At 38.1% G+C, this 103,386-nt stretch carries 119 protein-coding genes, 1 tRNA gene, 1 other RNA gene and 1 pseudogene (1 of these 122 cut by a window edge); 22 read left to right on the top strand and 100 right to left on the bottom strand.

What is annotated here, in order from left to right:
* Positions 1–408 precede the first annotated feature (408 nt).
* The 7 genes from EKM69_RS01950 to EKM69_RS01920 all read right to left on the bottom strand — a co-directional run bounded on the left by EKM69_RS01950 (position 409) and on the right by EKM69_RS01920 (position 8,133).
* Entirely contained in the window at positions 409–1,236 is an 828-nt protein-coding gene (locus EKM69_RS01950; protein WP_125707576.1) for a MetQ/NlpA family ABC transporter substrate-binding protein, read from the bottom strand.
* 782 nt (positions 1,237–2,018) lie between these two features.
* Positions 2,019–2,708 (bottom strand): methionine ABC transporter permease, encoded by a 690-nt coding sequence (locus EKM69_RS01945; RefSeq protein ID WP_125707574.1) that lies wholly within the window; start codon positions 2,706–2,708, stop codon positions 2,019–2,021.
* Complete coding sequence (locus tag EKM69_RS01940) at positions 2,709–3,773, bottom strand: methionine ABC transporter ATP-binding protein (RefSeq protein ID WP_125707572.1); 1,065 nt, start codon at positions 3,771–3,773, stop codon at positions 2,709–2,711. It lies immediately after the preceding gene.
* Positions 3,774–3,777: 4 nt separating this feature from the next.
* A complete protein-coding gene (locus EKM69_RS01935) occupies positions 3,778–5,115 on the bottom strand; it encodes a M20/M25/M40 family metallo-hydrolase (protein WP_125707570.1) in 1,338 nt (445 codons plus the stop codon).
* An 18-nt stretch (positions 5,116–5,133) separates the two neighbouring features.
* Positions 5,134–5,958 carry a MetQ/NlpA family ABC transporter substrate-binding protein gene (locus EKM69_RS01930; RefSeq protein ID WP_125707568.1) on the bottom strand — a complete coding sequence of 275 codons (825 nt, stop codon included), beginning with the start codon at positions 5,956–5,958 and terminating at the stop codon, positions 5,134–5,136.
* 19 nt (positions 5,959–5,977) lie between these two features.
* On the bottom strand, positions 5,978–6,805 hold the full coding sequence (locus tag EKM69_RS01925; protein ID WP_125707566.1) for a MetQ/NlpA family ABC transporter substrate-binding protein: 828 nt from the start codon (positions 6,803–6,805) through the stop codon (positions 5,978–5,980).
* 515 nt (positions 6,806–7,320) lie between these two features.
* Positions 7,321–8,133 (bottom strand): MetQ/NlpA family ABC transporter substrate-binding protein, encoded by an 813-nt coding sequence (locus tag EKM69_RS01920; RefSeq protein ID WP_125707564.1) that lies wholly within the window; start codon positions 8,131–8,133, stop codon positions 7,321–7,323.
* 516 nt (positions 8,134–8,649) lie between these two features.
* On the opposite strand from EKM69_RS01920, the gene EKM69_RS12575 reads away from it, so the two are divergent.
* Entirely contained in the window at positions 8,650–8,784 is a 135-nt protein-coding gene (locus tag EKM69_RS12575; protein WP_263853846.1) for a hypothetical protein, read from the top strand.
* Positions 8,785–8,863: 79 nt separating this feature from the next.
* On the top strand, positions 8,864–9,088 hold the full coding sequence (locus tag EKM69_RS01915; protein WP_125707562.1) for a hypothetical protein: 225 nt from the start codon (positions 8,864–8,866) through the stop codon (positions 9,086–9,088).
* Positions 9,089–9,611: 523 nt separating this feature from the next.
* Here the strand turns inward: EKM69_RS01915 and EKM69_RS01910 are convergent.
* Complete coding sequence (locus EKM69_RS01910; protein WP_125707560.1) at positions 9,612–10,244, bottom strand: DPBB and LysM peptidoglycan-binding domain-containing protein; 633 nt, start codon at positions 10,242–10,244, stop codon at positions 9,612–9,614.
* A 267-nt stretch (positions 10,245–10,511) separates the two neighbouring features.
* Between EKM69_RS01910 and EKM69_RS01905 the strand changes: the two genes are divergently transcribed.
* Both EKM69_RS01905 and ssrA read left to right on the top strand, forming a co-directional pair.
* Positions 10,512–11,069: a YitT family protein gene (locus tag EKM69_RS01905; protein ID WP_164505820.1), complete on the top strand. Its 558-nt coding sequence runs from the start codon at positions 10,512–10,514 to the stop codon at positions 11,067–11,069.
* 92 nt (positions 11,070–11,161) lie between these two features.
* Positions 11,162–11,528: a transfer-messenger RNA gene (ssrA, locus tag EKM69_RS01900) on the top strand.
* 666 nt (positions 11,529–12,194) lie between these two features.
* On the opposite strand, the gene EKM69_RS01895 is transcribed toward ssrA, so the two are convergent.
* From EKM69_RS01895 to EKM69_RS01685, 51 genes are all read right to left on the bottom strand, one after another.
* Positions 12,195–12,623 (bottom strand): protein-export chaperone SecB, encoded by a 429-nt coding sequence (locus tag EKM69_RS01895; RefSeq protein WP_125707556.1) that lies wholly within the window; start codon positions 12,621–12,623, stop codon positions 12,195–12,197.
* The gene (locus tag EKM69_RS01890; protein ID WP_057766885.1) at positions 12,613–12,837 is read right to left on the bottom strand and encodes a hypothetical protein; all 225 of its coding nucleotides are present in this window, start codon (positions 12,835–12,837) and stop codon (positions 12,613–12,615) included. The genes EKM69_RS01895 and EKM69_RS01890 overlap by 11 nt, the downstream gene beginning before the upstream one ends.
* 22 nt (positions 12,838–12,859) lie before the next feature.
* Positions 12,860–13,405: a hypothetical protein gene (locus EKM69_RS01885; protein ID WP_125707554.1), complete on the bottom strand. Its 546-nt coding sequence runs from the start codon at positions 13,403–13,405 to the stop codon at positions 12,860–12,862.
* A gap of 97 nt (positions 13,406–13,502) precedes the next feature.
* Complete coding sequence (locus EKM69_RS01880; protein WP_125707552.1) at positions 13,503–14,489, bottom strand: N-acetylmuramoyl-L-alanine amidase; 987 nt, start codon at positions 14,487–14,489, stop codon at positions 13,503–13,505.
* Positions 14,490–14,492: 3 nt separating this feature from the next.
* Positions 14,493–14,819, bottom strand: a complete 327-nt coding sequence (locus EKM69_RS01875) for a hypothetical protein (RefSeq protein ID WP_225423804.1) — start codon at positions 14,817–14,819, stop codon at positions 14,493–14,495.
* Positions 14,819–15,115 (bottom strand): hypothetical protein, encoded by a 297-nt coding sequence (locus EKM69_RS01870; RefSeq protein WP_048702651.1) that lies wholly within the window; start codon positions 15,113–15,115, stop codon positions 14,819–14,821. The genes EKM69_RS01875 and EKM69_RS01870 overlap by 1 nt, the downstream gene beginning before the upstream one ends.
* A 519-nt stretch (positions 15,116–15,634) precedes the next feature.
* Positions 15,635–16,036, bottom strand: a complete 402-nt coding sequence (locus EKM69_RS01865; RefSeq protein WP_125707548.1) for a hypothetical protein — start codon at positions 16,034–16,036, stop codon at positions 15,635–15,637.
* Positions 16,037–16,048: 12 nt separating this feature from the next.
* Positions 16,049–17,233 (bottom strand): phage tail protein, encoded by a 1,185-nt coding sequence (locus EKM69_RS01860; protein ID WP_125707546.1) that lies wholly within the window; start codon positions 17,231–17,233, stop codon positions 16,049–16,051.
* Entirely contained in the window at positions 17,234–17,509 is a 276-nt protein-coding gene (locus EKM69_RS01855) for a hypothetical protein (protein WP_125707544.1), read from the bottom strand. It lies immediately after the preceding gene.
* Positions 17,510–17,653: a hypothetical protein gene (locus tag EKM69_RS12245; protein ID WP_164505819.1), complete on the bottom strand. Its 144-nt coding sequence runs from the start codon at positions 17,651–17,653 to the stop codon at positions 17,510–17,512.
* Positions 17,653–19,386: a phage tail spike protein gene (locus EKM69_RS01850; protein WP_125707542.1), complete on the bottom strand. Its 1,734-nt coding sequence runs from the start codon at positions 19,384–19,386 to the stop codon at positions 17,653–17,655. Before EKM69_RS01850 ends, EKM69_RS12245 begins: the two co-directional genes overlap by 1 nt.
* Complete coding sequence (locus tag EKM69_RS01845; RefSeq protein WP_125707540.1) at positions 19,383–20,072, bottom strand: distal tail protein Dit; 690 nt, start codon at positions 20,070–20,072, stop codon at positions 19,383–19,385. The genes EKM69_RS01850 and EKM69_RS01845 overlap by 4 nt, the downstream gene beginning before the upstream one ends.
* Entirely contained in the window at positions 20,073–23,387 is a 3,315-nt protein-coding gene (locus tag EKM69_RS01840) for a phage tail tape measure protein (protein ID WP_125707538.1), read from the bottom strand.
* Between the two features lie 244 nt (positions 23,388–23,631).
* Positions 23,632–24,018 carry a hypothetical protein gene (locus EKM69_RS01835; protein WP_125707536.1) on the bottom strand — a complete coding sequence of 129 codons (387 nt, stop codon included), beginning with the start codon at positions 24,016–24,018 and terminating at the stop codon, positions 23,632–23,634.
* Positions 24,019–24,033: 15 nt separating this feature from the next.
* A complete protein-coding gene (locus tag EKM69_RS01830) occupies positions 24,034–24,645 on the bottom strand; it encodes a phage tail protein (RefSeq protein WP_125707534.1) in 612 nt (203 codons plus the stop codon).
* A gap of 14 nt (positions 24,646–24,659) precedes the next feature.
* Positions 24,660–25,067, bottom strand: coding sequence for a hypothetical protein (locus EKM69_RS01825; RefSeq protein ID WP_010019290.1), 408 nt, complete (start codon positions 25,065–25,067; stop codon positions 24,660–24,662).
* A complete protein-coding gene (locus EKM69_RS01820; protein WP_125707532.1) occupies positions 25,067–25,438 on the bottom strand; it encodes a hypothetical protein in 372 nt (123 codons plus the stop codon). Before EKM69_RS01820 ends, EKM69_RS01825 begins: the two co-directional genes overlap by 1 nt.
* Positions 25,428–25,775 carry a hypothetical protein gene (locus EKM69_RS01815; protein WP_125707530.1) on the bottom strand — a complete coding sequence of 116 codons (348 nt, stop codon included), beginning with the start codon at positions 25,773–25,775 and terminating at the stop codon, positions 25,428–25,430. The genes EKM69_RS01820 and EKM69_RS01815 overlap by 11 nt, the downstream gene beginning before the upstream one ends.
* Positions 25,756–26,073, bottom strand: coding sequence for a hypothetical protein (locus EKM69_RS01810; protein ID WP_125707528.1), 318 nt, complete (start codon positions 26,071–26,073; stop codon positions 25,756–25,758). The genes EKM69_RS01815 and EKM69_RS01810 overlap by 20 nt, the downstream gene beginning before the upstream one ends.
* A gap of 174 nt (positions 26,074–26,247) precedes the next feature.
* Positions 26,248–27,456, bottom strand: a complete 1,209-nt coding sequence (locus EKM69_RS01805) for a phage major capsid protein (protein ID WP_125707526.1) — start codon at positions 27,454–27,456, stop codon at positions 26,248–26,250.
* A gap of 3 nt (positions 27,457–27,459) precedes the next feature.
* Positions 27,460–28,206, bottom strand: a complete 747-nt coding sequence (locus EKM69_RS01800) for a head maturation protease, ClpP-related (protein ID WP_164505818.1) — start codon at positions 28,204–28,206, stop codon at positions 27,460–27,462.
* Positions 28,193–29,509 carry a phage portal protein gene (locus EKM69_RS01795; RefSeq protein WP_125707522.1) on the bottom strand — a complete coding sequence of 439 codons (1,317 nt, stop codon included), beginning with the start codon at positions 29,507–29,509 and terminating at the stop codon, positions 28,193–28,195. Before EKM69_RS01795 ends, EKM69_RS01800 begins: the two co-directional genes overlap by 14 nt.
* Before the next feature lie 15 nt (positions 29,510–29,524).
* Complete coding sequence (locus EKM69_RS01790) at positions 29,525–31,171, bottom strand: terminase TerL endonuclease subunit (protein ID WP_125707520.1); 1,647 nt, start codon at positions 31,169–31,171, stop codon at positions 29,525–29,527.
* Entirely contained in the window at positions 31,158–31,481 is a 324-nt protein-coding gene (locus EKM69_RS01785; RefSeq protein ID WP_125707518.1) for an RNA polymerase subunit sigma-70, read from the bottom strand. Before EKM69_RS01785 ends, EKM69_RS01790 begins: the two co-directional genes overlap by 14 nt.
* 114 nt (positions 31,482–31,595) lie before the next feature.
* Entirely contained in the window at positions 31,596–31,904 is a 309-nt protein-coding gene (locus EKM69_RS01780) for an HNH endonuclease (RefSeq protein WP_225423807.1), read from the bottom strand.
* Positions 31,905–31,927: 23 nt separating this feature from the next.
* Complete coding sequence (locus EKM69_RS01775) at positions 31,928–32,224, bottom strand: hypothetical protein (protein ID WP_125707514.1); 297 nt, start codon at positions 32,222–32,224, stop codon at positions 31,928–31,930.
* 100 nt (positions 32,225–32,324) lie between these two features.
* Complete coding sequence (locus EKM69_RS01770) at positions 32,325–32,516, bottom strand: hypothetical protein (RefSeq protein ID WP_125707512.1); 192 nt, start codon at positions 32,514–32,516, stop codon at positions 32,325–32,327.
* Positions 32,517–33,077: 561 nt separating this feature from the next.
* Positions 33,078–33,147 (bottom strand) — tRNA-OTHER (locus EKM69_RS12240).
* Positions 33,148–33,453: 306 nt separating this feature from the next.
* Entirely contained in the window at positions 33,454–33,912 is a 459-nt protein-coding gene (locus EKM69_RS01765; protein WP_164505817.1) for a hypothetical protein, read from the bottom strand.
* On the bottom strand, positions 33,902–34,084 hold the full coding sequence (locus EKM69_RS01760; RefSeq protein ID WP_125707508.1) for a hypothetical protein: 183 nt from the start codon (positions 34,082–34,084) through the stop codon (positions 33,902–33,904). The genes EKM69_RS01765 and EKM69_RS01760 overlap by 11 nt, the downstream gene beginning before the upstream one ends.
* On the bottom strand, positions 34,084–34,248 hold the full coding sequence (locus tag EKM69_RS12235; protein WP_164505816.1) for a hypothetical protein: 165 nt from the start codon (positions 34,246–34,248) through the stop codon (positions 34,084–34,086). The genes EKM69_RS01760 and EKM69_RS12235 overlap by 1 nt, the downstream gene beginning before the upstream one ends.
* A complete protein-coding gene (locus EKM69_RS12230) occupies positions 34,245–34,403 on the bottom strand; it encodes a hypothetical protein (RefSeq protein ID WP_164505815.1) in 159 nt (52 codons plus the stop codon). Before EKM69_RS12230 ends, EKM69_RS12235 begins: the two co-directional genes overlap by 4 nt.
* On the bottom strand, positions 34,396–34,638 hold the full coding sequence (locus tag EKM69_RS01755; RefSeq protein WP_125707506.1) for a hypothetical protein: 243 nt from the start codon (positions 34,636–34,638) through the stop codon (positions 34,396–34,398). The genes EKM69_RS12230 and EKM69_RS01755 overlap by 8 nt, the downstream gene beginning before the upstream one ends.
* Positions 34,635–34,979 (bottom strand): hypothetical protein, encoded by a 345-nt coding sequence (locus EKM69_RS01750; RefSeq protein WP_125707504.1) that lies wholly within the window; start codon positions 34,977–34,979, stop codon positions 34,635–34,637. Before EKM69_RS01750 ends, EKM69_RS01755 begins: the two co-directional genes overlap by 4 nt.
* A complete protein-coding gene (locus EKM69_RS01745) occupies positions 34,972–35,391 on the bottom strand; it encodes a hypothetical protein (protein WP_125707502.1) in 420 nt (139 codons plus the stop codon). Before EKM69_RS01745 ends, EKM69_RS01750 begins: the two co-directional genes overlap by 8 nt.
* Before the next feature lie 74 nt (positions 35,392–35,465).
* Positions 35,466–35,594 (bottom strand): hypothetical protein, encoded by a 129-nt coding sequence (locus tag EKM69_RS12570; RefSeq protein ID WP_263853845.1) that lies wholly within the window; start codon positions 35,592–35,594, stop codon positions 35,466–35,468.
* Between the two features lie 227 nt (positions 35,595–35,821).
* Positions 35,822–36,277, bottom strand: a complete 456-nt coding sequence (locus EKM69_RS01740; protein ID WP_125707500.1) for a hypothetical protein — start codon at positions 36,275–36,277, stop codon at positions 35,822–35,824.
* 37 nt (positions 36,278–36,314) lie between these two features.
* On the bottom strand, positions 36,315–36,494 hold the full coding sequence (locus tag EKM69_RS01735) for a hypothetical protein (protein WP_125707498.1): 180 nt from the start codon (positions 36,492–36,494) through the stop codon (positions 36,315–36,317).
* Complete coding sequence (locus tag EKM69_RS01730) at positions 36,481–36,831, bottom strand: VRR-NUC domain-containing protein (RefSeq protein ID WP_225423803.1); 351 nt, start codon at positions 36,829–36,831, stop codon at positions 36,481–36,483. Before EKM69_RS01730 ends, EKM69_RS01735 begins: the two co-directional genes overlap by 14 nt.
* Positions 36,832–37,050: 219 nt before the next feature.
* Complete coding sequence (locus tag EKM69_RS12225; protein ID WP_164505814.1) at positions 37,051–37,218, bottom strand: hypothetical protein; 168 nt, start codon at positions 37,216–37,218, stop codon at positions 37,051–37,053.
* A 9-nt stretch (positions 37,219–37,227) separates the two neighbouring features.
* On the bottom strand, positions 37,228–37,749 hold the full coding sequence (ssb, locus tag EKM69_RS01725; RefSeq protein WP_125707496.1) for a single-stranded DNA-binding protein: 522 nt from the start codon (positions 37,747–37,749) through the stop codon (positions 37,228–37,230).
* Between the two features lie 56 nt (positions 37,750–37,805).
* The gene (locus EKM69_RS01720) at positions 37,806–38,219 is read right to left on the bottom strand and encodes a RusA family crossover junction endodeoxyribonuclease (protein WP_125707494.1); all 414 of its coding nucleotides are present in this window, start codon (positions 38,217–38,219) and stop codon (positions 37,806–37,808) included.
* Positions 38,197–38,517, bottom strand: coding sequence for a hypothetical protein (locus EKM69_RS01715; RefSeq protein WP_125707493.1), 321 nt, complete (start codon positions 38,515–38,517; stop codon positions 38,197–38,199). The genes EKM69_RS01720 and EKM69_RS01715 overlap by 23 nt, the downstream gene beginning before the upstream one ends.
* Positions 38,518–38,519: 2 nt before the next feature.
* Entirely contained in the window at positions 38,520–39,287 is a 768-nt protein-coding gene (locus EKM69_RS01710; RefSeq protein WP_125707491.1) for an ATP-binding protein, read from the bottom strand.
* 9 nt (positions 39,288–39,296) lie between these two features.
* The gene (locus EKM69_RS01705; RefSeq protein WP_125707489.1) at positions 39,297–40,187 is read right to left on the bottom strand and encodes a Lin1244/Lin1753 domain-containing protein; all 891 of its coding nucleotides are present in this window, start codon (positions 40,185–40,187) and stop codon (positions 39,297–39,299) included.
* Between the two features lie 10 nt (positions 40,188–40,197).
* Positions 40,198–41,010, bottom strand: a complete 813-nt coding sequence (locus EKM69_RS01700; protein WP_125707487.1) for a PD-(D/E)XK nuclease-like domain-containing protein — start codon at positions 41,008–41,010, stop codon at positions 40,198–40,200.
* Positions 40,976–41,788, bottom strand: a complete 813-nt coding sequence (locus tag EKM69_RS01695; protein ID WP_125707485.1) for a recombinase RecT — start codon at positions 41,786–41,788, stop codon at positions 40,976–40,978. The genes EKM69_RS01700 and EKM69_RS01695 overlap by 35 nt, the downstream gene beginning before the upstream one ends.
* Positions 41,789–41,838: 50 nt before the next feature.
* Positions 41,839–42,015, bottom strand: a complete 177-nt coding sequence (locus EKM69_RS12220) for a hypothetical protein (protein ID WP_164505813.1) — start codon at positions 42,013–42,015, stop codon at positions 41,839–41,841.
* The gene (locus tag EKM69_RS12215) at positions 42,000–42,176 is read right to left on the bottom strand and encodes a hypothetical protein (protein WP_164505812.1); all 177 of its coding nucleotides are present in this window, start codon (positions 42,174–42,176) and stop codon (positions 42,000–42,002) included. The genes EKM69_RS12220 and EKM69_RS12215 overlap by 16 nt, the downstream gene beginning before the upstream one ends.
* Positions 42,160–42,372 carry a helix-turn-helix domain-containing protein gene (locus tag EKM69_RS01690; RefSeq protein ID WP_125707483.1) on the bottom strand — a complete coding sequence of 71 codons (213 nt, stop codon included), beginning with the start codon at positions 42,370–42,372 and terminating at the stop codon, positions 42,160–42,162. The genes EKM69_RS12215 and EKM69_RS01690 overlap by 17 nt, the downstream gene beginning before the upstream one ends.
* Complete coding sequence (locus tag EKM69_RS01685) at positions 42,356–42,562, bottom strand: helix-turn-helix transcriptional regulator (RefSeq protein WP_164505811.1); 207 nt, start codon at positions 42,560–42,562, stop codon at positions 42,356–42,358. The genes EKM69_RS01690 and EKM69_RS01685 overlap by 17 nt, the downstream gene beginning before the upstream one ends.
* A gap of 117 nt (positions 42,563–42,679) precedes the next feature.
* On the opposite strand from EKM69_RS01685, the gene EKM69_RS01680 reads away from it, so the two are divergent.
* On the top strand, positions 42,680–43,285 hold the full coding sequence (locus tag EKM69_RS01680) for a hypothetical protein (protein WP_125707470.1): 606 nt from the start codon (positions 42,680–42,682) through the stop codon (positions 43,283–43,285).
* Between the two features lie 278 nt (positions 43,286–43,563).
* Here EKM69_RS01680 and EKM69_RS01675 read toward each other — a convergent pair whose 3' ends face one another.
* The 6 genes from EKM69_RS01675 to EKM69_RS01650 form a co-directional block, all read right to left on the bottom strand.
* Positions 43,564–43,764 (bottom strand): hypothetical protein, encoded by a 201-nt coding sequence (locus EKM69_RS01675; protein ID WP_125707468.1) that lies wholly within the window; start codon positions 43,762–43,764, stop codon positions 43,564–43,566.
* 39 nt (positions 43,765–43,803) lie between these two features.
* Positions 43,804–44,070 carry a hypothetical protein gene (locus EKM69_RS01670; protein WP_125707466.1) on the bottom strand — a complete coding sequence of 89 codons (267 nt, stop codon included), beginning with the start codon at positions 44,068–44,070 and terminating at the stop codon, positions 43,804–43,806.
* 283 nt (positions 44,071–44,353) lie between these two features.
* Entirely contained in the window at positions 44,354–44,521 is a 168-nt protein-coding gene (locus tag EKM69_RS12210; RefSeq protein WP_164505810.1) for a hypothetical protein, read from the bottom strand.
* Entirely contained in the window at positions 44,518–44,712 is a 195-nt protein-coding gene (locus tag EKM69_RS01660) for a hypothetical protein (RefSeq protein WP_125707462.1), read from the bottom strand. Before EKM69_RS01660 ends, EKM69_RS12210 begins: the two co-directional genes overlap by 4 nt.
* Before the next feature lie 11 nt (positions 44,713–44,723).
* A complete protein-coding gene (locus EKM69_RS01655; RefSeq protein WP_404825383.1) occupies positions 44,724–45,434 on the bottom strand; it encodes a phage antirepressor KilAC domain-containing protein in 711 nt (236 codons plus the stop codon).
* A gap of 68 nt (positions 45,435–45,502) precedes the next feature.
* Entirely contained in the window at positions 45,503–45,739 is a 237-nt protein-coding gene (locus EKM69_RS01650) for a helix-turn-helix domain-containing protein (RefSeq protein WP_048702353.1), read from the bottom strand.
* A 190-nt stretch (positions 45,740–45,929) separates the two neighbouring features.
* Here EKM69_RS01650 and EKM69_RS01645 point away from each other — a divergent pair, with 190 nt between their 5' ends.
* From EKM69_RS01645 to EKM69_RS01630, 5 genes are all read left to right on the top strand, one after another.
* Positions 45,930–46,544, top strand: a complete 615-nt coding sequence (locus EKM69_RS01645; protein ID WP_048702352.1) for a LexA family protein — start codon at positions 45,930–45,932, stop codon at positions 46,542–46,544.
* A 57-nt stretch (positions 46,545–46,601) separates the two neighbouring features.
* The gene (locus EKM69_RS01640; RefSeq protein WP_125707458.1) at positions 46,602–47,147 is read left to right on the top strand and encodes an Ltp family lipoprotein; all 546 of its coding nucleotides are present in this window, start codon (positions 46,602–46,604) and stop codon (positions 47,145–47,147) included.
* Between the two features lie 9 nt (positions 47,148–47,156).
* Positions 47,157–47,522: an SHOCT domain-containing protein gene (locus EKM69_RS01635; protein ID WP_048702350.1), complete on the top strand. Its 366-nt coding sequence runs from the start codon at positions 47,157–47,159 to the stop codon at positions 47,520–47,522.
* A gap of 123 nt (positions 47,523–47,645) precedes the next feature.
* Positions 47,646–47,831, top strand: coding sequence for a DUF5067 domain-containing protein (locus tag EKM69_RS12205; RefSeq protein WP_164505809.1), 186 nt, complete (start codon positions 47,646–47,648; stop codon positions 47,829–47,831).
* Positions 47,832–47,884: 53 nt separating this feature from the next.
* On the top strand, positions 47,885–49,045 hold the full coding sequence (locus EKM69_RS01630) for a tyrosine-type recombinase/integrase (protein WP_125707456.1): 1,161 nt from the start codon (positions 47,885–47,887) through the stop codon (positions 49,043–49,045).
* Between the two features lie 450 nt (positions 49,046–49,495).
* Here EKM69_RS01630 and EKM69_RS01625 read toward each other — a convergent pair whose 3' ends face one another.
* From EKM69_RS01625 to EKM69_RS01615, 3 genes are all read right to left on the bottom strand, one after another.
* A complete protein-coding gene (locus tag EKM69_RS01625; RefSeq protein ID WP_125707454.1) occupies positions 49,496–49,705 on the bottom strand; it encodes an MDR/zinc-dependent alcohol dehydrogenase-like family protein in 210 nt (69 codons plus the stop codon).
* Positions 49,706–49,810: 105 nt separating this feature from the next.
* Entirely contained in the window at positions 49,811–52,330 is a 2,520-nt protein-coding gene (locus EKM69_RS01620) for an excinuclease ABC subunit UvrA (protein WP_125707452.1), read from the bottom strand.
* A 326-nt stretch (positions 52,331–52,656) separates the two neighbouring features.
* Positions 52,657–53,181, bottom strand: a complete 525-nt coding sequence (locus EKM69_RS01615) for a VanZ family protein (RefSeq protein WP_125707450.1) — start codon at positions 53,179–53,181, stop codon at positions 52,657–52,659.
* Positions 53,182–53,342: 161 nt separating this feature from the next.
* Between EKM69_RS01615 and EKM69_RS01610 the strand changes: the two genes are divergently transcribed.
* Positions 53,343–53,996: a sugar O-acetyltransferase gene (locus EKM69_RS01610; protein ID WP_125707448.1), complete on the top strand. Its 654-nt coding sequence runs from the start codon at positions 53,343–53,345 to the stop codon at positions 53,994–53,996.
* Between the two features lie 25 nt (positions 53,997–54,021).
* On the opposite strand, the gene arsC is transcribed toward EKM69_RS01610, so the two are convergent.
* The 5 genes from arsC to EKM69_RS01585 form a co-directional block, all read right to left on the bottom strand.
* A complete protein-coding gene (gene arsC / locus EKM69_RS01605; protein ID WP_125707446.1) occupies positions 54,022–54,438 on the bottom strand; it encodes an arsenate reductase (thioredoxin) in 417 nt (138 codons plus the stop codon).
* An 18-nt stretch (positions 54,439–54,456) separates the two neighbouring features.
* Positions 54,457–54,768 carry an ArsR/SmtB family transcription factor gene (locus tag EKM69_RS01600; protein ID WP_125707444.1) on the bottom strand — a complete coding sequence of 104 codons (312 nt, stop codon included), beginning with the start codon at positions 54,766–54,768 and terminating at the stop codon, positions 54,457–54,459.
* A 30-nt stretch (positions 54,769–54,798) separates the two neighbouring features.
* Positions 54,799–56,526 carry an arsenical pump-driving ATPase gene (arsA, locus tag EKM69_RS01595; RefSeq protein WP_125707442.1) on the bottom strand — a complete coding sequence of 576 codons (1,728 nt, stop codon included), beginning with the start codon at positions 56,524–56,526 and terminating at the stop codon, positions 54,799–54,801.
* A 24-nt stretch (positions 56,527–56,550) separates the two neighbouring features.
* Positions 56,551–56,892, bottom strand: coding sequence for an arsenite efflux transporter metallochaperone ArsD (arsD, locus tag EKM69_RS01590; RefSeq protein ID WP_125707440.1), 342 nt, complete (start codon positions 56,890–56,892; stop codon positions 56,551–56,553).
* Positions 56,893–57,070: 178 nt separating this feature from the next.
* Positions 57,071–59,488 carry an L-type lectin family protein gene (locus EKM69_RS01585; protein WP_125707438.1) on the bottom strand — a complete coding sequence of 806 codons (2,418 nt, stop codon included), beginning with the start codon at positions 59,486–59,488 and terminating at the stop codon, positions 57,071–57,073.
* A 336-nt stretch (positions 59,489–59,824) separates the two neighbouring features.
* Between EKM69_RS01585 and EKM69_RS01580 the strand changes: the two genes are divergently transcribed.
* Complete coding sequence (locus tag EKM69_RS01580; protein WP_125707436.1) at positions 59,825–61,213, top strand: amino acid permease; 1,389 nt, start codon at positions 59,825–59,827, stop codon at positions 61,211–61,213.
* 59 nt (positions 61,214–61,272) lie between these two features.
* Here EKM69_RS01580 and EKM69_RS01575 read toward each other — a convergent pair whose 3' ends face one another.
* Positions 61,273–62,538 (bottom strand): methionine gamma-lyase family protein, encoded by a 1,266-nt coding sequence (locus EKM69_RS01575; RefSeq protein ID WP_125707434.1) that lies wholly within the window; start codon positions 62,536–62,538, stop codon positions 61,273–61,275.
* A 15-nt stretch (positions 62,539–62,553) separates the two neighbouring features.
* Positions 62,554–64,647, bottom strand: coding sequence for a putative ornithine decarboxylase (locus EKM69_RS01570; RefSeq protein WP_125707432.1), 2,094 nt, complete (start codon positions 64,645–64,647; stop codon positions 62,554–62,556).
* Between the two features lie 233 nt (positions 64,648–64,880).
* Between EKM69_RS01570 and EKM69_RS01565 the strand changes: the two genes are divergently transcribed.
* Positions 64,881–66,320, top strand: a complete 1,440-nt coding sequence (locus EKM69_RS01565; protein ID WP_125707430.1) for an APC family permease — start codon at positions 64,881–64,883, stop codon at positions 66,318–66,320.
* A 63-nt stretch (positions 66,321–66,383) separates the two neighbouring features.
* Here EKM69_RS01565 and EKM69_RS01560 read toward each other — a convergent pair whose 3' ends face one another.
* Complete coding sequence (locus EKM69_RS01560) at positions 66,384–67,223, bottom strand: metallophosphoesterase family protein (RefSeq protein ID WP_125707428.1); 840 nt, start codon at positions 67,221–67,223, stop codon at positions 66,384–66,386.
* Positions 67,224–67,600: 377 nt separating this feature from the next.
* On the opposite strand from EKM69_RS01560, the gene EKM69_RS01555 reads away from it, so the two are divergent.
* Together EKM69_RS01555 and EKM69_RS01550 are read left to right on the top strand one after the other, a co-directional pair.
* Positions 67,601–68,782, top strand: a complete 1,182-nt coding sequence (locus tag EKM69_RS01555) for an MFS transporter (RefSeq protein ID WP_125707427.1) — start codon at positions 67,601–67,603, stop codon at positions 68,780–68,782.
* 154 nt (positions 68,783–68,936) lie between these two features.
* The gene (locus EKM69_RS01550; protein ID WP_125707425.1) at positions 68,937–69,251 is read left to right on the top strand and encodes a DMT family transporter; all 315 of its coding nucleotides are present in this window, start codon (positions 68,937–68,939) and stop codon (positions 69,249–69,251) included.
* Positions 69,252–69,317: 66 nt separating this feature from the next.
* Here the strand turns inward: EKM69_RS01550 and gdhA are convergent, their stop codons facing one another.
* Positions 69,318–70,664 (bottom strand): NADP-specific glutamate dehydrogenase, encoded by a 1,347-nt coding sequence (gene gdhA / locus EKM69_RS01545; protein ID WP_125707423.1) that lies wholly within the window; start codon positions 70,662–70,664, stop codon positions 69,318–69,320.
* A gap of 202 nt (positions 70,665–70,866) precedes the next feature.
* Between gdhA and EKM69_RS01540 the strand changes: the two genes are divergently transcribed.
* The 3 genes from EKM69_RS01540 (at position 70,867) to EKM69_RS01530 (ending at position 73,166) form a co-directional block, all read left to right on the top strand.
* Complete coding sequence (locus tag EKM69_RS01540) at positions 70,867–71,283, top strand: TetR/AcrR family transcriptional regulator (protein ID WP_125707421.1); 417 nt, start codon at positions 70,867–70,869, stop codon at positions 71,281–71,283.
* Between the two features lie 109 nt (positions 71,284–71,392).
* Entirely contained in the window at positions 71,393–72,454 is a 1,062-nt protein-coding gene (locus tag EKM69_RS01535) for an ABC transporter permease (RefSeq protein WP_125707419.1), read from the top strand.
* A gap of 1 nt (position 72,455) precedes the next feature.
* Positions 72,456–73,166 carry an ABC transporter ATP-binding protein gene (locus EKM69_RS01530; protein ID WP_125707417.1) on the top strand — a complete coding sequence of 237 codons (711 nt, stop codon included), beginning with the start codon at positions 72,456–72,458 and terminating at the stop codon, positions 73,164–73,166.
* Between the two features lie 502 nt (positions 73,167–73,668).
* On the opposite strand, the gene EKM69_RS01525 is transcribed toward EKM69_RS01530, so the two are convergent.
* Together EKM69_RS01525 and EKM69_RS01520 are read right to left on the bottom strand one after the other, a co-directional pair.
* Positions 73,669–74,229, bottom strand: coding sequence for a peroxiredoxin (locus EKM69_RS01525; protein ID WP_125707415.1), 561 nt, complete (start codon positions 74,227–74,229; stop codon positions 73,669–73,671).
* 147 nt (positions 74,230–74,376) lie between these two features.
* On the bottom strand, positions 74,377–74,808 hold the full coding sequence (locus EKM69_RS01520) for a GNAT family N-acetyltransferase (RefSeq protein WP_125707413.1): 432 nt from the start codon (positions 74,806–74,808) through the stop codon (positions 74,377–74,379).
* Positions 74,809–75,054: 246 nt separating this feature from the next.
* On the opposite strand from EKM69_RS01520, the pseudogene EKM69_RS01515 reads away from it, so the two are divergent.
* Positions 75,055–75,915: pseudogene (locus EKM69_RS01515) on the top strand (glycerophosphodiester phosphodiesterase).
* A 557-nt stretch (positions 75,916–76,472) separates the two neighbouring features.
* On the opposite strand, the gene adhE reads toward EKM69_RS01515, so the two are convergent.
* A complete protein-coding gene (gene adhE / locus EKM69_RS01510) occupies positions 76,473–79,073 on the bottom strand; it encodes a bifunctional acetaldehyde-CoA/alcohol dehydrogenase (protein ID WP_125707411.1) in 2,601 nt (866 codons plus the stop codon).
* A gap of 546 nt (positions 79,074–79,619) precedes the next feature.
* Here adhE and EKM69_RS01505 point away from each other — a divergent pair.
* Complete coding sequence (locus tag EKM69_RS01505) at positions 79,620–80,348, top strand: glucosamine-6-phosphate deaminase (RefSeq protein ID WP_125707408.1); 729 nt, start codon at positions 79,620–79,622, stop codon at positions 80,346–80,348.
* Between the two features lie 319 nt (positions 80,349–80,667).
* On the opposite strand, the gene EKM69_RS01500 is transcribed toward EKM69_RS01505, so the two are convergent.
* The 19 genes from EKM69_RS01500 to murB form a co-directional block, all read right to left on the bottom strand.
* Positions 80,668–82,344, bottom strand: coding sequence for an oleate hydratase (locus EKM69_RS01500; RefSeq protein ID WP_125707406.1), 1,677 nt, complete (start codon positions 82,342–82,344; stop codon positions 80,668–80,670).
* Positions 82,345–83,055: 711 nt separating this feature from the next.
* The gene (locus EKM69_RS01495; RefSeq protein ID WP_125707404.1) at positions 83,056–84,243 is read right to left on the bottom strand and encodes an acetate/propionate family kinase; all 1,188 of its coding nucleotides are present in this window, start codon (positions 84,241–84,243) and stop codon (positions 83,056–83,058) included.
* 8 nt (positions 84,244–84,251) lie between these two features.
* Positions 84,252–85,271 (bottom strand): class I SAM-dependent methyltransferase, encoded by a 1,020-nt coding sequence (locus EKM69_RS01490; protein ID WP_125707402.1) that lies wholly within the window; start codon positions 85,269–85,271, stop codon positions 84,252–84,254.
* Positions 85,272–85,515: 244 nt separating this feature from the next.
* The gene (locus EKM69_RS01485; RefSeq protein ID WP_125707400.1) at positions 85,516–85,974 is read right to left on the bottom strand and encodes a hypothetical protein; all 459 of its coding nucleotides are present in this window, start codon (positions 85,972–85,974) and stop codon (positions 85,516–85,518) included.
* The gene (locus tag EKM69_RS01480; protein ID WP_125707398.1) at positions 85,940–86,227 is read right to left on the bottom strand and encodes a hypothetical protein; all 288 of its coding nucleotides are present in this window, start codon (positions 86,225–86,227) and stop codon (positions 85,940–85,942) included. The genes EKM69_RS01485 and EKM69_RS01480 overlap by 35 nt, the downstream gene beginning before the upstream one ends.
* Positions 86,211–86,666, bottom strand: coding sequence for a type II secretion system GspH family protein (locus tag EKM69_RS01475; protein WP_125707396.1), 456 nt, complete (start codon positions 86,664–86,666; stop codon positions 86,211–86,213). Before EKM69_RS01475 ends, EKM69_RS01480 begins: the two co-directional genes overlap by 17 nt.
* Positions 86,617–86,964 (bottom strand): prepilin-type N-terminal cleavage/methylation domain-containing protein, encoded by a 348-nt coding sequence (locus tag EKM69_RS01470; protein WP_125707394.1) that lies wholly within the window; start codon positions 86,962–86,964, stop codon positions 86,617–86,619. The genes EKM69_RS01475 and EKM69_RS01470 overlap by 50 nt, the downstream gene beginning before the upstream one ends.
* Entirely contained in the window at positions 86,965–87,975 is a 1,011-nt protein-coding gene (locus EKM69_RS01465) for a type II secretion system F family protein (RefSeq protein WP_125707392.1), read from the bottom strand.
* Positions 87,944–88,912: a competence type IV pilus ATPase ComGA gene (gene comGA, locus EKM69_RS01460; RefSeq protein ID WP_125707390.1), complete on the bottom strand. Its 969-nt coding sequence runs from the start codon at positions 88,910–88,912 to the stop codon at positions 87,944–87,946. The genes EKM69_RS01465 and comGA overlap by 32 nt, the downstream gene beginning before the upstream one ends.
* A 77-nt stretch (positions 88,913–88,989) precedes the next feature.
* Complete coding sequence (locus EKM69_RS01455; protein ID WP_125707388.1) at positions 88,990–89,724, bottom strand: YebC/PmpR family DNA-binding transcriptional regulator; 735 nt, start codon at positions 89,722–89,724, stop codon at positions 88,990–88,992.
* 66 nt (positions 89,725–89,790) lie between these two features.
* A complete protein-coding gene (locus EKM69_RS01450) occupies positions 89,791–90,333 on the bottom strand; it encodes a VanZ family protein (RefSeq protein ID WP_125707386.1) in 543 nt (180 codons plus the stop codon).
* Positions 90,326–90,949 carry an APC family permease gene (locus EKM69_RS12445; RefSeq protein ID WP_225423802.1) on the bottom strand — a complete coding sequence of 208 codons (624 nt, stop codon included), beginning with the start codon at positions 90,947–90,949 and terminating at the stop codon, positions 90,326–90,328. Before EKM69_RS12445 ends, EKM69_RS01450 begins: the two co-directional genes overlap by 8 nt.
* Positions 90,921–91,943 carry an APC family permease gene (locus EKM69_RS12440; protein ID WP_225423801.1) on the bottom strand — a complete coding sequence of 341 codons (1,023 nt, stop codon included), beginning with the start codon at positions 91,941–91,943 and terminating at the stop codon, positions 90,921–90,923. The genes EKM69_RS12445 and EKM69_RS12440 overlap by 29 nt, the downstream gene beginning before the upstream one ends.
* A 794-nt stretch (positions 91,944–92,737) precedes the next feature.
* Positions 92,738–94,549, bottom strand: a complete 1,812-nt coding sequence (glmS, locus tag EKM69_RS01440; protein ID WP_125707384.1) for a glutamine--fructose-6-phosphate transaminase (isomerizing) — start codon at positions 94,547–94,549, stop codon at positions 92,738–92,740.
* Between the two features lie 786 nt (positions 94,550–95,335).
* On the bottom strand, positions 95,336–96,691 hold the full coding sequence (gene glmM, locus EKM69_RS01435) for a phosphoglucosamine mutase (protein ID WP_125707382.1): 1,356 nt from the start codon (positions 96,689–96,691) through the stop codon (positions 95,336–95,338).
* Between the two features lie 20 nt (positions 96,692–96,711).
* A complete protein-coding gene (locus EKM69_RS01430) occupies positions 96,712–97,836 on the bottom strand; it encodes a CdaR family protein (protein WP_125707380.1) in 1,125 nt (374 codons plus the stop codon).
* Complete coding sequence (gene cdaA, locus EKM69_RS01425; RefSeq protein WP_125707378.1) at positions 97,817–98,677, bottom strand: diadenylate cyclase CdaA; 861 nt, start codon at positions 98,675–98,677, stop codon at positions 97,817–97,819. The genes EKM69_RS01430 and cdaA overlap by 20 nt, the downstream gene beginning before the upstream one ends.
* Before the next feature lie 75 nt (positions 98,678–98,752).
* Positions 98,753–100,888: a cation:proton antiporter gene (locus tag EKM69_RS01420; protein WP_125707376.1), complete on the bottom strand. Its 2,136-nt coding sequence runs from the start codon at positions 100,886–100,888 to the stop codon at positions 98,753–98,755.
* A complete protein-coding gene (gene murB / locus EKM69_RS01415) occupies positions 100,875–101,795 on the bottom strand; it encodes a UDP-N-acetylmuramate dehydrogenase (RefSeq protein ID WP_225423800.1) in 921 nt (306 codons plus the stop codon). The genes EKM69_RS01420 and murB overlap by 14 nt, the downstream gene beginning before the upstream one ends.
* A gap of 110 nt (positions 101,796–101,905) precedes the next feature.
* On the opposite strand from murB, the gene EKM69_RS01410 reads away from it, so the two are divergent.
* Both EKM69_RS01410 and EKM69_RS01405 read left to right on the top strand, forming a co-directional pair.
* A complete protein-coding gene (locus EKM69_RS01410; RefSeq protein WP_125707372.1) occupies positions 101,906–102,667 on the top strand; it encodes an exodeoxyribonuclease III in 762 nt (253 codons plus the stop codon).
* A gap of 3 nt (positions 102,668–102,670) precedes the next feature.
* On the top strand, positions 102,671–103,207 hold the full coding sequence (locus EKM69_RS01405) for a 3'-5' exonuclease (RefSeq protein ID WP_125707370.1): 537 nt from the start codon (positions 102,671–102,673) through the stop codon (positions 103,205–103,207).
* On the opposite strand, the gene EKM69_RS01400 is transcribed toward EKM69_RS01405, so the two are convergent.
* Positions 103,204–103,386, bottom strand: partial view of a GNAT family N-acetyltransferase gene (locus EKM69_RS01400; protein WP_125707368.1) — the 3' portion only. It continues 282 nt past the right edge of the window; 183 of the gene's 465 nt are visible here — the last part of the coding sequence; its start codon lies off the right edge, out of view; its stop codon occupies positions 103,204–103,206. The genes EKM69_RS01405 and EKM69_RS01400 overlap by 4 nt on opposite strands.

Here is a 103,386-nt window from a genome sequence, read left to right as displayed (position 1 = left end):
AGTACTTTGCCTTAGACTTCCTTCAGATTCCACCTCGCGATGGACACCCTTGTCCTCAGCTCGTGATTCCGACTACTACGGCTCACAGTGGACTTTCACCACCTAGTTAACGCCCATGCCGAGCGCACCCAAATTTCACTTGGCAATTTTATTGCCTAGTGAAAGACCAAGTTTTGAGATGTCCGAGTGGGCTTCTCGGATAGCTCAAAATTGCGTCGGCAGCGTTCCAGTGGCTGTATCCCCGGGCCCCGGAGCCGGCAGTGAACCACCAAAACAAACTACAACCTCTATCCCCAACCAACAAACAAATCCCTGTCCAGGAAAAACGCTTCTGTCCACATCGCTCTCTCACCTCAAGAAAAAAATCCCTCAACAGCTAAAAAAGCCATCGAGAGATCAATCAAAAACCTATTTATCCTGCAAAATCTTATAATTCCAAGCTGGAATCTGGAAATTACCATAAAGCTTCTTAGTAAGCTTAGCAATATCATCAGACTGATAAGCCTTAACGATCTTCTTATAATCAGCGTTATCCTTATCCTTCTCATTAGCAGAAATAACATTAACGTAAGGCTTAGAAGCAGCAGTAACCTTCTCCGTATAAATAGCAGTCTTAGGATCAAGCTTAGAATCACTAGCAACCCCAGAATTAACCACCGCAGCATCCATCTCGCTCAATGAACGAGCAGTCTGAGCAGCATCAAGCTCCGAAATCTTAAAATGATGTGGATTACTAGAAATATCCTTAACAGTATGCAAAGTAGCATCCTTCAACTTAATCAACCCAGCACTAGCCAGCAAATTAAGCGCCCGACCTTCATTAGTAGGGTCATTAGGAATAGCAATCTTACCCCCATCCTTCAAAGAAGAAAGCTTTTTAACCTTCTTAGAATACAAAGCCATAGGAGCAATATCAGTACTACCAATAGAAACAATCTTAGTATGATGCGTCTTATTCCAATTATCCATGAAATAAACCGTCTGGAAAGCATTCAAATCAACTTCCCCTTGATCCAAAGCAGTATTAGGTTGACTATAATCCGAAAATTCAACCAACTTAATCTTAATACCATCCTTCTCAACCTTCTTAGCCACAGCATCCCAGACCCGATTATCGGATCCCGTAATACCGATCTTAACAACCTTCTCCTTCGAAGAATTGCCACAGCCAACAAGCAAAACAATTGATAACGACAAAAGCAAAAAACCGAAAATTTTCTTAACAGAATTCTTCATCCAAAATTCCCCCTATTTTTAAAAACTTAAAAAATAAAATCAACGTACAAGTTTTGTAAAAAAGCAAAATCGTAATATCAATAAATCAAGAAAAATACTAAAACCATGCTTAAAAAGCTAATTAACAAGGCTAAAAATACAAAGAAAGAAACCATCCACCACCTCTCAAGTAATAAAAAAAATCAAGTCATCTAAGGACAAATAAAAATAAATACAGAAATTAAAGAAGGTAAGAGTTTGAAGTGGCGAGAGTGCGAGAGCATCGAGCACGCAAGCAAGAATCAAATAAAAGTAAAAATTCAAGGCAAGAGTGCGAGATTCGAGCACGCGAGCCCTAAGCGAAAGCAAGAGATCCAGTAAAATATTTAATCTTATCCAACAAGCAATAAAAGAAAAGATTGCACCAAAAGGTACGCCAGGAAACAAAATGAGCGGAGCTTTAGTCCCGCGAACCGAGAAGCAGCCAGGAGCTCAAAAAGAACAAATCTTGCGCATAAACCTAGGAAGCACCTACTTCCCCACTAAACAAAGGGGGGATTGCCAAACCTAGGCAGAGGGGCCGGCAGTGAACCACCAAACCAAACTACCACCTCTATCCCAACAACCACCAAAAATCACCAACACCAAGCCAAGCAAAACGCTTCTCGTCTGCCAAAAACTCTCTCACCTCAAGTAAAAACAGCCACCTTCCAAACAAGGAAAGCAGCTGTTTCGCCCAACACAAAAGGGAAATACAAACATCCCCAAAGGCATACTCAATACTTCCCTATTTATAAAACTTATTAATGTTCCAACTTCCGAACAGCAAAATCGCCGATCCCCTGAATAACAAAAACAAGCACCAGGATAAGAAGCATGGAAACAATTGTAACGTCATTCTCAAACCGTTGGTAACCAACAGAAATGGCCATGTTACCAAGACCACCACCACCAACGGCACCAGCCATGGCAGTCAAACCGATCAAACTGATCGTAGTCAAAGTACCAGAACGGATCAACTCAGGTAAACCTTCTTTCAAGTAAACCCGGAAAATAATCTTAATTGGTGACAACCCCATAGCCTCAGCAGCTTCAACCACACCGTGGTCAACTTCGACTAAAGCCAATTGAACTTGTCGAGCAAAGAAAGGAGCAGTACCAACAACTAACGGAACTAAAGCACCTTCAGGTCCGATCGTTTGACCAACGATCAACTTAGTAAATGGTCCGATAACCGCAAGTAAAATAATGAATGGAATTGAACGGAACAGGTTAACTAACTTATCAAGGATCTGGTAGAAAACCTTGTTAGGTGTGATCCCGTCTTCAGCTGTTATAACTAACAAAATTCCTAAAATAATACCGATAACGCCGGCAAAGACGGCACTGACAAATGTCATGTACAATGTTTGCCAAATGGCAACGACAAAACCGTTATCGCCAGACCAGTTAGCAACTACGTTTGGAAAAACTGTATTAATAAAGTTTGACATCTATTTTGCACTCTCGCTTCCTGAAAGATTGATCTCGCGAACATTGATCTTAAGATCGTTTAAGTATTTAACTGCTTCAGCGACCTTATCGTCATCGCCGCTCAAGGCTAACAGCATAATACCGACTGTTGTGCCTTGCAATCTTTCCATGTTACTGAAAAGAATACTTGCTGAAACATTGAACTTCTTGTATAAACCAACCACGATCGGTTCATTCGTCACATCACCGGTAAATTGGAGTTCGATCAAGCGACCTGACAAGTCGTGGACGATACCACTTGACTCAATTTCTTCTAGGGCTGATTTGATTTGGGTTGAAGTATCAACGAAGTCTTTCGTCAATTTTTCCTTAGGATGACCGAAAATAGTTAACAAACTACCTTCTTCGATCAATTGACCATTTTCCATAACTGCAACACGATTACATACTTGTTTGATAGCATCCATTTCGTGGGTAATGATGACCACGGTAATACCGAGTTCTTCATTTAATTTTCCTAATAGATCCAAGATCTCAGTAGTTGTCTTTGGATCCAAAGCACTGGTAGCTTCGTCAGAGATCAAGATCTCTGGGTCATTAGCTAAAGCTCTGGCGATACCAACACGTTGTTTTTGACCACCAGATAATTGTGATGGATAGTTGTTGGCACGATCAGTCAAACCAACTAAATCGAGTAAGTGTTCAACTTTTTCTTTTCGTTCTTTTTTAGATAATTTTGAATCACGCAAAGGAAAGTCAATGTTACCGTAAACGGTTAATGAATTCATCAAGTTGAAATGTTGGAAGATCATCCCAATGTTCTTTCTAGCTTGTCTAAGTTCTTTAGAGCTTAGTTTTAGCATGTCTTGGCCGTTTACGACTACTGATCCGGCTGTAGGTCTTTGCAATAAATTGATCACACGGACCAAAGTACTTTTACCGGCACCAGAGTATCCGATGATACCAAAAACATCACCTTTATTTACATCCAATGAGATATCCTTGACCGCTTCGATCTTCTTCCCATCAACATCGAAAGTTACGTCGATATCTTTTAATTGAACAATTTTGTTTGTATCTGTCATTAACTTACTCCTTCGCAATTTTTCCTAAAAATTTATTAAAGAAATCAATAAAATCTAAATAATCTTGGATCCGAATGTGTTCGTTTGGTGCATGATTTCCAGCTTTAGCATAACTAACGCCACAAGCAATGATCGGTGCTTTTGAATACTTGTTGACAACATACATTGGGCCAGTTCCCGGACTTGATGGTAAAGCCTCGACCTTATCTTCTCCGCCGTAAAATTCATTAGCTGTCTCGATCAAAGTATTAACGATCGGACTATCTAGATCCCAACGATAAGCCTTTTCGCCCATTAAATAAGTCACTTTAATATCAGCAAATCCTTGATCTGCTAAGTACTTAGATAATTTTTCAAAAAGGTCATGTGGATCTTGATCAGGAACGAGACGAAATTCTAATTTAGCCGTAGCTGACTTAGGAGTTACGGTTTTAACACCGGGCCCTTCCCAGCCACTACTGATTCCTTCTATATTAATAGTTGGTTCAAACGTCAAATTATAATTGACTGATTTGTTTTTGAGCAGTGGAACGGTCAAGCCCCACTTTTCTTGATAATCAGGAGTGATGGCTTTTTCAACGAGCTCTTGTTCACGTTGACTTGGTGGCTGAACGTCATCGTAAAATCCTGGGATCAAAATCTTTCCTTCAGGGTCACGCAACGTGTTGAGCGCTTGAGATAACCTCCAAGTTGCTGAATCAACGACTGCTGCAAATGATGAATGCAAATCTATGTCGGCTGAATTAGCTTCTAATTCAAAACACATGACACCCTTAGTTCCACCATTGAAACTAAATTGCTCGTGTTCGTTTTTGAAGCCGGATTCCCATATAACTAAATCACAAGCCAATTGATCTTGATAAAGCTTCAAGTAGTCTTCCAAGTGTTGACTGGCTACTTCTTCAGCCCCTTCGATCAGAAATTTAACGTTACAAGGTAAATCGCCGTGTTCTTGACGATACAAATTCAAAGCGGTGATCCGTGAGATCAAGTCACCTTTACAGTCGGAAGCTCCCCGGCCGATAAATTTATCATCGGTAACTTGAAGTTCAAAAGGATCACTCTTCCAAAGCTCGAGTGGCTCTTCCGGTTGAACGTCGTAATGATCATAAATCAAAATCGTCGTGGCACTAGCTTGTTTAGGCTTTGCTTCAGCAAAAACGCAAGGGACATCGAAATCGTTCCAAACCGAAACTTCTGCTCCAAAATCAGTCAAAATCTTTTTTAAAAAAGCGGACGTTTCTGGTTGAGCTTGTTTCTTAGCGGAAACTGACGGTAGTGCAACGTATTCTTTGAATTGTTCGATAGATTTCTGGATCAGCGGATCTGACAGATTTGACATTCAAATTACCTCCTCAATTTATTTGAAATCATAATTCCATGCGGCATAAGTTGAGCCGTTATAAACTTCTTTGATCTTCTTAGCAATGTATTCTGTTTGATAAGCCTTGACGACTTTCTTGTAAGTTGCATTGTTCTTCTTATCTTTAGTAGTAGCAATGATGTTGACGTAAGGTTTTGATTCTTTGTTGATCTCTTCCTTATAAATAGCATCACTAGGCTTTAACTTAGCATCTTGAGCCACATCGTTATTAACGACAGCTGCGGCAACGTCAGTCAATGAATGTGCTGTTTGGGCTGCATCAAGTGGTGTGATCTTCAAGTTCTTCTTATTCTCAGTAATATCCTTAACTGTGTACATTGAAGACTTGTTCAATTTGATCAATCCGGCTTGGCGTAATACTCTCAAGCCACGGTCTTCATTAGTAGCATCACTTGGGATCGAAACCTTGTCGCCATTTTTCAATTGGCTGAGCTTCTTGATCTTGTCAGAATAAATTCTTTGTGGAGCGATGTAAGTATCACCAATAGCCACAACGTTTCCTTTATTAGCCTTATTCCAGTCGTTCATGAAGTGGTAGTTTTGGAAAGCATTGATGTCAAGCTCACCTTGTGTCAAAGCTTTGTTTGGTGTGTTGTAGTCGTTGAATTCTACTAGTTTCAAGTCGATTCCTTGTTTCTTTAACTTGCTAGCTAGTGGTTTCCAAATACGGTCATCTGATCCGTAAATACCGACTTTAACGGTTTTTTCAGATGAATTGTTTCCACAGCCAGCGACCACAAAAAATGATACTGCTGCACAAATTACTAAAAATATTTTAGCTACTTTATTTAATTTCTTCATAAGTATTCCCACCCCTGGATTATTTCAAGTTCAAATTCCAAGCAGTTACAGCATTGTTTCCATAGATTTTCTTGATCTCTTTAGCAGTTTCTTTGGATTGGAATGCTTTAACTACTTTCTTGTAATTCTTGTTATTTTTTTCTTTCTTTTCGGCTACGATGATGTTGATCCAAGGTGTCGACTTCTTCGTGATCTGTTCACGATAGACGGCATTTTTAGGATCAAACTTAGCATCAGCAGCCACGTTTCCGTTAACTACAGCAGCTGTAACATCATCCAATGTCCGAGCTGTTTGGGCTGCATCCAACGTAATAAATTTCAAATGTAACGGGTTCGAAGTAACGTCTTTGACTGATGGGATCTTCTTATTCTTTAAAGTGATCAAACCAGCCGATTGTAAAAGCTGTAAAGCACGTCCTTCGTTTGAAGAATCATTTGGAATAGTGATCTTAGCACCCTTCTTGATCTGGGAGACTTTCTTGACCTTGTGCGAATACATGGCCAATGGTTGGATGATGGTATAGCCGATTGGAACTAGATCGGTATGATGCGCCTTGTTCCAAGTATCTAAAAAGTAAGTATGTTGATAAGCATTCATCTCTAAACCACCTTGAGCAAGTGCCATGTTAGGTTGGTTATAATCGTTGAATTCTTGGATCTTTAAATCAATGCCTTCCTTTTTAACTTTCTTCTTAACTACTTCCCAAATAGGTGAATCAGAGGCGTTGATCCCGACTCTGATCGTATTACCGTCGTGATGATTACCACATCCAGCTAAGATCAATACTGCAAACATTGCGACAAACAAAACTAGTGAAACTTTTAATGCTTTAAAACTCTTATTCATTACTTTCCCCTTAATTCAATTACTATCTATTATCTTTAAAACAACGTGTCAAAATGGTTCTTGGCGAATTGGCTAATTGTTTAATAATCAGATTCCTCCCTTAAGAACAACATTCCTCAAAGTTAAAAATTTTAATCAAACAAAAAAGCCGCTTCCAATTTGAAATCTCTTGATTTCAACTAGAAGCGACTAATCGCGGTACCATTCTAATTCGAAATAAGCTTACACTTATTTCCTCTACAACGTACAAAAGGTTCTTATACGCGTGTATTGTAATGGATACCACCCATTGCATCTTTATCCATAGGACTCAGCGCACCAATCACAGGTCATTTTCAAAAGGATCGTCCGTTATCTCTCAGCAAATGATAACTTTCTGTATGTCAGATTTCTAATTACTTCCCCTGATCTATTTGTTTAAATTAATAATTTTCTAACTAATCGTTGAATTGATAATACAATTTGCCAATCTAATTGTCAAATTTAAATAATAATTTGCGGAAAAAATATATTTATTAAAGCTTCAGATCCCAAGCTGGCAAAGTAGTGCCTTTATACTGTTTCTTAATGTTCTTGGCGTTTGCTTCAGATTGGTATGCTTTCACAACTTTTTTGAAAGTAGCATTGTCTTTATTTTTCTTGTCGGTTGCGATGACATTTAACCATTGCTTGGATTTCTTAGTGATCTTTTCTTTGTAGATAACTTCATCGTTTGGTAGATCGGCACTGGCTGCGATCGTGTTGTTGACGATGGCAGCTTTAGCATCATTAAGTGAATGTGCTGTTTGTGCAGCATCAAGTGGTGTAACTTTGATCTTCACATTGTACTTGGTAATATCTTTAACTGTTGGTAAAGCTGTCTTTTTCAGTTCGATCAAGCCAGCAGTTTCTAACAATTGTAAAGCCCGACCTTCATTAGTAGCATCGTTTGGCAAAGTAACTTTATCGCCATCTTTCAAATCATTGATCGACTTGATCGAAGTTGAGTAAACTCTCAACGGAGCGATAACTGTCGTACCGATAGAAACTAAGTTAGTATTGTGAGTCTTGTTCCAATTATTTAAAAAGTAGATGTGTTGGAAAGCATTAATATCAAGCTCACCTTGGGATAATGCTTGGTTAGGTTGATTGAAATCATTAAATTCAACTAACTTCAAATTGATACCTTGTTTTTTAAGTTTAGCTTTGATAGGTTTCCAAATCGGGTCGTCGGAATTCATGATACCCACCTTGACTGTTTTTTCTGATGAATTATTTCCACAGCCTACTAAGGCAAAAAGTGAAAATGCTGCTACTAAAACTAATAAAATTCGACGTGCTTTTTTCATGGTGGATCCTCCCTATATTAAACTTAAAACTAAAAAAAGCCGCTCCTACGCAAAAATAAATTTGCAATAGAAGCGGCTTCCCGCGGTACCATTCTAATTTGGGACAAGCTTACACTAGTCCCCTTAACAACGTACAAAAAATCTATACGCGTGTATTATAATGGATACCGGCCATTGCCACTTAATCTCTCGACTCAGCGCACCAATCACAGGTCATTTTCATTCGTCATCTCGTCCTCATCTCAGCTAAAAGAGGCTTTCTGTGCGTCAATAAACAAATTACTTCCCCTGATCAAATTGTTTGGAAAATAGTTTTATTAAGTTGAGTTAAATAATAAACACCCGATAATTGATTGTCAATAGTTTTATTAAATAAAATTTCATTTAATTAAGATTTCTCGACAAAAAATGTGAGATCCAATGTAAAGTTTGTGTATATTTCCCCAAAAATCGGCAGGCAACTGTTCTATTAAAAGCGTAATATAAATTGTCAAACAAAATTGAGGGGGTTCCTGAATGAGCAAAAAATTCAAGCAATTTTTTCTCAAGCATTTCAAATCAATCAACACTACCTTGTCTCCAGTTTATATTTCAAAAGAAGTAAAATTGATCCGCAACACAAATAAAGCCTTCACAAAGGATCCTCCCTAAGTAAAATCAACAAATAAGACGATAAAATTGCCATATCGAAAATCAACTGCTACCCTATTGAATTAAAGAGGTGTTGTTGATGAACTTCAAAGAATGGCACAACCTAATGAAAAACCAAAAGTACCAAAATTTCCAAAGCAACTCCATCAAAAACAATTCCTATAAGCCAGGCCACCAAGATGACTTCAACGCAACATATCAAAAGCAATACATAAGAGATCATCCCAAGGCCAATCAAACCTACAACAGGATCAATGAATTCCTGGACGAACTATGGAAATTCGGTAAGAGAATTTATTTTTAAAAGCAAAATACAAGTAAAAGAAAAAATGCGGGAAACTCCTTGCTGACCTTTCGGTCATCTCGGAATTTCCCGATTTTTTTATCCATGACAAGTAAAATATAAACACAATAATCGAACAGTGGAAAAAAAGAAATATTTCGATGATATCCACAAAAATAAATCAACAAGATAGGATTTATAAGCAAATATCGTAAGAAGAAATAAACTTCGGTACACAACCAAAATCGCAGCAAGTTTGTACGACAAAAATAAGTACCGTCCCCCCCACAAAAACGAGAATTTATCACCAACTTAGGTTCTGCGGAGGGTGGAGGGAATTCGCCGTCAGCCGCGAAATTTTCGTTTGCACGGCATGGGCCGTGCTTACGAAAAGGTCAAGCTTTGAGATGTCCAAGGCGGGTTTCCTTGGATAGCTCAAAGTTGGCCCGCAGCGTTCCACGGCGCAATTCCCGGAACCCTCCGCAGAACCGGCAATAAAACACCAAAAAAAAAGAATCCTCAAAAAGGATTCTTAGAAAAAACTCTATCCAACAACTTCAACTGAAGCTGAAGTTACACCATATGAAGGAATACTTGAATTAGGCATAGCAACATCTAATTGGTTAGGGTTACTATAAGCAAATGTACCTGTATCGTTAACAGTTCTATAAAGAACAGTACCGTCAGATAAAGTAATCTTCAATTGAGTTCCCTTAGGGAAAACTGATAAATTAGCAGCCACACCTGAGTAACCCATGTTTGAACCTAAAACAGCTGGATCATAGAAACTGATCTTAAATGAACCTGCTGATTGAGTAGTTGTTGTAGGTTGTGTTGTGGCACTTTGTGTTGCAGCACTTTGAGTAGCTGCAGTGTCTTGTGTATTTGATTGTGTTTGTGTACTTTCAACATTTTGTTGTACGGCAGTTGTTGTAGGCAATGTGATAGTCTCACCTGGGAAGATGAGGTCAAATCCGCCAACTTCACGGCCATTAGCTTGTTCCAAAGCTGAAACGGTAGTTCCGTTTGCTTCGGCGATGCTCTTGTATGAGTCACCTGCTTCTACAGATACGTGGCTACTGTCAATAGTTGTAGCGGCTTCTGATGTACTTGTCTTAATACCAAATGCAGTAAGTGCAATGGCACCAACAAATGCGAGTGATAATACTTTTTTCATAAATTAATAACATCCTTACTTTTAAAGTTTAGCTCTCGTTGCTATGTGAAGTACTATAACAGGTGAATGTTACATGACTACTCCTTCAAGGTTACATTTTCTGAAATTTATGTAACCTTAGTAATATTTTCGTAATAAAAGAATATCAATATCAGCTGAATCCTTGATGATTATTGAACTTAGACGATTTGTCGAAATTATTATAAGAGTGCTATATTTAATATCATGAATAAAAAAAAGCTAAAAAATATTTCAAAAATCTTACTGATGATCATATCTTTAGAGTTAATTGCTATCAGTATTAACTTGTTTTTCGAACCTAGCAAAGTTGCTGCAGGTGGTGCCACCGGCATTGCCATCCTGCTATTTGAAGGCTTTTCCATTCCAACTTCATTGTCAGTCTTCTCCATTAACATCGTCATGTTAGTTTTTTCGTTTTTCTTTTTAGAAAAAATGACGACTGTCAAATTAGTTTTTGGGAGTTTCCTACTACCACTTTTATTACTTGTCACCCCAGTTTTTGACGTGATCAAACCTATTTTTCCTTCAGTTGTCGTTGGTAGTGTCATCTTCGGTGTTGGTTTGGCAATTCTTTACACCTTGAATATGTCCAGTGGTGGCACGACCGTTCCTCCGATCATCATCCATCGTCACTTCGGAGTCGATCGCTACATCACCCTTTTTATCGTCGATGCTCTCGTTTGTATCGGAAACATCTTCGTAACTAGCTGGCTCAATTTCGGACTGGCAGTCATGTCAGTTGCAATTTCCAGCATCGTCATAAAATTGTGTACTATTATAGAAGACAAATTTTTAACTATTTAAAAAAAATCAGCTAATAAGGCTGATTTTTTTTATTTTAGTGATTTTCATGTATAATAATTATATGCCGATTTATTTCGGTAATAGAATATCTCGGGGATGTTCTGGATTCGACATGTGTAATAGCGTGTGGGCCGCACTTCGTTTTTTTTGTTTCGTAAAAACAATCAGTTAAATTATAACTGCAAAAAATAATAATTCTTACGCATTAGCTGCCTAAAAACAGTCTAAGCGTGATCCAACCTGACTTCGCCCAAGGGTCAGAATTGGGTCTCAAATTAATTGGGCTACGTTTGACTATCCCTTCTGAATAGTTAAAAAGAGATCGATCAGGATAGTCATCATGGCTAGCCTGGTTATGCGGCGTTCATGATGGCAAACTTTCAAGTAGCATAACTATGAGTGTAGAAGCTTACATAGCATTACGCCTGGACAGGGGTTCGATTCCCCTCATCTCCACTTTTTACATTTCATTATGTTTTATAAGGGTGCAAACCCTTGATAACACAACGTTTTTATTTTTTGAGGTTTTACGAAATTTCGTAGAATTTCATACTCATGGCACTCAAATGGTACTCAAAAAAAATAATAATGTGGGAGCAGCGAAGAAATAGCGAATGAAAAACACGTCTAAAATAGGCGTGTTTTTCTGTTTCAATTATTAAAATAACATTGCCTTAAAATTGATATCTTTTTGACTATCAATTATTAATCGATTTAACGGAACATCTTGAGAATTAAACTTCATATACTTTCCTTAAAAAAATAACCGCCCTTCAGATGAAAGACGGTCAATAATTTACGATACCGAATTGGAATAGTCTCCAATTGGGACTAGGGGTAGATTTAAGCCTCTACCTAGCAACGTAGTGTATCGCCAACTACATTATATACTGAACAACATTAAGCAAGAGGCATTTATAAACGACTTGCTTCAACAAACATATTAACAGGTAGTTAATCAATTTTCAAATTTTTTTGATCATAAACGTTACACTGATGAACAAAAAAAATCAAGAAATTATCCTCAATTCAAGTTTAATAAAACTCTCATCACTTATATAACAAAAAAATACCCACACCTAAATTAATAGATGTGGGTAAATAATGATTAAGATTTCAAAAAATCTAATCATCGGATTTCTTGCTTTGTGTAAAATTCATAAATGGTAAATGCAATGTTGAAAACTTCGAACGATCTGTTACTTCAACGACCAGAGTTCTAATGTATGAAAACAATAGTGAAGATGCATTGACCTTCAATAGCTCCTCAATAACCGATTCTTCTAAATTCTTCTCATATCGAAAATCAGCGGTCATTGTTACCTCTATATAAAAGGGATAATCTTCATTTTCTTTATTTAGTAACAATGTCAATTTAACGTTAGAAGATTTGTCATCTATTCTATTTATATTACTACTCAATTCGATATTAACTTTACCATCATAATCATCATTAATAAAATTATCGTTTGAAACAAATTTCATGTTCTCTAAATGTGGTTCATTGAAATATAAGGAATTACTCTTTTTTACATCTGACATATTAAGCCGCACACTCTAATGTGATACTCATTTCATTACTGACATCATAAGTTATGTTAGATTTTTTTTCAGGAACTTTAACTGTTTCAATTATTTTTACCCCTTCAATCTCTGGAGTAATATATTTTTTTTGAATCAGTTTAAGTCTATCAAACGAAGCATCCATCATACCCTCATCAAGTGAATCTATATACTCTTTTGTTAACTCAATTAAGCTCTTCTTCATTTGAACCACCTCCACAGATTTATTATATTAGTTGCCGGCTTGATAGTCGAGTATTTTCTCTGACACAAATTATAACTCTTGCACTTTCATCTACACTTGGATAGTTTTTCGAAACATAAATTGTATTACCACTTTTAGATTTGGGCCTATAGGTGGCGATGATCTTAACTATTTCTTTATCAGTCATAATTTCGGATATAATAAAATCTATTTTTGCACTAGCAGGAACATACCCAATTGCTGATTTCCCGTAACATTTTTTGTACGCGTTTTCTAACATTTGCCATGCGTTATTAAAAGCTATTCTAGTATTTTTATCAGTCAAATCTAATATTGAGTCATCATTATACATTAATTTTGCCTTACAAATTAAAAATGAGTTATCATTTCCCCTATTCTCTCGCTGCTTTTTCCAATAGTATGCATTAGATATATTGTCCCAAAAATACATTCCAGAACCAGCCCACTCACCGTGATCATGGGAATTATAAAAGCCATTATTATTTACAAACTCTTCTACGATGTCTCTATCATTTACATGGTAAACAGGTATACAGTATTCTTCCATAACCAAACCTTAAGTATTATTAAAAATCTGTTCTAATTGTACGCTATTATAACAAAAAAAACCACACCTAAATTAATAGATGTGGGTATTGTTGTATCTATCCCTTGAATCCACTACCTTGCTGGAATTTAACTGGGATATATTCATCTGTGGAAACTTGGTAGCACCAGCCAATATTAGGTACTTTAAATAGTTCTTCACCAGTTGCCCATGAAGTACCACCTTTAAATACTTGGTTGCTGTCTTTTATGCTTTGGCCTTTAGAATTGTAGGCGTTAACTCCGTAACCGTCTAGATAATTGATAACGATCTTGCCCGCCTTGTCAGTTACCGATTGTGGAATGTAAGTATCATTACCGATTTTAAAGTACGCTTTTTTATCACGTACTAGAATATCAGATGATTGCCATGCCGTTCCACTAAGGATATCAGTCCCAATATGAGGAACGCCTTTGCTACTTGTTGTGGTAAATGCTTTGAAGTAGTCAGCCGTCACAGTCACCACATTATTAATATTGGCTTTCTTCTCTGGTTCTGGCTCGTCATCAAATCCGTTTTCAAGGTCATATGCTAGTTGTGACTTAGTGATTCCCATGCTTGCGAAATAAGGATAAGGGTCAACGTGATCACCACCAAAATTATTAGTGACCCATTGGTGTGTCTTGATTCCATTGCCCCCACTGTCTAGAGTGAGCGGGATACCGTAAGCATTAGCGTAGTAGCGAGCTACTTCCACATACAACCGATAGGCTTCTCTAAATTGTTGCTTGTCGCCTGTTCTTGCAAACTCGATTTGTACTGGTGCGTATGGATTAGCCGTTAATGCTCCCCATGATACGTATCCCGGTTCACCGATTTGATACACTTGAGCCTTGCCGTCCATATAACCAACAAAAAACTGGACGTAAGCGCTGCCGTAATGGTTGTGCATATACTGTACTTCATGCAGTAACGCTTGTGAATCTCGCTTGTCGTTATCGTTTCCAGATTCGTGGAGGATAATAAAACGGTTAGAAGCTAGCCGTGTATCACCTTGGTAATCGCCTAGTGTATATGTCTTATTAATGATATTAGGATTAAACATATTCTATCCTTTCATATCCAGATTTTTTTGTTCTTTAGTTGGTTTCCACTCGGTAGAATATCCACCAGCAACACCTTTGATACCAGTGAATAGTCCTGCTGTGGAAGCACCAACTAGGAAACCAGCAAGGCAAGCCTTGCCCAGTTCTTGCTCGTGGAAAATCAATCCAATAATCAATCCAGAAAAAATACCCACAGCCATTGCGATAAAAGGCATGTAGGTATTTTTAATTTTAGTTTGTTTTAATGCTTGAGTAATTGCATAAACAATTACCGCCATAATGACTAATTCAGCTGAATTTATTAAATTCATTCCTATAATATAATCCATTAATTCTCACTTTCCCAGTCTTGAAATTTACTATTCAAGGCACTCATTTGCCTTGTTAGTTGATCAATGATTTTACTTTGTTCGTCAATTTTTGCATTTAGTTTTATAACTTGTTCTTTCAATTCATCCCGTTCATCAGTTATCTTATCTAATCTATCCCACATGATGTCGGTGTGTTCAGCATATACAGATTCATTTGAACTAGTGTTCTTTAACTTCTGTCCCCAAACGCCAAACACACCCGACACGATAGCACCACCAATAGCCGAGATAATAATTTTCAGCGTATCGTTCAACGTGGTATGCCCCAAACGGCTTCAACCATCACACGAAATACTATGAAACCTGTGATTATAGTTGTGTATCTGGGGATAGTAAAAGGACCAACTATATCATGTAGTAGAAAGATTATGAAATAGAAGGTCCAAATAAATAGAAGTGTAAATGTAACAACTGCCTTGTTTGCCTCTGTAAAGTGCTTCGACAATGATATGAGTGTAACGTAGAATCCCACAATCATTAACACGATAGCAAACGGTGGGTCATCCACGACTTTGACGAATACGGGCATGTGCGGGGATTGATCAATGAAATTATTCTCAAGCCCAAATAACATTCCTAGAATAAAAGTCTCCAATCCCGTGATAGTCCAGAACCTGTTCTCTCGCACGTATTTCATGTTGTCACCTTCTTTAGTAGAATTCTACAGAATTAATGAGTGGCAAAATGTATTTCAGTTGTGGTATCGGCAAATTTAAACTTTTTATCGCCGTTGCTAAGATATAGCTTCCTCATAAATAATCATCTCCTCACTTTTACTCATTGTTTGCTTCTACAAGAATTTGGCTGTAGGAGAATGTATCGGATATGAAAGTCAATTCAGTTCCTTCTAATTTTACAGTGATATTCCCACCAGAAATATTGCATGGACCATTTTTTAAATCTGAGATATCAATAATTTCAGGGTCGTTATTCTCCACATACACGCCTATTTTAGAGACGTTTTTCCAATCTTTTTCAACTCCAAAAGCTTTACAAGTAATTGAATTGCGATTAATAAACTTATTAAAATCTAAACCCAATCTTCTCGAAGTCCATTTGTTGTTCGCACCTAAAAACAAAAGAATGGTTCCACTCTCCAACATTTTACTACCACCAAACTCTTGACCGCCATACATAATTTTACCCACGTTGCTACCTCCAATTTTTAAATTCATTTAGATACCTCCTTAAGCATCAGGAATCACATACAAAATTTTTGGATCAACAGTTCCAGCACTAACTAACGCATCGTAGTCGGCTTGACTGATTGGAGTAATCATAGCTTGAACAGTGTTCTGTAATGCTGTAACGTCCGTCTTGTTGGCTTTCTTAGTAATTCCTTCATTAATAGCTTGAACACCGTCTTTATTTTTAGTTACGGCATCCGCTAATTCCGCAATCGTGTCTAGCGTATCGGGAGCAGCACCGATAATATCCTTGATACTTTGCTCGGCGTATGTTTTGGCTTGTCCAACACCTGTAGCAATCTTGCTGTTTACATCGGCTTTATTCGTTTCAAAATCAGCTTGCAACTTTGTGATGTTAGCTTCGTTGGTAGCCATTTGACTTAAATCGACATCCTGCAGTTTTCCAGAAATTTCATCAGCTTTGGCATCTAATGCTGATACGTCAGTACCTACTTGATTTAATTGCTCATTTAAGTCACTAACATCAGTAGTTAATGTCAATTTAAATGAATCGTAATCATCTTGAAGTTTGTCCAAATAAGATTTAAATCTAGTTTCAAAATCAGCTTTTTGCTTGCCGTAGTCTGTATCAAACCCATCTCTTTGATCACTTGCCGCCGTCTCTGAATTATTTTGGAATGTGTTCCATGCCGTTTTAGCAGCATCCAAGTCTTCTTGAGCTTGATTAACGAAGTCAGTCATCTTGCCAGTCAGTTCAGCGACTTTCCTATCAATCGTCAAATTGCCAGTATCGGCAATGTTCTTTAAGGCGAAAAGGTAAGATTGACCTTGCTCGAGTAATGTTTCAAAGTCATCGATATAATTACCTGTGTCACTTAGTGATCCGATACCTCGTAGCACGACTAGCTTAATATCCGATGTGGAATCATTTCCCACTTTGAAATACATCTTTCTGAATACGCCAGCCTTTGCGTACATCTCATTTACAAACTTAATCTTGAACGTCGTTCCTGACTTATCAGTCACGGCTGTCTTAATTAGTCGTTGGTCGGGTGTTTCGGCAATAAGTTCAATGTCAACCGTAGATAAATCAGTGTACTTTTCGAATGACTTTCCTAAAGTAACTTGTAGCTCGTCGCCTGTGTCTCCTTGTCTAATTTTCAAAGGCAACTCATAGATTGGAGTTGTCTTGTCTGTATCTAGAATAATTGGTTGTAAACTCATTTAATTACCTCCATTCAAAATATTATTAATTAAACTTCTATCAAAATTAAAAGGTCTATGAAGTTGACCATCAAAATATGTATAGTAATCATGCAACTTTTCAAATAACGGATATTCCAAATCAATTAAATGAGCATATGTATATCCTTGTTCGATAATGGTTTCATCTGGCTTAAAATCATTAAACAGCTTGAAACTATATTTGGAATCGCCATCTGATTTAAAATAATCAACTACGGCTCCAACCTCGTTGGTTTTGATATAAATATTTGCCAATTATTTTTGCTCCTTTTTCAATTTTTCATTTTCTTCTTTGAGATGTTTATTTTCGATAAACAAAACAGAATTCTCAACCTGCATATTAGCCAGCTTTTCAGATATATCTTTAATCACTTCGTTTGCATCTACATTTGAACTCATTATTCTGTTAGCACCTTTCTGCCATTGATTAATAAATTTCCATCACTTGTACCTGTTAATTTAGCACCATCTACCCAGATATAACCACCAGCTTCAGTTGCCATTCCATGAATGCCATCAATATCATGAACAGTAATATTAGGTGTTGAAATACCATAGCTAGTGACTGATGTTTTGGTTGATCCAGAACTTAAAGCAAGACCGGTATCACCAGTAATACTTACACCATGAATTTCACCACCATCGATATAAATACCTGTAATTGACTGACCAACGAAATTATCCGCATAGACGTTACCACGGTTATCAATAGCTACCGTACCTTTTCCATCATAGTAAATACCCTTAGAATTCCAACGCATTCCATAGTTACCCCCCGATTCACTAGCAACAATATCCGTTGGGTTTTCTCTATTAGGAAGGAATCTCATTACATCACGACCACTACCGTTGATATAACTTAACATGTCATCCTTAGTATCATTAACCTTCTTCTTTAACTCATCCATCAATTGCTGCTTATCTTTGTCGGCACTCTGTAAATCAGAAACGTCATCTTTAACATCGCTAACATCTTTATTAGTATCATTTAAATCTTTTTGAGTGTTATCAACGTCAGTCTTAACATCATTAACCTTTGTCTCAATTTCATTAGCTTTATTTGATATTCCAGTTCTAGCAATCGTGCCTAATTCTACTTCTGTGTATTCTCTGGCTAAGGCATCGTATTTGTAACTAATAACGCTGTCTTTAATATCAAAATCACTCACTTGAATGTGGACGATATCTAACGGTTTAACATCAACCAGTTTCTTGAACTGGCTGTATTCCTTGGTATCTCCCAAGTTCTTAAATTGAACTTTAATATTGATACTAGGCTTATCAGCTTCGTTCTTGCTGTATTCTTCTTTGGCTAAACTTCTTAGTTTCTCATAAGCTTGATCGACAGGGATGGCACCATCTTGATTAAATTGAGAGTTAGAATTTTCAGCCTTGACGTCCTGATAGTTAACTGTTTTGATTTTGATATTTTTGTACTTATCAATTAGTGGACTGTCCACATATTTCTCAGGCAACATCAAGCCATCAAATCCAATCGGCATGATTCTAGTTGCCATCGGCTCCCAGTCAATTTGATACGTATATCCTTTTAGGTTCTTGCCATGAGTGATTTTGAATCCTCTATCCTCACCCATCGTCTTGAGCATCTTCACGTCATAGCCATCACGTGAGATAACACCACCCCAACGATTTAGGAATGTATTATCTTTAGATGTATCGAGCAATGCTTGGACTGGATTCATTCTGACCATTCGGCAATTTGCAACCTTATCAATGTCGGATGTAAACCTAAATTTCGTTGGATATTGAAAAGCCGCATTGAATCTATCCATTAATGTGGCTCCAGTTGAATTAACGAAGTTAGAATCTTCAATCAGGTTAGATGCTAAATCATAAAATAAGTGATAACACTCGACTTTTAAGAACCCGATTTGTTCGGTAACTTTATGGATTCGAAAAGGTTGCTCACCTAGTGGTGTGGGAGCGACCACGATCATATCGCCTTTGATTATTCCGCTGTATTTCTCTTCGCTAAAATAATCAAAGTCAAAACTGTACATGCCGTTTTTAGTCCACTCTACGGAATTGTTCTTGATACCACTATCTAAGACAGCAATACCATTAGTTTTGAATTGTTCTTCTGTTGCATCTTCGGGAAATAGTCTAATCATAGATATCTCTCCCTTACGTTAAATTTCACAGTGTCGAAGTCGCCACTAATTTTTATGTCATTTTGACCAGGCATTAATCTAGGAAAATCGCCAACCATCGACAAACCTAAGTTCGTGTTATCCTTATAAATTTCTTGAATTTCAGAGTCTATATAGGCGTGTTCTACGGTCAAGTTCAGTTCAATAGCTTGGTCATTAATCGTAACGACTCCCTCACCGCTCCCCATAATTTCAAGTTTTGGGAGCGAGTAGATAGTTCCACGATTGAAAATGATTCCATCTTTGACAATGGTTACCTCATCATTACCGACGTGATATTCAAACGGGTCACAAATAAATGAAACTTCGAACGATCCATACTCAGCGATTTCATTATCGATATCTCCAATTTCGACATATTTAACTTTACGATAAACAATGTCGTCATCGAATCTTATTTTTTTACAGTTAAAAAGCCACGATTTTATGTGTCGTAGCTTTTCTTTTACGTTGAAATCTTCCAACATATTGAATTTTACTTTTTGAGTTACATCCTTGATATATTTCAATCGGCTTAAACTTCCGTTCCTACCGTCTACATAATCGGATTCAAACTCATAATTTGGATTTGATAGAGCTGGTCGGTCTTCGACAGCTAACAGCATGTCTGAATCATAAACTCCATCAATTACCATGTGCAGTGTCATTTAATACCCCCTAACGCCAAAATTAGATTTGTTACCTCTTTGACCAATCCAATCGTCAGCACGTTCGAAAATCTCATCAATATCGTTGTCATTTCTAACTGTGTTATTGAAAGTCATTTGAATGTTCTGAACTACTGATTGTTTGGCTTTCTCATCGGTTGCTTGCGCAATTTGATTACCAATCACTGATAAGTTTTTGAAATTTAATGGCAAAATAGCTTCTGGACCAGCTTCGCCACCGCCTTGTAAATTACCGCCGTTCATTCCAAAAATGGTTGGTGCCTTCATGATTCCACCAATAGCATTCCAACTTACAGACAAGTGTGGTACTGATGGTGGTTTAAGGCTAAACTTTCCGCGTAAATGGAAGTGTGGCAATGGTGGCAAGCTAATCTTAGGAATTCTTAAATGCATTGAGCTGAAGAACCCTTTAATCGCATCAACGATTCCGGAAATCGTTGATTTAGCTGCTTGAACTGGACCAACCATTGCTGATTTAATCCCGTTCCATACACTTGATGTTACAGATTTGATATTATTCCAAGCATTGCTTACTAATGACTTGATTGCATTAACAACACTTGAAATTGCTGATTTGATTCCATTCCAGATGTTAGATACAACGGACTTTACGGCGTTTAGAGTACTAGATGTAGCAGACTTTACAGCATTCCACCCGTTAGTAACCGCTGATTTAACAGCATTTAGCACCGAAGTTACAGCCGATTTAATTCCGTTCCAAATATTTGTAATAACGGATTTAATAGCATTCCAAACTGAACTTGTAACTGACTTAATGGCATTCCAAGTTGTGCTAAAGAAGTTAGATAAAGCTGTAAAAACTGATCTAGCGATTGAAGTTATAGAATTCCATAAACTCGATAAGAATGAGCTTATAGATTGCCATACCGATTGAACAACTGTGGAAATTGTTTGCCACAAATTACTAAAGAATGTGGCTATAGGTTGCCAGATTGGAGCTGTTAGTGCAACTATGGCTTGCCATGTCCATTGGAGCCAAGAGCTTATAAACGTCCACACGCCTTGGATAACTGACTGGATAGTCATAAAAATCACGGTAAATACGTTGGATAAAGTTCCCCAAATCGTTGATGCCACAGTGACTACATTCATCCACAACGTCGTTAAGAATGTGACTATTCCCGTCCACACGCTCGAAACGGTGGTAGAAATACTTTGCCAAATCGAACTAAAAAACGCACCTAAGCTAGAAAATATTGACAATGCACCTTGAACTATCGAATTCCAGACATTTAAAATTGTCGTAGAAATTGCATTCCAGACCTCTTCAGTCTTTGTTTTGATTTGATCCCAATGAGTAACTATATAGGTAACAATGACTGTGACGGCCGCAACTATCGCTGCCACCAAAACAACCGGCCATGTGGCTGCCAAACCTAAAGCCGTAGCAATCGACCCTAGCGCTCCTAGTAGTGAACCAACAATTGCTATTACTGGCCCCACTGCTGCCGCAATTGCAGCAAGTGCCACTACAAATTTCTGTGTTTCAGGACTTGCATTACTGAATGCTTTCGCCACGTTTTCAAGAACTTTAAATACAGGTTGCAAGGCATCAAGCACATTGCTTAGTGCGTCCATCAAAGGACCACCGAATTCAATACCTAAATCAGAAACCTTATTTTTAACAATCTTTAGTTTTGAGCTGAAAGTTGAGTATCTCTTTTCGGCTTCCTGTGTTAAAGCTGAGTTCTCTTTCCAGCCATCGCCAGAAATCTTAAGTGCTTTTGATAATGTATCTCCAGCACCTGAAAGACGTAGCATAGTATCAATTTCTTGCGTGGAATTGATACCCATATCCTTAAGCATAGAAGTGACATCTTTGCCACTTGCTTTTGCTTTTCCAAGTCCTTTAACAAATTCGACAATGGCACCCGAGGCATCATCTTTCCAGTGCTTCTTGAATTCGGATGAGGACATGCCAGAAACTTTGGCGAACTTGTCTAGTGAATCGCCACCACTAGCAACAGAAGTATTAATCTTTTGCATGACACGGGACATGGCACCACCACCAGCCTCTGCTTGAATACCTACAGATGACATAGCAGCAGCTAAACCTGTGATTTGTGATTCAGTCAAACCAACCTGATGACCAGTACCAGCTAAACGAAGTGACATGTCCACGATATCCGATTCTGTGGTAGCCATGTTATTACCTAAGTTAACAATCGATGAGCCTAAACGATCAAAGTTCTTTTGTGGCATACCGGTAATGTTAGCCAACTTAGCTAATGCAGTAGCGGCATCTTCTGATGACATGTTGGTTGCTTGTCCCATGTCAATCATAGTTTTGGTAAAGCTTAAGACGTTAGGTGTTTTAATTCCTAATTGCCCAGCAGCTTCCGCTACGTGTGAAATCTCGGTAGTAGTAGCTGGGATAGTCTTAGCCATGCTACGAATACCATTCTCTAAGTCCTTGTATGAAACTTTGACTTTGCCGTTTGAATCTTTGACCTCATCAACAGTTTTCTTAACACCAGTAAATGCACTATCGAAGTCACTGGCTGCTTTAACTGATGCGGCAACACCAGCTACGATTGGAGCAGTGACACCAACAGTCATACCACGACCGACAGACTTCAATTTGTTGCCTGCACTAGTCATAGCATTACCGAAGTTCTTCATTTTGTTAGTAGAGTCGGCATAGGAGTTAGCAAACTCCTGGTTAGCCTTCTTAGCATCAAGTAACTTGCTGTTTAACTCTTGAACTTCTTGAGAATTCTCGCCGTATTCCTTCTTAGCGAGAGAGAGTTGTTTCTCTAAGTTCTTAACTTGCTCAGCGGTTGCCTTCTCTTGCTTGGCATAATATTGCTTGGCCAGCTTTGCTTTATCACTAGCTTTGGCGTTATTGCCAAGTTGTGCAACTTCTAATTGGTATTCCTTGGTTAAATTCCTAGAAGATGTTTCAAGTGATTTCTGTTCTGAAGCAAGTGATTTTAAAGCAGCTTGTCTTTTTTGAGATGCTTGAGCCGCTTCACTTTCTGCTGTTTTAGCTTCTTTCAACTTGGCATTAGTTGATTGAATACGATTTTTGAGCGATTCTTCTTGTTTCTCAGCAGTTAAAAGTTTGTTAGTCCAAATACGAGTTTCTTCTGAATTCTCACCGGTTACACGCTTAACATTTTCTAATGCCTCGGCTGTAATCTGTGTCTTATTCTTAGCAAGTTCGTATTGACTATTCAACTTAGTCAAACTGGCATTTAACTTCTCAGATTCAGATGAGGTATTTCTCATCTGTTCTTTTTGCAATGCGAACTCTTTATTTAAAGAAGTCATGGCATTGCTATTTTCTTTAATAGCCGATTTAAACTGCTGATTGATTAACTTATATTCAAGTTGAATCTCTTTGCTTGCCCTTAGATGACCTCCTTTCTATTTTATGAATTCAAATAATTTTCAATTGCAATCTTATTAATTGTTAGTTTTGTCAAACTATCGATATTCCAGTATTCCGCAACGACAGGATCCAACCCTATAAAAAAAACGTAGAAGCTATATAGGTCTTCTACGTTTTCTATTACTAGTTTTGGTGTCTTTTTCTCTTGTCCTTGCGACTTCCTTTTTTTGTTGAACGTTTAAAACTGCTTGCCAGTTTATTATCGCTTTCGGCTACATCACCAATCATGTCCACAAGAATCTTGCCAAACAATTCAAAGTTAAGGTCTAGCTTATCTTCAAATTGTTCTTGTGTCATTGTTGTCCCAGGGTTGCCATTCACATAAGCAAGCCAAGCAGCGTTGATAAGATAAGGTTCCATCTTGTCCGGTTCCTTATCAGCACCAACAAATGCTTGAAGTAATGATTTAGGAAGCAAACCTTTTGATTGGAATTCTCTCAATGCGTGGACTGAGATTTTTGGCTTAACTTTGACAGTTTTGCCGTCATTCAAAGTAATTTGTGTAATCATTTTAAGACTCCTCTACTATTTAACTGTACCTTCATCTGTACCTTCATCTGTGGAAGTTGCTTGTACTAATTCCGGTGTGAAATCTGTTAGCCACTTATCAGCAACATCAGGTTCAACTTCGCTCTTAAGTGCTTCATAGAAGAACTTGTTATTGACATCTTTCATGGCAATGAATTCTTGTTCGATTTCGGCAATTTCCTCGCCACCATTTTCTAGTTCCCAAGTCATACCACCTGAAAATTGCATGTTTGGAAATGCTCTAAGCATTGTCATTTCCTCATCAAGATCTAATACATCGAATGACATAATTCCACGGCCTTGACGTGAATCAGTACCATAAGCAAATACGCCTTTCTTCAAGCCCTTTGTATTAAGTCCCCAAACTTTTCTAAGGTTTTCAACTGGTAAATGACCAGTAAATTTACATTTAAGTTGTGTAGGAATATCCACAGAACGAACTGTATCGCCTTCACATTTCTTAATTACTGTCTTTAATGTAGTTTCAATTTCAAGCTTTCCTGTACACCCTAACTTCACTGAGGGAGTGACATAAGCACCATTTTCAAACCATTTAATACCGGCATCTGTAACTTTGTATTCGTCAAACGTTGTAAATTCTTCAGCCATATATATTTCTCCTTTTATAATTTCATTGCGTCTTCTAACGCTTCCATAACTTTTCTAAAAATTGGATTTGAAGCAGCTTCCCCACCTTGTTCAAAGAACCTTTGATCAATAAGGTTATGTGGTCCAATACCATCATTTGGAAACACCAGGTAACCGAAACTACCCTTGTTCTTCGCTGCTCCACCGCGTGCATAAACTCTAAATCCCAAGTTCATCATGTCTGATTTAAGTGGATTAGAATTCTTAGCGTGTTTTTTGTTTCTATTTGACATAGGCATAAACTTAACGATTTGTTGAATTGCTTGTTTAGCGCCATATGTATGTAAAACTTTATTAACAGCATCTTCGGCACGATCAGGAACCTTAGCCATTTCATTTTGAATGGCTTTTGAACTGTCATAGTTTAAAAAGAATTCAGCCATTACCAGTCACCTGCTTTAATCACATGAACGAAGTTCAAAGTAATCATCTTGGCATCTTCGTTTGTATCAGTGAATTTACCGTCATCAATCTCTGAGCCTGTGAATCTAAGGCGTGCCTTAGTCAGCTTGTCTGCAAGCTGTAAAACATCGACTTGAGAGTTGTTGCGAGTAACAAAAGACAGAACGAACTTTTGTAAAAATTGATTATGATTCTCCTGGGCTGGTGTAATCTCACCGTCTTTTGAATAAATAAAAAACGACTTGTTAGCCGTAATTTCATCCTTTTCAATTGACGTATCAAACAGTGGATAATCTTCTCCGTTCATGATTTCGATGAACTTATCGAGCTTTAAAGAATCTTTAAACTTCATTCAATACACCTTCTTTAGTGAGATACCAAAACATATGTTTCCTATCGGTCGATAAGTCGATATATTCAATCTCGTAGTAGTTACCATTAATGACAGCTTTGTGAATCTGCTTGTCGATTCCTGGAACGTAATAAGTTTCAACTTTTAAATTAGACGATTGATCTTTACCACTACTGAAAATGTTCTCATCCTGTTGTCGAATTTGTTTGTAATCAAAAAAGAGAAAGCCGGATTCATTTAATTCAAACCCAATTTTCTCTTTAAATTCATTACGCTTAGTTTTAATAGTTCCATACCTTAAAACACCGTCAGTGTAGTTAGTCAGTCGTCTTTTCATCAATAGACCCCCTAGCTACCCCGTTAACGATTTGTAAATGTAGGATGTCACTTTGATAGTCCACAGGAAACATCTGCCTGTAGCCGTCCCAGTAGTAGCGACAGTAGTTCATTAGTAAATCATTAGCGACTATTGATGCTTCTGATTCACCAGCAAAGTTGATTGGTCCTGCTCTACTGGTGATGAATGCCATGCCACGTTTTATGGCTTTTCTTAAACTGTTATCACGTTCATCAAAAGAAATTTGAAGCTCACTTTTAACTTGTGTTAACAGCTCATCACTAACTTCGTATTTCATTCGTTAACCTCTATTCTGTGGGTACTAATGCTAATAGGTCGTCTTTAGTAGTCTTGCCGGTATAGTCAATCTTTTGATTATCTAACCAAGCTTTAATTTCGGCTACTGTTTGTTTAGCTGTTGGCTTAACCGTCCCAGCCGTATCAAAGGCGCCATCATTCTCAGACGGCGTTTCTATTTTGACTCTTCACTGTCAGTGGATTCACTCACATCGCCAATTTTCCCGGCTCTCTTAACATCGGGAGCACCTTCAAGTTCGGGAATAGTTGCACCTTCCATACCTGAAATATCGGCTACGAAGAATGCATTTTGATTCTTAGCAACACCCATGCCAAAGAATTTAGCAATGTATAAGTCCATGTCTTCGATTGCTAGTGTTTGATCATATTCCTTAAGTTCCACAGCACCAGAGACACCTAGAATGTAGTTTTTAGTGAAACCAAACACGATTTTGTCTTCTGGCACGGCATAAGATTGGATGATAGTATCGCCAGTTGGCAATGCAATTAAGTGCCAGTTGTTGTCAGCGTCGTTAACAGCTAGTTGTGGGAACAACTTAGCCCAGTAGGACATAGGGTTAACGATGGCACTGATTGGACCATTAGCAGTCTTAGCTTTAGTCAAAGCTGCGTGGATTCCAGCTAGTGAAAGTGGCTTCAAGTCATTCAACTTGATAGCTGGCTTATCGGGATATACACCATCTGTTGAGCCAGAAAGCTTCTTAGTCATACCGATAGGTTGCAAGTTACCATCACCAGAAACAACAGCAGTTTCAAGTGTTGCGCTCATTGTTTCTTCAAGGAATGTAATTACATATTGTGCTAAGTATGATGGACCTAGTTTGAAGAAACCTTTTGGAACTGCCATGAATCCAGATAGTTTGCTTGATTCTAGTGAGAGTGGCTTGAAACCATCTTCAACGATTTGCTTGATATCATCTGGAACTTTACCCCAGAAAGCAGTCTTCTTAGTTGGATCAGCGTAAATAAGTTTCATCAATGCTGTTACTGGTTGAGTATCGATAGCAGCAAGCAATGGATGTTCTTCTGTGATACGTGATAGAACGTCTTCAATGACTGTTTCGGGTAGAACTTCATCCAAGTTTTCGAAAGATTGTTTCTTAGCGGCATCTGCGAAGAATTTTCTTTCAGATGATGTCATCGGTCTACGAATTCCACGGGCTTCAAGCACCTTTTCATCATTCATTTCAGTATTCATTTCTTTAACTTGTTTGAACGCATCAGCACTGATTGTGTCTTGCAATGATTGAGCGAAGTTTCCAAATGCCTCTTCTTGAGCCTTTTCATCTCCATCACGTAGTGCATTAAACATAGCCACACGTGAGTCTTTTAGTTTTTCATTATCTAAATCTAAATTTTTCATTTATTAATTTCCTTCTTTCGCGATTAAATTAGCTAATCTATCAGCTAGGTTTGTTGGTTTATTGATTGGTTCAACAGGTTCTGGATCGTTAGCATTAGCAACGATTTTGTTATCTCCATACTTAGCGAATAATGAGGATTTGATATTATTCTGTTCCTTGTCCTCATCTTTATCGTCATCGTCAGAGTAATCAAGAATCTTGTCCGCAAATCCGAACGCTACTGCTTCGTCGGCATTTAAGAATGTTTCAGCATCGAGCAAGTCTGTTAATTCTTGGCTAGTTCCTTTAAATCGACTTTCATAAGATGCAATCAAAGAATTATCCATCTTATTAAGCATTTTGATGGCTTGTTCAAAATCTTGAACGTTCCCATACTCAAAAGTTGCAGCGTGATGGACCATCATTTGTGCATTCTTTGGCATAAAAATAGTGTCGCCTGCCATAGCAATGACGGATGCGGCACTAGCTGCTAACGCATCAATATAAACATTGATTGTTTTATCCGATTGTTTTAAAGCGTTGTAAATTCCAATACCTTCAAAGGCATCTCCACCAGTTGAATTGATGTGGACATCTAACGTGTCGCCTTCAATTTCGTCTAGCGATTTGGTAACACCTTTAGTAGTAATGTCTTGAGCATCGGTACCCCATAATGATGCTGATGAACCAATAAATCCATACAAGTTCATTCTTGCCGGCTTATCATCGGTAGCATCAACTACGTTAAATACTGTTTTAATTTTCTTCATGTTCTCCATCTCCATTGTCATTCTCACCACCTTTCAAATCATCATCGTCCTGGTCTTCTACCAGACTATAATTCTTACTGATTACGTGTTTGTCTGCCCAGTCCTCATCGATTGGTTCATAATCCATAAAGTCCAAAATATCATTGATTGACCAGACACCAATACGACTGATTAACTCAGCTGAATTAGCAATCTTAGTTAGATCGTAGTTTCGAATCTTATCAGTTCTGATTTTGCAATATGTATGTTTGATAACATTGTTCTTACCAAACATTTTGCGATTAATTTCATCTTCAATTTGTTCAGCAATTGGATTGATACAAAATGAAATAAAGTTATCGGTCATACCGTCAATATCGGCTGTATCGCCCTTCAATAAGCCTCGTGGAATCATAAATGCATCTGCTGATATATCCACGATGTCGCTGACCATTGCTGAAATATCTCTAGTAGTCTTATTAGCAGCACTCCCAGATGACTTACTATTACCGGTAGCGTTCAAATCATTCAAAGTTAATCCAGATTCGAGTGGAGTGACTGAATCTTTATCACTAAACACACCCTTCAATCGTTCTCCGAATAAGTCATCAATGACTGTATCGTATTCAGTTAATGGAATACCGTTCTCATCAGTCACTTGTTTACCGTTCTCATCAACAACTGGACGTGACTTTAATTGGTCAAACGTTGAATCAATATTCAGTGCGTATTTAATAGCATTGCTACGGTTGTAGTTTTTAATTGCACCGTTCAACAGCGATCCATACTGTTCGAATATTCCATCAAATAAAGATTTAACTTTAGAATTATTGAGTTTTAAATGAAGCACTTCGCTTTCAATAAAACTGGTATTCATTGAGTAATTGCTAATCATGATGTTTGAATACACATTCGGCTTAAAAGCAAATTCGTGAATAATAAAGTCATCAGCAACTAATAACTCTCCTGTAATTCTTGATTGAATTATTAAAGCTCCATCTTCGTTCATAATCATTTGATAGATAACTTTGTTCCAGAAATCAGCAGCGTTCTGATTTTGATTAGGTTCAATGTTTAGTTGGTACCAAGTATCTCCCTGGAATCTTTCGCCTTTTTTTAATGTCTGAAAGTCGCACTTAGTTAAGGCGTTAGAAATTCGATTGATACATAATTGAATCGCATATAGTTTAAAAGCAGTATTAGTAGTTGAGGACTGAATATAATTCTCAAACAACTGATACTGTTTTTTTCTTAATTCTTTAGTTTTTTCTGATTCTGTTACTCTTATCGGTTCATTATTCTTAAAAATATCAAGAAATCCCAACTGCTCACCTCCTTTCTAATAAGTGTGTGTTCTCAAAGTTCTGTGATAAGTCGCAACTGGAACGTCTAGTATCTCTCTGAACTGGAAAGCGTTCAAGAAAGCAAAAAAACCATCAGTTTTTCGCAACTTGGGCTCAATCTTTTTGTATTCAATGTTTCCACGCTCATCACGATCTTTATAAACATTGTTTGTGTACCATCTCATCATGAAATCATCGTCTGTATACACGAGCTTGTGATAGGCGAATAAGTCATCAATGGTATTCTCTAGCTCTGTGTGTGTTTTGATACCAGTTCTTGCTTGTAGCAAGTCATCAAAGCCGTTATTTTTGAATTCCCGTTCCAGGTAATTTCGTCTAAAAGTATCGGCTGCAACACCTTTAATGTCATATTTCTTGGCTTGTTCTAGAATCCAATCAACAACATATTTAGGTTGGTTGGTTTCATCGTCTATGATTTTAATTAATCCACGCTCCTTAGCGACATCTAAAGGAACTTTGTACTTTCTATGTTGCAACGCTTTGTAATTGATGAGTGAATGGTGTTTCCAATAATATTTATCATCGATTTTGAACAATAATCCAATTCCACAAAAGTCCATTGTGTCCGAGAAATCAATTCCGACCACGCAGCTTCTACCGAGTAGTGAGGGAGTAGGTTGGTTAGTAGCCTTGATATCTTCCCACTTAGCAACTGGGGATTGTGCTTTAGTTGCTGGGATATTCATCCGCTTAGTCATAAACTCGATACGAGCCTGGTCACGATCATGAGCTTTCTCAAATTCTGATTCCATTTCATGTTTTAGATTTGGGAAGTAAATCAACGATGGATTAGCCTTCTCCCACATTTGCTGGTCTTCCCATTCATCGGGACTGTCTAATTTACAAATGAATGGAAACATTCGACGTTTAGGTCTTTCACCAGCAAGTACCATCTTGCTTTCTTCTTTTAGATTATCCAAGAAACCCTCACGATTATATCCGTCTGTGGTCATATAGAATCTCCGTGGGAGTGGCTTCTTACCTAATCCTGAAGTAAATACGTTAATGGTTTCTTCATTCTTATAAGCGTGAATTTCATCGAAAAATACCGCCCCAGGTCTGCCACCATCTTTTGTGTTGGCGTTGCTTGTGCGGTATCTAATTTTAGAATTAGTTTTCTTGTATCTAATCAATTTCTTAGTCCATTGAAAGTATTTCTTATAATATTTCTCTTTACTATCAAGTAAATCGTGAATCTCATTGAATGAAGTAGTAGCTTGCTCTTCTGATGTAGCTACGATATCAATATCATAATCTCTGATACCTTGTTTACTAGCTAATAGCCACTCTTCTGCAGACATGAAACCAGTTTTACCGCCTCCACGACCTAAGAGAACTAAGAACTCGTCAAACATCAAACTGCCATCGTCGTAGAAGGCTCCATGGATAAATGCCAGGATGAATTTCTCCCAGGGTAGCAACTCCCACACGAAGTGCTTTTGGATATTTTCCAAAGCCTCATCTATTAAGTCGGTTCTTAATACGGCGTGTGGATCGTTTAACTTATCGATTAGAAAGTGCATCAATTGAACTTGTTCTTTACAAGCGATGATTTTCCCAGATAAAACACCATTCATATACTCATCAATTGCTGGATGATATTTAACTTTAGAAATCGTCATCGTCTTCAACTTCGCCTTCAATCGTTTCAATATGCAACTGTTGCAGAATCTTAAGCATTTGAGCGTTAACTTTAACTAATTCAGCGATAGAATCATTCTTCTTGTAGCCGTGAGACTTCTCACCGTTTCGCCACTCAATACTTACGCCACGATCCGCAATATCAAGAATTAGTTTGTTCTTAATTTCATAAAAACTCACGTAATCATTAACTAAGTCTTCAAATTGCGGTGTATCAGCGCCCATGATTTTAAGTTGCTTTAATAGCGATTCCTTTAGGTTCTTGGCTGTTATCGTCTTCTTTCTTACCATATTTTTGTAAAACCCCCTCTCATGTAAGAATTAATATTTTTGTTGAGTCTTTGTCCTTCCCCGTTGTTCGGTTCCCTAAGGGATTGACCATTTGGTTTGACCGGGGGGGATTACTCACCATCGTTCTTCATTTTCAAATTTGTCTTTATGAAACTGTTCCAGCTTTTCTGGATGTTCTTGATTATGGTGTACCCTGCATATAGTTTCAGTGTTATTTAAATTTAATGCTTGCATTGGATAGTCTCTAACATGTTTGATGTGGTGCACAGTAGTAGCATGAGTGTGCTTGCCTTGTGACTTGCATACCTGACACTCGTAGTGGTCTAGCTTGAGTCGCTTGGTTCTTACCTTGCGCCACTCGTTCGTGTGATAGAACTTAATCACATCGTCATTGGCTATCCAATCTCTTAGCTTATGCAACATGCTATCAGTCATTAGGTTCATGATTACTTATCACTATCCTTAGACATGTCCTTGACGTATTGCTTTGCCCACACGTTGATTAGCTCTGTAGCTGTATCAATGCTCAGCCTAGTAGGATCAATACCCAAGTCCTTTAACTGTTGTGCATTGTGTGGCATCACCATCATGTTGCGAATCAATGATACGAACAATGCGGCAGCCTCTTCGTTAGATACCTGGTTCATCGTGAACGAATCTAAGAACACTTGTTGTATCTCATCTAAGCTCATCTTATTATCATCAAGGTATTCCTTGATGTGTTTCTTCTGGAATCTATTCATATGACACACCTCCAATCTATTTCGGTTGCTGGAATCGAACCAGCTTTCTTAGCTAAGGAAACTAATGAGATACCAACCTTCCAACCGATAAATCTATAAGCTAATGATTACTAATACTGCTAGCAGCACGAGCAGTAGCATTGTACTCTTGCTGATGTCTCTTAATGTGTGAGCGTTGCTTCGCTATGCGCTCTTCATATGCTGATAGGTCTGCTGTGTGTTCATAACAGAATGGACTGTTACCACTCACTAAGTTATGGCAGCCACTATGCTTACAATGTCTAACTAACATAATCGTTTTCCTCCAATAAAAAAGCACCGCTATAATTAGCGATGCAAAATAAAAAGCACTACCGGTTAAGGTAATGCTCTATGATATAATTATTTTGTAGCAAGTTAAGGCGGTATTGCTGCTCCGGATCGGGAGTGATAGTGATGAATAATTGATTTAATTAATCTTTTTGAAATCATCCTAGAGAAAGGAATAGCAAGTTGTATCAATTGAAGATGGCGCTTGACTTTTTAATTATGTTAGATCTTTGCTTACATGAGTTAAACCTCTTATTAGGTGAATCTTCCAAGACTATTAAAAAAATCAAACACATCATAAAAAAATACAAAAAAAATAACCGTCATAAACTTTAGCCAGTTTTCGGTTATTTAAAATTTTAACAAAATAATGGAAGCAGCTGCCATCTTACACGGTGCTACCAGCCAATACCTATTCCACTAGGTGTTGGCTTTTTATTTACAACATTATTATGTAGTAAAGCAATAAATTAATCAAGTAATTTGGGGATTAATATCATAGGGTAAATAAAAAGTCACCCCGTTAAGAGTGACTTAGTTAATATTGGGATGGCAGGAATCGAACCTGCATACTTGCTAGCGTATAGTATATCCACACCACTGGATACATCCCACCGAGGAGGATTCTATGAATAAGGGATGGATACACTCCCGGTATGTATATCCAATGAGGATCAGTGGAATCGAACCACTATCGTACGCCAGTATCCCCACAATGCCATGCCGTTATCATAAGCAGGCATTAATAGCGTTGAGCTAGATTTTAACGTGTTTACTCACGTTGTCGTTTTTTTTAAAGGTCGTTCTGCAGTTAGAGACAGGCTGTCTTTGTGTTAAATATTTTATTTTTATTTAGCCAGTATGGCTATCCCTTAGCCTTTGGCTATACTACCAATTTACACCATTGACAAGGTAGAAAACTACACGTTTTTGTCTACACTTATCAATCCTTTTTCAATGGCCAATAATTCTAAAATTCTATATCTTTTCTTGTAAATCCCTGCTACTGAATAATTTAACCTATCAGCGATCTCTCTCCACCCTAGATAATCACTATTGACAAATCGCATATTATAAATCATTAACTGCTCATCACTCATCTTGTTAATAGCACGTTCACAGTCATCTTTTAAATTAAATAGGCGTTGAAGTTCTTTATCTTCGTCTTTTTTTATTGTCAAAATTTCTTGTGGCTTTATGATGATGCTTGATCTACCACCCTCTGGATTTCCATCACTTTCTGTCCAGGGATGTTCAATAGCAACAACTCTCACAGCAATATTGGTATTAACTTGTTGATACTCTTTAAAGTCCTCTTCAAGCTCAAGCAATCTACTCTTACTTAATTGTTGAATGATTCGCTCACCTCTAATCGTCAATATGTGCTGTCGGTAGTGTAGGTTCTTCAGCCTTTACACCAGTATTAAACTCGATCCGCACATCATAAGAACCGTCATCTTTATAACTAACGTTAATATAATTAATGTTTTCAATTTCTTGATAACCGATCATTACCTTGTTGCCGTCTATTGTTAGTTTATTCATTTTCATTACTTGCCCCTTCTTAGTAAGTCTAATATGTCTTCGCGTTTTACCGTATAAGTAATCTTAGAACCATCCACTAGATGAAAACAAAATTTATCTTCACCTAAAGCCTCTACCCAAACGATTTTATTGAGGCGTACAAAGTTTTTCCCATCATCAAACCATTTCATTGTTCCACCTCGTAATCATTAATATCAGCCTCAATAGTCATAATCTTTTTATTAGCTTTAGTTACAATTTTTACTTTTGGATGATATAAATCTAAAGTTGAATCAACAATTTCATGAACTCTTTCTCTTTGCTTAGCTGTAGGTCTATCACTCATCGTCTTCTACCTCTTCCAATCCATCTAGTGTTAGGATATGTAACCAAAATTCTGGACTTATATAATCCTCGGTTAATTCAATCGGTCTACCAACTAATGCATAACCAGTTGTATATGGCAGTAAGTAGCCGTAAATATAACCGTCATGAAAATACGGTTCTGATTTGCTCAACCAATACAAGTCATCTATATCTTCATCAGTTAGTTTTAATCTGTATTCTTGCGGTTTAATCATTCTTCCACCTCCAACTTTCTGCCACACATAGGGCAATAATTAATAGGAAATGCTATATGTGTATGCTCTATGAATTCGTCATCAATTTGTTCAATGACTAGATTTTTGTCTTCTATATACAAAGAAGTATGCAAATCCGTATCAGCACATACAGATTCGTTGAAATCAATTACAAATGCCCTTAAATTTTTCGGGTCACAATACTCACATGTTTCTGGTTGCAATTCCGCAATAGCCTCATCACAAGCCTGTACGCCCGTTTCATAATCATCAGAACTCTTTAATAAGTCCCGTTCGATAATGTCACGGGCTATTTTTATATTCTCGATTGTACTAGTCATTTTCTACCTCCACAGCGAATGGCATTAGATCTGGATTGTAGTCCACGATTTGTTGTTTAGTTAACCGTACAGTTTCATCTGGATCCATTGTCGGATAACTTAAACTGCCACTGCGAACGCAGAATGTCCAGCGATATCCTTCATCCCTGCCAAATATCAAAATATTCTCATCCGGTAAAACCACACGATATTTCTTTTCTGGAAATCTTGCAGTGTCATCATAAAAATCAATGATGTCCCTAGCCATTTGTGTTAATTGTTGTGGTTCACAGTCCATATATTTTGCATAAAGTTTGGGGTTTGAATTTCCACGAACAATGCTGTATATCATTGCCATTGAATCGTAACGGGAGTATATCCCTTTCTTTAGTTCTTCAATCTCTTCCTTACTCCAGCCAGTTATTTCTCTCATTAGTTAATCCTCCGATTTTGAATATAAACAGAATACCCGTTTGAATTAATGATTTTTAAGTAAAAAACAGCCAATTATTCTTTTTTCATGTTGCTTTTACTGGTTAAATCTTTTAGTTTAAGTTTTATCTTCGCAATGCCAATGCCTGCTTTCCACGAATCATCAACGCCTATTAGTTCGTTGATAGTGTCCGTTTTTAACATTCGCTACCCCCTAAAATTTCCCGTATGATTTCGTTACGTTGTTCTACCGTTAATTCTCGTTTTGCAGCTTTAAATATTTGTGGTGTCTCGCCGTAATGTTTACTCATCCACACGATAGTGCTTTCAATCGAATGACTATGACACTCAAACATTAATTGCATGTAGCTTTTGTAGACGTGTTTATCATTCACTGAAACCATAGCCTACCAACTCCTCGTCAATTATTTTTAATGCGTCTTCTGGGTGCTTTCTCTGTTTCTTAATTGTTCCGCAATATATTTAGCACCATCAAAAGCATCCATTTCGTTTGGTCTGTAGTGTTGATTGTCAAAACCGATAACGTGAACACAATATTTTTTTATTTCTTCAATAGCTTTTTTGTCATCATTATTAAGTTCCTTTTGAAAAAACCCTAAATTACCCGAATCCAAATTAATTGCAGTCAGTTCATCATTAGCTACTGTTATATATCCACCAAAAGTTAAGCCACCAACTGGTCCATCATCTAAAAAACCGTAAAAATTACTGCAATAGTCCAAAGTCCAGTCGTCAGGAATAACAACATATCCATTTCTTCCAAAAGTTTGAACGTAAATATTTGGTGATCCTTTCAAAATAATATCGAACATTTTATAATCTGGTTTTTTTAATCTGTTATTTTGTAAAAACTCTCTATATGTCATGTCATATCTCCTTAAAATTTTGGTACTATTCGATTAACTAACGTTTCTGAATAAATCCAGCCATTTGACCTAAATCTTCATTGCTATGTTCACTAGCTACTAAAATAGCTACAGCCATAAGTCCTTCGTCAGCATCGATTATTATTGGAAGATTGTTGTAAACATACTCTACTTCTTCAATCATCTCGTCATACCGTTGTTTCTCATTCGAATCCATATCCTACCAACTCCTCATCAATTATTTTTAATGCGTCTTCTGGGCTGCGTGCTATTCCATGGATAATACCATCAGTCATCAGTTGATTATGAAACTGAATTTGGTCCGCCCTTGGTATTCCAGTTGATGTCTTAACTTCGATATAAAACATTTTCCCGTTAGAGATTTTGTATCCATGTAGGTCTGGGTACCCTGGTGGTAATCCAGTATCAAACCATCTACCCTCGATTGTTTTAACCTTCCCAACATTTCCACGGAATATTCTGCAGTGATCTTTAGAAACTGCAATTCTAATTAAACTTTGAATATCTTGTTCTCTGATAAAAAATACCCCCATTTTTTAGGGCACTGTACTAAATCCCTTGTGCCACAACGGTTTTATTAATCCACAGTGCTCTAAGTGCTCAGTTCCCTATTACTCTTATATTATTTATAAATATTATTTTTTTGTATTTGTAAACAATAAGAGTTTTAAGGCACTACGGCACTGTTAACGTCCCTTAACGCCGTTACATCAACGTTTATGACAGTGCTCTAAACAGTGCCGTAAGAAAATTTAACTGTCTTTAGTCATTACATTTAGATTAAAAGCTTTGTTTTCTTTCTTGATTGAAATACCTGTATCTGTTTTTAAGATGTTGTCTGTTTCATCAAAAAATATTTGTCCATCAACAACCGTTATTTTCTTTGGTAACTCGATTTTTCTTTTTTTATCTTCTTTCATGTCATTCACCTAAAAAGGTAAATCATCGTCTGTGATGTCAGCTTGTTGTGTGGACTCGTTCTCATATGTTCCATTCTTATTCATGCCGTTAACTTCTTCATATGTCTTTTGTTTTGACTCGCTTCCTTGCGTTGTCCACTCGGTTGGTTTTGCTGATGGTTGTGCATTACTTGGTTGTCGTTGCTCTTTATTTGCCGGTTGGTGATTGCTTGATTTTGGTTCAAGCAATGAAAAGTTCTCCGCTAACACCTCAGTAACAAACACTCTGTTTCCTTGATCGTTTTCATAGTTCCTTGTTTGAATACGACCATCAATCCCAACTAATGAACCCTTGTGAGTAAAATTTGCAAAATTTTCCGCTGCTTTTCTCCACATCACACAATTAATAAAATCCGCCTCACGCTCTCCGTCTGCGTTTGTATATGTTCTATTAACGGCAACTGTAAAACTTGCCACAGCGTTGCCATTTGCTGTGTAACGCAAATCTGGATCTTTCGTTAATCTTCCTGTAATCACTGCTCTATTAATCATCTGAATCACGTCCTTTTTGTATTTGGTTCGCTGTTTTTACAATCAAAACTAATTCATCAACTGTTAATTTTTTCAATTGTTACCTCCACTCTTGGACAATCGTCGTAATCTTTTGCTGCATTGATCTCGACAATTTGACCATCATCAAACCATGCGCATTTGAGACCATCAAAAACCGATTTAATATAATTATCCAAGTCCGATTTCATTGCCGGCTTTACTTCGTGGATTGCCCGCCGTTCGTGCTCTTTTTTTGATATTGATTTTTGAATGCTTCTGTAAAAATGTAATTCTGCTTTTAAAGGTTCGCCGCGATCAAAAAGCTGTTCATTATTAAATTCTTTTCGGTATTGTTTTTCGATTTCTTTTTTATATTTTGCATATTTTCGTGGAGTGTATGTCCCCTTTCTTGTGACTCTCGGTCTTTGTGCTGCGACTGGTTCACCCTTAATCGTCATTTTTAAAAACATTCTCTTTAATCTCCTTCAAAAGCCAATTCATATTGAGCAGTTCTCCATCAATTTGTTTATGTACCGTTTCAAGCTCTGAAATAGCCATAATTAAATGTTCCTCAATATCCGTATTACCTCGATAATCAGAAACATCGTTTAAAAGTTGGTGATACCGTTCATATATGACTTTTAAATATTTAATTTGACTTAGGATAGGATCGTGAATAACCAAAAGCTGATTATTTGCATAAGAAAGACTGTCTCTTTCCACGTTTTGAATAATTGGCAACTCTGATATAAATTTTTCTGTTTCCATTTCTAAACCTCCCTCATGTCTTTACCATCAAACACAATTACATTCTCAGGCTTTTTGGTAAGCAATCGACTTATAATCTTCCCGTTGTACATTCGTTGTAATTCACTGCCTGTGTTGTTCGTTGTAATGATGTTCGCTTTGTTTTTTCGATAGTCAGCAATTCGGAATAGTACTTCCTGTGTGAATCTCGTAGCAGGCTGTATATCTGCACCTGTCACGAAACTTGTTTCACTTCCTAGGTCATCAAGAACTAATACATCGCATTTTTCAATACATTTCTCGATTCGATAAACGTCGTGTTTCTCAATGTTGAACTTATCTGTAACGGCTTGGCGTTCCAAATTGATCAACATTTCAACGCTGACAAATAAGCAAGTAATGTCGGTATTAAGCGAATTTAATCCGTTCAAAATGCTAACCGCTAACATTGTTTTTCCTCTTCCTGCTTTGCCCGTGAACAAATAGTTGGAGATACTGCCGCTATATATCTTATTTGCGATATTTTGCGCCTGTGACAGCTCTTTTTGTTGTTCTGGTGTATCTGTATTGAAATCGTCAAAAACGTGTTTTAGGTCGTTAATATCACTAACAAGCGAACTGTTAAACATTCGGTGTTTTTCCTGTGCCTTATATCTTTTGGTGATATTAATCTCGTCTTGCTTTCGTCTTTCGTCCATGTCGATATTCTTCACGTTATCCCAATCAATATCGATCTCTTTCTTCTTGAGGTCTGCCAACAGTTCACTCATGATTGTTCCTAAGTTTTCCATTTCGCCCTCCTAGTATGGTAATTTGTCCGATTCATCAACAGAATATGGTTCATTCTTGGACTTCGGTTTTTGTTCTGCCTTTACATTGCTTAACGTGAACAAGCTATGATCAAGCCAGTTTTTTAAAATCCCATCTGCATAATTCCAAGACAGTTTATTGCTAAGGGCTGCCTTTTCAATTGCGAGTCGAACAATCTCATTGGCTTCAATTTCATTAGTTCCTTGATTAACGAAGTCGTTGATTCGATATTCTATGTTTTGCTGCACAAATGGATTTAGTACCCCAATATTTTGTTGATACACTGTAAGAGTTTTTTGAAAAGCAACGGCAGGCGTCTCTATTTCTTTACTCTGTTTTTCTTTACTTTCCTTTTCTTTACTTTCCTTTACTTTACTTTGTGTACTTCCGACGTCGGAAACTGGGGTTACTGACGTCGATAATTCAACAGCGTCGGGGTTTCCGGTGTCTGAAACAGGGTTATCGACACCGGAAACCCCGTTGTCATTTTTACTAGGGTTTAATAAATCGAAATCTTTTCGAATCGTATTGTTTGTTTTTTTGTAACTGGCTTGCTTATATCTGTTTTGAATTCCAGTAGAAGTCAGTATTTTGTATTTGGTAAATAGTAGTTGATCAAAAAATTTTATCTCTAATGCTTTTTGAACCACCTTATCAACCAGTTCTTCAGTTGTATCGACGTCTTCAGCAATTAGAAAACGCGTATCATCATCAAAATATAAAAAATATCCCTCATCTTGATAAACATATCCGAGAATACAAATGATTACCGTTGGTGCGGCACTTCCACAAGCTCGAATTACTTTTCTAATTTTTATATCCTGAAGAAAACTGACATCTAATGGGAAGTAATCAAGCCCTTTCTTAATTGGTCTAGCCATGACTCACCTCCTAACTGATAAGGTCGTCCATGCTTGTAATTTCCCTCAGTGTCGCAGTTTTTCGACAATAAGCGCATTTACCACAACGTATTGGTACTTCAAATCCGCTCTTTACTTTTTCAAATCTTGGTTGAAGTGTTTCAATCTCTTCTTGGGCCTCTGCTAGTCGCTTCTTAGGAATCGAGATAACGGCCTTTGCGGGTATTTCTTGTTTACTTACTGCAATAATATAAGGTGTACACATGACTCCATATTGTTGATAAATTAATTGCTGGTATACATACATTTGCAACGGATAATTATATTCGTCCATAAATGATTGCCACATATGTTTTTCTTCGTTCCAATATTTACGGTCTATTTCTCTAGTTGTTTTTAAATCAAGAAATATTTTGCGGTCTAGGTTCAAACAATCAATTTTGCCTTTCCAATTAACGCCTTCAATTTGGCCTTTAACGATTGCCTCTTTCTTACCCTGATAAAGATTATTGAACATTGGATCATCAGCAAGCGTTGCAATCATTGAGTCAGCAACCTGATAGTCTTTTAACAGTGTGCCCCGCTTTGTGAACATGTCACTTTCGTGTTGTTTAATGAAATTCTCGTGAGCCGTATGGCTTTCAAAGTAAGAATGCAAGTAATTGCCAACCAATAGAGCTTTTTGGTTCATATCTGGTTTGTATATATCGTTTAGCTGTGCCACGGTTGCGGTCTCACATTTTTCGAAGTTCTTGAAAAAAGTTGCCGATTGATAATACCTATCTGATTCAATTGAATAATATGTTTCTTTATTCAGAGTCTTTTGAATTGGTTGTTGAGTCATTGACATTTGCCTCCGTTGCATTTCCATTAATCAGCTGGCTAACATCCGTTGCGGGTTCTTGTTCTTGTGCTTCAATATCTTTGATGTCGTTTGTGCTGATTGTTGTTGCCTGCTCGTCGCTTTCGTAAGCTTTTTGCATTTCCACGCTCATTGGCCCCCATTTACTGATTAGGTTTCTTAGAACCGTTTTGAGTGCCATTGCGTCAAAGTTAGTTGCCCAAACACCACTTGGTTTTGACTTTCCACTCATTTTTGAAAAGTTTTGTCTATGATCATCAATTTGTTTACGTGTCCAATACACAGTTTTTTCAAAGCCGCTAGTTAGCTCAAAATAGCCAACATATCCAACGGGTTTTTCAGAGGAATCGCGATCCTTAAAATGAGGCTCATAATTCAATTGCTCGGTTAATGGGTTGTAACTTTTAAACTCGTCATCATACACTGCAACGGCGTTCAAATGTTTGTACTGTCCAGTTCGCTGTGCCAATTGGATATATCCTTTGTAACCCATCTGAGGTTGTGCCTTACCGCCGTATGGAACTAACCACATGTATCCCAAGTCTTGATTAATTGGCAAGTCTAAACTGGCTGCCACCATAGCCGAGGCAACAACGCTCATTTGATCAACATTCTTCAAAGATTGATTACTATTCACAACATTAATAAGTGATGTAACAAATTGAGCTGATTTGTTACCTAACACAGATTCAAATTTTTCAACGATCTTTGGTTCTTTTACTAATGTCTGGATTGGTAATTTTGCTAAATTGTTTACCATTTTTTTATCCCCTTTTTCTTATTGTGTTAAAATGAACATATGATTTTTTTTTAAGTATTCCGGTCCTTTGCCATTGCAGTGGCAAGGGACTTTTTTAATTGGTGCAATTTGTTAGCTTGTTGAATGTACTCTGCTTTGTTCCGCTTCGTAGGCATCCAGTTATAAGCGTGTCTAGCTTTGTAGAATTCAATAGATTTATCGATCAATACATCTAATTCATGTTCCATTGCTTTAACTCCTCCTTGGTGCGGTTCATCTCGTCCACAAGTTTGAAATAATCGTGGACAACAGCACCGTATGTTAGTTGTTTCTTCACGATCCTGTCCCTAAACTCTTCCCAGTGTCGCTGTGCATAATATGCATCAGTCACCTTATCTATTGCGTTCATCTCTATAACCTCCTAAATATTCCATGCTTACGTGAAAATAATTTGCTAGTTCAAATAATTTTTTACTTCCAATCTCGGTAATATGATTTTCATATCTCGATAATGTTGATCGGTGAATATTGGTTGCTTTTGAAAGTTCGACCAATTTTATTCCTTTTTCTTCACGTAATTTTTTTGTTCTATTCATTGCGTTCATCTCTATAACCTCCTAAATATTCCATTGATACGCCGAATATCATTGCCAGTGTGTGGAAGTCGTCAATTAACATTGGGACATCTCCACGCTCCCAACTGTGGATAGTTGACGGACTGACATGAAAATATTCAGCTAATTGTTTTTGCTTTATAGATTGTTCTCTTCTTAGTTCTTTAATTCTGTTGTTCATTACCATCACCTCTCTCTGGTTGAGTTAGTGAACCGTATGCAGATTCGTTTTGTAACCATTCATCAAAACCGTCCATTGCTATCACTCCTTTGGTATAATTTTTTTGAGGTGAAATTTATGGTTACATTGCTATCTATTATTGGTTGCGTTACAGGTGTTGCTTCACTGGTGGTTCAAGGGCTAAATTATCGTTTATCGTTGCCAAAAATCACTTGTACTCAAAGCAAACGACATAATTCTTATTGGGTTGACGGTGCGACTCTCGAAAACGTCAAGCAAAAGCCATACCCAGATGATTTTGATGAGCTTGCAATAAGTACGTATGTTTCGATTTTGTCCTTGAGGATTGCTAATAATTCAGCGAATCCAATCACCATAAATGACATATCAAAGGTTGGTGGTGGTACAAAAGAAATAACATCTGATTCTTTCACTCCATTGATATATGATTCAAAAAAGGTGATGTTCTGTGAAAAACCATTTGAGTTACCACTGAGAATTGACCCTTATAACACGGTCAATGGATCAATTGCTTTTTTTGATGTTGTTGGAAGTCCCGACGGAATAAAATCCGAAAAGATTAAGATTGATACACCCTACAAAAACTTTATTGTTACTTTGAATGTCAAAAGTATTGACTTACTTGCCAATGAGCAACAAAAGCAAAACGATAAATTGGCAGAGTACAGAAATTCCTGTCAAGAACATGGCAAGGATTTGTAAAGGGTTTGCTCTGCACATTAATCCAAAGTTTATTAAGTGGTTTTTAAATTTTATTCTCATTCCATAACACCTCCATCTTTAAGGTTTATCTTTCAAAAGCAGATACAGTAGTTGAACCTTTGCTTTACAACTTCTTAGTTGATTTTGCTTCCGAAACAGCCAAGAAAATTTTAACGGGTTCTTAATTCCACACCGGGAACAATAGTTATCTTCTGGGTAAATCCTCTTCCCACACTTTTTACAATTTCTATTTCGCATTCCATAACACCTCCGGGTGTTTATTTTTTTGTCTTCGAGTAAATATTTGTTCTGAAATTCTCGTTTCCTGCTGTGTCTTCTTTTTCAAATCCATAAAAATCAGTCGTGTTTTTCAATATTCCCTTTAACGTTTTAAATTTAATAAATAGATATGTCGCAATGCTTGAAAATATTGCTATGAACATTGCGTCAAAAATAATTGTTTCAATTGCTAATTTCATGATTCCCTCCAATTTTTACTGTTCCCACGGTCTTTTTAATTAATTTTGTAAAATGAATTCGTCCAATTCTGGTTTGTAATAAAGCGTTATTCCTTTGATAGTATGTTTTGGCAAACCTTCCAAAATGAACTTATCAAAAGTGTTATTTGAAACGTTTAGGTACTTTACTGCCTCGTATTTCTTCATATATGGTTTGGCAATCAGTCCGTTATCTTTTTTAAAGTCGTCAACAGCTTTTCCAACCACTCCATAAACTGATTTCATTAATTCGTGTTCTTGCTGTTCGGTCAAAGTTATCTCCATCATTCGGCCTCCTGTTTGATATACTCTCCTTAGAAAGGAAGTGATAATAAATGCCAATACATTTGTATGCAAATCTTGCTCCCCTTGGATGGACAGAGCTTGATTCAAATTCAATAATTTCCAATCATAGAGATGAAATTATTACATGGGTAAAAGAAGGTGGATTATTAGATTCAATCTCTTCGCCCATAGTCCCTAATAAATTGGATGATTTCCCATTTGTACATATACATCACGAAGGACGTGACTACCGCGTCAGTCCTTTTCATTTACAAGTAGTAAATTATTAGATCCAATCTTTAATATTCTTTAATGAAGAACTGATTTCCTCTGGAGTCAGTTCTTTTTTTATCGGATGATAAAGGTGTTCCATTACTGTTTTTATTTCATTCCATTGCGATGGCGAAAGATTTGAAAGTGATTCGCTTAAATTTGTAATTTGGTCATCATTCATTTGTTTTTTCCTTCCTGTTCGTAGTATTTCTTCATTACTTCTAGTGCTGCTATTGATTCGTCGATTAATTCGACATTGGTTGATTCTCGTTTGCGATTGAGATTGAAGATTGGTAAACCTTTAAATAGTGCATCTATGTTCTCGCCTACAATCTCCTGTGCTGTCGAAAAATTCTCGTACGTCACTTTCATAATCATTCCTCCTATCTAGAAATAACTGAGTTATTTTCCAGAAACTTATTAATAAAATATTGTTGGCCCTTACCAGTAACTTTTGGAGTTTTTGTTACTACCGTGACTCCGTCTGAATTAACATGGCTTGACTCCTTGATTTTGAACAATCCCATTTCCATTGATTTTTGAGTTGGTGAGTTGTAATCTGCACCCTTGCGCTTAATCAGATAACCGTTATCTCTCATCCATTGAAATAATCGTCTTGCACCAGTATCAACGCCATTTCCTTTGATGATTTTGGCAAGATCACCAACTAAGATAGTGGTATGTGATGTTGCTACCGAATCAGCAAATATCGCTTTGGGTTTCATTAGTTCAAGCTGTTCTTGTTGGTCTGCTGCTAAACGTAAAGCTTCAGCCATTGTTGATGGAATTTTGAAACCACCTGTTTTGATTTGGTCTTCCATCTTGTTAAAAGCTTCAATGTATTGCATCTTGAATCTAAGAGCTTTTTTGCCTGTGAATCCCATAGCTAATAATGTGAAGCCGTCTCGATTCATGTAATACATTGGGTATTGTTTTCCGCGATTTTCATGTGTAGATTTTAAAAATATTTGGCTGCTCAAAACTGAGCTGTCAGATTCCAATAGATGTTCGATGTCACGAATTATATTTTTATGTTCTTTATTAAACGTTTCTGCAACTTGTAAACTGCTAGTTACTGCTTGTTGATCTTTCATAATTACTAAATCGTTCATTTTTTATTTTTCCCTTCCTAAAACTTTTGGTTCGCAATTATATTTTTCAATCAATGAATCCGTTCTTTATTGGGAACGTCCTTTGTAAAAAAAATCCCGAGCTCATCCCTTGAGAATCCAAGAATAGTGGCCATTTTAGCTAATTCATCAGCACCAATCGATACGAAACCATTTTCACGTTTTGCATAGGGTGTTCTTGTGCTCCAGCCCATGCGACTCGCCATTTGATCTTGTGTGATTCCTCTTGCAATTCGTTCTGCTTTTAATCTTCTCAAATTGATTGTCATTGTCAATCACCTCCGTTCTCTTTCGAGTACAATACTTACTATAAAGGGTATGTTCTCGTTTGTCAACACTTTTTGCTAAATTAAATACATAAAGATGTTTTATTCCTATGTATTGTATTCTTTTGGGAACGATGATATAATAGAAACATGTTAAGGAAACATAGTATTTAAATAGTTTTAGGAGAAAATTATGAGAACTAACGATGAAATTATGAATATATTAGATGATTTAAAATCAAAACAAAATTTATCTATAAGTGAAATAGCACGCAGAACCGGTATGGCTAAATCAGCTGTTTCCAGATATTTTAATAGAACAAGAGAATTCCCTTTAAATCGCGTAAATGATTTTGCCAAAGCATTTCATATAGAACCTGATTATTTATTGAATATCGATAACTCTCAATCTCCTAAGCATAAAACTGCAATGATTCCTATACTAGGCGAAATTGCATGTGGAGATCCAATAACTGCAGAAGAAAATATAGAAGGATATTTGGAGGAGCCTGAGGACTCGCTCCCAAGTGGTACCGTATTCTATCTAGTTGCTAAAGGTCATTCAATGGAGCCTACCATCCCTAATGGCTCCAATGTCTTAATTAGAGAGCAACCAGAAGTTGAGGACGATGAAATAGCTGCAGTCCTAGTTAATAGTGATACAGAAGCAACTTTGAAACGGGTTAAACATTCTGGGAACATTGTAATGCTTATGCCAGATAACAAGGACTATGATCCAATTATAGTAACCAAAGACAGCCCTGCTCGTATTCTTGGCAAAGCAATCAGATATACAACTGAACTGTAGTTTAATGTCCAAACACTGATGACAATAAAAGCTGACTATTGGGAGGAATTACAAATTATGAAAAGAGAAGAAAATAAGAAAAAACCTTTCTATAAGAAATGGTGGTTCTGGTTAATCGTTGCATTTGCAATTATTATTGTAGGAAATACAATCTCCGACAGTGGAAATAAAACAACACCTGAAAGTACAAAGACCGAAAAAACTACCCCGAAAGCTAATACAAAAGAAACAAAAGAGGCAGAAAAGAAAGTAAAAAACTTCTTTAAATCTGATGATTCTAAAAAAGAAGATAATGTACCAGCTGAATATAAATCAGCACTAAATAAAGCTAAAACATATTCGAACCTTATGTATATGTCGAAAAAAGGTATTTATGACCAACTAACTTCTGAGTACGGAGATAAATTTTCTGCCGAAGCAGCACAATATGCTGTAGATAATCTAAAGGCTGACTACAATAAAAATGCACTTAAAAAAGCTAAATCTTATCAAAAAGACCAAGATATGTCATCTGAAGGCATTAGAGATCAATTAACATCAGAATATGGCGAAAAGTTTACACAATCTGAGGCGGATTACGCAGTACAGCATTTAAACGACTAGGAGCAAATAATGACAAAACTACTATGGAAGACTTTTATATTTATAATCAGCTTTATAATAATTGTTAGAGTTTTATTTGATCCATCAATGTTATTTTACACAATTCCTTTTATTATAATATTAGCAGTAATATTATTGGGATTATATAAATTTGGAAGGCCCTATTTTGATAAGATGCTTGGATTTTTAAAAGTAAAAACTCCAGAATTAACAAAAAATGTATCTCAAAAAACCACAGGATACATTAAAGAAAAAAGCACTGAAAAGAAAAATAAAAAACTGGATTTAGATAAATTAGAAGAAATGCATAAACTTGTTGAAAAAGGTGTTTTAACACAAGAAGAATTTAACAAGAAAAAAGAGGAAATGCTATAAATTCTCATTAAATAAGCCACCCTAGGCTTATTTATTTTTACTCAAATTACGTTTTTGGAGGTGTAATTATGGCTCAAATATACAAAAAGCAAGGTTCTTGGGCTTTTCACGTTTACTACAAAGATGATCAAGGAAAACGCAAATAGCCCTCTTCAAACACAAGAGGACGCAATGAATGATAAATTGCTACCAAAGAAAACGACACAAGGAGTTGTATTATTTGAATTAGAAAACACAAATAAAGTAACAGTTAAATTTTCTAATTCTGATTTCAAGGATATTGGATCAAAAACTTATAGTGTTCAATAGCATTTAATTATTCATGTCGTTTCTTCCCTGTTCCCACGGCGGGAGATTAAAATATGACGAAAATAAAAAAATACACAAAAAAAGACGGATCAACCGCCTACAAATTTAATATTTATTTAGGTATTGATCCGAAAACCGGAAAGAGAAAAAGAACAAATCGACATTTTGCAACTCTCAAAGAAGCAAAAGTTGAATTAAAAAAACTAGAGTATCAAGCGACACAAGGAATTACAGAACACAAAGAAACAAATATAACCTTTGAAGAGGTTTATAATGAATGGTTTGAGGGGTATGTTAATACTGTTCGTGAAAGTACATGGTACAAAAAGAAAAAGATTTTTGAAAATCACATATTACCGGCATTTGGCAAATATCGAATTAGATCAATCACTACTGCTCAAATACAAAGTGAGCTAAACAAATGGTTTAAGTCGACTACCAACAATTTCAAACCTTGGTTTTATTACACCAGTGCTATTTTCAAATATGCTATTCAGCAACAGTACATTACTGACAACCCAGCTAAAAGAGTTATCATGCCACGAAAAACTGAACATATTGAAAAAGAACCAAACTTTTGGAATAAAGATGAGTTGAAAACCTTTTTCGATTTTATTGATTCAAAAAAAGAGTTAGAACGTTACACATTGTTTAGAATACTTGCATTCACTGGTATTAGACGTGGTGAATGTTTGGCATTAACGTGGAATGACTTTAACAACACCGAAAACATTTTGCAAATCAACAAAACACTGACGCAAGGTATTGGAGGAAAGCAGATAATTCAAGACACAAAGACAATTAAGGGAACTCGTACCATTCCCCTAGATACAACCACAATTAAATATTTAAACCTCTGGAGAATTCAGGATCGCAAGGAATTGTTGAAAATGGGTTTTAATATTGGTAAAGGTTCACAGTTAATTTTTCATAGTAATACTAATCACTTTAAATCATTAAATACTCCAAAGAAATGGTTAGATTTAATAATGAAACGTGTGAACAGTGAACAAACTTTATTACACCCAATAACCATACATGGTTTTAGACATTCCTACGCAAGTGCATTGTTTGCCTCAGGAGCAACTATTAAAGAGGCTCAAACATTGTTAGGACATGAGGACGCTCAAACAACATTAAACATATACACTCACGTAACAGCAGATCAAAACAAAAAAGCAACGGAGAAACTTGTAAAGTTTCTTAATTTTTAATATGGTACCCAAAATGGTACTCAATGAAAAAAAACAAACCGTAAAAGCCTTGTAACCGTTGGCGTGTAGAGGTTTTAAAAAAATGGGGTTCGATTCCCCTCATCTCCACTTCCTTAGTCGTTCGTCGGCGAAGCCAACCTTACGACCGTAACGCAAGCGCAAACTAATTTTGTATTTCCTCAAAATTGGCAGGCGCTTACGTTCCTTTTACCAGTTGCATCAAGGGATTAATCTCTTGGTACAGCTGGTTTTTTATTTTACTTAGTTTCACCGAAATATCCAAAATTTAGCTCCCAGCACGGAACTTAAATCCCACAGACAAATTTGAAAACGTTTGGATAAACTCACCGAAGAATTAAATTCTAAGTACAACGATTATTAACCAAAATTAGTACGAAAAAAAGGTAATACCCAAGAAAATAAAATTTTTGGGTACTACCTTTTTTCATTTTAAAGCACAACAACATGCTTTCCATTATATTTATTAGATTCCAAATCACTCTGATCTTGACCAACACTTGCCAGTTCATGATAAACATGAGCAATCGGCACATCGATATTGCCAGCTGCAACACCATCAACGACGTCTTGCAAAATATCAGCTGGTAAGTCAGTTGATTCACCAGGATAACTAGTTAGGTGGACACCCTTGGGAATCATAAATGGTGAGAAATTATCATAAGTCCATTTACCAGCTAGAGCACCAGTGAAATATGTTTTGTCACCAATTTGAATTGGTTCCTCTGAATATTCTCTAAAAAAAACTTACATCAAATCAAATTTTTCAAAATGTTCCTTCAAATAATCGATAGTTAAACTTTGAGCTGTTTTGACTAAGTCTGTTGGTTTTCCGGCGGCCATTAGTTTCCCACCGGCAGCGCCACCTTTAGGACCAAGGTCGATCAAATAGTCAGCATTGGTCATCAGATCTAGATCATGAGTAATAATGATGATCGTAGCCCCTTGAGTTTTGAGCTTGTTCATTACCCCAAGCAAAGTTTGAACATCGATGGGATGCAAGCCAACGGATGGTTCGTCGAAAACGAACATTGTCTTGTCTTGCTTACCAGTTAAATGATTGACTAGTTTCAAACGTTGAGCTTCCCCACCGGAAAGTTCAGGAGTACTTTCACCGAGATGAAGGTAGTTCAAACCGATCTCATCGAGTAATTTTAATTGCTTTTCAATTTTGGGCTCTGATTTAAAGACATCGATGGCCTCTTTAACGGATAGATCGAGCAAGTCGACGATCGAATAGCCATGCCACTTGATCTGTTGGATCTCATCTTTATATCGATTACCGTGACAATATGGGCAAACTTCTTCCATGTCAGGTAAGTATTGAATGTCTAAAGAAATCTTTCCGATACCACCACAATGTTCACAAGCTCCTTGTTTACTATTGTATGAAAAATACGAAATACCGTACTTCTTAGCCTTAGACTCCGGTAAATCGGCAAACATGCGACGTAAATTATCCATGATTGTTGTATAGGTTGCCAAACTTGATCGAGTATTTTTACCCACCGGTTTGGCATCGATACTGACGACATGGTCTAAGTCAGTCGTCATTGCTTTAATTTGTTTGGGCAATGCTTGTTTCTTTTCTTTAGCTTCGATTGCTGGGACCAAACTATCCAAGATCAAACTAGTTTTACCAGCTCCAGAAAAACCAGTGATTGCGGTGATCTCGTTATTAGGAATTTGCGTTTTAATATCGTGTAAATTGAAATAATTATCGACCTCAAAAGCAGTGGAATGACCTTCAGCTTGTTTTTTGACTGGGACTTTTTCATTCATAATATTAGCTTTTCCGGAAATGAACGGTCCAATCAAGGAATCTTGGTTATTAACTAAGTCTTGCGGAGTTCCCTCTGCAATGACATTACCACCAGCATCGCCAGAACCTGGTCCGATTTCGATCACCCAATCAGCAGCACTAATAATATCGACCTCGTGATCAACTACAACTAACGAATTGCCTTGATCGATCAACTTATGAAAAATGTTGATCAAACCTTTGACGTTATCAGGATGCAAACCGATCGAAGGCTCATCCAAGACGTACAAAACACCAGTAGTTTCGGTCCGTAATGTTTTGGCTAATTGGATCCGTTGCAACTCACCAGTCGACAAAGTATTTCCATTTCTCGACAAGGTCAAATAATCCAAGCCAAGATCGAGCAATGGTTGCAAGGTGTCGTGCAAGTTTTTAAAAAGTATTCTCGCCATCGCTTGTAGCTCATCAGGCAATTCGCTCTTCGTTTGTTCTTCCCAAACGTGCAAACTACCTAGTGTTAGATCCGATACTTCAGCAATATTTTTTTCGCCGACGATCTGGGTCAATAGCTCTGGATTCAAACGAGTTCCATGACAAGTTGGACAAACGGAGAAATGGAAAAACTGATTGATCTTATTGATCGAGCGTTCACTCTTGACCGTCTTCAACGAATCGTAAACTGCCTCATAGGCATTTTCGTACAAAGTTTTATCAGTGTGGAAAACTCGACCGGTAGATGTGCGAAAATCGACTGAATATTGTTTTTTCTCGCCGTGAAGCACAATATCTTTTTGCTTATCGGTCAAGTCTTTGTAAGGGACGTCCGTGCGAACCCCTAGACTTGCAGCAACTGTCGGCATGAAATTACGACCTGGCAAGTGCCAAGAATCCACTGCTCCTTGATCCAACGTCAAGTTCTCGTCACCGATCAGTTTGCTTTCATCGAGTTCGCGAATCTTACCAGTACCGTGACATTGAGGACAAGCTCCGCCGGAATTGAAAGCAAAATCTTCGGCAGCCTTAGCCATAAACTCAACTCCACAGACAGGGCAAGAAATGATACCCATTCGGCTGTCAGCACCTCCGGGAAGGTCCATCGCTTGAGCAATTTTCAAACTAGGGGCGATCCAATGACCGTTTGGACAAACCGTTGAACCTAACCGTGAAAAAATCAGACGTACTACATTGAAGATCTCACTCATCGAACCAACCGTTGAGCGTTCGGAAGGTACTCCGGGACGTTGCCGTAAGGCGATTGCTGAAGGAATGTTTTTGACTTCTTGAACGTCAGAACGTTTACTTTGGCTGATCCGTCTTCTCGTATAAGTCGACAAAGCTTCCAAATATCTACGTGACCCTTCAGCATACAAAATACCCATCGCTAAAGAACTTTTCCCAGAACCTGAGGGACCCGAAATAGCGACAAATTTATTAAGTGGGATATTTACGTCAATATTTTTTAAATTATTGACCTTACCACCACGAACCATAATTTCTTTATTCATATTATTCCCCCTCCGAATTCAATGAATAGCAAATTTCCAATAATTTCTACCATATAATCATAGTGTAAACTATCCACTTGCAATATGAACAAGATAATACAAAAAAAGACCCTTAAATTGGGTCCAATGGAAGAAACATTTTAGGCAAAAAGAAAAGGCCGAACATCATCCTGATGTTCGACCCTGGGCAATCTTACAATTGAAACCTTGGAATGTGCAAAACTGCCACTTGTAAATAACAGGTAGGCTACCTGCAAGAGATTACTTTACAGGTTTTTGCAACAAATTACTAGTTAATTTTGAATTTAACTGATTTAATTTGTAATTTAATCAATCAACGCAGTCAATTCTGGCACCCGTTGATTTCGTTTCAACAAGTTTACCACCGTTTTGACCACTACTGCCCCAACGACGATTCCTAAAGCATTGGCAATCACGTCGTTAATATCACTCGAACGATTGATCAAGAATGCATGGGACAAATAATATTGGGCAATTTCGATCCAACTACCGACGAACAAGCCGATTATTGCTGTGTCTGAAAGAGAGATATCGTTAAAATATGCCTTGATAAACATCCCCAATGGCACCGTCAACAAAATATTTTCGAAAAAGCCTAATTCAAAAACGTCCAATTGAAACAAATTGACTTTCCCTATCCCTGCAGACATGACGTAAATTTGTGAGCCATCAAATGAGATAGGCGTGAAGACGATAATCTCTAGCAGCATTAAATAGACTACTCCGATCAAAGAAAAACTTCGATTCAACGTGGCAGTCTGCTTTTTATAAATGTTGATCGCACTGATCACAGTAAAAAATAAAATTAATGTTAATGGTACCCATCTCATAAGAATACTTCCTTCGTTTAAGTTTGTATTTGTTTCATTACTTAAACTATACTGAAGCTCCATTTATCTAAACTTAAAAAAGATTGAATATTTTATGAACATTAATTTCATATCAATTAATAAGGTATGATTGAAGAATAGTCTTAATGAGAGGTAGCCTAATGATATCAAAAGAAAAATTAGCAGAGTTCAAGAAAGTTACAAGTTCTGGCGAAATTTACGACAGTGCTGATGAAGACTTTCTCGAGTATCAACATAGTTTGGTCCAAAAGATCTTTGAATACAACCAAACACCGGAAACGCCCCAAGGTTTAAAAGATCGTGACAAGATCTTGCGAGAAGTCATTGGTACATATGGCGACAACTTGTACATCTTGCCACCGATCAATGCCAATTGTGGACTGTACAACGCCAACTTCGGCAAGGATATTTTTATCAATTACAATTGCAACTTTGTCGATGATGGTCGGATCAGCTTTGGTGAAGACTGCATGATCGGTCCGAACGTGACCTTTGCGACTGCAGCCCACCCTATTTCTCCCAAACTTCGGCTCAAGAAGATGCAGTACAACAAACCGATCACCATCGGTAAAAATGTCTGGATCGGTGCCAGTTCGACTATTCTTCCTGGTGTAACGATCGGTGACAATGCTGTTGTCGGTGCTGGAAGTGTCGTCACTAAAGACGTTGCTGCCAACACTATCGTTGTGGGGACACCAGCTAGGAAGTTGCGTGATATTACTGAAGCAGATGATCAGTATTACGATGGCGGAAAAGAAATACCACAAGAAATCAGAGATAAATATTTGCATTAAAAAAACCGCCTAAGATGGCGGCTTTTTAGTTTAATTCTTGATAAAGCTGGTCGACATTTGATTTGATCGTATCCCTTACCTGGTTAAAAACTTCCATAATTTCAGTTTCCGAACCTGTGGCTTGTGCAGGATCTGGCAAAGGCCAGTGGATCCGTTTGACCTCAGGCGGTGTCATTGGACACTTATCTTTGGCATCACCGCAAAGTGTCACGACCACATCGCAAGACATCAAATAATCTTGATCGATCAAAGTAGAAGTTTGTTGCGAAATATCGATTCCGGCAAGTTTCATGGAACTAACTGCCCGGGGATTCAATCCGTGCATCTCAACTCCGGCACTTCTTACCATCCAATCTTCACCAAAAATATCCTTCGCAAATCCTTCAGCCATTTGACTGCGACAAGAATTTCCGGTGCACAAAAAATAAATTTTCTTTGACATATTGTCTCCCATTTTTAGCTAACTAGTAGCCTTCTTTTGATGGCAAATACAGGTTTCATCTGATTTTAACAAATTATAAGTAAACAATGGCAACTGTTTAACAAATTGTGGATCAAGCGTGTAATTTTGCCACTTGCCATTTTTTTCAGCCGTAACGATGTTAGCATCTTGGAGGACTTTCATGTGGTGCGACAAAGTTGGCTGTGTAAAATCAAAGTTTTCCAAAATTTCACAAGCACACATGGTTCCACAGGACAAAATATCAATGATTTTCAATCTGTTTGCATCAGCCATGGCTTTGATCATCTTGGCATTTTTTTGATAATCCAACTTTCTCCCACCTACTTTTTTTTAAAAATTTTAATGGACCATATTTTGTTCGAAGTCAGGTACCCACTGTTCCACAGCGTAATTACCTTGTGAAATATCAGCGACCTTCTCGATCCACTCGAGCTCTTCACTAGCTCGAACGCTTAAAATATCATTGGTCGTTTGAGTAGCATACATACTTTGGTTTACTAACCACCAAGTATGAGCTATTTTAGCTCGATCAAGGTCTTGATTCAACCTGACTGATTCATAAATCGGTGTCGTTTCTGGCAACGTCACGGTTAAAACTTCAGTTTGTTGTTGATCTTGCAAGCGTGGTAACAGCTTTTGAATGGATTCAGGAACTTCGCCAGAGGAGCGTTGTACCTCGTGAGCATAATTTTGAGTCGACTCTAACAACAGTAAAGTATGACCCGTTGGTGCAGTATCGATAACCACGATTTCATCTTGAGATTGATCAACGATTCGAGCAAAAGCTCTAAAGACCGCTATTTCTTGCGTACAAGGTGAACGTAGATCTTCTTTAACGTAGTCCAGGTTGTCATCATCCATCGATTTACGTGCTTTAGAAATGACCTCATTTTGATAGTCTGCCAATTCTTTTTGCTCATCAATGTGACTAACGGTAATACCAGTCTTGTCTGGTAAATAAAGATCGATGTGATCGGCCGGATCCGTCGTTGCTAATCGAACCTTTTTACCTGCTGCGACAAATTTTTTGGCAATTTTAATGGCCACGGCTGTTTTTCCAACGCCGCCTTTTCCCATCGTAAAGATAATTTTCTTATTAGTTTTAATATAATCGTCAACGATATCTTGAAGATTTTTAAAATCGAGTTTTTCGGCAGGCATTGGAGCGACCTTAGGTTGTTGCTGGTTCAACAGTGTACGGATATTTTTAACTCCCATCACATTGTAGGGACGAAGTGGAACGTAAAAAGTCTTCAAGTGATGCAAGATTTCTGGAATATTTTTCAGATCATATTGTTGTTGATGGAAAATTTCTTGTGAGACGTCATCATCAGCCTCTTCCAAAATTCCGTTGATGATCAAGATGTGATGATCGATGTTTAATTTTTCTAGTTCGGTATACGCACGTTTTGATTCGATCAATGAAGCTCGCTGTGGCCGACTGACGATGACGATAGTCGTAGTCTTGCCATCATTGAGCGTTTCTACAGCATGCTCATACATTTGTTTTTTATCACCAAGACCTGACAGCTGGCCTAAGCATGAAACACCAGTCGTGTTTTCATCTAAATAATCATTCCAAGCCGATGGTAATTGCAACATCCGCAAAGTGTGACCGGTCGGTGCAGTATCGAAAATGATGTGATCGTAGTTTTCTTCGATCGTTTGATCCGTCAAAAAGTTGGCAAACTCGTTGAAGGAGGCAATTTCGACGGTACAAGACCCTGACAACTGTTCTTCCATATTTTCGATTGCACTATCAGGTAAGACGCCACGATAAGGACCGACGATACCTTCACGATATTCAGCAGCTGCTGTGACGGGATCAAAATTTGCGACCGACAAATTAGGGATCCCAGTAATCGGTGTCGGTTTATTCGTCAGTTCCATTTGGAAAACATCTTGTAAATTAGAAGCCGGATCTGTGCTGACTAACATGACTTTTTGGCCTCGATCAGCCATATTCATTGCAGTAGCACAAGCAACGGAGGTTTTACCTACCCCGCCTTTCCCAGTAAAAAATAAATACTTAGTTAAATTGAGATCAGAAGGATCGTATAAATCCATTTTGAACACCCCTTTTCAGATGAATTATTTACTTACTGCATCAGCGTTTTCGTTTTTAAAAACAACACCAGTGTATTGAGTCAATTCATCCTGGGTAGGATATTCGCCCACTTTGACTACCTTTCCATCAACGATAGTAATTGGCAAAGCATCTTTTCCATCTTTTTTGATGGCATTTAAAACATCAGGATTTTTAGAAAAAGTAGCCGGTTCATCTGATAGACAGTGACGTTTAGCATCAACATCCACCACCTTTTGTAATGCTTCAAAGGAATTAGTGATCATCAACAAAGTCTCATCGACAGATGGTCCACAAACTCCAGTTGGACAACACATAGCTGGTTCGAACAATTCTATTTTTTTCATAATTCTTCCCCTTTGCTTTGAAAAATTTACCGATCAAATAGGATACATAGATACCTATCTATATAAAATATAACTGGTTTTGGGTTGGAATTCAATAGAATTGGTGAAATAATTCACTAATGCTAACACTATTTTATTAGTGCCATTCGTTGTTGGTTCTACTTAACGAGGAATGTAATTATAGACTATTGACTAGTATCCATGAGATTTGTCCTTGGTAATCCCCTTCTTCAACTGAATTATCAGTCTGTAACTGGATGCCTTGATTATTTGACCATTGATCAACAAGGTTCCAAGTTTCAGACTTATCAGTCGCCTTTATTGCATGACCAACCTCAACTTGGTCATTTAACAAGTGCCGATTGTTATTTTTATCAACAAAGACCATCTTTCCGTTAAACCGCAAGCCAGTTTTAGTATTAGTCAAAGGACTTGCTTGAGCAGATACACGCCAATCCGAGCCTCTTTTCCTGGTGTCTGTAACATCCACCTTCCATATTCCTGACCGAGGGACTAATTTATTACCACTGGTACCGTTAATGGTTGCAAAACTAACATCGTGGGTCCGGTAACTAATTCTTACGTTTCCTCCGACATTTATGAAAACAGTTTTTGTACAAGTAAAAGTTTGTCTGCCATCCGTTTCTTCCGTCTTAATAACGACCGTATTTGTCCCTTCTTGCAGTTGGCTTTTAGGAATTGCAATCTTAGTAGGAACATAATAAGATGTCTCTTTTATAAGTTTTTGTTTAGGTAAGGATGTGCCATTTACACTAACACTTAACGAGACTCCTGAAAGATCGTTATTAGGCTTATTGTTCCATACATAACAATTTATCAGCGAATCATCAGGAACTTGTGACATCTCTTGATAATCTATTTGCTCCGGATCAACTCGCATGTTCAATGCATTAGAAGCAATTCTAAACTGAGGCGACATTCCGTCTTTTATTAAATAATCACCTTCAAATCTTGCAAGCTGTCCGGAGACAAAATTCGTTTTTGAAACTGGTTTTACCCTTGTGATTATATGCAACGTAGCTTTATTATGCGATGGAGTCAGTGATTTTCCAATATGATAAGTAAACTTATTCCCACTCATAGGATTAGTTTTAACTTCCTCAACTGGATCACCATCATTGTAGTCAACATAGGACGATAGGTACTCCACTTCGGACGACAAATTAATATTGGCAACAATCTTGTCCCAGTTTTTGATACCAGACTGGTAGTTTAAGTCATAAGTGAAATCCAGTGTATCACCCGCATTTGCAGATGGGTAGAAAGTGGAATTTCCCTCAGAGTTTTCAAGATTTTCACCAACAATCGTTCCAGTAGATCTATCAAAAATTTGCATGTTCAATTCAGCATTTACAAACGATGGTATCGATTCAAACACTATCAAGTTATTCTCGGAAAATTCACCTGTCGATCCTGTAAATCCCCATCGTAATTTATGGCTATTTTTAAGATCAAAAACACTCAAATCGATTGCTGAACTGATGGTTACCTGTGCATGTTGTATATTTTTGTTTTTATCTCGATCATCAAAAAAGCAATATAACCTTTTTGTATTCGGATTCCATTTAATTGTAATGTGATGCCAATTTCCATTGGCTAAATACTGATTATCAACTGTCGTATTCCTATTGTGAACCATTCGATAGTACAACTTTCGACTTCGGTTGGAATCATATCCAGATAAGTGAGGTTCATAAATTTCGGGGTTTGCTGGATAACCAAGTGATATGTGTTGTCCTTGTTTACCCATGTCAAACGAAATTCCCAAATTATTAAGATCAATAAAATTTGCCGAGTTATCGGGATAAGTATCAAATTCTAAAGCCAGACTTTTTTGGATAGCCATAGAGGCAATCTTTTTTTTCAATGTAATTCCATCGTTCGTTGAAAAGCTTTCTCCATTTTCATATAACTTGTTGTTAAAATTCGGACCCCATACCCCCATTGCCTCACCGGTTCCTAATCTTATTTTCTCATCTCCCTTATCTTCCTTATACGTCGAAATTGCACCGACACCTCTAGGGTCATTTTGAAATACCAATGCCATACCGTCTCCTACATGTGTAGGAATATCCCCTACAGAATTATCACCCTGTTCAAAATTAGATTTTGAGTGACCGAGGTAAACCCACATTGACATGGTCTGAAATAAGGTAGGATCAAAATAATTATCTTGGTCTGGATTTCCCCAGATTGCTCCTAATTGTCTGATTGAATTATTTACTAACAATAAACTGGATCCATCATAAACATTATTTTTATGTGAAATAACTTTCGCGGTGTTTAGTATTTGTCCTGATGGAAACTCACCTAATTGAAAATAGTCTTTCAACGGTAATCCATCTGGTGCACTTTCGACAGCGTGTTGTAAATCATCCTTATCACCTGTAGTTTCTTCTAAATCTCCTAAATGTGCATCATCTATGAATGGTAATTTGGTTTCTTGAGCAAAAACGGTCTTAGTACTATTGCCAATCGAAAATACTAGTAATACGATAAAAACATTTAACAAAGCTGTGTAGTATAGGACTTTCCGAGTGGTAGTGCCATCAAAACGATGTTTGAGATGGTTCATCTAATCCCTCCAAAAGTTATTTTGGTTCAAATTATACTACAACTTTTATTCGATTTATAAATTTATAATTTCATAATATATTCAAATAATTTTATGATAAATAGCGTTTATCCTGATTGTTTTTATATTTTTATCCTTATAATTTTAAAAACATTTTTTCATATTTGAGTAATTTCTGTTTTCTTTTCTTGCGATAATTAAGAACGAATAAAGCTGCTACCTGACCCCATGGCAGATTTAATTCATGCTATAAACTTACATTGCTTTTGTACAAATATTTACTATGTGCCATTTGTGTAGTTATTTTAAATATTGGGATTATAGAAGGTTACGAATATGGAAGAAGAAGAAACAATCTCATCTGGAAAAAATGAGTTATCCAGAAGTTTAACTGGTAGACAAGTTGAGATGATTGCTATCGGTGGTGCCATTGGTACTGGTCTCTTCCTTGGTGCCGGTAAATCGATTCACTTAGCAGGACCAGCAATATTGTTAGCATATTTACTAACTGGTATTATCTGTTTCTGGATCATGCGAGCACTCGGGGAACTACTTTTATCCGATTTGAAATATCATTCTTTTGTCGAAACTATTTATGATTATTTAGGCAAGCGAACCGCGTTTGTCATTGGTTGGTCCTATTGGGCTAGTTGGATTGCCATTGCAATGGCTGAACTTACCGCCATCGGGGTTTATATCAAATTGTGGATACCAAACTTGCCCCAATGGGTACCAGGATTAATCACGTTGATTATTCTTGTTTGTATTAATTTGATCACCGTGAAAGCTTTTGGTGAAGTAGAATTCTGGTTCGCTTTGATCAAAGTTTTTGCCATCTTAGCTTTGATCGTTGTGGGTATATTCTTGATAATTTTTAGATACAAGACTTCCGCAGGAGTGGCTACTCCTGCAAATCTAATTCAAGACGGTGGCTTCTTCGCTCGCGGCTGGCAAGGATTTTTCATGTCATTACCTATGGTTGTTTTCGCCTTTGTCGGTATTGAGATGATCGGTATGACTGCTGCTGAAGTCCAAGATCCAAAAAAAATCATGCCTAAAGCTATCAACAGTATTCCTTTACGGATATTGATTTTCTACATTGGATCTTTAGCTGTTATCATGAGCATCTTCCCTTGGACCGGTCTGGATCCTTCATCTAGTCCATTCGTTATGGTCTTTAAGGAACTAGGAATCCAAGGTGCAGCTGACATCGTCAACTTCGTTGTCATCACTGCAGCTGCCTCTTCATGTAACAGCGCCCTCTTCACCACTGGTCGTATGTTGTCTGAATTGACCAGTCAGTCAAAGAGCCCTCGAGTTAATAAGATCAGCAAATTATCGATCCATCACGTGCCATCAATGGCAATTTTGCTCTCATCGATCTTGATTGCTCTCTCGACCTTGTTGAACATCATTATGCCAAACGATGTTTTCTCACTGATCACTGGTGTTGCAACTACTAGTTTCTTATTCATCTGGGGAACTATTATCTTAGCTCACTTGAAATTTCGGAAGAAACATCCCAAAAATACTTTCTTTAAAATGCCTTTCTCACCCGTCAGCGACTATATCGTGTTAGTTTTCTTTGCAATTGTAGCCGTGATGATGGTCTTTGAAAAGAGCACGTTGATATCTTTGATTTTCGCCTTGGTTTGGTTCAGTGGCTTGTTCTTCTTAAGTAAGAGACACAGTAATTTATCAAGAGACTTTTTAAATATGGATTAAAAAAAGCTATGGTGTTAAGAGTTCATACTCTTGATACCATAGCTTTTTGCTTGCTTATTTTATTTGTAGAAAGTGTCGTTTACCGCTCTAGTTATCGCAATTTTTACGTGAGCGTAAGATAGTCCACCTTGAATGTAAAGTGAATAAGGTGGTCTGATAGGACCATCTGATGATAACTCGATAGTTGATCCTTCAGTAAAACTTCCGGAAGCCATGATGACTTCATCTTCGTAGCCGTCTTGATGACTAGGAATTGGGTCAACGAAGGAGTTCATTGGTGAATAATGTTGGATGGCAGCACAAAACTTGATCATTGGATCTGGTTTCCCAAAGTTGACAGTTTGAACGATATCCGTTCTAGGAGCATCCCATTTTGGAGAAACAGTCATCCCCATTTCTTCGCACAAGGCTGCTGTAAAGACAGTTCCCTTCAATGCTTCACCAGTAGTATGTGGAGCTAAGAAGAAGCCTTGGTAAAAGTCGCGCATGTATCCCCAAGTTGCCCCTTCACCCTTTCCAGCACCAGGAACAGTTAGTCTAGAACCCGCCCCATTGATCAAGTCAGATCTTCCGACGATGTAGGCACCACTCTTGACGATACCAGCACCGGCATTTTTGTATAGTGAACCAGCCATGATATCGGCCCCGTAAAAAGTAGGTTCTTCCATTTCGGAAAATTCGCCATAACAGTTATCGACAAAAATGTTGACGTTAGGATTTATCTTTTTAACAAACTTGATCATTTCGACGATTTTTTCAACTGTGAAACTGTCTCTGACAGCATAACCACGTGATCTTTGAATGGCTACAACTTTGATCGATTTGTCTTCTGATAATGACTTTTTAGCGGCCTGATAATCAACAGAACCGTCCTCTTTTAATTCGTCAGTTCTAAACTTGATACCGTAGTCGGTCATCGTTCCTTGGTTGTTGCCGGCGATACCGATGACTTCTTGGATCGTGTCATAAGGTGTTCCCGTCAAATAATACAAAGTATCATCCGGACGCAACATGCTGAACAAGGCTGTCGAGATAGCATGGGTACCTGAGGCAAACTGTGGTCGAACTAAGGCGTCGTCAGTTTTGAAATATCCGGCGTAAATTTTTTCGATCTTATCACGGCCGATATCATCGTATCCGTATCCGGTTGAAGAAACTAGGTCTTCTTCACCAACTTGGTTTTCTCTAAACAAATCTAAGACACGTTGTTGCGTATATAAAACTTGTTCGTCGATCTCATCGATCTTAGGTTGAATCATTTTTTCAACTTTTGCTACTTTTTGACTTAATTCTTCTGGTAAATTTTCTTTCCATGACAAGGCCATGTGTAATTCCTCCTCTTATTTTAAAACTTCTGCTTGAACTGAAATGTGTCCCTCATTGTCTGTTTGCCAATATACTCCTTGGATCTCTGGTACAAATCCTGGGAAACGTTCGATGGCACCAACTAAAACTTCAAAATATTTTTGATCGATCGACTGCCACTTTTCTCCGGGAGCAACGATGAAGACTCCTGGTGGATAAGGAAGTGCTCCTTCCATCGCTGTTTGTCCGACAATATTTTTCAAGTCGACTAGTTTACTTTGATTGCGCATGAACTTAGTGTCAGCTTGTTTAGGCGTCATCTCATATGATTGCATGTCGGCTTTTTCAAAAAGCTGCTTTTGCAAGCTGAACGTTTGATTGTCAGCATAATACTGATGCATTTCTTGGCACAACTGTTTTAAAGTATACCCTTCATAACGCTTGGGGTGAACCTTAACTAATTCTGGTAAAACATCAACTAGTGGATCATCATTTAAATAATGATCTTCAAATCTTAATAACGTCTCCAACAATCGATCCATTTCTGCCTGTGAATCTCCTGGTGTCAGTAAAAATAGCAAGGAATTAAGATCATCTTTAGCCCGAATGATCTGTTGCTCCATTAAAAATTCGGCTACGACTGGACCTGGGATACCTGTTTTTTCATATTGTTGATGTTTGATGTCGATCCCTGGGGTCGTAATAGTGATCTTTAGTGGATCAAACATTGCTTGTCCCGGCGCCATTTTATTGAATCCGAGCCAATCCTCGTTATGATCGAGTGTCCAATACTTACTATTATTAGCTAAGTTATCGGTCGATATCTCGGCAAAATCCGTTGGGACTAGTGGTTTGAAGAGTTGTGATCGTTTCAGCAGCTGTTTTCTGAATTCGATCCCCATCCGCAAAGTCTTATCCCACCAATTTATATTGCCTTGTCCTGCGGTAACGTAGGCATTGACAGTCAGTGAAGCATAGATCGAATAAGAATAACTCGAGGTGACAAATTTCAGATAGGCATTATTGAAGTGCTTGTGGTCCACATAACGTTCTTGACCTTTGAGATGAGCATCTTTTTTCAAGATCTGCGAAGTTTGCGCTAAACCGGCTTGTTGTTTGTGCAACGATTGGGTCACTAAGATACCGGGATCATCCGGGCCGTATTCATATGACAACGGCGACAAATGCTGCATGATCGGTACAAATTGCTCGAATCCACCCCAAGCGCAGTCAAACAAGATGTAGTCGCAAAGTTTACCGATCCTATCGATCAACCACTTTACATCATAAAATACCCCGTCATATGTTTCTAGCTGCAAAACAGCTAGACGGAATGGACGTTTGGCTTTAGCCTTTTCAGGATCGACTTTGGCAATTTCTTGACGAATGACGTCCTCATTTAAAAAGTCGGGATCCATTTCACCGATCAGACCTAATGGATTGCGGTCAGTTGGCACGTAGACTGGTTTTGCCCCGGACATGACTAAGGCACTGTTGTACAGCGATTTGTGATTGTTACGATCGAATAAAACTAAATCTCCTTCGGTCAACAATGCACTGGCACAGATAGAATTAGCACTAGTCGTTCCGTTCGTACAAAAATACACTTTATCAGCATGATAAGTTTGGGCGGCTTTTTGCTCCGCAGTTAGCGGTGTGCCTTCATGGGTCATCGTATCTCCCAATTGGGCAACCGTATCACTAGTGTCAGCGAACATTAAATTCTTGCCAAAAAATTGGTTAAAAATAACACCTGCCGGATGCAAGTCGAAATATTGTCCATTGTGATGCCCTGGCGTAGTAAAACTGATCGGACGCTTTTGGGCAAAATCAATCAAGTCCGTTAAAAATCCAGGGACCATTTCTTGCTGATATTTTTCAATTTTTTCAGTAATCGATCGTTTTACATCGCTTACTGAGTCATTTTCAGAAATTGTGATTATGGGAATGCCAAGTCCGGAAGTCTTTTGGATGTCTCGGGCCACCGAAATATTAGCTTGGTCAGATCGGTTCAATACGATAGCAGCAAGGCTTGCTGGTGGAACCTTTTGACTGAACGGTAGCACGTCCCATTGACTAGGAACAAAATTTTTCACATCATCTGTGATAGCAATTTTCAGAAAACTCATTATTTTCTCCCATTTTCTTTGATTAATTTCAAAAATAACTTTCATTATGAACTATTATTCCCTACAATTGTGTAGTGATAATTTCACAATCAAAAAGCATTACAGTTTTGATTATATATATCTGTCGAGGTAGTACACAAGTGAAAATCAATAGTTCTTTGCTGACACTAAAACCCCCTAATTACTAATTTTACTTTAAATAGATTTTCTATATATTTCGGGGGAAAGTAAAATTGGAGACTTTAGAGCCTAAACGGCATTATTTAAGTTGGCCAGTCATTGCGCTGATCGACTTCGTTACCATTATTAGTTTTGAAAATATTTTTTATCCGTTCCAAAATCAGGGATTATCAGTTGTTATTTCTTGGATCTTCCTATTATTCGCCTACGTCATTCCTTATGAATTGATCGTTAGCCAAATGAGTTTGACCTTTGATAACCAAAGCGGAGGGCTGGCTTCTTGGGTCCGTCGCAGTAGTAACGATACATTAGGTTACTGGACTTCTTGGATGTATTGGGTACAAAGTGTGCCTTACATCGTGGACGTTTCTAACTCGGTCATCGTGTCCTTTAGTTGGATGTTTCTAGGTAACAACACTTTAGATAAAAAAATGTCGACGTTCTGGTTCGGAATGTTAACTTTTGCTATTATTCTTATTTTTATTTTATTGGAGAATGTCTTTAAAAATTCTCTAGAGATCTTATCACTGATCGGTGGTGGAGCCATGTTCGTCATGTCCGTTCTCTTCGTCTTACTAGCAGGATATGCCGTCATGAACGGTTCACCGATTGCAACACAGCCTTTTGACTGGGGAGCATTCATGCCGAAATTTAGTTTGAAATACTTCTCAACTACCGGGTTGCTGATCTTTGCCATGTCTGGTGCCGAACTAGCTGCACCTTACATCGTGCAAATGCGTGATCCAAAACACGAATTTCCTAAAGCCATGTGGCTACTAGCGTTAATGACGGCATTCTTGACCATCTTCGGGACGTTAGCTCTCGCAATGTTTTTCAACGCCAACCATATCCCGCACGACTTCAAGATGAACGGTCCATACTACGCCTTTAGTTTATTAGGCCAAAGCCTTGGTCTAGGAAAACTCTTGATGTACATTTTCGCCGTCGTACAAGCTATCTTCATGATGGCTCAACTAGCTGTCCTACTCGATGCCTCCAGTCGTGTTTTCGCTGGTGACGTAGCTGACAACTTCATGCCAAAATGGATGACGAAGAAAAACAAAAATGGTCGTCCAGTACACTCATACATGATGACTTCAGGGTTAAGCTTGTTCCTACTCTTATTGACCGGAACCTTGCCTAACATCAACACCATTTATAACTGGCTCCTAAACATCAACGGTATCATTTCACCATACAAAACTTGTTGGGTCTTCTTCGCCTTCATTTGTGTCCGTTGGCAACAAAACAAGTTCAAATCCGACTACACCTTCATCAACAGTAAAAAAGGTGCCTTACTCGTCGGTGGTTGGTGTCTAGCTTTCACCTTCGTCTGTGCAACCTTAGGGTTCATCCCTCAAGAAGCAGACTTTGGAACTAAAGCGTTCGATCATCAACTATTATTAAACGTCATCACCGTGATTGTCTTATTCGGACTTGGCTTCATCATGCCAATGATCAGACGTCACGAGAAAAAACTCGAATTAGAATAATTCGTCGAATATGACTGAATGCAAAAAGTGCGATTTAACGTAAAAATGTTAAATCGCACTTTTTTATTGGAAAATCCCAGGGTCAACAAATCCAGTATCACCAACATCAACGTGATTGATCACGTCTTGTCCCGCCAATAAACAACGAGTCTCAACACCAATATTATCGTCTTCAATCGTAATGATGTCGTAGTTGGTAGCATCATAAATCAAATGTTTATGATGGTCATCACAGTTAATGTGATAAGCACTAGAATCCGTAGTGTGGAATAAAATCTTGCTCTTAGTAAAAGTAGTCGAGAAATGAATGTGACCAGAAAAAACCGCCATGACTGGACTATGTTTGATAACATCCAATAATTCTTGACCCTCTTGCAAAATGCTGTACTGCATGTGTTGGATCGATGGACCTGCAACCGGGTGATGTAAGAAAATCACCGACTTCTTCTTAGGTTCATCTTCCAAATTGTCCCGCAACCAGGTCAATTGTTCTTGACCAAGATATCCTTGCTCGTAGTCGTAAAACTTACTGTCAAGGAAGTAGAAATTGTAGTTCTTCGTTGGTACTAAATAGTAGTATTTTGACTGAACAGGTTGAGATAAATATCCTGTATAAAAAGCAGACGTAATATCATGATTTCCTAAAATGACATTAATAGGAATATTTAATTTATCCATCTGTCTACTGATAAAGCGTGCCAACTTTCGGTAGTCATCGACACTACCCTGATGAATCAAATCTCCAGTAATTGCTATCATATCAGGTTTATCGGTCATTTTTGAAATATCCATAAAAATGCTATTAAGTTTTAAAACCGGGTCTATTTTTTGATTATTTACAGCCCGTTCCCCTTCAGGAGTTAAATGTGTATCTGTTATTTGAATTACCTTAAATTTCCCCATAATTTCCCCAATGAATTTCCTAGCAATCAATTGTGTATTGCAGTACTAATTCCCCCGTATTACCACGCAAAGAAATATGCTGTTTTTAAAGTATATAAAAGTGATGTAAATAAAATGTATATTATCAGTAAAGATTGTGTATATTTTCCAACCGACCTCTCCATCCCACATCCCCATTGGCTTAGACCTTCATACGATTTATTAATACAAGAATATTACCAATGTGTTAAAAGTGTTTTCTTTATAATATTTATGCTGTATACTGTTTCATCAGGCGCAATAAAGCGTAATTATTTAGGAGATTCAAAATACGACTACTTCTACTACCGTTTCGGTGGTCTTTTTTTTTTGAAGTAGTGATCTTGAGGAGGTAAAAAATGAAGCATAAGAAATCGATTTATATTTTAGTGTTCAGTAACTTTTTAATTTGTTTAGGTATCGGTTTGGTCATACCTGTCACCCCATTCATTAAAAATGAATTCCACTATACTACATCAGATATGGGAGTTATGACTTCACTTTTTGCCTTAGCTCAGTTCATTGCTTCACCAATCGTTGGTCGGATATCTGATCGAGTTGGTCGAAAACCGATCATCGTCTTAGGTTTGTTGATCTACGCTGTTTCTGAAGTGATCTTCGCTATGTCAACTACCTTGCCTGGTTTCAACATTTCTCGTTTGATCGGTGGTTTATCAGCAGCCATGGTAGTTCCAACTTCAATGGCTTTAGCATCAGATTTAACTACCTTGAAAGAACGGGCCAAAGTTATCGGTTGGCTGTCTGCAGCCTTCAGTGGTGGCTTGATCTTAGGACCTGGTATTGGTGGTATGCTTGCCAATATCGACTACAAGACACCTTTCTGGTTCGCAGCCGGTATCGGTATCATCAGTGTCATCTTCACACAGCTGTTCTTACACGATGCTGACAAAGAGGTACTTGAAAAAGACGCGCAAAAGCAGCTGGATAAAAAATCCGGTTCCTATCGTGATCTTTTGACTATCCCATTCATCATTTTGTTCACAATGATCTTGATCGCCTCATTCGGGCTTCAAGGATTCGAAAGTATTTACAGTATTTACGTTAACCAGATCTTCAACTTCGGATTAGGAACGATTGCCTTAGTATTAACGCTTAACGGGATTATTTCCTTGATCTTACAAGTTAGTTTATTCAACATTTTCGTTAACAAGATCGGTGAGATCAAACTGATCAGTCTGTGTTACTTACTAAGTGCTGTGTCAGTTGGTTGGATCTTGTTCGCTAGAACAAAAACGGAAGTTATCATTGCTACTTTGATCATCTTCAGTTCCTTTGACTTATTGAGACCAGCCATCACGACTTTGCTAACAAAAGCTGGACGGGCTAATCAACAAGGCTTGATCAATGGTATGAATATGTCACTAACTTCGATCGGTAACATCGTTGGACCTTTGATGTCTGGTGCATTGATGGATTGGAATCCACATTCACCATATGTCGTTGTAGCAATCATTTTAGCAATGTCTTACTTATTCACATTCATCGTAAAACGATTCCCGGTGTTACCTGCTGAAGAATAGTTTTACCTGTGATATAATATTTTTAATTTAAATCACCGCCGGGTGTTAACAAACAGAGTGCTCAAAATAATTCCATTAGGCCATAGAAGGGATTATTGGGGGTACTCTATTTTTTCGGAGAAAATCCCTTCGAAAAAATCGAGGAGGAATTGATATGAATTGGATCTACTTAGTCATTGCTGGGCTATTTGAGGTAGTTTGGGCATCGACGATGAAAATGAGCCACGGATTTTCCAAGCTTGACTGGTCTATCGCTACCGTGGTCGGAATGATCGCCAGCTTTTTCTTTTTGGCAAAAGCTACAAAAGCTTTACCACTGTCACTGGCCTATCCGATTTGGACCGGGATCGGTGCTGTCGGTTCGATCATTATGGGCGTAATGTTTTTTGGCGATAAGATCCCTGGTATAACTTGGTTCTTTATTGCATTATTATTGATCGGTATCGTTGGTATTAAAATGACTACTTAAGACATACAAAAAGGACAAAACCGAATCTGTCGGTTTTGTCCTTTTTCATTACCCAGAAATTAATTTTTAAACTAATCCTTGAGCTAGCATAGCCTTGGCAACCTTTTCAAAGCCAGCGATATTAGCACCAGCTTGATAGTCTTGTCCGAGGTCGTATTCTTCATCAGCAGCTGCTGACTTCTTGTAAATATTTTCCATGATTTCTTTCAATTGTTGATCAACGTCATCGAAAGTCCATGATAGACGTTCACTGTTTTGGCTCATTTCAAGAGCAGAAACAGCTACACCACCAGCGTTGGCAGCCTTAGCTGGTCCATAGATGATGCCATTTTCTTTATAAACGGCAATAGCTTCAGTCGTACTTGGCATGTTTGCACCTTCGGCCAAATACTTAGCTCCATCTTTAGCAATCAATTTTGCTTGCTTTTCATCGATTTCGTTTTGGGTTGCACATGGCAAAGCAATATCGTAATCGATATCAAGGTCCCAAACGGAACCTTCTGAATAAGTAGCGGTTTTGACCTTGTCGGCGTATTCCTTGATACGTCCACGTTCGACTTCCTTGATCTCTTTAACTACATCAACGTCGATACCATTCTCATCATAAATGTAGCCATTTGAATCAGATACAGTTACGACTTTAGCGCCATTTTCTTGGGCTTTTTGAATAGCATAAATAGCAACGTTACCAGCACCAGAGATCTTGATCTTCTTGCCTTTGAGTTGATCGTTTTGACCCTTGATCAAAGCGTCCAAGTAATAGATCAATCCAAAACCAGTAGCTTCAGTTCTAGCAAGAGAGCCACCGTATTCCAAACCTTTACCAGTCAAAATACCATTTTGTGACCCGTTCAAGCGCTTGTATTGGCCATACAAGTAGCCGATCTCACGACCACCAACACCAATATCACCAGCTGGAACATCCAAATCTGGTCCAATGTGTTTTTGCAATTCTGTCATGAAACTTTGACAAAAGCGCATGACTTCTGAATCTGACTTCCCTTTAGGATTAAAATCAGATCCACCTTTACCACCACCGATAGGTAGTCCGGTTAAACTATTTTTCAAAATTTGTTCAAAGCCGAGGAACTTAACAATACTTAAATTAACACTAGGGTGAAGTCTTAAACCACCCTTGTAAGGTCCGATTGCCGAGTTAAATTGAACACGGAAACCACGGTTAACATGGAAGTTTCCTTCATCATCTTGCCATGGAACTCGGAATTGAATTGCACGTTCTGGTTCAACTAAAGAACCGAGAATATTGGCTTTAATATATTCAGGATGCTTTTTTAAAACAGGTTTCAAACTGTCTAAAACAGTAAATGCAGCCTCTTGAAATTCAGGTTGATTAGGATCTCGTTGCTTGATTGTTTCTTTCAGATCTTTAATATAAGCTTCAACGTCTGCCATAAAAATACCTACCTTTTAATTAAAATAATTCATCCATATATTTAACTATAACCAATTAAATAAGTAGATGCTATTATTATAGCACTTTATTAGAAATTGTAACTTTATATTAGAATAAAATTAATTTTAAAAATAAGTTGGCACCGTGTCACTTTGTGTTTAATATACTGGGTAGTGACACAGTGTCACCAAGGAGGAAACTATGACATCGTTAACCTTTAAAAATCTAGACAATAATAAAAAACAATTGATCGAACAAGTTTTACTCGAAGAATTTTCCCACTACACATTACCAACCGCAAAAGTATCGCGGATCGTTAAGGCTGCAAGCATCGCCCGAGGTGCTTTTTACAAATACTTTGATGACATCAATGATGCTTATTTATACACATACGGTCTCGCCATCCAAAACATCCACGCGGATTTCCAAGCTCCTGGTGAACAAACTAATGCTGACTACTTGAATGAAGTCACAAATTTTGTCGACAAAATTAATAACAGCAAATATTATGATTTGATGAAATTACATATCACCACTAATGAAGCTTTTTTAGCATCGCAGTCTGAGGAACCTTCGCAAAAATTCGATCTACTACCTTGGACGACCGGACTTGGTTGACCACCACTCTATCTCACGAAATTATCAAACAAATTTTATTAGATCCAGCACACAAAGATTTTTGGTTAACTCGCTTCTCCAACATATTAAAAGAATTAGGTGATAAATAATGTTTCTAGCAATCAAAGAGATCAAACATGAAAAACTACGTTACGGCTTGATCATCGGTATGATCGTCTTGATCAGTTATTTGATCTTCGTCCTAACGAGTCTAGCACTAGGCCTCGCTAATTCGAATACCGATGCCATCAAATCTTGGAACGCGCAAAGTATCGTTTTAAACAAAGATTCAAATATCAGCTTAGGCCAATCGATCATCACTGAGGACCAAGCGAAAAACATCAAGTTAAGTAGTAAAGATGCCTACATCGGTCAATCTTCCGTAGTTGCCAAGTCTAAAGGCGTCGACCAAATCTCGGCCACTTACTTAGGAATCGATAAAGATCAATATTTATACAAAGACCTAAAATTGACATCTGGTCATAAAGCAACAAAAGCACATGAAGTAGTCGCCGATGAAAAATTCGAACAAAGTGGCTATAAATTAGGCGACAAGATCAAGCTTAATTCTCTTAAGGATAAATATACGATCGTCGGTTTCACTAAAAATGCCAAGATCAACGTGGCTCCTATCCTTTACGGTCGCATCAGTGACTGGCAAGAGATCAAAGGAATGGGTACGACTTTAGCAGCTAGTGCCGTCGTTTCGCAAAATCAAAAAACTGATTTTTCCGACGCTAACTTGAAAAACTATCCGATCCAGAAATTCATCGATAAACTTCCTGGATACTCCGCTCAAAATTCAACATTTACCTTTATGATAGCCTTTTTAATGATAATTTCATTGATCGTCATTGCCGTATTTTTATACATCTTAACGATCCAAAAGATCCCTAACTACGCTGTTTTAAGAGCTCAAGGAATCCCAGCCAAAGTCTTGATCAAAACGACTATCGCTCAATCCGTCATCCTAGTCATCAGTGGCCTAGTAATTGGAACTATCTTGACCATCCTAACCGCGATTGGTATCCCAACCTCAGTGCCAATGAGTTTCAATATCCCACTACTCTCACTAGTAGCAATCGGACTAGTCTTGACAAGTATCTTAGGATCGCTAGTCCCAATCAGAACCATTCTCAAAGTCGATCCCGTCGAAGTAATTGGAGGATAACATGACAACCATTAAATTAACTAACATCAACAAAACCTTCGGAAAAGGCTTAAGCAAAGTCCACGTCTTACACGACATCAATTTTGAAGCCAACAAAGGCGAATTGATCCTAGTCCTAGGACCATCAGGATCAGGAAAAAGCACCTTCCTAACCATAACCGGAGGCCTACAAACACCAACATCAGGAACCGTCGAACTAAACGGCAAGTCTCTAACCAGCGCCTCAAAAAAAGACCTGGAAAAATTAAGACTAGACAAAATAGGCTTCGTCCTACAATCATACAACCTCCTACCATACTTAAACGTCAGAGAACAATTTCAACTAGTAGATCGAGTAAAAAAACAAGGTAACCTAGACAAAAAACGCTTCGACGACTTAATAATGACCCTAGGAATAGAAGACCTACTACACAAATACCCCTCAGAACTATCAGGAGGCCAAAACCAAAGAGTAGCAATAGCCAGAGCCCTCTACACCGACCCAGAAATAATCCTAGCAGACGAACCAACAGCAGCCCTAGACTCCGACAGAGTAGCCGAAGTAGGAAAAATGCTACAAGAACTAGCCAAAGAAAAAAACAAAGCCATAGTAGTAGTAACCCACGACCTAAGACTACAAAACTACGCCGACCGAATCTACCATATAATAGATGGAAAAATGACCGAAGACAAAGCAACAACAGAAACAAAGGAAGCAACAGAACAAAAATAAAAAGAAAAAACATGGATCCCCGAAAAAAGGATCCATGTTTTTGTTTGGTTTTGAACTTAGAACCTAGGACCTAGAACTTAAAACTCAAAAATCATATTTTTAAACGAATTTCACCTCAACAAAAATATACAAGATAAGACGAGAAACAAAACTCCTAGGAACGAAAAGAGGTAAACCCAACCAAATAATTCAAAACAGTTTTGAGAAACAAAACTAAGTACCGTACCCCACAAACAAGGAAGTTTTCACCTACCCTAGGTTCTGCGGAGGGTGGAGGGAATTCGCCGTCAGCCGCGAAATTTTCGTTTGCACGGCAAAGGCCGTGCTTACGAAAAGACCCAGCTTTGAGATGTCCAAGGCGGTTTCCCTTGGATAGCTCAAAGTGGGTCCGCAGCGTTCCACGGCGCAATTCCCGGAACCCTCCGCAGAACCGGCAGTGAACCGCAAACAAAAAAAGCATCCACCGAAAAAAGGCGAATGCAAAAACAAAAAAAGCAAAAATCTAAATCTTACCAACCAAATCTGTAGATGGCTTAATCGTCTTCTCCCCAGGATGCCAGTTAGCAGGACAAACATTATCACCATTTTCCGCAACAAACTGAGCAGCTTGAAGAGTTCTCAAAATCTCATCAGCATTACGGCCAATACCCATAGCATTGATCGTATATGACTTAATAATACCTTCAGGATTAATAATAAATACACCACGGTATGCTTGACCACTTTCGTCATCTAACAAATCAAAGAAGTTTGAAAGTTGATGTGTTTGGTCTGAAAGCATTGGGTATTGGATCTTCTTAATAGTATCAGTAGCATCGGCCCAAGCCTTGTGTGAAAATTCGCTATCAACTGATACAGAATAAACTTCGGCGTTGTTCTTCTTAAAGTCTTCGTAATCATCTTGCAATTCACTCAACTCTGTTGGGCAAACGAATGAAAAGTCGGCAGGATAGAAGAAAATAATTGACCATTTACCAAGTAGATCTTTCTTAGTATAGTCCTTGATCTCACCGTTTTGATAACCTTTGACATTAAAATCAGGAATTTCTTTATTAATAAACATTAAATAAGCTCCTTTCAGGTTTATATATCTAATGATAAGCTAATTTTGTGAAATTTCAATAGTTATGAACAATTATTACATAAGAATGATTACAACATAGCAAAAATATCAGATTAAAAAAGCCGATTTTACGGCAATTGACTTTTTTTATTCATTTAGAACCATTTTTACATGTGGCGTTTTATTAAATATGATCACATCACCAACTTTGGTGAATCCAAATTTTTTATAAAAATCTTGGGCCTCATTTTCAGCGTGGATCTCAATGGCTTGATTAGGATACCAGTCCTCGACCGTCTGCAAAATTTTGCGCATCAATTGACTGCCTAGATCCATTCCTCGATATTCCGGATCAACCACGACCCGCCCAAAAGAAACGTGGTGCCCTTCTTGAAAAATTCTTGCATAGCTAACTAACTGATCATCTTGATAATTTAATAGATGGATGACATTTAAGTCGGTATCGTCTAATTCGTTATAGAGTCGATTTTGTTCAATAACGAAGACCTTTTGGCGTAATTGATACATGTCGTAGATCTGTCTCGGAGTTAAGTCGTTGAACCTAGCGATTTTCCACATATTATCCTGTCCCTTCTAATTGACCTTTGATGATATTTTCTAATGTAAATTTTATTATAATTATTTTGATGATAATATCCACAATTCAATATAAATTCTTAAGTAAATTGGCGTGGTTTTTTAAAAATCATTGTTGATTTATCGGTCGTTAGACCAATCACTATCACAATGTTAAACTCAAACTATATTTAAATTGATCATCAAAAATGGTTAACTTAATATAGAAAATCAACTGGGGAGAATATTATGAAAAAATCATTCAGCTTGTCACTACTAATCGCCGCCATCGCCACGATCGGCTTTTCGACAAACACTGCTTACGCGGCACCAAAGGCTAAAAATCTCGTTTCCATTCAAAAAGAGATCAAAAAAGCTTCACCCAAAAATCCGATAATTTTTTCACATCGAGGAAACCCGGCAACTCAACCAGAACACAGTTTTGCGGGCTACGACCAAGCCATCAAAGACGGTAGCCACTTCATCGAACAAGATGTCTGGTTAAGTAAAGACAACAAACTATAAGTCACGCATGACGACAACCTCAAACGAACCACGGGCAAAAATATCAACGTCTCAAAATCAACGTCAAAGCAATTGTCCAAAGTAAAATTACGCAACGGAGAAAAACTCCACCAACTAAAAGACGTCTTCAAACACTACAAGAAAAATGTCCACTACATCATCGAAGCCAAGAAAAACTCCGGTGACAACACTGACACCGAAAAAGCCTTAGCAACACAACTAGACAAATCAAAAATGAACAAAAACGTAATAATCCAAGACACAGACATCAGCGGAATAGAACTACTACACAGCTTCAAACCACAAAAAAACGTCCCATACTTATGGCTAATGGAAGCAAGCGGCGAACCAGAATACCTAGAAAAAATAAAAGTAGCCCCAAGCTACATAACATTCCTATCCCTAGACGCCGAACAAGCAACACCAAAAATAATAAAAGCCATCCACAACAAAAACATGCTATCAGACCTATGGACGATCCAAACATACAACGACAACTACAACGCAATAAAATACAACAAAGCAGACAGCCTGTTCACCAACAATACAAAAGAAACTAAACATCTGATAAATAAGTGGAAATAAAAAAAATCTCCTAGTTTGAAAACTAGGAGGTTTTTTGGTATCCGAAATATTCTTTTAAAGGTTTGGACTTTGGGCTTTGACTTTGGGCTTTGACTTTAGGGTTTGAATTTGTGCCAAAGAAAAAATGGAACAGATAAATCTCGGATAGAAATCGTAAGAATCAAACAAAAATAAGCACGAAAACCCCAACGCAGCAATATAGTACAAAAAGAATAAGTACCGTACACCCCACAAACAAACTATCCTTGCGAAAACCTAGGTTCTGCGGGGGATGGAGGAAATTCGCTGTCAGGTGTGAAGTTTCACTTGGCAATTTATTGCCTAGTGAAAGGCCGAGTTTTGAGATGTCCGGGTGGTTTCCCCGGATAGCTCAAAATCGTGCCCACACCGTTCCACAGCGAAATTTCCGGAATCCCCCGCAGAACCGGCAGTGAACCTCCAAAACAAAAATAAAAGGCCTATCCAGAGGAAGGATAGACCAAAAAAGAAGGAAAAATTTAAATTGAAGGGATTTAAATTTTGTGTTTTAGCTTTTATATGACTCTAACAAATAATGGTTATTTTTCAACGTTTTTGCCTGAATACTCATCAAGCAAAATCTGTTTCAATTCTGAGATCATTGGTTCCTTAGGATTTGCAAACGAGAATTGGTCTGCAAAAGCATTTTCAGCTAACTCGTCGACTTTATCTTCGAATTGCTTCTTGTCGATATCTAAGGATCTCAAACTTAAAGTAATACCGACTGAATGTGCAAGATCCACGATCTTGTTGATCAAAGCTTCTTTCAAGCTTTCATTATCAGCACCGGTTAGACCAACATACTTGGCAAGAGTAGCGTAGTCTTCATCGGCTCTGAAATATTCATATTTTGGCCACATAGCAACTTTGGTTGGTTGCTCAAAATTGTATCTAATTACTTGAGGAAGTGAAATAATAACGCCTAGTCCATGGGAGATCCCAAATTCGTTGTATAAAACATCGGCTAATGAGTGCCCTACTCCAGCGAAGGCATTAGCAAACGACATGCCTGCTAGAGCTGAAGCGTTGTGAAGCTCTGATTGTGCGTCGACGTCTCCATCATAAGCTTTCTTCAAGTTGTCGATGACTAGTTTGAAAGCTTGCATAGCATAGGGACGGGTATAGTCAGATGCCATGTTGGAAACGAATGATTCGACAGCATTGTTCAAGACTTCCAATCCACCGATAGCAATGATCTTCTGAGGCATTGATTCCACAAATTGAGAATCAATGATGGCCACGTCAGGGGTCAATGCGTAATCAGCGATCGGATACTTCACATCTGTCCGATTATCGGTAATGTTAGAAAATGGAGTAACTTCCGAGCCAGTTCCAAAAGTAGTTGGAATAGCTACAAATTGGGCTTTTTCTGGCTTAGGGAATTTGTAAGTCCGTTTTCTAATATCGATAAAGCCTTGTTCAGCTCCGAAGAGATCAACATCGGGGTGTTCGTAAAAGAGCCACATGTCCTTAGCGGCATTCATTGTTGAGCCACCACCGAGTGCAATGATCGTATCAGGTTTAAAAATGTTCATCTGTGTAACACCACGTCCGACCATATCAGTCGAAGTGACGTATTCTACATCTGAGAACAAAGTATATTCAACCGGATGCTTGCGACGTTTCAGTTCATCGACGACTGTATTAACGTAACCTAGTTGGACCATGGTTGGATCACAGACAATCATCGCCCGATTGATACCTTCCATGTCCTCAAGATAACGGACAGAAGTTTTTTCGAAATAAACTTTAGGTTGCTTGATCCATTGCATATTGTTTCTCCGTCTAGCGATTGTTTTGATGTTCAACAAGTCAAATGATGAAACATTATGAGAAATAGAGTTTTTACCCCAAGAACCGGTACCTAATGTTAATGAAGGGATCATTTCGTTATAAAGGTTTCCGATACCACCAATTGCTGAAGGAGTATTAACTAAAACTCTACTTGCTAACATCTTGACTCCATATTCAGTTGCTAGCTTCTCATCCATTGTGTGGATTGAGGCCGTATGACCAAGGCCTCCATGATGTAACAGCGCATCTGCTTTTTTGAAGGCGTCTGCATGATCTTTTGACTTGTAGATTGAAATAACTGGAGAAAGTTTTTCGCTAGACAATGGTTCATCGTTACCGATCTTCGTCAATTCAACTGCTAAAACTCGGGTATCAGCAGGAACTTTGATCCCTGCTAATTTAGCGATTTTTAGAGCTGAAGCTCCGGCAATCGGTCCTTTGACACCACCTTCAGGACGGAACATTGTGTCAGCTAATGCTTTATAGTCGGCTTTCTTTAAAAAGTAGACATGCATTTTTTCCATTTCATTTTTGACATCGGAATAAATCTCCTTGTCAACGATGGCACTGTTCTCAGACGCACAAACCATTCCATTATCGAATGTCTTGGATAGAACAATGTCATTAACTGCTCGGCGAATGTTAGCTGTCTTTTCAATATAAGCTGGTCCATTACCAGGTCCAACACCCAAGGCTGGTTTACCAGTAGAATATGCTGCTTTAACCATTCCAGGTCCACCAGTGGCTAGAACACTGGCTACCCCTTCGTGATTGATCAAGTAAGAAGTAGCATCGATACTTGGTTTTTCGATCCATTGGATGATGCCCTCGGGTGCTCCAGCGTCAATTGCGGCTTGATACATGATCTTGCCGGCTGCGACGGAACATTTTTGAGCTTGAGGATGGAAACCGAAGATGATCGGATTACGAGTTTTAACGGCGATCAATGACTTGAACATAGTAGTTGAAGTAGGATTAGTTACTGGTGTGACTCCGGCCAAAACTCCTAGTGGTTCGGCTACTTTGATCAAACGGTGTTCCTTATCGTCTTCGATAATTCCCACGGTCTTGTCACGTTTGATCGAATGCCAAATCTCTTCAGTGGCATACATGTTCTTGATCACTTTATCCTCAGTGATCCCACGACCAGTTTCTTCATGAGCTAGCTTAGCCAGTTTCAAGCTAGAATTGAGACCGGCAATTGCCATTTGGTGCACAATGTGGTCAACTTGCTCCTGAGTGAAACTATCCATGATCTCCAAAGCCTTGTGAGCCTTAGAGACCATTTGATCTATGGTCTTTGAAACATCGTCTTCTTCGCTGACATTTTTTGCGTCTTTTAACATCTGAAATCCTCCAAACAGAATAGATTGTTAAACTATTCACGTTATTTATTTCACTAACTATAATATCACCGTTTATTTTTAATGCAAGTATTTTCATTCGACTTTTGAAAAAATATACAAATGTATACACTTACATATATAAAATATGAATCTCCACTCCCTTAAAATGCCGTTATAGTCAATAGGCATAAAGTTTTGACTAGTCATCAATTATTTTGTATCTTCGAAAAATATTTAGGATGCTTTCAGTAGAAAAACGCTTACAATTTAGTGAATTAGTTAACTTTTAACTATTTTAACGGTAATTTAATGCACCTCGTCTATCGCATAATTTAAGTTTCTACTATAGTAAAGCGCTTTAATTGCTTTATAGTTGCGGATAACACATAATCTTTCTTAGATAGCCTTACTCTGTGAATATATTTTTTATCGATCAAATATAACTAAATTCATGAGTAAATTTTATTGACTTGTCTATCAGAACAAATTATAATTGGACTATACCAAATCGAGAGATTTACCATTTTGAAAGGGGAAATATACACGATGAAAGTTATCGTAGCAAAGAATAGCGATGTAGCAAGTAACAAAGCCTTCGACTTAATTAAAGACTCTATGAATAATGGTGCCAAAGTTCTTGGCCTTGCCACAGGTAGTACGCCAGTCCCATTGTACAAACTAATGGTTGAAAGTGATTTAGATTTCTCAAATATGACTTCAGTTAACCTTGATGAATACATTGGTTGTGGACCAGACAACGATCAAAGTTACCGTCATTTTATGCAAGTTAACTTATTCGATAAGAAACCATTTGCTAAGACTTACGTTCCAGATGGTCTAGCAACTGATGAAGCAGCTGAAACAAAGCGTTATGACAAGATCATTGAAGACAACCCTATCGACCTCCAAATCTTAGGTTTGGGTCGCAACGGACACATCGGATTCAACGAACCAGGCTCACCTTTTGATGCTGGTACTAGAAAAGTTCCTTTGACAGCTTCAACTATCGAAGCTAATGCACGTTTCTTCGACAACGAAGAAGATGTTCCTAAGTTTGCTTACTCAATGGGTATCGGATCGATCCTTAAGAGTAAAGAAATCGTATTGATGGCTTACGGTAAAGCTAAGGCCGAAGCTGTTAAGGCAATGATCGAAGCTCCTGCTTCAGTTGATTGCCCTGCTTCTGCATTACAAAACAAGGATAACGTTGTTATCCTACTTGACGAAGAAGCAGCTTCAGATCTAAGTGCTGATTCTATCAACGAAAGAATTTAATTTTTCGAAGTCTCTGCAATTTTGCAGAGGCTTTTTATTTTGCATTTTTAAGAAGCTAAAAAATCGATTTCAGCTTTTTTTAGAATGACCGATGCACTCTTCAATGTTTTACTTATCCACATACACAAAAAGAGAACTTGAAGTTTTTACGACTCCAAGTTCTCTTTTTTACTGATAATTTGCTGATCACAGTATTTTATTTGATCAATTTTTCGATGATCTTCTTACCACCGAAGAAGACGATTGCTCCGATGATCGATGTGACTAATAATAGTTTACCTAAGAATTTTAAGAATTTTTTCATGATGCCCTCCTATTTTTAACGGAACATTGTTTTGGCTGCTAAAGCCATTATTTTTGGATCTTTTTCGTAGTGATGCATTGGTGTTAATTCGCTCATTGGAATACCTAATAATTTGTAAACTGCTATTTGAGCTGCTCTGAATGAGTATTGTTCAGTGAAGACCATGTCGAATGGTTGTTCACAGAATTGACTAATGAAGGCCAAGTTCTTACTGTGCTTTGGTACGACATCTGGACGATCACCGACGGCTCTTTGATTGAACATGGCACTTGCGTATGGGATGTATACTGGAATGACATTTTCTACGCTGGCTACGATTTCATCATGGTAGTTAGCAATATTGTCTTTAGCTGGATCGACGGCTGCTAGTTGACCCAAGAACTCTTCGAGTACTTCTTCACCGGTCATTTCGATGACTGGTTTTTGAACGTAATCACCATTTCTTCTTGGATACATGAAGTAGCCCCAGCAGACAGTTTCATTTGGTTTTTGTGCATGGAAATGAGGTTGATGGTGCACTACTAATGACATCAATGGCGTACTGTTGATCCAAGTATTCAAAGCATTTCCTGGTTGTTGTTGGGTGATTCTAGTTACGTGATCTAATAGCAAGTGGCTGTTAGTTGTGATAGTGAAGCTGAACCATTCACTTTGAGTTCTATCACCGAAGAATTTATCTGGATGACCCAATGAGTAAAACTTCTCGCTAGCTTTTTTCCAGAGCATAGCACTTGGGGCATATTCCATATTTTCTTTAATCGGTGTATTGAAGTCACCAATGGATGAACTATCAGTGATCGAACCATTCGTATCAAAGACTAAGTCATTATCGTCGACCTTGATCTCGCCTTTTTTATTGTCGTTGTCGATTTCTTCATATTTGATACCAGTTACGATGATATCGTCTTGAAGTGGCGTGTCCTTGAATTCAAGATCCGTGATCTTACGATTGTTGATGAAGGTTACACCGCGGTCTTCCAAATATTTTCTCATTGGCAAGACGATACTTTCGAATTGGTTATAAGGTGATCTAGTAACACCTTCGAGTGTGTTGATCCGAGTAAATTCTAGGATCATCCGATTCATATAACGACGAAGTTCCATAACTGAACTAGCACGTTTGAAGGCAAAAGTCGTCTGCCACATATACCAGAAATTCGTCTTCCAAAAATGTGGTGAGCTAGCAAACCATTCGGCAATGCTAATATTATTCAATTTTTGCTCGTCTTTTTCAGGCATCAACATCAACTTCGACATCAAAGCCCGTTCTTTATTATTAAATTGCATGTGACGATAATTGTTAGGACCATCCTTAACACGCGGTCCATCAGAATCGATCAAACGACCAACATCGTGTGTAGGATGCGCATGATCAAAGTTCAAAATATCATCTGTTACTGTTTGACCAGGATGATCAAGTGACGGAACCGTCCGCAAAACATCCCAAAGGTTCTCGAAAGTCTCTTCATTAAGCATCCGACCACCTTTAGCCAAAAATCCTTTAGTGTTAGATAGTGCTTGATTACTATATTCATCTTGATAAGAAGCCACTGCTGCACCGTCATTAGCACCATGAGTTTCCAATCCCATCATAGTGATCTGGTCACCCTTAAAGCCACCATCACGGATCAAATAGATCCCAGCAGCCAAATTACCAACACCAGTACCGATCATATAAGCTTTACGTGTCAAAATAAAACACTCCCTTTCAAATACCTCTTTACAACTACAATATATTAGTAAAAAGACAAAATGTCAAGGTTTTCATAACTAATAATTTTAAAAAGTAAAATAAAACCATTATATTTTTTGATAAATGATATTTAAGATAATATCAAAAAAATGTCGCAAACACGGCGAATAAGATAATCGTCTTAATACACCCATCAAAAATAATCAATTAATTATTCATAAAGTGACAAAGAAGAACGTGTGACAATGAACATCAATGAAAGCATCATTAATACCATCTGAAACACAATAACAACCGATGATTTGCTCAAAAAAATAATTAACGAGATAGACACATCCCATCAAAATCGTAAGAGCGAAAAAAATAGATCAACCGATATAAGCAAAAAAAATTACCACTATAAAAATAAGTACCGTCCCCCCCACCAACAGAGATTTATGAACAAACCTAGGTCCTGGAGGGTGGAGGGAATTCGACCGTCAGCCGTGAAATTCCTTCTTAGCGTCGAAGGAGCTTAGAAGAAGGCTCGTATTGAAGATGTCCGGGCGAACTTCCCGGATAGCTTCAATCGACGCCCACGGCGTTCTGCGGTCGCAATTCCCGGAACCCTCCAGGACCGGCAATGAACCTCAACCCAAACTACAACATCAAAAAAAGACATATACCATAAAAATGATATATGCCTCATATAAATCTAAAAAACATTAATACTACTTAGTAAGTCTCAATACATCACGAACAATCATCAACTCTTCATCAGTAGGAACAACCAAAACAGTAACAGATGAATCATCAGCACTGATCTTGCGTAATCCCTTACCATTTTCATTAGCATCCTTATCGATCTTAACGCCCATGTAATTGAATTGGTCAACGATCAATTCACGGATCCAAGCATTAGCTTCACCCATACCAGCAGTGAATAGCATTACGTCACAGCCATTCATCAATGCCATGTATGAACCAACGTATTTAACGATACGGTTAATAAAGATATCGATTGCTAATTGTGAGCGTTTGTTTTCATCTTTAGTTGCGATGATGTCACGCATATCTGGTGATACACCAGAAATACCTAAGAGACCTGATTTTTCATTTAAAATGTCGATCATGTCTTGTGGATCTGATAGCTTAAGTTTCTTCATCAAGTATGAGAATAATGAAGGATCTAAGTCACCTGAACGAGTACTCATTGTAATACCTGCAAGTGGTGTGAAGCCCATTGAAGTATCAACTGATTTGCCACCATCGATAGCGTCGATAGAAGCACCACTACCAAGGTGCATTGAGATCATCTTGAGATCTTCGATTGGTTTGTTTAAGAATTTAGCAGCTTGTCCTGAAACGTAACGATGTGAAGTTCCGTGAGCACCGAACTTTCTCACGCCATATTTTTCGTAGTATTCGTAAGGAATACTATATAAGTAGTTTACAGGATCCATTGTTTGATGGAATGATGTATCAAATACTGCTACTTGAGGAACGTCTGGCAAGATGTCTTGGAATGCCTCGATACCATAAGCTTGACCTGGATTGTGCAGTGGAGCAAATTCAGCAAGGTCCTTGATTTGTTGAAGAACTTCATCAGTAACTACAGCTGAGTCTTTGAAGATGTTACCACCGGCAACAACACGGTGACCCACACCAGTAATTTCTGAATAATCTTTGATGATACCTAACTTGATCAAAGTTTTCAACATCTTTGTAACAGCAGTCTTGTGATCAGGAATGTCCCCTACTTCACTAGTCTTTTCACCATTGTATTTAACTTTAAAAATTGAATCTGACAAACCTAGACGGTCTACCATACCTGAAGCAATAACATTTTCTTCAGGAATTGAATACAATTTCCATTTTAAAGTTGAACTTCCTGAATTTACTGCAATAATCTTAGCCATTTTTATACCTATCCTTTAAAGTTATTTTTTGCCCAATCTTGTACTTGGTTTCTGAATCCTTCAAATTCCTTCACATTTGCTGTCTCAGGGATCGTTCCCATTAATACATTAGTAGCTTGTTGAGCATTGCCACCATGTTTTTGGAGAACTACGATTGCTTTTTGAGCTTCTTTTGAAGCAAAAAGATTCGATGGTAGATCGAGAACAGCTTGAAGGTACACATTTGAAACCATCCACTCTGACAGCTTTTTGGCTTGGTCAGTTTGGAAAATTGCTGACGGAACGATAAACATCCCGATACCGCCGTCATTCAAATTGTTCATTGTTTGTTCGATCAAGAGGTGGTGAGCGTATGAATGTCCCTCATCAGATTTGGTCTTAAACTTAGCTGCATTATCATCGATCGGATAATAGCCAACTGGTAGGTCAGCGATTGCCAAGTCGATGTCAGTAACATCCCACTCGGCGATCCCATCTTGATGATATGCGTCCAAATTCAAATTCATTACTTCGGAAAATGCCTTAGCTAAACCTACTAAAGCCTCATCGTTATCGATCCCCGCAGCATTGATCTCAAAATCACCAGCCAATTTTAATTGTTCGATGAATTCGATCAACAAATTACCAGTTCCGATCGTTGGGTCGATCAAGTTAACGGTGTGCTTGTTCAGTGCATTAAAGACTTCAAAAGCAATCAAACTAGCTATTAAACCGATCGTATCGGGAGTCATTAATTTGTTGACTTCGACTTTATCCTGGCGTTGTGCCTGAATAATGTTGACCGTGATAGCTTGTTTCATTTGAACTTGTGTGAGCCTGATCTGTTTGAGTTGTGAATAAATATCCTCAAGTTGCTTCACAGTCTCAGGATCAGGTGCCCCGTTTTCAACATATACTTTACCATCAGCAAGGTTCGTCAATGTCTCAGCCAAAGAATCAGTGAAACTAGTGCTCAATGACTTTTGAAGTAATGTTGAAGCTTGGTTCAATAAATCGTAATAATTCTGCATTTCATTTTCTTCTGCCATTAAAAAACCTCTTTGCACATGATATTAAAATTTTAACGTTGATTTTCACTTAATTCAAGCGTTTTCAGATTCCAAAAATTTTATTTCCCGTCGTTGCGACAATTCATTCAAGATTGCTTGCCGATATCGTTGATCAAGGAGGAGGTATTGTCCTTGGCTGGTGGAAAATTTTTGGGAGGAAGCGGTAATGATCATGATCGATATCGAAAAAATAACTAAAACATTTAAAAAAATTGTGCCTGACTTAGGTTTCAAATTTAACATGACTGAAAAACATCTCCGTTTCTGTGCCATTCTTGAGGGTGATCGTTAATAGCAAACTGTTCCGTATTCGCTTAGGTTCAAATTTTTTAACATTAGATATGATTGGTTCGAATCCACCATTGATAGATTCATTTAGTATTCCATTCGATAGCCGCAAAGAAGCTTGAAATTGTGTTCCATCTTTATTAGTACCAGAAATCTTTAATCGATTATCCAGAGATGCTAATTCTTTCCCGTCAAATAGCTCTTCCAGTCGGTCTTTGACGATGTGAGTTTGGATGTTGGAATAACTTTCTAAATTCATAACTTTATGGGATAGGATAGTAATTTGTTGCAAGATCAAGATCGTCAAAACGGTGACAAACAAAGCTAAAACAGCTTCACTCAGCAAAAAGCCGCCTTTCTTAGCGCCAGGTAACTTGGTATGTCTTACCAGCATCGCCAATGACCTTGACTGAATTTTTGTCTGCAATAGTTTGGTACGTGTGATTGCTAAAGGTTGTTTTCGTGGGTGCTGAGTCATCTCTCAATCGCTCCCAGATCAGTTTGTGGGCCGTTACTCGAGTTTCTAATTGTTTAAGTTGTTGGTATTGGACAAAAACAGTCAGCGTTAAAGTGGAAATAATCAAAACGGCCAACCACAAAGCAGTCATCGATTCGATCAAAAGAAATCCCTTACGGATTTTTTGCAATTAAAACACCCCAGTTCATTTGGACAGTGTAAAAATATTGTGTTTTGCCATTGTTAGCCTCAAAGCAAATAGTTTGTGGGCCTGTAGTTCCATTGTTATTAATATTTAAAGTTTCATGGAATTTAGCTTTTAATGTTCTAGGTAATAACAAAACATCTCGTTTACTACCGATCGTAAAATTAATTTTTCTGTCATCGAAGCTAATCTCACCCGCGACTTTCTTTAAATATGTAGTTGTTAATGCCTGATTCCACTTTGCTTCAAATTGCTTTAAAGCTACTTTTTCTTCAGTTTGACGTTGATAATCTTTGATTTGGTACGCGCCAATAGATATCAAAGCTGAAAAAATTAATAACGCTAGTATTGCTTCGACTAAGCTGAAACCTAATTTACGGGGTGGTATTTGATGACTTTGCAGTGTCTTTTCCTCGTTTAACATTACCGTCTTTATACAGATAAAGACCCAATTCAGTAATCTTCTTTTTTTGATTGTCATTAAGACCAGGCAATTCTTTCAAGTCAGTCTTCCATTTTAAAATCTCTTCTTTTTTGTATTTTGATTCATCTTTCATATTGACTTGTGATTGAATTGTTTCAACAACTGCCTCATTAGCAGTTTCTTGGGCATCTGTTTTTCGCTGTGCCAGCTGAGGCACGATCAACAATAGCAACATCGAAATGATCAGCATGACAACCACCATTTCAATCAAAGTAAATCCTTTGCGTTTTTTTAACATTTAATTCATTCCCTTCATCATCGAATATACCGGCAATAAGATCATCAAGTACGCAATCAAGATGAAGACTGCAATCAACCCAAATAGAGCTGGTTGGACAAGATTGATCAGCTTTTTTATTGCCGTTTGTGTTGCTTGGTATTTTAATTCTGAGAGCAGTAATAAGTCGCTGCCTACTTCCGCACCGCCATTTCCGATGTTGAAGATCATGTTTAATTCATTCGGCAGCAATGGCTCTTGTTGGATGACTTCTTGTAGTGAATCGCCTGATTTGAGACATCCTAGTAATTTGTTCGCGATGACGTTTTGGATCGAGCCATCAACGAAATTTTGATTGTTCAAACAAATCTTTTGCAGATCCAGTCCTTGAGAAAATTGCATCCCCAGACCTTGCAAGATCGTGAACTGATAAAAATTCAAGTAGCTGGTCTTTAACAGTGGGAGCTTGATCAAAATTTGCGCTCGTTGGTATTCATTTTGCCTTCGTAAATACCAGACGAACCCTGCACCAGTGATGATCAAAAGTACCGCTATGATCGTGAGGCCGTGGATAAAAAGATCAAGTGAGGAATTAGTGGTATTGCTTTGGATCTGGGGCAAGATGTAAACTTTCATCCCCACGACCATCACGCTTAAAAAGCCGATGATAAACGCTGGATAGGCTAGTATTTCTTTGAGTTTGGCTTGTTGTTGGGCTTTTTGCTTCAGTATGTGACCACATTGTTCGACTGTTTGCTGGAGACCACCGTTCATTTGTGAAATCACCAATTGATTTTGAACGACTAACGGCAGCTGTAAATGTTTCATTGACGTTGATAACATGTAGCCTTCTTCTAAGTCTGAATAAATTTTTTGATAGATCTGATTGTCCTGGTCTAAAAATTTTAAACAACGCATTGCTTGATTCAAGGAGAAGCCATTTTTCATAAGCTTACTGATCAAGAGTAAATAGTCGGCTTGAAAACGGCTCGTTACCCGGTTACCCAGCGACAAATTCATCGTAAATTTCATTAGTAATGATCCTCTTTTGTAGAGCGCTATTCAGCAAGCTTTGCCACTTACGGTCACGTTGGTCGTTCGCTTGGAAACGCTCGATCTGTTGGTTATTTAAAAAATCAGCAAAAATCTCTAGCTTGTTATTCGTTGGGATCAGTCGTTGATACGAAATCAAGTTGACGGCGTTGTTGATCTCAAAACTAGAAACGCCTAATTGTTTCAGACGCTGGATAACGGAATACTTCGACTTCCCATGAATCGTAGTGAAGACTGTATAGCCACACAAGGCCGCTTGAACGGCTTGTTGAGCTGTCTGCTGGTCTCTTACTTCACCGATGATCAAAAGCTCAGGACGATGCCTTAAACTGGTTTTGATCAACTCTTCATAGGTCATCCCTGCTTCGACATTAACTTGCAACTGTAAAAAGCTTTCTTCGGCGATCTCGATCGGGTCTTCGATACACATCACTTTCTTGTTGCGACCAACGATCCGAGCAAGGTTGTACATCAACGAAGTCTTTCCTGAACCCATAGGACCGGAGAAAATCATCATCCCTTTCAATCGTGCATAAGGAAGCAAATAATTTAGTAAATCGACATCATTATCGGAAACAGTTTCTTGGGGGTAGATCAAACGAATAACTAACGATTCACGATTTAAAAAATCACCGACGGACGAGATCCGCACGTGAATCTGATTGTTTTGAAAAGTGTAACTAAACGAGCCCTTTTGAGCTCTACGACGTTCCGAAATGTCGAGTCCTCCGTTGAACTTCAAATAGTTCATCAAAGAAAAGGTCTCATCGTAATTCATCTCGGCGACCGTGTAAGTCGTCAGGCTATTCTTAGCCTCAATCACGTAAGTATCTTTCTTCGGTAAAAAGTAAATATCAGAAATACGATTAGTACATGCTTCTGTCAACAAATTATTGACCATAGTTTCTGCTGTCATGTTTCACCTCCTTCTCTAAAAAATTACGCAAAAAAAATAGACCCAAACTTTTCAGTTTGAATCTATTTTTAAAAAATTTATTCGTCGTCGTCATCAGCAGCTGCTGTATAAACTTCTGACACATCATCGTCGTCTTCAAGTTGATCGATCATGTGTTGGAATTGTTCTTGTTTATCCTCTGGTACAGGAGTTGTATTTTGAGGAATCATAGTTAATTCAGCATCGGCTAATTCGTAACCTTTTTCCTTTAAACCGTCACGTACTGCAGCGAATTCTTTGGCATCTGTATAAATTTCAAATGCATCGTCTGAAGTTTGTAGGTCATCAGCACCAAGATCCATGATATCAAGTAATACTTGGTCTTCGTCTTGAGTGTTCTTTGAACGATCCAAAACAATGTAACCTTTACGATCAAACATGTAAGCAACAGAACCAGTTGAACCTAAGCTACCACCATTACGAGTGAAAGCTACACGAACTGATGATGCAGTTCTGTTCTTGTTATCTGTTAATGCTTCAACTAAGACTGCAACTCCACCTGGAGCGTAGCCTTCATATGTTACTTCGTCGTAGTGTTCTTCTGAACCACCTTCGGCTTTGTCCAAGGCACGCTTGATGTTGTCCTTAGGCATGTTAGCTGCACGAGCTTTATCTACGATTAAACGAAGAGCAGCATTACTGTCCGGATCGGCACCACCCGATTTTGCTGCCATGTATAATTCACGTGATATTTTTTGGAAAATTTTTCCACGTTTAGCATCTTGGGCGCTCTTACGTCCCTGGATGTTATGCCATTTTGAGTGTCCTGACATTTCTGCTTCCTTCTTTCATTTTTATTAGTAAACCGCCTAATATATTATCAAATATAGCGTGTTATATCAATACTCCATCGAGAAAGGATGCAACTTTTTTTGACGTTTTTTCAGTAAATAAACGATCAAAACTGTTAGCAAAATTGCGACCAATGCACCGACACTATCGAGGATGACATCTTCGACCATCGGTGAGCGTCCCCCAGTCAAACCTTGATGGAATTCATCAAAGGCTGCCAGGCCTGTAGCTGACATCCAAGGAATAAAGATTTTTAAAAAGCTGTTGTGCTTAAAATACGTGTATAAAGCTAAACATAAAAACAATCCTAGGATGAAATAAGTCCCAAAATGAGCCGTCTTTCGGATGAGAAATTCGACAAAATTGATGTAGCCGTCATTTTTAACTGATTGATATTTACTACCATATTGGAAACCAAACGAATTCAAAAAGTCATAAAATGGGCGATTGTTTTCACCTAGGTGACGTTGCAAAAATGGTACGGATGTCTGTTGCTTATAAGTCATTGATGAACTAATAAATAAAACTAGTTCAACTAAAGCAACCAATAACCAATACCATTTTTCCCGTTGCTTAAGCTTATTATTCATTTGGATCCTCCAGATTGATAGAATTGTTCAACTCCTCTGCTTCACCAAAGTAATGTGAACGGTATGAGCTGCGAACGGCCCAATAATAAACAAAGATCGAAACGACCAAGATAATGACGAAATCGAGTGGATACTTGATCAAGCCCAGTCCACCAAAGTCGGTCCCGCCGATCCAAGAGATCAGCGACAAGAATAGCAATTGGAAGATCATCCACAAACTAGACTTGATCTTTTGTTTCATATTGTGGAACCCTTGACGCCTATCGAAAACAATATATATCGGTAAACCAATGATAACGATGGCAATGACTTCGATAGTAGTTGGGAACATGGTCCAGTAAATGGCTAAACTAGTTAATGCAAAAGCTGCTGGTGCAAAAAACTTCATCCCCTTGATCTTCGTAGGACGTTTAAAATCGGGAGCCAGTCTCCGCAAACTTCCAGCGACTACTGGTCCTGTCAATAGTGAGATCAGCATCGTGGCTGAAACTACTCGAGAAAGGATGGTCCAATTCTTGAATAGTAAGATCATGATGAAACTTACCACGAAGTTCACTATTAAAGCTACCCGTGGTGAATCGTATTTATTATCCGTATTGGCCAATAATTTCGGCATATGCTGATTTTTTGGCATCGATGCGAGTGACTGACTTACTTGCTGAAGCTGAAAAAGCCATACCACTACCAAATGGCGAAATAAAGGCCGTAAAGTAGATCAAAGTTGAGAGCCAATAAATATTCAGCAAAATTGCCAAATCAGAAAATGGCGAATTGAAGTCTAATGCTCCCCACCCTTTGGATATGATCGAACTAGGAAGCGAACCAATAAATACGATCTGCAGACTAATGTAGATCAAAGCACTGACAACTAGCGAAATCACGATACCGCGGCGAATATTGACCGACGGCTTTTTAATATCGTTACCTAAATTAATAACTGTTTGAAAAGCAACATAAGAGAAAATAACTCCGGCACTACTAATGGCCAAGAAAATCGATGATGAGCCATTAGGCATGAATGTCGAAAAACTAGTACCCAAATTACTAAAATTAAAATGGGCTGAAACTAAGGCGATCATAGTGATGATCGGTACAAAAATCTTAAAAACAGAAATAGCATTATTGAACTTAGCCATCAAGGCGACTGACCAATAATTAATAATCGTAAAGAGTATCAGCATGATCGTGGTAGCAACAATTCCCCAGCCAGACAACTGATCTCCATTCATCAAAGAGTGAGTCCAATTAGCCCATTCCCAAGGCCAGGAACTCATGTATTGAACTGAAGCAACTGACTCGATTGGCAAGATAGCCAACAAAGCCAGCCAGTTAGCCCAAGATGAAACGTGTCCCAAAAGAGAACCATGAGTATACATAGCAAAGCGACTCATCGCTCCATCTTCCGGAAACATGGTCCCGATCTCGACATAAACAGTGGCAATAATGAAAACCAAAATAGCCCCAATGATCCACGCCAAAATAGCAGCGGGACCAGCCACACGAGCAGCCTGACTAGAACCAAACATCCAACCAGAGCCAATAATAGCGCTCAGGCCAAACATAACAGTGGAAAATAATCCTAATTTTTTCTTCAAAATAACTTCCTTCATCCCTAGTGCATAGCAAGCACTAATTTCGTAAACACCTTAATTATAATGAAATGTGAAAAGAATATCTAATTTACCATTAAAAAAATGAATTAAAAATCCGATGAAAGGCTTTGTAAATATCATGACAACGTATACACCGGAATCGGATTATTTTTCACAAGCATTCATTTTAAAAGGGTAAAAACTCTTCATTAAGGTAAACAAGTAATAAAGTACGTAAAATCGTAACAAATCAAAAAATAAGAATCAACACTTGAAAACTCATATAATCTAAAAATAAATTGGATAAATAGCTGGAAAGTGCTTGAAATTACTTTATGACGATTATACATAAAATTTTGAAAAAAATTGGGATTGAGTTGGTTGTTTTTGTTGAGGTTCACTGCCGACTCCGGGACCCGGGGATACAGACGCTGGCTTCCATAGTTGTTCGGTGGCGTAGCCACCACCAAGAACCAGTTGCGCAAGTGCGTATGCACTTACGTTCCATTATTTAGCTGCTGAGGGCTGTATCCCCGGGCCCCTCCGTCTAGATTGTTTATAATCTTCCTCTCTGTGGGGTGGGGACCGAGTTTTATAGTATAAGTTGGCCGTTTTTGCTCTTCCTGGTTTTTTTGGTCTATCTCAGTTTCTATGATTGTTGGTAAAGTCAAAACCTAAAGAGCACGCAATCACCAACATTTCACCAAGTAAAACGCTACTGTCTGCTAAAAACTCTCTCACCTCTAGGAACCCCCTGATTTACCAAAATAAAAAAGGCCCCTAGCTTTTTGCTAGAAACCAATTAATTAAAACTATTCAACTGTAACACTCTTAGCCAAGTTACGAGGCTTGTCAACGTCATTGCCACGTTCAAGAGCTGCATAATAAGCAATCAATTGAGCGGGAACTACACTGACGATTGGTGAGATTTTCTCATCAATTACTGGCAATACTACTTGGTCGCCTTCTTCGGCGTACTTCTTATTAGAAATAACTAGAACGTGTCCTCCACGGGCTTCTACTTCTTGAATGTTACCACGTGTATGAGCAGCACCGATTCCATCGTTGACATATGCGAAGACAGGGACGCCATCTTCGATCAGTGAAATAGTTCCATGCTTCAACTCACCTGCGGCAAATCCTTCGGCATGAATGTATGAAATTTCTTTAAGCTTCAATGATGCTTCTAGTGAAAGTGCATAATCGATTCCACGACCGATGTAGAATGCGTCACGTTGACCATCTAGGTAGTCATGTGCGATTTTCTTGAACCGGTCTTTTTCATCAACAATTGTTTGGATGGCATTTGCGGCCAAAGCCAATTGTTCTTTCAAGTTGAAGTCTGAAGCTAGTTTGATTCCCTTGTATTCTCCGACAGCTTTAGCAAGTACTGATTCAACTGCGATTTGGGCTGTATATGCCTTTGTTGAAGCAACGGCAATTTCTGGTCCAGCTAATAATTCCATTGTGTAGGTAGCTTCACGTGAAAGTGTTGAGTTAGGTACGTTAGTCATAGTTAAACTATGGTGACCTAATTCATTTACCTTAACTAGTACTTGTCTACTATCAGCAGTTTCACCACTTTGTGACAAGAAGATGAAGAATGGTTTCTTTGAAAGTTTTGGCATATGGTAACCAAATTCACTAGCTAATTCAACGTCAACGGGGACATCGCATAAGTCTTCAAAAATATTTTTTCCAACTAGTCCTGCATGGTAACTAGTACCAGCAGCAACGATGTATAGACGATCAGCTGCAGCAACGTCTTCCAACATCTTTTCATCGATCTTGATCTTATTACCATCAATGTAGTGTTGCGAGATCTTTCTCATAACAGCTGGTTGTTCGTCGATTTCTTTAAGCATGTAATGTGAGTAAGTTCCCTTAGAAATATCAGAAGCATCAAGATCAACTGTGTATGAATCTCTCTTTACAGGTGTTCCATCAAGCTTGCTGATCTCAACGCTGTCCTTCTTCAAAAGAACGATTTCGCCATCATGGATCTCAACAAATTCATGAGTACTTTCAAGCATAGCCATAGCATCAGAACAAATGACATTGAAACCGTCACAAAGACCGATCAAAAGTGGACTCTTGTTCTTAGCAACATAAACACAGTCAGGGTTTTCCCTATCAACAAGAGCAAAGGCATATGAACCTTCGATCAGAGAAACAGCCTTTCTAAATGCTTTTTCAGTATCCATATTTTCTTTAGTAGCAAAATAGTCAACTAATTGAACAGCAACTTCTGTATCAGTTTGACTAACAAACTTAAAGTCGCTCAAGTATTTTGCCTTAAGTTCAGCATAGTTAGTAATAACACCATTGTGAACTAAGTAAAAACGATCATCTTGTGAAAAATGAGGATGAGCATTTTCGATAGTTGGTTGACCATGAGTAGCCCAACGAGTATGGCCGATACCAATATCGCCCTTAACCTCAGGACCAACTTTCTTTTCAAGTGAACTGATCTTTCCAACTTCTTTTACAAGGTAGTCTTGACCTTTTTCATTATTTACATAAACGCCGGCTGAATCATAGCCACGATATTCAAGTTTTTCTAATCCATTTAATAAAATTTCAGTTGCATTTTCATTACCTACAACTCCAACAATTCCGCACATAGTATGGTTCTCCTAAACTGGTATGGTCTATTCATAAGCATTGGTATAGTTATATAAAGGTGCCAATAATTATTTTGAACAACTTATACTCTACTAATCCAGTGGGCTTATGTCAATAATTTTTAATTTTTTGTTAAAAAAACACCCAAAATGGTACATATGGTATGGACCGGTATACCAATTGGACTAACCATTACAAATAATTAAATAAAAGTCATAAACAAAAACCAAGCAACGACTAAAGAAGAAAGATCAGTTTACACATATTTTTCAAGCAGGTTTGAAAAATGAGCTAAAACAAAAAAAATATATAACAAATCATATTAAGTTAATTAAGAATCTAGAAAGTCTACCTATAACAAAATAGCCATCGATGACAACGAAAAAAATCAATCAACAAGATCAGTACATAGTAAAAAAACTCGTAAGACTTAATAGAGCCAGGAACCACACACAAATCAAAACAATCCACCACTATAAAACTAAGTACTGTACCCCCCCACAAAAAGTGAAGTTTGCAACACCCTAGGTTCTGGGGGGATGGAGGAAAATCGCTGTCAGCTGTGAAATTCCACTTAGCGGTTTACCGCTTAGTGGAAGGCCCAGCTGTGAGATGTCCGGGTGAACTTCCCGGATAGCTCAGAGTGGTGCCCACAGCGTTCCACAGCGCATTTTCCGGAATCCCCCCAGAACCGACAGTGAACCTCCAGCCAAAATACATCCTCAAAGAAATTTCAAAACAAAAAAGCCGACATCAGCAAAAAGCTAACATCGACCAAATAAAACCTAAGCGCCCATATCCTTCTTAACAACATCGGCAATTCTCTCAGTATACTCATTAACCTTATCCTCAGTAGCAGCCTCGCACATAACACGAAGAAGTGCCTCAGTACCACTAGGACGAACAAGCACACGACCATCGCCATTCATTTCTTCTTCAACGACCTTGATAGCGTCCAAAATATCTGTATGTTCTTTCCAGTTATTTTTATCAGTTACAGGAACATTGATCAAACGTTGTGGATAGATCTTAACTGGCTCTGCTAACTCTTTCAAGCTCTTACCAGTTTCCTTCATAACATGTAACAAGTGGATCCCTGTCAACATACCGTCACCAGTGTTCATGTATTCAAACAAGACTACGTGTCCTGATTGTTCGCCACCGATGTTGTAGTTGTTTTCACGGATCTGTTCAACTACGTGACGGTCACCTACGGCTGTTTGAACGTATTGCATATCATTAGCTTCGATAGCTTTGTACAAGCCCATGTTGGACATAACAGTCGTTACGATCGTATCTTTTTTCAGACGACCGCCATCATGCATGTACTTACCTAAAATGAACATGATCTTGTCACCATCAACGATATTTCCATCCTCGTCAACCGCAATACAACGATCCCCATCACCATCAAAAGCCAGGCCGGCAATTGCATCAGAATCTTTAACTTTTTGAGCCAATTGTTCTGGATGCGTTGAGCCAACATGATCATTAATATTGATCCCGTCGGGATGTGAAGCCATGATGTCGAAATCGGCATTTAAGTCAGCAAACAAAGTGCTGGCCAAACGGCTAGTTGAACCATTAGCTGTATCTAAGACGATATTCATCCCACTAAGATCATCTGAAACAGTTTGTTTCAAGAATTGTAAGTACTTTTGAGCACCTTCTGGATAATCGGAAACTGAGCCTAAGCCTTCTGCTGAAGGTCTTGGCAATGTATCTTCTTTAGCATCGAGTAGTTCTTCGATCTCGTCTTCAACGTCATCGGGTAGTTTGTAACCATCTGATCCAAAAAATTTGATCCCGTTATCTGAAGCTGGGTTGTGTGATGCTGAGATCATAATTCCCGCGTCAGCAGAAACGGCTCTAACTAAATAGGCGACAGCAGGTGTTGTGACTACGTTTAAGTTTAAAACTTCGATCCCAACTGAAAGCAATCCCGAGATCAAACTGTCTAATAACATTTGTCCAGAAATTCTCGTATCGCGAGCAACTAATACTCGTGGACGACTATTTTCATTTTGTGAATGTTGAGTTAATACATAACCACCAGCACGACCCAATTTAAAAGCTAATTCAGGTTTTAATTCTTTATTGGCTATACCTCGAACGCCATCTGTTCCAAAATACTTTGTCATAAATATCCTACCCCCAACGTTTAATCTTTTGCGTTGTTTTCATTATTGTCATTATTGTTTGAAGTATTACCATTTGAATTGGTATTACTATTAGTACTGTTATCAGTACTTGTAGAACTATTGTTGTTATTACTGTTGTTCGAATTCGTTGAATTAGTGTATCCACCACCACTCGTGCCGCTGTTGGCATGAACGGTGATCGCCACCATGATCGAATCAGGATCTGAAGAAGTGATCTGTCCTTTCAAGACGTTAGCGATGTTGATGCTCTTCTTGGTAGTGTTCGTAACGTCAGAAATATCAACTGGGATATCGATCGAATCGTCGATATCATCCAACTGTTTCTCACTTCCGTAAACAGTTATCGACTTAACATCAGAATCAAGAGAGAAACTCAACCCTGTTGTTGAACTCCCTTGTTGGGTAAAATTTATGGATACCTTCTTACTTGGTAAGTTGATCGGTATCTTAACGTGGACCGTTTGTGGATCCATCGTAACATTCAACGTCTTACCCTTCTTGTCTAATGCTTGAACTAATACTTCTTGATCAAAGGTCGTTTTGATGCCCTTTGGCAAGATCGGTTTAACGATCAATTTGTCGATCTTCTTAATATCAGAAGCAGCACCAGTTACTCGAACAGATTCTGGAGAAACTTGTGGTTTACTTGCTGAATATCCTGAAGCTAAAGAATTCTTATTATATTGTACATTTATTGGAAACGATTTAGATAATCGTTTTTGAATATTAACAGTTACATATTTTGGCTTGATCGTATAAGTTAACTCAGAATTCAAGCCTGTTTGTTGGATCCTAACTTTGTGTTTTCCTGGTAAGTACTTACGCAAGTTAAGATAAGCGGAGAAGTTTTGCGTATTCTTCGTAGCTGTAACTAAAGCCGTTGGCCCTTCGATCGTCACCTTAACTGACTGTGGATAACCGGTGATGTAGTAGTCGTCAGTATTAGCTTGAACCTGGAGCGGAACCGTCATTGTGGCTTTAGTGTTCACCGTAGCGGACATTGATTGATTAGAATCACGTGTTGAACCAACGCCAGGAGTGCTCACGGAGAAAAATAACCAGAGGGCTCCACAAAGGGAAATAAATGCATAAAAATAATTACTATTAATTATCTTCTTCATCATTTTGGTTTCCTCCCTTCTTACGACGGATCCTGAAGATGTCAGTGATCGAACGGTTTTCGTTCTTGCCATCTTCAGATAGTTGCGCATGAAGATATTTCAAATAATCTTCCCGAGAAAGGTCGAGCATCATGTGACCATTTCTAGTTATCATGACGCCACCTGTCTCTTCAGAAACGACAATGGTGATCGAATCAGTAACTTCACTAATTCCGACGGCAGCACGATGACGCGTTCCTAATTCCTTAGGGATCGTATTACTCTCGGAAAGTGGTAAGTAAGCAGCAGCTACTGAAATCCGGTTCTTTCGAATGATCACCGCACCATCGTGGAGCGGCGTATTCGGTATGAAAATATTGATCAAAAGCGCTCCCGTCACTTCAGCATCAAGATCAATACCAGTTTCGACATATTCTTCCAAACCAGTATTCATCTCTAAAGTGATCAGCGCCCCGATCCGACGCTTACTCATGTATTGAATGGCTTGATCTAAACTCTCGATCAAATGATTCTTAGTCTTACCTTCTTCATTACTTCGCGAACTGAAAAATGGCATCCGCCCTAAATGCTCCAAACCACGTCTGATCTCGGGCTGGAAAATAACTACGATAATAATTACTCCCCAGTTGATCAACTGGTCCATTAAAAATGAAACAGTGTGGAGATTTAAAGCCCAACTAATAATTTTGATCAAAAATATAACAACGATCCCTTTTAGTAATTGAACCGCCTTAGTACCACGGATCATCGATAGGACCTTGTATAAAACGTACCAAACAACAATGATATCGGCTAAATTAGCAAGGTTTTGCAATGTAAAAATATTGCTAGGTGTTAAATTCATGTTTTTTACCCCTCTTAGCTCGAAATCAATTATAGCAAATAATTAATATTATAAAAGCCCATTTATCGGCTTTTACTACTGGATATCGTAATTGATAACCTCTTCACTGTAATTGATATTCTTTCTGAGTGTATTTGCTGTAGCCCGACTGATCCGTCCTTGTTCTAACAAATCAAGGACGAAAGCTCTTTGGAAACTCAAGGCATTAACTTCGAGATTGACCTTATCGATGTTAAACTGTTCGGAGTGATTTCTCCGTCTTCCTTGTAAGAGCTCCAGTCGTTCTTCGTAATGACGTTGGAACAAGTAAAGCAAGTTGTCATAAGCAATTTCACTATCAGTTTCTTCAAGCTCACGGAGTTTTTCCAATGCCCGACGAGATCCTGCAATCGAGATCTTGATTGCCTCACGGTTGTATTGAACGACTTCCTCACGCTTAGTAAATGGTACGTGAATCACTTTGCTGATCTCTTTAACAGTTCTCCGGAAATAACCAAGGAAAAATTCGATAGTCTGGTTGTAATGATGTTTAACTAGACCACGTTTGTATTTCTCGATCCGTTTAACTGAAGTTTGGTAAGCTTCCTCAGAAATATCTTTACTAGCATAAAGTTCCTCGATAGCTTCTAGCTCACAGTTCAAACAAATGTCCCAAAGTTCAGCATCCTTTTTACCCTTGACCCGTTTCTTACTGATCGGATTAGGTCCATCGGATTGTAATTGAATATTGTGCAAATTAAAAACATACTCGGCAATGACTGTCGTATAAACGGGGTCACGGCCATTTTTATTTTCTTCACGTAATTTGTTAATAGTCTTTTCGATAACTACTCGGTTAGCTTGTTCAGCTGACAAAGTATTAGTTTCTGTTGAAACGACTTCAGTTCCATCGGAACTATCGTCAACATCAACATCGTCATCCGTGTTGATAGCATTACCACGATAAGTGATCGGTGCAGTATTTTTCGTGATCAATGGGATCAAGATCGTAGCTCCGATCAAACTGTAAATGATCACGGCACTGGCGATAAAGAGCAATAAAGTTCTAGCTGGGAAAGCTGCACCACTATTAGTTACGAATGGTAGCGACAAAATAGCTACCATCGTAACGGCCCCTCTAACGCCAGAAATACCAGACATCAAACAGTAGTAAAATCTAGCTTTTGAAAAAAGATTGAAGTCGGTCCGATCTGACCGTTCGAAAAATGTTGAGTAAAAATAACTCCACAAGAAACGAATAACCGTAAGCATGACCCAAATGATGAAGGCAAATCCTAGTGCCTTGATGGTGTTCATGCTTTGGTTGTGGATCAGCTCTTCCATTGCAAATGGGATCTCAATACCTAACAACACGAAGACGAATCCGTTTAGGAGATAAACTAGCATGTCCCAAGTTCTGGAAGTGACCAAACGGATCTCTGGACTGAATGCACCACCGGTCCGATTGGATGAAATATTCAAGATACCAGCAATTACGACCGCGACAACTCCAGAAACGTGGAAGACATCTTCTGCGATGTAATAAATTATGAATGGGATCAAGATTTGAATAATGGCGTGCAAGATCGAGTCGTCCACACCTTGATTGATCAAGTAGAGACGGACACCATTGAAAATCCAGATCATAATGGCACCTACTAAAGCACCAATGATAGCAATATAGAAAAAGTCAATCGTCGCATTAGCTAGCGAGAATGCTCCCGTAACTGTTGCCGCAACGGCATATTTAAAACAGATCAAACCAGATGCATCATTGATCAAACTCTCACCACTGATCAAGTGCATCAATTTATCCGGTAGTTTAGCTTTTTTGGCGATCGATTGAACGGCGATCGGGTCAGTTGGTGAAAGTACGGCTACCAAAGTAAAGGCAGTAGCCCAAGGTAAACTTGGCATTAAAAACTTCACCAACGCCCCACCAACAACGGTCGAGACGATAACTAAGACGATGGCGTTTCCCATGATCGGTCCCTTTAATTTCCAAAGTTCTCGTTTAGGGAACCTGTTCCCATCGTTGAACAAGATCGGTGCAATGAAGACGAGTAAAAACCATTCTGTATTGACCGAGATCTTCACGTTGAGTGTTAAAGCGGCGATAACTCCAGCCACGATCTGGATCAAACTGGCTGGAATAGAAACAAAATAGTGGCTAATGATATTGGCCACTATTAATAATGAAATGATCAGAATTATTGTTTCAACTATTAGCACTGACTTCACCAGCCTTGTCTTCTCCGATGATCCTAACCTCCGTCTTGAGGTCGATATCGAATTTTTCTTTAATAGTCTTTTGGATCAGATGGATCAAGTTCATATAGTCAGTAGCAGTGGCATGATCGATATTGACGATAAAGCCAGCGTGTTTCTTAGAAACTTGCGCCCCGCCAACAATCTTACCTTGAAGTCCTGCTTCGATGATCAGAGGACCTGTATAGTGCCCCTCAGGACGTTTAAAGACGCTTCCGCATGAAGGATACTCAAGCGGTTGTTTCGAACGTCTTCGTTCGTTTAAATCGTCCATTTTAGCTTGGATAGCAGCTTTATCTCCCGGCTTCAAAGCAAAAATCGCACTAATAACGATGGCCCCATTTTCTTGGATCACACTGTGACGATAGTCCCAAGCCATTTCATCGTGGTTGAATGTAACGATTTTGCCATCAGGCATCAAAACTTCGGTCGATTCAAAGACATCGCGGACTTCGCCACCATAAGCCCCAGCATTCATGAAGACAGCTCCACCGACACTTCCTGGGATACCTGCCGCAAACTCTAAGCCGGATAGTCCCGCTTTTTGGGCAGCAATGGTAGTATCAATAATAGTTGCCCCAGCTTCAGCGAAAACTTTGTTGCCGTCAACTTTGATCTGATTAAAGTTTGGCAAGATTATCACAACGCCTCGGATGCCTCCATCTTTAATAATTAGGTTGCTAGCATTTCCGATTACGGTGATTTTAACATCATTTTCACGAGCAGTATTTACGATATCAACTAATTCTTGACGAGTCTTGGGAAAAGCTAATGTATCAGCATTTCCGCCAGTTTTGGTAAAGGTATATTTACTTAAAGGTTCATTAATTTTGAATTCAATGTTAGGTAATTTATCAATTGGAAATTTCACTTTTTTATCATTCCTTAGTGTACATAGACTACTTTCAATTTTATCATATACTGTAAGACATAACGAATAATCACACATAAGGAATCGTATTATTCCTAAGGAGGATATTTATGAAACTTGTATCTTGGAACGTAAACGGATTGCGCGCCGTTGTAAAACACGACTTTAAAAATATTTTTGATGAGATCGATGCGGATGTTTTTTGTATTCAAGAAACTAAGCTTCAAGAAGGTCAGATCGACTTAGATCTACCTGGTTATCATCAATACTTCAATTATGCCGAAAGAAAAGGTTATTCAGGGACTGCTATTTTTACTAAAGAAGAACCTTTGAACGTTACACTCGGACTCGACGATGAGGAATTCAATCACGAAGGACGGACCATCACCCTTGAATTTCCAAAATTTTATTTGATCACAAGTTACACACCAAATTCACAACAAAAACTCAAGCGACTCGATTTTCGGATGGGATACGATGACGTTTTAAGAAAATACATGCAAAAATTAGCAAAAGGCAAGCCGGTCGTCTTGTGTGGTGACTTAAATGTGGCTCACAATGAGATCGATTTGAAAAATGACAAGACTAATCATCATAATCCTGGCTTTTCTGACGAAGAAAGAGCAAAATTTAGTGAACTATTGGATTCTGGTTTTACCGACAGTTTCCGCTACCTTCATCCCGATGAAGTGAAGTATTCTTGGTGGAGCTATCGTTTTAATGCCAGACAAAACAATGCTGGCTGGCGTATTGACTACTTTGTCGTTTCAAATAACGGTAAGGACATGATCAACAAGGCTGATATTTTGACCGACGTTTACGGTTCAGACCACTGCCCAGTCGAGCTGGAATTAAATTTGGAAGGTGAATAATTAATGAATTTTGTTTCGATGGACTTTGAAACGGCTAACGGACACCGGACCAGTGCTTGTTCACTTGCCCTAGTCTTGGTCAGAGAAAGTAAGATCGTTGATAGTTTTTACACTCTGATCAATCCCCAAGAAAACTTTAGCCCACGTAATATCCAAATCCATAACATTAGACCTAATGACGTCAAAGATGCTCCAACCTTCGACCAAGTTTGGCCCCACATCGAGACGCTGTTTGACAGCTCTCATTTAGTCGCTGCTCACAATGCTAGTTTTGATAACAGCGTCTTAAAAAGCACTTTGAGTAACTACGGGATCTATCCACCAAAATTTTTGACGATCGATACCGTTAAAACTAGTCGCAAGTTTTACCCCGAATTACCTAACCACAAACTCGATACCGTTTCTCGCGGTTTAGACATCAACTTAGCTCATCACCACAATGCTTTAGCCGATTCGATTGCCTGTGCCGAGATCTTGATCAAGACCGAGCAACAATTTGGCATCGAGCAAATAAAAAAGATGGTTAAGTTAACTAACTAAACCATCTTTTCCATTATTAATGTTTTTGCTTTTTTAGACCTAGTTGTAAATCCATGTTTTTCATATAAATGGATCGCAGCTGGGTTTTTTTGATAGACTTCCAAATTTACTTTGGAAATCGGACTTTCTTTAGCAAATGCAAGAATGTCTTCCATTAAATATGAACCGACTCCTTGATT

Origin of the sequence: Companilactobacillus zhongbaensis (assembly GCF_003946515.1) — a bacterium.
Classification (GTDB): Bacteria; Bacillota; Bacilli; order Lactobacillales; family Lactobacillaceae; genus Companilactobacillus; species Companilactobacillus zhongbaensis.
Note: the sequence above shows the minus strand (reverse complement) of the source record. Positions and strands in the feature narration are given on the sequence as shown.

What these genes read in the sequence shown, in the direction of transcription:
- EKM69_RS01950 (WP_125707576.1), bottom strand. Translation starts at nt 1,236, where the DNA reads ATGAAGAATTCTGTTAAGAAAATTTTCGGTTTTTTGCTTTTGTCGTTA.
- EKM69_RS01945 (WP_125707574.1), bottom strand. Translation starts at nt 2,708, where the DNA reads ATGTCAAACTTTATTAATACAGTTTTTCCAAACGTAGTTGCTAACTGG.
- EKM69_RS01940 (WP_125707572.1), bottom strand. Translation starts at nt 3,773, where the DNA reads ATGACAGATACAAACAAAATTGTTCAATTAAAAGATATCGACGTAACT.
- EKM69_RS01935 (WP_125707570.1), bottom strand. Translation starts at nt 5,115, where the DNA reads ATGTCAAATCTGTCAGATCCGCTGATCCAGAAATCTATCGAACAATTC.
- EKM69_RS01930 (WP_125707568.1), bottom strand. Translation starts at nt 5,958, where the DNA reads ATGAAGAAATTAAATAAAGTAGCTAAAATATTTTTAGTAATTTGTGCA.
- EKM69_RS01925 (WP_125707566.1), bottom strand. Translation starts at nt 6,805, where the DNA reads ATGAATAAGAGTTTTAAAGCATTAAAAGTTTCACTAGTTTTGTTTGTC.
- EKM69_RS01920 (WP_125707564.1), bottom strand. Translation starts at nt 8,133, where the DNA reads ATGAAAAAAGCACGTCGAATTTTATTAGTTTTAGTAGCAGCATTTTCA.
- EKM69_RS12575 (WP_263853846.1), top strand. Translation starts at nt 8,650, where the DNA reads ATGAGCAAAAAATTCAAGCAATTTTTTCTCAAGCATTTCAAATCAATC.
- EKM69_RS01915 (WP_125707562.1), top strand. Translation starts at nt 8,864, where the DNA reads ATGAACTTCAAAGAATGGCACAACCTAATGAAAAACCAAAAGTACCAA.
- EKM69_RS01910 (WP_125707560.1), bottom strand. Translation starts at nt 10,244, where the DNA reads ATGAAAAAAGTATTATCACTCGCATTTGTTGGTGCCATTGCACTTACT.
- EKM69_RS01905 (WP_164505820.1), top strand. Translation starts at nt 10,512, where the DNA reads ATGATCATATCTTTAGAGTTAATTGCTATCAGTATTAACTTGTTTTTC.
- EKM69_RS01890 (WP_057766885.1), bottom strand. Translation starts at nt 12,837, where the DNA reads ATGAAGAAGAGCTTAATTGAGTTAACAAAAGAGTATATAGATTCACTT.
- EKM69_RS01885 (WP_125707554.1), bottom strand. Translation starts at nt 13,405, where the DNA reads ATGGAAGAATACTGTATACCTGTTTACCATGTAAATGATAGAGACATC.
- EKM69_RS01880 (WP_125707552.1), bottom strand. Translation starts at nt 14,489, where the DNA reads ATGTTTAATCCTAATATCATTAATAAGACATATACACTAGGCGATTAC.
- EKM69_RS01875 (WP_225423804.1), bottom strand. Translation starts at nt 14,819, where the DNA reads ATGGATTATATTATAGGAATGAATTTAATAAATTCAGCTGAATTAGTC.
- EKM69_RS01865 (WP_125707548.1), bottom strand. Translation starts at nt 16,036, where the DNA reads ATGAATTTAAAAATTGGAGGTAGCAACGTGGGTAAAATTATGTATGGC.
- EKM69_RS01860 (WP_125707546.1), bottom strand. Translation starts at nt 17,233, where the DNA reads ATGAGTTTACAACCAATTATTCTAGATACAGACAAGACAACTCCAATC.
- EKM69_RS12245 (WP_164505819.1), bottom strand. Translation starts at nt 17,653, where the DNA reads ATGAGTTCAAATGTAGATGCAAACGAAGTGATTAAAGATATATCTGAA.
- EKM69_RS01850 (WP_125707542.1), bottom strand. Translation starts at nt 19,386, where the DNA reads ATGATTAGACTATTTCCCGAAGATGCAACAGAAGAACAATTCAAAACT.
- EKM69_RS01845 (WP_125707540.1), bottom strand. Translation starts at nt 20,072, where the DNA reads ATGACACTGCACATGGTAATTGATGGAGTTTATGATTCAGACATGCTG.
- EKM69_RS01840 (WP_125707538.1), bottom strand. Translation starts at nt 23,387, where the DNA reads ATGACTTCTTTAAATAAAGAGTTCGCATTGCAAAAAGAACAGATGAGA.
- EKM69_RS01835 (WP_125707536.1), bottom strand. Translation starts at nt 24,018, where the DNA reads ATGATTACACAAATTACTTTGAATGACGGCAAAACTGTCAAAGTTAAG.
- EKM69_RS01830 (WP_125707534.1), bottom strand. Translation starts at nt 24,645, where the DNA reads ATGGCTGAAGAATTTACAACGTTTGACGAATACAAAGTTACAGATGCC.
- EKM69_RS01825 (WP_010019290.1), bottom strand. Translation starts at nt 25,067, where the DNA reads ATGGCTGAATTCTTTTTAAACTATGACAGTTCAAAAGCCATTCAAAAT.
- EKM69_RS01820 (WP_125707532.1), bottom strand. Translation starts at nt 25,438, where the DNA reads ATGAAGTTTAAAGATTCTTTAAAGCTCGATAAGTTCATCGAAATCATG.
- EKM69_RS01815 (WP_125707530.1), bottom strand. Translation starts at nt 25,775, where the DNA reads ATGAAAAGACGACTGACTAACTACACTGACGGTGTTTTAAGGTATGGA.
- EKM69_RS01810 (WP_125707528.1), bottom strand. Translation starts at nt 26,073, where the DNA reads ATGAAATACGAAGTTAGTGATGAGCTGTTAACACAAGTTAAAAGTGAG.
- EKM69_RS01805 (WP_125707526.1), bottom strand. Translation starts at nt 27,456, where the DNA reads ATGAAAAATTTAGATTTAGATAATGAAAAACTAAAAGACTCACGTGTG.
- EKM69_RS01800 (WP_164505818.1), bottom strand. Translation starts at nt 28,206, where the DNA reads ATGAAGAAAATTAAAACAGTATTTAACGTAGTTGATGCTACCGATGAT.
- EKM69_RS01790 (WP_125707520.1), bottom strand. Translation starts at nt 31,171, where the DNA reads ATGACGATTTCTAAAGTTAAATATCATCCAGCAATTGATGAGTATATG.
- EKM69_RS01785 (WP_125707518.1), bottom strand. Translation starts at nt 31,481, where the DNA reads ATGGTAAGAAAGAAGACGATAACAGCCAAGAACCTAAAGGAATCGCTA.
- EKM69_RS01780 (WP_225423807.1), bottom strand. Translation starts at nt 31,904, where the DNA reads ATGTTGCATAAGCTAAGAGATTGGATAGCCAATGACGATGTGATTAAG.
- EKM69_RS01775 (WP_125707514.1), bottom strand. Translation starts at nt 32,224, where the DNA reads ATGAATAGATTCCAGAAGAAACACATCAAGGAATACCTTGATGATAAT.
- EKM69_RS01770 (WP_125707512.1), bottom strand. Translation starts at nt 32,516, where the DNA reads ATGTTAGTTAGACATTGTAAGCATAGTGGCTGCCATAACTTAGTGAGT.
- EKM69_RS01760 (WP_125707508.1), bottom strand. Translation starts at nt 34,084, where the DNA reads ATGAAAATGAATAAACTAACAATAGACGGCAACAAGGTAATGATCGGT.
- EKM69_RS12235 (WP_164505816.1), bottom strand. Translation starts at nt 34,248, where the DNA reads ATGAAATGGTTTGATGATGGGAAAAACTTTGTACGCCTCAATAAAATC.
- EKM69_RS12230 (WP_164505815.1), bottom strand. Translation starts at nt 34,403, where the DNA reads ATGAGTGATAGACCTACAGCTAAGCAAAGAGAAAGAGTTCATGAAATT.
- EKM69_RS01755 (WP_125707506.1), bottom strand. Translation starts at nt 34,638, where the DNA reads ATGATTAAACCGCAAGAATACAGATTAAAACTAACTGATGAAGATATA.
- EKM69_RS01750 (WP_125707504.1), bottom strand. Translation starts at nt 34,979, where the DNA reads ATGACTAGTACAATCGAGAATATAAAAATAGCCCGTGACATTATCGAA.
- EKM69_RS01745 (WP_125707502.1), bottom strand. Translation starts at nt 35,391, where the DNA reads ATGAGAGAAATAACTGGCTGGAGTAAGGAAGAGATTGAAGAACTAAAG.
- EKM69_RS12570 (WP_263853845.1), bottom strand. Translation starts at nt 35,594, where the DNA reads ATGTTAAAAACGGACACTATCAACGAACTAATAGGCGTTGATGATTCG.
- EKM69_RS01740 (WP_125707500.1), bottom strand. Translation starts at nt 36,277, where the DNA reads ATGACATATAGAGAGTTTTTACAAAATAACAGATTAAAAAAACCAGAT.
- EKM69_RS01735 (WP_125707498.1), bottom strand. Translation starts at nt 36,494, where the DNA reads ATGGATTCGAATGAGAAACAACGGTATGACGAGATGATTGAAGAAGTA.
- EKM69_RS01730 (WP_225423803.1), bottom strand. Translation starts at nt 36,831, where the DNA reads ATGGGGGTATTTTTTATCAGAGAACAAGATATTCAAAGTTTAATTAGA.
- EKM69_RS12225 (WP_164505814.1), bottom strand. Translation starts at nt 37,218, where the DNA reads ATGAAAGAAGATAAAAAAAGAAAAATCGAGTTACCAAAGAAAATAACG.
- ssb (WP_125707496.1), bottom strand. Translation starts at nt 37,749, where the DNA reads ATGATTAATAGAGCAGTGATTACAGGAAGATTAACGAAAGATCCAGAT.
- EKM69_RS01720 (WP_125707494.1), bottom strand. Translation starts at nt 38,219, where the DNA reads ATGTTTTTAAAAATGACGATTAAGGGTGAACCAGTCGCAGCACAAAGA.
- EKM69_RS01715 (WP_125707493.1), bottom strand. Translation starts at nt 38,517, where the DNA reads ATGGAAACAGAAAAATTTATATCAGAGTTGCCAATTATTCAAAACGTG.
- EKM69_RS01710 (WP_125707491.1), bottom strand. Translation starts at nt 39,287, where the DNA reads ATGGAAAACTTAGGAACAATCATGAGTGAACTGTTGGCAGACCTCAAG.
- EKM69_RS01705 (WP_125707489.1), bottom strand. Translation starts at nt 40,187, where the DNA reads ATGGCTAGACCAATTAAGAAAGGGCTTGATTACTTCCCATTAGATGTC.
- EKM69_RS01700 (WP_125707487.1), bottom strand. Translation starts at nt 41,010, where the DNA reads ATGACTCAACAACCAATTCAAAAGACTCTGAATAAAGAAACATATTAT.
- EKM69_RS01695 (WP_125707485.1), bottom strand. Translation starts at nt 41,788, where the DNA reads ATGGTAAACAATTTAGCAAAATTACCAATCCAGACATTAGTAAAAGAA.
- EKM69_RS12220 (WP_164505813.1), bottom strand. Translation starts at nt 42,015, where the DNA reads ATGGAACATGAATTAGATGTATTGATCGATAAATCTATTGAATTCTAC.
- EKM69_RS12215 (WP_164505812.1), bottom strand. Translation starts at nt 42,176, where the DNA reads ATGAACGCAATAGATAAGGTGACTGATGCATATTATGCACAGCGACAC.
- EKM69_RS01690 (WP_125707483.1), bottom strand. Translation starts at nt 42,372, where the DNA reads ATGAACGCAATGAATAGAACAAAAAAATTACGTGAAGAAAAAGGAATA.
- EKM69_RS01685 (WP_164505811.1), bottom strand. Translation starts at nt 42,562, where the DNA reads ATGAACAACAGAATTAAAGAACTAAGAAGAGAACAATCTATAAAGCAA.
- EKM69_RS01680 (WP_125707470.1), top strand. Translation starts at nt 42,680, where the DNA reads ATGGTTACATTGCTATCTATTATTGGTTGCGTTACAGGTGTTGCTTCA.
- EKM69_RS01675 (WP_125707468.1), bottom strand. Translation starts at nt 43,764, where the DNA reads ATGAAATTAGCAATTGAAACAATTATTTTTGACGCAATGTTCATAGCA.
- EKM69_RS01670 (WP_125707466.1), bottom strand. Translation starts at nt 44,070, where the DNA reads ATGATGGAGATAACTTTGACCGAACAGCAAGAACACGAATTAATGAAA.
- EKM69_RS12210 (WP_164505810.1), bottom strand. Translation starts at nt 44,521, where the DNA reads ATGAATGATGACCAAATTACAAATTTAAGCGAATCACTTTCAAATCTT.
- EKM69_RS01660 (WP_125707462.1), bottom strand. Translation starts at nt 44,712, where the DNA reads ATGAAAGTGACGTACGAGAATTTTTCGACAGCACAGGAGATTGTAGGC.
- EKM69_RS01655 (WP_404825383.1), bottom strand. Translation starts at nt 45,434, where the DNA reads ATGAAAGATCAACAAGCAGTAACTAGCAGTTTACAAGTTGCAGAAACG.
- EKM69_RS01650 (WP_048702353.1), bottom strand. Translation starts at nt 45,739, where the DNA reads ATGACAATCAATTTGAGAAGATTAAAAGCAGAACGAATTGCAAGAGGA.
- EKM69_RS01645 (WP_048702352.1), top strand. Translation starts at nt 45,930, where the DNA reads ATGAGAACTAACGATGAAATTATGAATATATTAGATGATTTAAAATCA.
- EKM69_RS01640 (WP_125707458.1), top strand. Translation starts at nt 46,602, where the DNA reads ATGAAAAGAGAAGAAAATAAGAAAAAACCTTTCTATAAGAAATGGTGG.
- EKM69_RS01635 (WP_048702350.1), top strand. Translation starts at nt 47,157, where the DNA reads ATGACAAAACTACTATGGAAGACTTTTATATTTATAATCAGCTTTATA.
- EKM69_RS12205 (WP_164505809.1), top strand. Translation starts at nt 47,646, where the DNA reads ATGATCAAGGAAAACGCAAATAGCCCTCTTCAAACACAAGAGGACGCA.
- EKM69_RS01630 (WP_125707456.1), top strand. Translation starts at nt 47,885, where the DNA reads ATGACGAAAATAAAAAAATACACAAAAAAAGACGGATCAACCGCCTAC.
- EKM69_RS01625 (WP_125707454.1), bottom strand. Translation starts at nt 49,705, where the DNA reads ATGATTCCCAAGGGTGTCCACCTAACTAGTTATCCTGGTGAATCAACT.
- EKM69_RS01620 (WP_125707452.1), bottom strand. Translation starts at nt 52,330, where the DNA reads ATGAATAAAGAAATTATGGTTCGTGGTGGTAAGGTCAATAATTTAAAA.
- EKM69_RS01615 (WP_125707450.1), bottom strand. Translation starts at nt 53,181, where the DNA reads ATGAGATGGGTACCATTAACATTAATTTTATTTTTTACTGTGATCAGT.
- EKM69_RS01610 (WP_125707448.1), top strand. Translation starts at nt 53,343, where the DNA reads ATGATATCAAAAGAAAAATTAGCAGAGTTCAAGAAAGTTACAAGTTCT.
- arsC (WP_125707446.1), bottom strand. Translation starts at nt 54,438, where the DNA reads ATGTCAAAGAAAATTTATTTTTTGTGCACCGGAAATTCTTGTCGCAGT.
- arsA (WP_125707442.1), bottom strand. Translation starts at nt 56,526, where the DNA reads ATGGATTTATACGATCCTTCTGATCTCAATTTAACTAAGTATTTATTT.
- arsD (WP_125707440.1), bottom strand. Translation starts at nt 56,892, where the DNA reads ATGAAAAAAATAGAATTGTTCGAACCAGCTATGTGTTGTCCAACTGGA.
- EKM69_RS01585 (WP_125707438.1), bottom strand. Translation starts at nt 59,488, where the DNA reads ATGAACCATCTCAAACATCGTTTTGATGGCACTACCACTCGGAAAGTC.
- EKM69_RS01580 (WP_125707436.1), top strand. Translation starts at nt 59,825, where the DNA reads ATGGAAGAAGAAGAAACAATCTCATCTGGAAAAAATGAGTTATCCAGA.
- EKM69_RS01575 (WP_125707434.1), bottom strand. Translation starts at nt 62,538, where the DNA reads ATGGCCTTGTCATGGAAAGAAAATTTACCAGAAGAATTAAGTCAAAAA.
- EKM69_RS01570 (WP_125707432.1), bottom strand. Translation starts at nt 64,647, where the DNA reads ATGAGTTTTCTGAAAATTGCTATCACAGATGATGTGAAAAATTTTGTT.
- EKM69_RS01560 (WP_125707428.1), bottom strand. Translation starts at nt 67,223, where the DNA reads ATGGGGAAATTTAAGGTAATTCAAATAACAGATACACATTTAACTCCT.
- EKM69_RS01555 (WP_125707427.1), top strand. Translation starts at nt 67,601, where the DNA reads ATGAAGCATAAGAAATCGATTTATATTTTAGTGTTCAGTAACTTTTTA.
- EKM69_RS01550 (WP_125707425.1), top strand. Translation starts at nt 68,937, where the DNA reads ATGAATTGGATCTACTTAGTCATTGCTGGGCTATTTGAGGTAGTTTGG.
- gdhA (WP_125707423.1), bottom strand. Translation starts at nt 70,664, where the DNA reads ATGGCAGACGTTGAAGCTTATATTAAAGATCTGAAAGAAACAATCAAG.
- EKM69_RS01540 (WP_125707421.1), top strand. Translation starts at nt 70,867, where the DNA reads ATGACATCGTTAACCTTTAAAAATCTAGACAATAATAAAAAACAATTG.
- EKM69_RS01535 (WP_125707419.1), top strand. Translation starts at nt 71,393, where the DNA reads ATGTTTCTAGCAATCAAAGAGATCAAACATGAAAAACTACGTTACGGC.
- EKM69_RS01530 (WP_125707417.1), top strand. Translation starts at nt 72,456, where the DNA reads ATGACAACCATTAAATTAACTAACATCAACAAAACCTTCGGAAAAGGC.
- EKM69_RS01525 (WP_125707415.1), bottom strand. Translation starts at nt 74,229, where the DNA reads ATGTTTATTAATAAAGAAATTCCTGATTTTAATGTCAAAGGTTATCAA.
- EKM69_RS01520 (WP_125707413.1), bottom strand. Translation starts at nt 74,808, where the DNA reads ATGTGGAAAATCGCTAGGTTCAACGACTTAACTCCGAGACAGATCTAC.
- adhE (WP_125707411.1), bottom strand. Translation starts at nt 79,073, where the DNA reads ATGTTAAAAGACGCAAAAAATGTCAGCGAAGAAGACGATGTTTCAAAG.
- EKM69_RS01505 (WP_125707408.1), top strand. Translation starts at nt 79,620, where the DNA reads ATGAAAGTTATCGTAGCAAAGAATAGCGATGTAGCAAGTAACAAAGCC.
- EKM69_RS01495 (WP_125707404.1), bottom strand. Translation starts at nt 84,243, where the DNA reads ATGGCTAAGATTATTGCAGTAAATTCAGGAAGTTCAACTTTAAAATGG.
- EKM69_RS01490 (WP_125707402.1), bottom strand. Translation starts at nt 85,271, where the DNA reads ATGGCAGAAGAAAATGAAATGCAGAATTATTACGATTTATTGAACCAA.
- EKM69_RS01485 (WP_125707400.1), bottom strand. Translation starts at nt 85,974, where the DNA reads ATGCTGGTAAGACATACCAAGTTACCTGGCGCTAAGAAAGGCGGCTTT.
- EKM69_RS01475 (WP_125707396.1), bottom strand. Translation starts at nt 86,666, where the DNA reads ATGTTAAACGAGGAAAAGACACTGCAAAGTCATCAAATACCACCCCGT.
- EKM69_RS01470 (WP_125707394.1), bottom strand. Translation starts at nt 86,964, where the DNA reads ATGTTAAAAAAACGCAAAGGATTTACTTTGATTGAAATGGTGGTTGTC.
- EKM69_RS01465 (WP_125707392.1), bottom strand. Translation starts at nt 87,975, where the DNA reads ATGAAATTTACGATGAATTTGTCGCTGGGTAACCGGGTAACGAGCCGT.
- comGA (WP_125707390.1), bottom strand. Translation starts at nt 88,912, where the DNA reads ATGACAGCAGAAACTATGGTCAATAATTTGTTGACAGAAGCATGTACT.
- EKM69_RS01455 (WP_125707388.1), bottom strand. Translation starts at nt 89,724, where the DNA reads ATGTCAGGACACTCAAAATGGCATAACATCCAGGGACGTAAGAGCGCC.
- EKM69_RS01450 (WP_125707386.1), bottom strand. Translation starts at nt 90,333, where the DNA reads ATGAATAATAAGCTTAAGCAACGGGAAAAATGGTATTGGTTATTGGTT.
- EKM69_RS12445 (WP_225423802.1), bottom strand. Translation starts at nt 90,949, where the DNA reads ATGCCGAAATTATTGGCCAATACGGATAATAAATACGATTCACCACGG.
- EKM69_RS12440 (WP_225423801.1), bottom strand. Translation starts at nt 91,943, where the DNA reads ATGAAGGAAGTTATTTTGAAGAAAAAATTAGGATTATTTTCCACTGTT.
- glmS (WP_125707384.1), bottom strand. Translation starts at nt 94,549, where the DNA reads ATGTGCGGAATTGTTGGAGTTGTAGGTAATGAAAATGCAACTGAAATT.
- glmM (WP_125707382.1), bottom strand. Translation starts at nt 96,691, where the DNA reads ATGACAAAGTATTTTGGAACAGATGGCGTTCGAGGTATAGCCAATAAA.
- EKM69_RS01430 (WP_125707380.1), bottom strand. Translation starts at nt 97,836, where the DNA reads ATGATGAAGAAGATAATTAATAGTAATTATTTTTATGCATTTATTTCC.
- cdaA (WP_125707378.1), bottom strand. Translation starts at nt 98,677, where the DNA reads ATGAATTTAACACCTAGCAATATTTTTACATTGCAAAACCTTGCTAAT.
- EKM69_RS01410 (WP_125707372.1), top strand. Translation starts at nt 101,906, where the DNA reads ATGAAACTTGTATCTTGGAACGTAAACGGATTGCGCGCCGTTGTAAAA.
- EKM69_RS01405 (WP_125707370.1), top strand. Translation starts at nt 102,671, where the DNA reads ATGAATTTTGTTTCGATGGACTTTGAAACGGCTAACGGACACCGGACC.